112 protein-coding genes and 1 pseudogene (2 of these 113 running past the window's edge) are annotated in these 111,282 nt (G+C 73.3%); 48 read left to right on the plus strand and 65 right to left on the minus strand.

Annotated features, from left to right (window positions below; all coding sequences use genetic code 11):
* The 13 genes from Ae717Ps2_RS21465 to Ae717Ps2_RS21520 all read right to left on the minus strand — a co-directional run.
* Positions 1-156, minus strand: partial view of an AlpA family transcriptional regulator gene (locus tag Ae717Ps2_RS21465; RefSeq protein WP_075310485.1) — the 5' portion only. The gene continues 36 nt to the left of window position 1, outside the view; only the first 156 of its 192 coding nucleotides appear in the window; the start codon lies at positions 154-156; its stop codon lies off the left edge, out of view.
* A gap of 317 nt (positions 157-473) precedes the next feature.
* Positions 474-1,574: an AAA family ATPase gene (locus Ae717Ps2_RS21470; protein ID WP_233147646.1), complete on the minus strand. Its 1,101-nt coding sequence runs from the start codon at positions 1,572-1,574 to the stop codon at positions 474-476.
* A 71-nt stretch (positions 1,575-1,645) separates the two neighbouring features.
* Complete coding sequence (locus Ae717Ps2_RS21475; RefSeq protein WP_075333826.1) at positions 1,646-2,602, minus strand: bifunctional DNA primase/polymerase; 957 nt, start codon at positions 2,600-2,602, stop codon at positions 1,646-1,648.
* The gene (locus Ae717Ps2_RS21480; protein ID WP_075333827.1) at positions 2,599-2,868 is read right to left on the minus strand and encodes a hypothetical protein; all 270 of its coding nucleotides are present in this window, start codon (positions 2,866-2,868) and stop codon (positions 2,599-2,601) included. The genes Ae717Ps2_RS21475 and Ae717Ps2_RS21480 overlap by 4 nt, the downstream gene beginning before the upstream one ends.
* Positions 2,865-3,068, minus strand: coding sequence for a hypothetical protein (locus tag Ae717Ps2_RS21485; RefSeq protein WP_075333828.1), 204 nt, complete (start codon positions 3,066-3,068; stop codon positions 2,865-2,867). The genes Ae717Ps2_RS21480 and Ae717Ps2_RS21485 overlap by 4 nt, the downstream gene beginning before the upstream one ends.
* Complete coding sequence (locus tag Ae717Ps2_RS21490; protein ID WP_198932221.1) at positions 3,065-3,463, minus strand: RRQRL motif-containing zinc-binding protein; 399 nt, start codon at positions 3,461-3,463, stop codon at positions 3,065-3,067. Before Ae717Ps2_RS21490 ends, Ae717Ps2_RS21485 begins: the two co-directional genes overlap by 4 nt.
* A complete protein-coding gene (locus Ae717Ps2_RS37415) occupies positions 3,460-3,615 on the minus strand; it encodes a hypothetical protein (protein WP_158071530.1) in 156 nt (51 codons plus the stop codon). The genes Ae717Ps2_RS21490 and Ae717Ps2_RS37415 overlap by 4 nt, the downstream gene beginning before the upstream one ends.
* Positions 3,616-3,862: 247 nt before the next feature.
* Entirely contained in the window at positions 3,863-5,863 is a 2,001-nt protein-coding gene (locus Ae717Ps2_RS21495) for a cell division protein FtsK (RefSeq protein ID WP_198932222.1), read from the minus strand.
* Between the two features lie 357 nt (positions 5,864-6,220).
* Positions 6,221-7,456: a hypothetical protein gene (locus tag Ae717Ps2_RS21500; RefSeq protein WP_075334341.1), complete on the minus strand. Its 1,236-nt coding sequence runs from the start codon at positions 7,454-7,456 to the stop codon at positions 6,221-6,223.
* Entirely contained in the window at positions 7,453-7,743 is a 291-nt protein-coding gene (locus Ae717Ps2_RS21505; protein ID WP_143510432.1) for a hypothetical protein, read from the minus strand. Before Ae717Ps2_RS21505 ends, Ae717Ps2_RS21500 begins: the two co-directional genes overlap by 4 nt.
* A gap of 339 nt (positions 7,744-8,082) precedes the next feature.
* Positions 8,083-8,361 (minus strand): hypothetical protein, encoded by a 279-nt coding sequence (locus tag Ae717Ps2_RS36275; protein WP_075333831.1) that lies wholly within the window; start codon positions 8,359-8,361, stop codon positions 8,083-8,085.
* Positions 8,358-8,714, minus strand: a complete 357-nt coding sequence (locus Ae717Ps2_RS21515) for a hypothetical protein (protein WP_143510434.1) — start codon at positions 8,712-8,714, stop codon at positions 8,358-8,360. The genes Ae717Ps2_RS36275 and Ae717Ps2_RS21515 overlap by 4 nt, the downstream gene beginning before the upstream one ends.
* On the minus strand, positions 8,714-8,923 hold the full coding sequence (locus Ae717Ps2_RS21520; RefSeq protein ID WP_075310472.1) for a hypothetical protein: 210 nt from the start codon (positions 8,921-8,923) through the stop codon (positions 8,714-8,716). The genes Ae717Ps2_RS21515 and Ae717Ps2_RS21520 overlap by 1 nt, the downstream gene beginning before the upstream one ends.
* 112 nt (positions 8,924-9,035) lie before the next feature.
* Here Ae717Ps2_RS21520 and Ae717Ps2_RS21525 point away from each other — a divergent pair, with 112 nt between their 5' ends.
* The 3 genes from Ae717Ps2_RS21525 (at position 9,036) to Ae717Ps2_RS21535 (ending at position 11,196) form a co-directional block, all read left to right on the plus strand.
* On the plus strand, positions 9,036-9,368 hold the full coding sequence (locus tag Ae717Ps2_RS21525; RefSeq protein ID WP_158071531.1) for a GntR family transcriptional regulator: 333 nt from the start codon (positions 9,036-9,038) through the stop codon (positions 9,366-9,368).
* Between the two features lie 149 nt (positions 9,369-9,517).
* Positions 9,518-10,579, plus strand: coding sequence for a helix-turn-helix domain-containing protein (locus Ae717Ps2_RS21530; protein WP_075310470.1), 1,062 nt, complete (start codon positions 9,518-9,520; stop codon positions 10,577-10,579).
* Positions 10,576-11,196, plus strand: coding sequence for an HD family hydrolase (locus Ae717Ps2_RS21535; protein WP_075310468.1), 621 nt, complete (start codon positions 10,576-10,578; stop codon positions 11,194-11,196). Before Ae717Ps2_RS21530 ends, Ae717Ps2_RS21535 begins: the two co-directional genes overlap by 4 nt.
* Before the next feature lie 21 nt (positions 11,197-11,217).
* Here Ae717Ps2_RS21535 and Ae717Ps2_RS40485 read toward each other — a convergent pair whose 3' ends face one another.
* A complete protein-coding gene (locus tag Ae717Ps2_RS40485; protein ID WP_075310466.1) occupies positions 11,218-11,529 on the minus strand; it encodes a GNAT family N-acetyltransferase in 312 nt (103 codons plus the stop codon).
* Positions 11,530-12,838: 1,309 nt separating this feature from the next.
* Between Ae717Ps2_RS40485 and Ae717Ps2_RS21545 the strand changes: the two genes are divergently transcribed.
* The 4 genes from Ae717Ps2_RS21545 to Ae717Ps2_RS21560 all read left to right on the plus strand — a co-directional run bounded on the left by Ae717Ps2_RS21545 (position 12,839) and on the right by Ae717Ps2_RS21560 (position 16,179).
* Entirely contained in the window at positions 12,839-13,660 is an 822-nt protein-coding gene (locus Ae717Ps2_RS21545) for a helix-turn-helix transcriptional regulator (protein WP_075310464.1), read from the plus strand.
* A 136-nt stretch (positions 13,661-13,796) separates the two neighbouring features.
* Positions 13,797-14,822 carry a lysophospholipase gene (locus Ae717Ps2_RS21550; protein WP_233147647.1) on the plus strand — a complete coding sequence of 342 codons (1,026 nt, stop codon included), beginning with the start codon at positions 13,797-13,799 and terminating at the stop codon, positions 14,820-14,822.
* 20 nt (positions 14,823-14,842) lie between these two features.
* Positions 14,843-15,286 carry an SRPBCC family protein gene (locus Ae717Ps2_RS21555; protein WP_158071532.1) on the plus strand — a complete coding sequence of 148 codons (444 nt, stop codon included), beginning with the start codon at positions 14,843-14,845 and terminating at the stop codon, positions 15,284-15,286.
* Positions 15,283-16,179, plus strand: a complete 897-nt coding sequence (locus tag Ae717Ps2_RS21560) for an aldo/keto reductase (RefSeq protein WP_075333833.1) — start codon at positions 15,283-15,285, stop codon at positions 16,177-16,179. The genes Ae717Ps2_RS21555 and Ae717Ps2_RS21560 overlap by 4 nt, the downstream gene beginning before the upstream one ends.
* Before the next feature lie 46 nt (positions 16,180-16,225).
* Here the strand turns inward: Ae717Ps2_RS21560 and Ae717Ps2_RS40490 are convergent, their stop codons facing one another.
* Together Ae717Ps2_RS40490 and Ae717Ps2_RS21570 are read right to left on the minus strand one after the other, a co-directional pair.
* Positions 16,226-16,627: a transposase gene (locus tag Ae717Ps2_RS40490; protein WP_075310456.1), complete on the minus strand. Its 402-nt coding sequence runs from the start codon at positions 16,625-16,627 to the stop codon at positions 16,226-16,228.
* The gene (locus Ae717Ps2_RS21570) at positions 16,515-17,411 is read right to left on the minus strand and encodes an alpha/beta fold hydrolase (protein WP_075312864.1); all 897 of its coding nucleotides are present in this window, start codon (positions 17,409-17,411) and stop codon (positions 16,515-16,517) included. Before Ae717Ps2_RS21570 ends, Ae717Ps2_RS40490 begins: the two co-directional genes overlap by 113 nt.
* Before the next feature lie 134 nt (positions 17,412-17,545).
* Between Ae717Ps2_RS21570 and Ae717Ps2_RS21575 the strand changes: the two genes are divergently transcribed.
* Positions 17,546-18,529: a helix-turn-helix domain-containing protein gene (locus tag Ae717Ps2_RS21575; RefSeq protein ID WP_075333834.1), complete on the plus strand. Its 984-nt coding sequence runs from the start codon at positions 17,546-17,548 to the stop codon at positions 18,527-18,529.
* Between the two features lie 352 nt (positions 18,530-18,881).
* On the opposite strand, the gene Ae717Ps2_RS36280 is transcribed toward Ae717Ps2_RS21575, so the two are convergent.
* Both Ae717Ps2_RS36280 and Ae717Ps2_RS21580 read right to left on the minus strand, forming a co-directional pair.
* A complete protein-coding gene (locus Ae717Ps2_RS36280; RefSeq protein ID WP_139318940.1) occupies positions 18,882-19,277 on the minus strand; it encodes a hypothetical protein in 396 nt (131 codons plus the stop codon).
* Complete coding sequence (locus tag Ae717Ps2_RS21580; protein WP_075310452.1) at positions 19,274-19,624, minus strand: PadR family transcriptional regulator; 351 nt, start codon at positions 19,622-19,624, stop codon at positions 19,274-19,276. The genes Ae717Ps2_RS36280 and Ae717Ps2_RS21580 overlap by 4 nt, the downstream gene beginning before the upstream one ends.
* Positions 19,625-19,929: 305 nt before the next feature.
* On the opposite strand from Ae717Ps2_RS21580, the gene Ae717Ps2_RS39885 reads away from it, so the two are divergent.
* The 3 genes from Ae717Ps2_RS39885 (at position 19,930) to Ae717Ps2_RS21590 (ending at position 20,948) form a co-directional block, all read left to right on the plus strand.
* Complete coding sequence (locus Ae717Ps2_RS39885) at positions 19,930-20,058, plus strand: hypothetical protein (protein WP_020621644.1); 129 nt, start codon at positions 19,930-19,932, stop codon at positions 20,056-20,058.
* A gap of 17 nt (positions 20,059-20,075) precedes the next feature.
* Entirely contained in the window at positions 20,076-20,267 is a 192-nt protein-coding gene (locus Ae717Ps2_RS37420) for a DoxX family protein (protein ID WP_233147648.1), read from the plus strand.
* A 150-nt stretch (positions 20,268-20,417) separates the two neighbouring features.
* Entirely contained in the window at positions 20,418-20,948 is a 531-nt protein-coding gene (locus Ae717Ps2_RS21590) for an SgcJ/EcaC family oxidoreductase (RefSeq protein ID WP_075310450.1), read from the plus strand.
* Here the strand turns inward: Ae717Ps2_RS21590 and Ae717Ps2_RS21595 are convergent.
* Positions 20,844-21,791 carry an NADP-dependent oxidoreductase gene (locus tag Ae717Ps2_RS21595; protein WP_075310448.1) on the minus strand — a complete coding sequence of 316 codons (948 nt, stop codon included), beginning with the start codon at positions 21,789-21,791 and terminating at the stop codon, positions 20,844-20,846. The genes Ae717Ps2_RS21590 and Ae717Ps2_RS21595 overlap by 105 nt on opposite strands.
* Before the next feature lie 108 nt (positions 21,792-21,899).
* Here Ae717Ps2_RS21595 and Ae717Ps2_RS21600 point away from each other — a divergent pair, with 108 nt between their 5' ends.
* Positions 21,900-22,235 carry a helix-turn-helix transcriptional regulator gene (locus Ae717Ps2_RS21600; protein WP_233147649.1) on the plus strand — a complete coding sequence of 112 codons (336 nt, stop codon included), beginning with the start codon at positions 21,900-21,902 and terminating at the stop codon, positions 22,233-22,235.
* Positions 22,236-22,285: 50 nt separating this feature from the next.
* Here Ae717Ps2_RS21600 and Ae717Ps2_RS21605 read toward each other — a convergent pair whose 3' ends face one another.
* From Ae717Ps2_RS21605 to Ae717Ps2_RS21650, 10 genes are all read right to left on the minus strand, one after another.
* A complete protein-coding gene (locus Ae717Ps2_RS21605; RefSeq protein ID WP_075333835.1) occupies positions 22,286-22,711 on the minus strand; it encodes a DinB family protein in 426 nt (141 codons plus the stop codon).
* Positions 22,712-22,762: 51 nt separating this feature from the next.
* Positions 22,763-23,419 carry a cyclopropane-fatty-acyl-phospholipid synthase family protein gene (locus Ae717Ps2_RS21610; RefSeq protein WP_369804850.1) on the minus strand — a complete coding sequence of 219 codons (657 nt, stop codon included), beginning with the start codon at positions 23,417-23,419 and terminating at the stop codon, positions 22,763-22,765.
* 47 nt (positions 23,420-23,466) lie between these two features.
* Entirely contained in the window at positions 23,467-24,456 is a 990-nt protein-coding gene (locus tag Ae717Ps2_RS21615) for an alpha/beta fold hydrolase (RefSeq protein WP_233147650.1), read from the minus strand.
* A 178-nt stretch (positions 24,457-24,634) separates the two neighbouring features.
* A complete protein-coding gene (locus Ae717Ps2_RS21620) occupies positions 24,635-25,084 on the minus strand; it encodes a hypothetical protein (protein WP_063718833.1) in 450 nt (149 codons plus the stop codon).
* A gap of 54 nt (positions 25,085-25,138) precedes the next feature.
* Positions 25,139-26,116 (minus strand): asparaginase, encoded by a 978-nt coding sequence (locus Ae717Ps2_RS21625; protein WP_075310446.1) that lies wholly within the window; start codon positions 26,114-26,116, stop codon positions 25,139-25,141.
* A 55-nt stretch (positions 26,117-26,171) separates the two neighbouring features.
* On the minus strand, positions 26,172-26,828 hold the full coding sequence (locus Ae717Ps2_RS21630) for a FadR/GntR family transcriptional regulator (protein ID WP_075310444.1): 657 nt from the start codon (positions 26,826-26,828) through the stop codon (positions 26,172-26,174).
* Between the two features lie 113 nt (positions 26,829-26,941).
* Entirely contained in the window at positions 26,942-27,379 is a 438-nt protein-coding gene (locus tag Ae717Ps2_RS21635; RefSeq protein ID WP_020628000.1) for a VOC family protein, read from the minus strand.
* Positions 27,380-27,456: 77 nt separating this feature from the next.
* Entirely contained in the window at positions 27,457-30,054 is a 2,598-nt protein-coding gene (gene rph, locus Ae717Ps2_RS21640; protein WP_075310442.1) for a rifamycin-inactivating phosphotransferase, read from the minus strand.
* A 140-nt stretch (positions 30,055-30,194) separates the two neighbouring features.
* On the minus strand, positions 30,195-31,628 hold the full coding sequence (locus tag Ae717Ps2_RS21645) for a GntP family permease (RefSeq protein WP_075310440.1): 1,434 nt from the start codon (positions 31,626-31,628) through the stop codon (positions 30,195-30,197).
* Between the two features lie 70 nt (positions 31,629-31,698).
* Positions 31,699-32,868 (minus strand): lipase family protein, encoded by a 1,170-nt coding sequence (locus tag Ae717Ps2_RS21650; RefSeq protein WP_043282380.1) that lies wholly within the window; start codon positions 32,866-32,868, stop codon positions 31,699-31,701.
* 150 nt (positions 32,869-33,018) lie between these two features.
* On the opposite strand from Ae717Ps2_RS21650, the gene Ae717Ps2_RS21655 reads away from it, so the two are divergent.
* Complete coding sequence (locus Ae717Ps2_RS21655) at positions 33,019-34,152, plus strand: alpha/beta hydrolase (protein ID WP_233147651.1); 1,134 nt, start codon at positions 33,019-33,021, stop codon at positions 34,150-34,152.
* A 110-nt stretch (positions 34,153-34,262) separates the two neighbouring features.
* Here the strand turns inward: Ae717Ps2_RS21655 and Ae717Ps2_RS21660 are convergent, their stop codons facing one another.
* Complete coding sequence (locus tag Ae717Ps2_RS21660; protein ID WP_075333836.1) at positions 34,263-35,060, minus strand: DUF2382 domain-containing protein; 798 nt, start codon at positions 35,058-35,060, stop codon at positions 34,263-34,265.
* A 296-nt stretch (positions 35,061-35,356) separates the two neighbouring features.
* Here Ae717Ps2_RS21660 and Ae717Ps2_RS21665 point away from each other — a divergent pair, with 296 nt between their 5' ends.
* The 5 genes from Ae717Ps2_RS21665 (at position 35,357) to Ae717Ps2_RS21685 (ending at position 41,665) form a co-directional block, all read left to right on the plus strand.
* Positions 35,357-36,289, plus strand: coding sequence for a hypothetical protein (locus tag Ae717Ps2_RS21665; protein WP_075310434.1), 933 nt, complete (start codon positions 35,357-35,359; stop codon positions 36,287-36,289).
* 100 nt (positions 36,290-36,389) lie between these two features.
* Positions 36,390-38,087, plus strand: a complete 1,698-nt coding sequence (locus Ae717Ps2_RS21670) for a GNAT family N-acetyltransferase (protein ID WP_075312847.1) — start codon at positions 36,390-36,392, stop codon at positions 38,085-38,087.
* A gap of 25 nt (positions 38,088-38,112) precedes the next feature.
* On the plus strand, positions 38,113-39,300 hold the full coding sequence (locus Ae717Ps2_RS21675) for an esterase family protein (protein WP_083695247.1): 1,188 nt from the start codon (positions 38,113-38,115) through the stop codon (positions 39,298-39,300).
* A gap of 13 nt (positions 39,301-39,313) precedes the next feature.
* Entirely contained in the window at positions 39,314-39,586 is a 273-nt protein-coding gene (locus tag Ae717Ps2_RS21680; protein ID WP_020625124.1) for a hypothetical protein, read from the plus strand.
* 24 nt (positions 39,587-39,610) lie between these two features.
* Positions 39,611-41,665: an NAD(+) synthase gene (locus tag Ae717Ps2_RS21685; RefSeq protein WP_075329692.1), complete on the plus strand. Its 2,055-nt coding sequence runs from the start codon at positions 39,611-39,613 to the stop codon at positions 41,663-41,665.
* Here Ae717Ps2_RS21685 and Ae717Ps2_RS21690 read toward each other — a convergent pair.
* Positions 41,662-43,107 carry an amino acid permease gene (locus Ae717Ps2_RS21690; protein ID WP_075333837.1) on the minus strand — a complete coding sequence of 482 codons (1,446 nt, stop codon included), beginning with the start codon at positions 43,105-43,107 and terminating at the stop codon, positions 41,662-41,664. The genes Ae717Ps2_RS21685 and Ae717Ps2_RS21690 overlap by 4 nt on opposite strands.
* A gap of 423 nt (positions 43,108-43,530) precedes the next feature.
* On the opposite strand from Ae717Ps2_RS21690, the gene Ae717Ps2_RS40085 reads away from it, so the two are divergent.
* Positions 43,531-43,857: a hypothetical protein gene (locus Ae717Ps2_RS40085; RefSeq protein ID WP_075310428.1), complete on the plus strand. Its 327-nt coding sequence runs from the start codon at positions 43,531-43,533 to the stop codon at positions 43,855-43,857.
* A 44-nt stretch (positions 43,858-43,901) separates the two neighbouring features.
* On the opposite strand, the gene Ae717Ps2_RS21700 is transcribed toward Ae717Ps2_RS40085, so the two are convergent.
* A complete protein-coding gene (locus tag Ae717Ps2_RS21700; RefSeq protein WP_233147652.1) occupies positions 43,902-45,245 on the minus strand; it encodes an MFS transporter in 1,344 nt (447 codons plus the stop codon).
* A gap of 277 nt (positions 45,246-45,522) precedes the next feature.
* Here Ae717Ps2_RS21700 and Ae717Ps2_RS39275 point away from each other — a divergent pair, with 277 nt between their 5' ends.
* Positions 45,523-46,299 (plus strand): hypothetical protein, encoded by a 777-nt coding sequence (locus Ae717Ps2_RS39275; protein WP_233147653.1) that lies wholly within the window; start codon positions 45,523-45,525, stop codon positions 46,297-46,299.
* 49 nt (positions 46,300-46,348) lie between these two features.
* Here the strand turns inward: Ae717Ps2_RS39275 and Ae717Ps2_RS21710 are convergent, their stop codons facing one another.
* Both Ae717Ps2_RS21710 and Ae717Ps2_RS21715 read right to left on the minus strand, forming a co-directional pair.
* A complete protein-coding gene (locus tag Ae717Ps2_RS21710) occupies positions 46,349-48,406 on the minus strand; it encodes a PhoX family phosphatase (protein WP_075312844.1) in 2,058 nt (685 codons plus the stop codon).
* A 337-nt stretch (positions 48,407-48,743) separates the two neighbouring features.
* Positions 48,744-49,481 (minus strand): response regulator transcription factor, encoded by a 738-nt coding sequence (locus tag Ae717Ps2_RS21715; RefSeq protein WP_083695250.1) that lies wholly within the window; start codon positions 49,479-49,481, stop codon positions 48,744-48,746.
* Between the two features lie 269 nt (positions 49,482-49,750).
* Between Ae717Ps2_RS21715 and Ae717Ps2_RS21720 the strand changes: the two genes are divergently transcribed.
* A complete protein-coding gene (locus tag Ae717Ps2_RS21720) occupies positions 49,751-51,256 on the plus strand; it encodes a helix-turn-helix domain-containing protein (protein ID WP_020625397.1) in 1,506 nt (501 codons plus the stop codon).
* A 37-nt stretch (positions 51,257-51,293) separates the two neighbouring features.
* Here Ae717Ps2_RS21720 and Ae717Ps2_RS21725 read toward each other — a convergent pair whose 3' ends face one another.
* The 4 genes from Ae717Ps2_RS21725 to Ae717Ps2_RS21740 form a co-directional block, all read right to left on the minus strand.
* Entirely contained in the window at positions 51,294-55,082 is a 3,789-nt protein-coding gene (locus Ae717Ps2_RS21725) for an ABC transporter ATP-binding protein (RefSeq protein ID WP_083702463.1), read from the minus strand.
* 257 nt (positions 55,083-55,339) lie between these two features.
* Positions 55,340-56,200 carry a hypothetical protein gene (locus tag Ae717Ps2_RS21730; protein WP_075333839.1) on the minus strand — a complete coding sequence of 287 codons (861 nt, stop codon included), beginning with the start codon at positions 56,198-56,200 and terminating at the stop codon, positions 55,340-55,342.
* On the minus strand, positions 56,200-57,141 hold the full coding sequence (locus Ae717Ps2_RS21735; protein WP_075310422.1) for an ATP-binding cassette domain-containing protein: 942 nt from the start codon (positions 57,139-57,141) through the stop codon (positions 56,200-56,202). Before Ae717Ps2_RS21735 ends, Ae717Ps2_RS21730 begins: the two co-directional genes overlap by 1 nt.
* A 158-nt stretch (positions 57,142-57,299) precedes the next feature.
* Complete coding sequence (locus Ae717Ps2_RS21740) at positions 57,300-57,899, minus strand: TetR/AcrR family transcriptional regulator (RefSeq protein WP_075310420.1); 600 nt, start codon at positions 57,897-57,899, stop codon at positions 57,300-57,302.
* Between the two features lie 108 nt (positions 57,900-58,007).
* Here Ae717Ps2_RS21740 and Ae717Ps2_RS21745 point away from each other — a divergent pair, with 108 nt between their 5' ends.
* The 4 genes and pseudogenes from Ae717Ps2_RS21745 (at position 58,008) to katG (ending at position 61,535) form a co-directional block, all read left to right on the plus strand.
* Complete coding sequence (locus tag Ae717Ps2_RS21745) at positions 58,008-58,421, plus strand: nuclear transport factor 2 family protein (protein ID WP_083702464.1); 414 nt, start codon at positions 58,008-58,010, stop codon at positions 58,419-58,421.
* Positions 58,422-58,555: 134 nt separating this feature from the next.
* Positions 58,556-58,729, plus strand: a pseudogene (locus tag Ae717Ps2_RS39280) (long-chain fatty acid--CoA ligase); the annotation flags it as partial.
* Between the two features lie 147 nt (positions 58,730-58,876).
* Complete coding sequence (locus Ae717Ps2_RS21755; protein WP_043278241.1) at positions 58,877-59,296, plus strand: Fur family transcriptional regulator; 420 nt, start codon at positions 58,877-58,879, stop codon at positions 59,294-59,296.
* A complete protein-coding gene (gene katG, locus Ae717Ps2_RS21760; protein WP_020623822.1) occupies positions 59,289-61,535 on the plus strand; it encodes a catalase/peroxidase HPI in 2,247 nt (748 codons plus the stop codon). Before Ae717Ps2_RS21755 ends, katG begins: the two co-directional genes overlap by 8 nt.
* 217 nt (positions 61,536-61,752) lie before the next feature.
* Here the strand turns inward: katG and Ae717Ps2_RS21765 are convergent, their stop codons facing one another.
* From Ae717Ps2_RS21765 to Ae717Ps2_RS21780, 4 genes are all read right to left on the minus strand, one after another.
* Entirely contained in the window at positions 61,753-61,947 is a 195-nt protein-coding gene (locus Ae717Ps2_RS21765; RefSeq protein WP_020623821.1) for a hypothetical protein, read from the minus strand.
* Entirely contained in the window at positions 61,944-62,567 is a 624-nt protein-coding gene (locus Ae717Ps2_RS21770; protein ID WP_139318939.1) for a helix-turn-helix domain-containing protein, read from the minus strand. The genes Ae717Ps2_RS21765 and Ae717Ps2_RS21770 overlap by 4 nt, the downstream gene beginning before the upstream one ends.
* Positions 62,568-62,919: 352 nt before the next feature.
* The gene (locus Ae717Ps2_RS21775) at positions 62,920-63,627 is read right to left on the minus strand and encodes an alpha/beta fold hydrolase (protein WP_075333840.1); all 708 of its coding nucleotides are present in this window, start codon (positions 63,625-63,627) and stop codon (positions 62,920-62,922) included.
* Positions 63,628-63,670: 43 nt separating this feature from the next.
* Positions 63,671-64,048, minus strand: coding sequence for a DUF5997 family protein (locus tag Ae717Ps2_RS21780; RefSeq protein WP_043278687.1), 378 nt, complete (start codon positions 64,046-64,048; stop codon positions 63,671-63,673).
* Between the two features lie 30 nt (positions 64,049-64,078).
* On the opposite strand from Ae717Ps2_RS21780, the gene Ae717Ps2_RS21785 reads away from it, so the two are divergent.
* Positions 64,079-64,759, plus strand: coding sequence for a LysR substrate-binding domain-containing protein (locus Ae717Ps2_RS21785; RefSeq protein ID WP_020622009.1), 681 nt, complete (start codon positions 64,079-64,081; stop codon positions 64,757-64,759).
* A 72-nt stretch (positions 64,760-64,831) separates the two neighbouring features.
* Here Ae717Ps2_RS21785 and Ae717Ps2_RS21790 read toward each other — a convergent pair whose 3' ends face one another.
* Complete coding sequence (locus Ae717Ps2_RS21790) at positions 64,832-65,800, minus strand: acyl-CoA desaturase (protein WP_020623104.1); 969 nt, start codon at positions 65,798-65,800, stop codon at positions 64,832-64,834.
* Between the two features lie 120 nt (positions 65,801-65,920).
* On the opposite strand from Ae717Ps2_RS21790, the gene Ae717Ps2_RS21795 reads away from it, so the two are divergent.
* The 4 genes from Ae717Ps2_RS21795 (at position 65,921) to Ae717Ps2_RS21810 (ending at position 72,273) form a co-directional block, all read left to right on the plus strand.
* On the plus strand, positions 65,921-66,949 hold the full coding sequence (locus Ae717Ps2_RS21795; protein ID WP_020623105.1) for an LLM class F420-dependent oxidoreductase: 1,029 nt from the start codon (positions 65,921-65,923) through the stop codon (positions 66,947-66,949).
* An 83-nt stretch (positions 66,950-67,032) separates the two neighbouring features.
* Positions 67,033-67,209: a hypothetical protein gene (locus tag Ae717Ps2_RS37425; protein WP_158071534.1), complete on the plus strand. Its 177-nt coding sequence runs from the start codon at positions 67,033-67,035 to the stop codon at positions 67,207-67,209.
* A 186-nt stretch (positions 67,210-67,395) separates the two neighbouring features.
* Positions 67,396-68,175 carry a hypothetical protein gene (locus tag Ae717Ps2_RS21805; RefSeq protein WP_083695254.1) on the plus strand — a complete coding sequence of 260 codons (780 nt, stop codon included), beginning with the start codon at positions 67,396-67,398 and terminating at the stop codon, positions 68,173-68,175.
* Between the two features lie 210 nt (positions 68,176-68,385).
* The gene (locus Ae717Ps2_RS21810) at positions 68,386-72,273 is read left to right on the plus strand and encodes a multifunctional oxoglutarate decarboxylase/oxoglutarate dehydrogenase thiamine pyrophosphate-binding subunit/dihydrolipoyllysine-residue succinyltransferase subunit (RefSeq protein WP_233147654.1); all 3,888 of its coding nucleotides are present in this window, start codon (positions 68,386-68,388) and stop codon (positions 72,271-72,273) included.
* Positions 72,274-72,337: 64 nt separating this feature from the next.
* On the opposite strand, the gene Ae717Ps2_RS21815 is transcribed toward Ae717Ps2_RS21810, so the two are convergent.
* Positions 72,338-72,814, minus strand: coding sequence for a hypothetical protein (locus Ae717Ps2_RS21815; protein WP_075310412.1), 477 nt, complete (start codon positions 72,812-72,814; stop codon positions 72,338-72,340).
* A 193-nt stretch (positions 72,815-73,007) separates the two neighbouring features.
* Positions 73,008-74,216 carry a DUF418 domain-containing protein gene (locus Ae717Ps2_RS21820; RefSeq protein WP_075333842.1) on the minus strand — a complete coding sequence of 403 codons (1,209 nt, stop codon included), beginning with the start codon at positions 74,214-74,216 and terminating at the stop codon, positions 73,008-73,010.
* An 87-nt stretch (positions 74,217-74,303) separates the two neighbouring features.
* Here Ae717Ps2_RS21820 and Ae717Ps2_RS38400 point away from each other — a divergent pair, with 87 nt between their 5' ends.
* Entirely contained in the window at positions 74,304-74,480 is a 177-nt protein-coding gene (locus tag Ae717Ps2_RS38400; RefSeq protein WP_020623156.1) for a DUF6104 family protein, read from the plus strand.
* Between the two features lie 125 nt (positions 74,481-74,605).
* Positions 74,606-76,045 carry a CitMHS family transporter gene (locus tag Ae717Ps2_RS21825; RefSeq protein ID WP_075333843.1) on the plus strand — a complete coding sequence of 480 codons (1,440 nt, stop codon included), beginning with the start codon at positions 74,606-74,608 and terminating at the stop codon, positions 76,043-76,045.
* 43 nt (positions 76,046-76,088) lie between these two features.
* On the opposite strand, the gene Ae717Ps2_RS36285 is transcribed toward Ae717Ps2_RS21825, so the two are convergent.
* Genes Ae717Ps2_RS36285 through Ae717Ps2_RS21840 form a run of 3 tightly spaced genes read right to left on the minus strand, consistent with a single transcriptional unit; the run spans position 76,089 to position 79,598 of the window.
* The gene (locus Ae717Ps2_RS36285) at positions 76,089-76,451 is read right to left on the minus strand and encodes a hypothetical protein (protein WP_139318938.1); all 363 of its coding nucleotides are present in this window, start codon (positions 76,449-76,451) and stop codon (positions 76,089-76,091) included.
* Entirely contained in the window at positions 76,448-79,318 is a 2,871-nt protein-coding gene (locus Ae717Ps2_RS21835; RefSeq protein WP_083702465.1) for an FtsK/SpoIIIE domain-containing protein, read from the minus strand. The genes Ae717Ps2_RS36285 and Ae717Ps2_RS21835 overlap by 4 nt, the downstream gene beginning before the upstream one ends.
* Positions 79,319-79,337: 19 nt before the next feature.
* A complete protein-coding gene (locus Ae717Ps2_RS21840) occupies positions 79,338-79,598 on the minus strand; it encodes a hypothetical protein (RefSeq protein WP_020623160.1) in 261 nt (86 codons plus the stop codon).
* A gap of 260 nt (positions 79,599-79,858) precedes the next feature.
* On the opposite strand from Ae717Ps2_RS21840, the gene Ae717Ps2_RS21845 reads away from it, so the two are divergent.
* Positions 79,859-81,217: an Nramp family divalent metal transporter gene (locus Ae717Ps2_RS21845; protein ID WP_075310406.1), complete on the plus strand. Its 1,359-nt coding sequence runs from the start codon at positions 79,859-79,861 to the stop codon at positions 81,215-81,217.
* 6 nt (positions 81,218-81,223) lie between these two features.
* Here Ae717Ps2_RS21845 and Ae717Ps2_RS21850 read toward each other — a convergent pair whose 3' ends face one another.
* From Ae717Ps2_RS21850 to Ae717Ps2_RS21870, 5 genes are read right to left on the minus strand one after another with little or no spacing between them, the layout of a single operon-like run.
* Positions 81,224-82,024: an MOSC domain-containing protein gene (locus tag Ae717Ps2_RS21850; protein ID WP_075310404.1), complete on the minus strand. Its 801-nt coding sequence runs from the start codon at positions 82,022-82,024 to the stop codon at positions 81,224-81,226.
* Complete coding sequence (locus Ae717Ps2_RS21855) at positions 82,024-82,959, minus strand: ABC transporter substrate-binding protein (RefSeq protein WP_075333844.1); 936 nt, start codon at positions 82,957-82,959, stop codon at positions 82,024-82,026. The genes Ae717Ps2_RS21850 and Ae717Ps2_RS21855 overlap by 1 nt, the downstream gene beginning before the upstream one ends.
* Positions 82,960-82,991: 32 nt before the next feature.
* Positions 82,992-83,711, minus strand: coding sequence for an ABC transporter permease (locus tag Ae717Ps2_RS21860; protein ID WP_075310402.1), 720 nt, complete (start codon positions 83,709-83,711; stop codon positions 82,992-82,994).
* On the minus strand, positions 83,708-84,361 hold the full coding sequence (locus Ae717Ps2_RS21865; protein WP_075310400.1) for an ABC transporter permease: 654 nt from the start codon (positions 84,359-84,361) through the stop codon (positions 83,708-83,710). The genes Ae717Ps2_RS21860 and Ae717Ps2_RS21865 overlap by 4 nt, the downstream gene beginning before the upstream one ends.
* Positions 84,362-84,368: 7 nt before the next feature.
* Positions 84,369-85,451 (minus strand): ABC transporter ATP-binding protein, encoded by a 1,083-nt coding sequence (locus Ae717Ps2_RS21870; protein ID WP_075310398.1) that lies wholly within the window; start codon positions 85,449-85,451, stop codon positions 84,369-84,371.
* 153 nt (positions 85,452-85,604) lie between these two features.
* Here Ae717Ps2_RS21870 and Ae717Ps2_RS37430 point away from each other — a divergent pair, with 153 nt between their 5' ends.
* Positions 85,605-86,384 carry a hypothetical protein gene (locus tag Ae717Ps2_RS37430; RefSeq protein WP_075333845.1) on the plus strand — a complete coding sequence of 260 codons (780 nt, stop codon included), beginning with the start codon at positions 85,605-85,607 and terminating at the stop codon, positions 86,382-86,384.
* A 60-nt stretch (positions 86,385-86,444) separates the two neighbouring features.
* Entirely contained in the window at positions 86,445-87,686 is a 1,242-nt protein-coding gene (locus Ae717Ps2_RS21880) for an acyl-CoA dehydrogenase family protein (RefSeq protein WP_075310394.1), read from the plus strand.
* A gap of 39 nt (positions 87,687-87,725) precedes the next feature.
* Here the strand turns inward: Ae717Ps2_RS21880 and Ae717Ps2_RS21885 are convergent, their stop codons facing one another.
* The 3 genes from Ae717Ps2_RS21885 to Ae717Ps2_RS21895 form a co-directional block, all read right to left on the minus strand.
* Complete coding sequence (locus tag Ae717Ps2_RS21885; RefSeq protein WP_139318937.1) at positions 87,726-90,512, minus strand: bifunctional diguanylate cyclase/phosphodiesterase; 2,787 nt, start codon at positions 90,510-90,512, stop codon at positions 87,726-87,728.
* Positions 90,513-90,827: 315 nt separating this feature from the next.
* On the minus strand, positions 90,828-91,997 hold the full coding sequence (locus Ae717Ps2_RS21890; protein ID WP_075310392.1) for an NADP-dependent malic enzyme: 1,170 nt from the start codon (positions 91,995-91,997) through the stop codon (positions 90,828-90,830).
* 283 nt (positions 91,998-92,280) lie between these two features.
* Positions 92,281-93,285 carry a hypothetical protein gene (locus Ae717Ps2_RS21895; RefSeq protein WP_075310390.1) on the minus strand — a complete coding sequence of 335 codons (1,005 nt, stop codon included), beginning with the start codon at positions 93,283-93,285 and terminating at the stop codon, positions 92,281-92,283.
* Positions 93,286-93,446: 161 nt separating this feature from the next.
* Here Ae717Ps2_RS21895 and Ae717Ps2_RS21900 point away from each other — a divergent pair, with 161 nt between their 5' ends.
* Together Ae717Ps2_RS21900 and Ae717Ps2_RS21905 are read left to right on the plus strand one after the other, a co-directional pair.
* A complete protein-coding gene (locus Ae717Ps2_RS21900; protein WP_075310388.1) occupies positions 93,447-94,067 on the plus strand; it encodes a histidine phosphatase family protein in 621 nt (206 codons plus the stop codon).
* Positions 94,064-94,549: a GNAT family N-acetyltransferase gene (locus tag Ae717Ps2_RS21905; RefSeq protein ID WP_020623032.1), complete on the plus strand. Its 486-nt coding sequence runs from the start codon at positions 94,064-94,066 to the stop codon at positions 94,547-94,549. Before Ae717Ps2_RS21900 ends, Ae717Ps2_RS21905 begins: the two co-directional genes overlap by 4 nt.
* Here Ae717Ps2_RS21905 and Ae717Ps2_RS21910 read toward each other — a convergent pair.
* Positions 94,546-94,974, minus strand: a complete 429-nt coding sequence (locus tag Ae717Ps2_RS21910; RefSeq protein WP_060710703.1) for a hypothetical protein — start codon at positions 94,972-94,974, stop codon at positions 94,546-94,548. The two genes, Ae717Ps2_RS21905 and Ae717Ps2_RS21910, sit on opposite strands and share 4 nt — an antisense overlap.
* 83 nt (positions 94,975-95,057) lie before the next feature.
* On the opposite strand from Ae717Ps2_RS21910, the gene Ae717Ps2_RS21915 reads away from it, so the two are divergent.
* Entirely contained in the window at positions 95,058-96,008 is a 951-nt protein-coding gene (locus Ae717Ps2_RS21915) for a diacylglycerol kinase family protein (protein WP_020623034.1), read from the plus strand.
* 475 nt (positions 96,009-96,483) lie between these two features.
* Complete coding sequence (locus tag Ae717Ps2_RS21920; RefSeq protein WP_043277332.1) at positions 96,484-96,735, plus strand: WhiB family transcriptional regulator; 252 nt, start codon at positions 96,484-96,486, stop codon at positions 96,733-96,735.
* A gap of 384 nt (positions 96,736-97,119) precedes the next feature.
* Here the strand turns inward: Ae717Ps2_RS21920 and Ae717Ps2_RS21925 are convergent, their stop codons facing one another.
* The gene (locus Ae717Ps2_RS21925; protein WP_075334344.1) at positions 97,120-98,628 is read right to left on the minus strand and encodes a sensor histidine kinase; all 1,509 of its coding nucleotides are present in this window, start codon (positions 98,626-98,628) and stop codon (positions 97,120-97,122) included.
* A 92-nt stretch (positions 98,629-98,720) separates the two neighbouring features.
* On the opposite strand from Ae717Ps2_RS21925, the gene Ae717Ps2_RS40495 reads away from it, so the two are divergent.
* On the plus strand, positions 98,721-98,795 hold the full coding sequence (locus tag Ae717Ps2_RS40495) for a 50S ribosomal protein bL37 (RefSeq protein ID WP_369804880.1): 75 nt from the start codon (positions 98,721-98,723) through the stop codon (positions 98,793-98,795).
* 95 nt (positions 98,796-98,890) lie between these two features.
* Here Ae717Ps2_RS40495 and rsrA read toward each other — a convergent pair whose 3' ends face one another.
* Positions 98,891-99,229: a mycothiol system anti-sigma-R factor gene (gene rsrA / locus Ae717Ps2_RS21930; RefSeq protein ID WP_043277336.1), complete on the minus strand. Its 339-nt coding sequence runs from the start codon at positions 99,227-99,229 to the stop codon at positions 98,891-98,893.
* Between the two features lie 41 nt (positions 99,230-99,270).
* The gene (locus Ae717Ps2_RS21935) at positions 99,271-99,924 is read right to left on the minus strand and encodes a sigma-70 family RNA polymerase sigma factor (RefSeq protein WP_020623038.1); all 654 of its coding nucleotides are present in this window, start codon (positions 99,922-99,924) and stop codon (positions 99,271-99,273) included.
* Between the two features lie 309 nt (positions 99,925-100,233).
* On the opposite strand from Ae717Ps2_RS21935, the gene ybaK reads away from it, so the two are divergent.
* The 3 genes from ybaK (at position 100,234) to Ae717Ps2_RS21950 (ending at position 102,034) form a co-directional block, all read left to right on the plus strand.
* Entirely contained in the window at positions 100,234-100,710 is a 477-nt protein-coding gene (ybaK, locus tag Ae717Ps2_RS21940; RefSeq protein WP_075333846.1) for a Cys-tRNA(Pro) deacylase, read from the plus strand.
* Between the two features lie 110 nt (positions 100,711-100,820).
* Complete coding sequence (locus Ae717Ps2_RS21945; protein ID WP_075310384.1) at positions 100,821-101,642, plus strand: SAM-dependent methyltransferase; 822 nt, start codon at positions 100,821-100,823, stop codon at positions 101,640-101,642.
* A gap of 20 nt (positions 101,643-101,662) precedes the next feature.
* The gene (locus Ae717Ps2_RS21950; protein ID WP_075333847.1) at positions 101,663-102,034 is read left to right on the plus strand and encodes a hypothetical protein; all 372 of its coding nucleotides are present in this window, start codon (positions 101,663-101,665) and stop codon (positions 102,032-102,034) included.
* Here the strand turns inward: Ae717Ps2_RS21950 and Ae717Ps2_RS21955 are convergent.
* Positions 101,999-102,883: an IS3 family transposase gene (locus Ae717Ps2_RS21955; protein ID WP_075333032.1), complete on the minus strand. Its 885-nt coding sequence runs from the start codon at positions 102,881-102,883 to the stop codon at positions 101,999-102,001. The two genes, Ae717Ps2_RS21950 and Ae717Ps2_RS21955, sit on opposite strands and share 36 nt — an antisense overlap.
* Positions 102,880-103,167 carry a transposase gene (locus Ae717Ps2_RS38405; RefSeq protein ID WP_075333031.1) on the minus strand — a complete coding sequence of 96 codons (288 nt, stop codon included), beginning with the start codon at positions 103,165-103,167 and terminating at the stop codon, positions 102,880-102,882. Before Ae717Ps2_RS38405 ends, Ae717Ps2_RS21955 begins: the two co-directional genes overlap by 4 nt.
* Before the next feature lie 119 nt (positions 103,168-103,286).
* On the opposite strand from Ae717Ps2_RS38405, the gene Ae717Ps2_RS21965 reads away from it, so the two are divergent.
* Entirely contained in the window at positions 103,287-105,131 is a 1,845-nt protein-coding gene (locus tag Ae717Ps2_RS21965) for a bifunctional diguanylate cyclase/phosphodiesterase (protein WP_075333848.1), read from the plus strand.
* On the opposite strand, the gene Ae717Ps2_RS21970 is transcribed toward Ae717Ps2_RS21965, so the two are convergent.
* From Ae717Ps2_RS21970 to Ae717Ps2_RS21980, 3 genes are all read right to left on the minus strand, one after another.
* The gene (locus Ae717Ps2_RS21970; protein WP_198932223.1) at positions 105,128-106,057 is read right to left on the minus strand and encodes an ABC transporter substrate-binding protein; all 930 of its coding nucleotides are present in this window, start codon (positions 106,055-106,057) and stop codon (positions 105,128-105,130) included. The genes Ae717Ps2_RS21965 and Ae717Ps2_RS21970 overlap by 4 nt on opposite strands.
* Before the next feature lie 69 nt (positions 106,058-106,126).
* Positions 106,127-106,729 (minus strand): alpha/beta family hydrolase, encoded by a 603-nt coding sequence (locus tag Ae717Ps2_RS21975; protein WP_075310380.1) that lies wholly within the window; start codon positions 106,727-106,729, stop codon positions 106,127-106,129.
* The gene (locus tag Ae717Ps2_RS21980) at positions 106,726-107,544 is read right to left on the minus strand and encodes an SOS response-associated peptidase (protein WP_075310378.1); all 819 of its coding nucleotides are present in this window, start codon (positions 107,542-107,544) and stop codon (positions 106,726-106,728) included. Before Ae717Ps2_RS21980 ends, Ae717Ps2_RS21975 begins: the two co-directional genes overlap by 4 nt.
* Positions 107,545-107,579: 35 nt before the next feature.
* Here Ae717Ps2_RS21980 and aroA point away from each other — a divergent pair, with 35 nt between their 5' ends.
* From aroA to Ae717Ps2_RS22000, 4 genes are all read left to right on the plus strand, one after another.
* Positions 107,580-108,872 carry a 3-phosphoshikimate 1-carboxyvinyltransferase gene (aroA, locus tag Ae717Ps2_RS21985; protein WP_020622719.1) on the plus strand — a complete coding sequence of 431 codons (1,293 nt, stop codon included), beginning with the start codon at positions 107,580-107,582 and terminating at the stop codon, positions 108,870-108,872.
* 1 nt (position 108,873) lies between these two features.
* Positions 108,874-109,893: a ribosome small subunit-dependent GTPase A gene (rsgA, locus tag Ae717Ps2_RS21990; RefSeq protein ID WP_020622720.1), complete on the plus strand. Its 1,020-nt coding sequence runs from the start codon at positions 108,874-108,876 to the stop codon at positions 109,891-109,893.
* A gap of 56 nt (positions 109,894-109,949) precedes the next feature.
* Positions 109,950-110,765 (plus strand): hypothetical protein, encoded by an 816-nt coding sequence (locus Ae717Ps2_RS21995; protein ID WP_143510438.1) that lies wholly within the window; start codon positions 109,950-109,952, stop codon positions 110,763-110,765.
* A gap of 77 nt (positions 110,766-110,842) precedes the next feature.
* On the plus strand, positions 110,843-111,282 hold the 5' portion of the coding sequence (locus Ae717Ps2_RS22000) for a crotonase/enoyl-CoA hydratase family protein (protein ID WP_075310374.1). 385 nt of this gene lie beyond the right edge of the window; the window shows 440 of its 825 coding nt (coding positions 1-440); the start codon lies at positions 110,843-110,845; the stop codon falls past the right edge of the window.

A 111,282-nucleotide genomic window follows, 5' to 3' on the forward strand; every position in this document is an offset into this window, starting at 1 on the left:
CTCGAAGTCGGTGCGGCGGATGCGGATCTCGCCGTTGGGGAGCTTGATGCAGCGGGGTGCGCGGCCTTTTGCGCGCCAGTCGTAGAAGGTGGAGCGGGAGATGGCGAGTTCGGTGCAGAGGTCGGTGACGGTGAGGCGGGCGGCGGACCGGCTCATGGGGTTTACCTCCGGGGTGAGTGACAGCGCGGGGCGGGTGTCACTCGGGTTGTCACAGCTGTTTACGCGGGCCAGACAGGGTGGAGTGACACAGTGACAGCGGTGGGTCTGCGCTGATGGGGCCCGACCGTCGCCGCAGGCGGGCGCTTCGGCCGCGGCCCGGCTGCGGAGGCCGAGTGACAGAGTGACACCTCCGCAGGGCCTGTCACTCGAACTGTCACTCATGTTTCCGCAGGTCAACGCGGGTCGAGTGACAGAGTGACAGAGGTGAGGCCCCGCCGCGGTCACGCGGCTGTCACTCGGACCAGCTGGGCTCGTCACTGGTGTTCTCCCTGGTCGTCGGAGGTTGAGTGACGAAGTGACAGCAGTGACAGTGGTTCGACGGCGGGTATGTCACCGCTGTCACTGCTGTCACTCGCTGCTGTAGAGGCGGTGTCGCCGGGCCAGTACTGCCCGGCGGGGTTGCGTCGGAGTTGTCCGTCGGTCTCCATGCGTCGGCAGTTCTGGCGCACGGTCCCGGCGTCGATGTCCAGGGCGGCGGCGATGTCCTTGGGCTTGGTGCCGGGGTAGTCACGCAGGTAGCGGATGATCAGCGAGCGGGTGTCGCGCATCTGGTAGTCGGCGGCGTTGCCGTCGAGCAGTGACCACGCCCCCGCGGACGGGTCGAACGCCAGTGGGTAGTCGGTTTCGTCGACGTCGCGGCCGGTGACGTGCAGGACGCCGTCCGCGCGGGCACGGGCGCGTTCGAGGACCAGGACCGCGTCGGCGGCACCGGCGAGCCCGTTGGTGCCCGAGACGGTGGCGAGGAAGTCCTCGGCGGCGGCCTTGCGGACGTGGTGGACCAGAACGACGGCGATGCCGTAGTGGTCGGCGACCCGTTTGATCCGGGTCATCGCGGCGTAGTCGGCGTCGTAGGCCGACACCCCGGGGGCGGGGTTGCCGCGGACCTTGGCGAATACGTCGATGACGACCAGGCGGGCGTCGGGATGGTTGTCGAGCCACTCCGCGACCTGCACGTCACCACCGGCAGGCATCGGCGGGCAGGCGATCGACAGGGTCAACCCGGCCGGGGCGGGCCGCCCGCCGAGCGCGATCTCCATGCGGGACTTCAACCGGCGCGGGGTGTCCTCCAACGCGAGGTAGAGCACCGAACCGGCCTCGGCGTCGATCCGGCCGAACGCCGGGCGCCCGGCGGCGATGTCGAGCGCCAGCCCGAGACTCATCCAGGACTTGCCGACCTTGGGCGGTCCGGCGAGCAGGGTCACGCCTTCGCAGATGATCCCGGGCACCGCCCAGCGCGGGGTCGGGAAGTCCATGCCCATCAGCTCCTCTGCCGTCCAGGCCGTGCGGGGCGGCGTCGGCACCGCACCGAGCGCCGGGAAGCCCCCACGTCGGGGCCCGCTCTGGGAGGCGCTCACGGCGCCCTGAGTGGCCGTCTGCGCCCCGACCGCGGGGCCGCTGGTGTGTCGGGGTGGGGGTGGTGGGGAGTTCATGCCGCGTCCTCGATCCGTCGGGGTCGCTTGGCCCCGGCCCGTAGGCCGGACGCGATCGTCTTCTCGGCCTGGTGGCCGGAGTAGGCGCCGAGCGCGACGTGCCCGGCGCAGGCGCCGCGCAGCACCGCGCGGGCCTCATGCTCGGGCAGAGAGCCACCCGCGACGAGCTGCCCGAGCGCGACCGCGGCCACGTAGAGACAGGCGTTGCGCTGAGACTTGGCCGCCCCGGTGACCCGTGCTGTTTCAGCCCGTAGTGCAACGTCGAGGTAGCGGTCACGACGCCCGGACCCCGTCCGGATCGGACCCGCTGGAACAGCCGGGGGCGGGGGCGGGGCGAGCCGGTCGGCCAGCCACCCGGGCAGCGCCGCCGCCTCGGCCTGGTCGTCGGCGGCGCGGTAGACCCCGGTCGGGGTGCGGGACCCGGCGGCGACGACGTAGCCGCCACCGGCCCGGGTGTCGACCTTCCACCCGAACCCACGCCCGGTCTCCCCCGCGGTGTTGCGCAGCTCGAGCCCGGCCGGGACGCGGAAGTACAGGTGCCGCCCGCCCGACGGTGTCAGCACCTCATAGGTCACCGGGAGCACACGCCCGGCGTCGGCGAGCAGAACGGCCAAGACCCCTGCGCCGTCGATCACCCCGCGGGCAGCCCACCGCGACGGCGGCACCTCGCCCGGCTCGGGGGTGTCGAGGTCGAGCACCAGCAGCCCGGCCGGGCCGGTCGCGATGCCGACGTTGAACACCCCCGCCGACCACGCTGCGCGGATGCGGTCCGGGTCGGTGGTCGCCCGCTGCTCCCACCCACGGTGCCCGCCCGCGCACGGCCCGGTGCCCCGGCACGTGCTGTGCCCGTGCAGCGCCGGGCGCTTGCTCCCCGGCCGCAGCGGGAACACCGGCCAATCCCGCCCGGCCAACCCGAGTGCGACCCGACACAGGTCCTCCGCCGCCGCGCTCACCGCAGACCCCCGTCAACGGACGCCGCCCGCTCGGCGGCGTAGGCGTCCCAGTAGCACTGCGGGCACCACATGCCCTCAGGTCCGACGCCCCAGTGCTCGGTGGAGTAGGCGTGCAGGACCGCGGCGGCCCTGGTCGGGAAGTGCAGGGTGTTGTCGTCCATGTCGGTGTGCGGCGCCCCGCACCCCACGCACGCCACGGTGAAGCAGACGTACTCGGTGAACCCCGACAGCGCCTCCAGCCAGCCCGGCTCCCCGTCCCCGCTCACCGCTGACCACCGCCCCGACGGGTCCGGCGGCCGTGCTGGTGGTGGAACCCACCCGGGCCGGGGGTGTCGATCGAGGTCGTGCGGCGGGTCAGGTTGTGGGTGACCGGACCGACGACGATGGCGAACGACCACCGGCCGTTCTGGTTGACCGTGGCCCGCAGCGGGCCGAGTCGGAACGTCTTGCGGGCGCGGAACCTCATCGCGGGTCTCCCTGGTGGTGGCGGGTCGAGTGGGTGGTGTCGTGGCAGTCGAGGCAGCAGCCCAGCGAGCGGGGGATGCAGTACCCGGCGTCGATCTCGCAGACCGGGCAGCGCCGCCGCGCGGCCAGCGCCCGGCCCAGCGCGGCCCGCTGCGCGGGGGTCGGGACCCGCTTGGGGCCCAGCTCGGCGGGGTCCCACAGCAGCGCCCACCGCCGTCCGCGGCGGCACTCGATCCGCCCCACCGGCTCCGCACCCGCGGGGGCGCGTCCGGCGGCGCGCATCTGGCGGCGGGTGACCAGCCCGGCCGGGGCGCACCGCCACCGCCAGGTCGGCAGGCCCTCGCACATGCGGGCGGTGGGCTGCCAGCCCCACCGCTGGGTCATCACCCCGCTCACCGCTGCTCCCGGCCGGCGCACGGCTGGTGGGCCAGGGCAGCAGCGGTCGCTGCACTAGCGGTGGCGGTGGCGGCGAGCAGAGCCAACGTGGTGACGGCGACCCGGTCCACTCGGCCGACGTCGCTCGGGTTTCGGTGACTGTGTGTAGACATGAGGGCTCCTGTTTTCGGCATGACGGGGTCGCGGCACCGGCCTGGTGGGCGTGGTGTCGGGTGATGGAGCTGGGGTGAGGTCGGTGGGTGAGGTGGCGGTGGGCGGGTTAGGTTCTTCACTCCCGCCCGGTTGTGGCTCTCTGACGTGCTGACCTGCGTCGAGTGATCGAGTGAGCCGGGTTAACCGGGCCCGCCCGGCGGGCTGGAAGCGCCGTGTAGCGGGGCGGCCGGCCGAGCCGGACCCGGTTCACTCCTGTTCGGTGTCGCCGTCGTGGTCGTCGTCGAGGTCCGCGGTCGCCCGCCGCACCTGTGCGTCACGGACGGTGACGGGATCGAGGGGCCAGCGGTTCCCGGTGGAGGGCACCTTGATCCCGAACTCGGCCGCGAGCTGAGCGCGTAGTGCCTTACCGGTCAGCGACCGGTAGGGCTGGTGGCGCGGTGCGTGACGCACGAGCAGGGCCGGGACGTCGGCGATGCGGACCGGGTCGGCACCCAGGACGGCGTCGAGGTCGTCGAGCAGGTCCCGCGACTGCTCCGGCTCGGCCTGCGGAGCGGGGCGCCCGGCACCGGGCAGGCCCTTCCCACGGCGCTCGATGGCGTCGAGGGCGCGTTCGATGAGCGGGGTGACCTGGTCCCCGGCGGGGGTGTCCTTGTCGACGGACAGGAAGTAGACCTGCACGATCTCCGAGCGCTGCCCGGAGAACCCCTTGACCACCGCGGTTCCGCGGTCCACCCCGGGGATCAGTTCGGTGGCGCGGTGCCCGGCGGTGTAGGCGCCCTGGCCGAGCAGGGCGTCGTTGGCGACGTGGTCCCCGACGGCGAACGCGACGCCGTTGGAGCAGTTGCGGGTCACATCACGGGGCATGGAGTCCTTGGTGGGGGCCTGGGTGGAGACGATCAGGTGGATCCCGCGCTTACGACCGAGCCGGACGATGTCGACCAGCAGCTTCGCGACCTCGGCGCCGTGGGTGGGGTGCTGGATCGCGACGTGAGCCTCCTCCAGCAGGCAGAACAGCGGGTGCAGCCCGACGCCCTTGGAGGCGTACTCGCGGGTGACCGCGGGGATCTCGTAGCGGACCAGCAGCTCACCGCGGGCCTGGACCTCGGCGTGCAGCTCCCGCAGGTGCTCGGTGATCTCGGCGATCCGCACGTCCTCGGCACCCATGACGTAGCGCGAGCAGCGAGGCCGGAAAACCTCGAAGTCGAAGTTCGCATCCGGCACCCAGATCCGCAGCTCAGCCGTCGGGTCCAGCGCGGCCCCGACCATGAGGACCCGGGCGGCGGAGGACTTGCCCTGTCCAGGCATCCCACCGGCGAGAGTGTTGCGCTCCAGCAGCGGCGCCACCATCGGGGTGCCGCGCAGGTTCCGCCCGAACGGCACCCCCTTGAACACATCCACCGTGGTCGCGCTGTCGTCGAGCAGGGGATACGGGCCAGCGCCCTCGGCAAGAGCGCCCTTGTCCGCAACCCACAGATCCAGGATCCCAGCCTCGGTACCGGTGGTCGGCCACACCTCCTTGGCCAACCGATGCAGCCCCGTCGCGAGGTCCGCGCGGCGCCGCGCGATGCGGTCGGCGGTGACCCCGGCCGGGAGCCGGACCACCGCATGGGTACCGCGCCCATCAACCCGAGCGGGGGTGAGGAACTGCAACGGCGTGCCCGCCTTCAAGTAGGCGCTGATCTGGGCGATACGCAGCGCGTCCAGGGCACGGGCGATCGTGGTCTCATCCACCAGCGCGTCAAGATCGGCGTCGGTACTGGTCGCGAGCCACGCCGGGCCGGCAGTGTGGCGGCGCCCCTCCCACCACCCGGCCAGCAACAGCGCCGGCCCGGCCACCCACAGCGCCACCGTGGCCGCGACGGTCACCGCAGCGGTCACGAACCGGACCACCAAGCCGACCATCTCCCACCACGAGCCCCAGCCGAACCCGCCCGGCGCCAGCCACGCGGTGACCCCACCGGCGAGCAACAGCACACCAAGCACCGCCACGGCGATACCGGTCACCATCAGCGCAGCCAGTACCTGACGAGGCAGTTCCTTGATCCGCTGGGCACGGTGGCCCTTCAACGTGTCCAGACGCTCGGTCCACTCCGCCACCGCCGTGGAGTCCCCGGCCGCGCGGGCGGCGCGGATCTGCTCGCGCACCCCACCGTGGGTCGCTGCCGCGACCGCGCGCCGAACCAGCGAGCCGTACCCGGCCACCGTGGTCACCGCAGCCCGAGCGGTCACCTTCGGGGTCGCCTTCACCCCGGCCACCGCCGCCGCCCCCGCTCGCCGCGCCGGACCACCCGCAGCGGTCGTGACCACATGCACCCCGGACCGAACGAGCCCACCCGCCCGTCGAGCGACCTTACGCGGCCCCCGATCAGCAGACACCACCTCACCAGTGGCCGGCTCCTCAGTGACGGACTCGGCGTCGATCACCAGCGACTCACCCGCCCGGCCCCCACGGGGCGGCGGGCGCCGCCCGTGCTCACCCCGCCCGGCCGCCGCACGCGGCGCCGGACCCTCGATCACGGCTTGGTCCGTGATGCTGGTCCCGATCTCGTCGTGCCGGTCGTGCGAGTTGCTGTCCACAGGTCGATTCCCCTCGATCATCGCAGGTCAGGACTGGTCGGTTCGGTGCTCATCACGCAGCGCCCGCGCCCGGGCCGGGGCGCAGCGCAGACCGGTACGGATCGACTCCGCCGAGGACGGATCGACCTCCCCCGCCGCCACCGCCGCCGCAAACTCGGCGCGCAGCGCATCCATCGAGCGAGCCCGCGGCCGGGCCACCTTCCGCGGACGACGGCGACCGTGCTCACCACCGGTCGGTCCCGTCGGCCGGTCGAGGGTGGCGACGCCGTGCCCGTCGGGGCGGTCGTCCTCGGTCCCGATGTCGGCCGGGTCGTGCTGGTTCCCGGTCCCGTCCGCGGGCTCGTCAGCGGACGGGACCGGGACGCTCAACAGGCCCGGGTTCTGCTCGGCCAGCCACGCCGACACCTCCGCCGCCAGGTCCCCGCCGTCGTCGTCGACAGGCAGACCGGGCGTGGTGTGCGGGGCCAGCACAGGGCGGCCGAGCCCGTCCCGCTCGACCCGGTAGACCCCAGGGGCATGGACCAGACGGGCGTCGCCGTCGGTGTCGATCTGCGCGACCGCGGCCCGCAACGCAGCCCGCCGGGCCGCGCGCAGCTTGCGCTCCGCCGCCCGCTCGGTGCGCGCCCTGCGGGCCGGGCGGGCCCCGGCGGTCACCAACTGGTGCGCGATCACCCCGGCCACCGACACCACACCCATCACCAGCCCGGTACTCACGCCACCGTGCTCACCGTCGAGGCCGTGGGCGAGGTTCAGCCCCGCGGCCACGGCCGCGAACGCCCACACCCCCGCCTGCAACGCCCACAGCGGCGCGGCCGGGTGCGTGCGGCGCCGCGACTGCACCGCCAGCGCGAACGCCCACATCCCCAACTCCGACAGCACCGGCAGCACCGCACCGGTCCACGACCCGTAGACCGCGACGCCATAGGCGGCCATCGCCGGGACCGCCATCACCGCCGACACCACCGCAAGCGGATAGATCAGCAGATCCACCCGATGCGCAGCCGCCCACACCCCGACCGCCGACCGTCGGGCCGCCGCACGCTTGCGTCGCTCGGTCCGGGCCCGGCGGGCCTGCTCGGCCCGCGCGGTCCGGGCGACCTGATCCCGGGTGGCCTGCTCGGTACGGCGGCGCTCGGCGATCTCCGCCCGCACCGCCTCCGCGTGCAACGCCCGCTCGGTCGCGGCGTCGGCGTCACGACGGGCCCGCTCCGCAGCAGCGGCCCGGTCCTCACGACGCCGCTGCGCCCACGTCTCGGTGCTCACCAGTCCCACCCCGACTCCATCACCGCAGCCATCTGATCCAGATCGATCCCCAAGTGCTCGCAGTGGTCCCCAGCAGCCAGCGCCGCGGTCACCACCACCATCCGCGGCACCCGCCCCGCCTCGCAGCAGGCCGGGCACAACGACAGGCACACCACCCCGACACCGGTGCCAGCGGTCACCACCACCAGGCCACCACCCACGCCCTCACCAGCCGCCACACCGCACCCAGCGCACGCCGAGTCCGTCGGGCACCGGCCGGTGTCGTCCAGATCCACCAGCGCGCTCATCGCACGGCCGCCTTCATGCACCGCGGACGCGAGCACACATCACCCATGCCCGACCGCACCCGGACCCCGCAGAACCGGCAATGCACCGGCCCCGACGCCTCCTCCGTGTGACGACCCCGCCGGTGATGCTTCGCGTGCTGCACCGCCGCCAACTCCCGCGCCACCACAGCCCGACCCACCCGGGCCCCGCCCCTGGCCGTACTCGACAACCAACCCATCGCCCCGCTCCTCTGCCTACTTCGTCTGTCCTATGTGGATCAACGAGGTGCACCCGTCCGGTCCCGACCGGCCCACACCCCGAGGGTCAGCGCGTGAAGCGAAGGACCCGCTTCGCCAACGTCACCCGGTGATCCCGACCCGCCGCGCCGTGGACGCCGTCAGGCACGACGTCGGATGCGACGGGGACGCCTCGACCAGACCGCGCCGGCCATCGAGATGACGCAGCTCGAACCGCACCCACCCCTTGGACAACAGGCCGATCGCGATGACCTGCGCCCACCCCCCACCCGCCGAGCCGTAGGAGTAGACCCACCACCCCGGGCGCACCGCCCGCGCCGGACGCTCCCGTGACGCCGTCGCCGCCGCCCGCTCCACCACCGAACCCAGCCGGGCGCTCACCGCGCACCCGCCGGAGGCTCCCCAGCGCCGAGCAGAACCAGCTCCGCCCGCTCCTGCGCCGCCACAACCTCCACCACCGCCGACAGATAGCCGTCGTTGGAACGCAGACGACGCCACTCCCGCCACCCCACGACCGCGCCACCCAACGCCTCGACAGTCTCGACCCCCGCCACCCCGACCGCGACCGCGACCAACACGCCGGCCACACCGTCCAGCGGACCCGCCACCCCCAGCGCCAGAACCACGAACACCCCGGTAAGCACCACCAGCGCCACCCCGGCACCGGACCGGTGCCAGAACTCGCCCCGGACCTGGTCCAGCACCCGACGACGGAGCGCATCCACGACCCGCATCACGCCGCCTCACCTCCGACGAGCTGCCTAGCGCGGCGGGGCAGGTGGAGGACCCGCGTGGTGTGCAGGCTCGGGATCTCACGCCCCCGAGCGATCTCGTCGCCCAGCAACGCGTCGATCACGTCCGAGGTCAGGCCGTCAGGAGCCCAGCCCTCGGGTGCGCTATCGATCCGTCGGAGCGCGGCCATGTCGCGGCGTTCGGTGTACATCTGCCATCCTCCCGATTGCCTCAGTGCACATTAAGGTGCTCTGTGGTGCTCGATCTGTCAAGGGGTGTTTGTGGTGCTGTGCGGTGGCTTAGCTGGCCGCTACCGTGGCTTGGTGGCGGTCGATCAGGGAGGCGCTCAGTCGCTGAGTGCGAAGGTCAGGTCGGACCTCGTCCGACGCATCCGAGCGGGCGAGTTCCCGGTGGGGGACAAGATCCCGTCCCTGCGGGCACTCGCTGAGCACTACGGCGTCGCCGAGCTGACCGCGCACGCCGCGGTGAAGGAGATGCAGCACGCGGGGGTACTGGAGTCCGCTGCCGGTCGCGGAACGTTCGTCCGGGCCCTCCCGGACGACCCTCCCGAGGATCTGCGCGAGATCGTGGCTCGCCTCCAGGGTGAGGTCGCCGAGCTACGCGAAAGGGTCGAGACGGTCGAGGCCAAGAGATAGCTGCTACTCACGGATTCTCCGATTCACCCCCGTCGCCGGGGCCCAGTGCCTACCGTCTGTCGGACAACCAGAACGGTATTGCCAGGTCAGGGCCGAGACCCCTGACCGCGAGTACGAGTTCGACGCGGCCGAGCGTGAGGAAGCACGGAATGAAGGACCGAACCCCTACTCCCGGTGCGAGTGAGCTGATCGGGCGACTCGGAGGAGCCGTTCTGGGCGCCATCCGTGGCCGCGTCGGGCTCACTCAGGAGGGGTTCGCCGAGCAGCTCGGCGTGGGCGTCAGCACCCTGCAGGCGTGGGAGTCGGGTCGGCGCCCGCTAGTCAATGCGAGCTTCGCGGAGATCCAGCGCGTCAACCGAGGACTCCGGGCCCACAACCCGGACCCTTCGCTCCTCGTCGTGTTCGAGAAGGCACTCGTGGCGGACTCGATCTACGGCGAGCTGGCGACTGTCGGGAGCCCTGAGCACCCGCTGTCGGTCATCGTTCCCGACCGCACCCTGACCGAGCTGCTCGCCTGGCCGCTCACCGGCGAGGTGCCCCGGCAGCTCAGCGAGATCCGCACCCGGCTGTACGTGCCCAGCACGGTGCAGGACGCCGTCGCTCGGGACCTCTGTGATGCTGCGGACCAGGCCGGAACGGGCACCGAGCGAACGGCCATGTTACGTCGGCAGGTGAAGTTCCTGGTCGCGTCGAACAACTCCACACAGGGGTGGCTCCAACAGCAGACGACGAGCGATACCCGAGCCTTACCCGACCTGAGCATGTGGTCCCCGGCGTGGGCCGTGGCTCGCTCCCAGGCCGTCGCGAGTGCTCATTCCGGCGACCTCGACCCGCTGCGACGTTTCATCGACCAGGGACTGGCGCGCGATGAACTCATCATCGCGAATCTCAATTACTGGGCCTACTGGGTCGGCGAGCACGACACGTACTGGACCGACGATCGAGACATGGTCAGTCAGCAGGCGACGTGGTCCGGGGACCGGCTCCTGGCCTCGCTCGTGACCGGGGTTGCAACGGCCCCGTACCGGGAGCTGTGCGCGCATGCCCTGTGGGCGCTCCTGAGGGCACGGCGAGACCTGCTCCGCAGCTCTGAGCAGGCGAGGCACATCGGCCGAGCGGTGGAGATCGCGCTCAGCGACGATGCTGGCCTGACCGGTAAGGTTCGACAGCGCATGGAGCAGGTGGCCTACCTCGTGGAGAGTGCGATTTGAGCAACGAAATGCACGCCGTCGCCAAGTTCGCATACGAGGCCGGCCAGCTTCAGCGACTCCCCCGCTCCGGGTGGCTGCTCGCAGGAGTCAAGAATCCCGAATCGGTAGCCGAGCACAGCTTCCGTGTGGGAGTTCTCGCCTACGTCATTGCCACTCTCGAAGGCGCAAACGCAGACCGCGCGGCAGCACTGGGCCTGTTCCACGACATGCCGGAGACCCGGATCGGTGACGTCCCCAGCGTGGGGAAGCCGTACGTACGGACGCCCCCGGCTCAGGACGTCGCCCACGACCAAGTGGCGGAGCTGCCGCCGGTCCTCGCCGAGCACATCGCCGCCCTGATCGACGAACACGAGCGTGCGAAGGAACCGACTGCGACGCCAGAAGCACGCTGCTCCCGCGACGCCGACAAGATTGACTGCCTACTTGCCGCACGGGAGTACCAGGCCCAGGGCAACCAGCAGGTGCAACCGTTCGTCGACTCGATGTCGGCGGCCGTGGTGACCGAGACCGGAAAGCGTCTCGCGGTCGCGGCGCAGGAAATCCCGCCCGGCGAGTGGTGGGCCAACTTCGCCGCCAACTTCGCGAAGAACAGCGAGGCGGCGCGGGCGGCACGGTGATGCACCGAAGCCACCCCAACGCTATCTCAGCTGTCCCGTGAGGCGTCGATAAGCACAGATCCGTCGTTTAGTGTAAGGCTCTTCGAACGCAGTAACGGAAAAGCGGGAGCGTGCCTCGGCCAGCAGGCGTCGAGCGATTCCCCGGCGGCGCCAGGCCACCGCAGTCCAGATATGGGCGACGGTCTCGTAGTCGCCGTCGTTGTCACGATCGTGCACGACGACGAACCCGGTGAGGTGGCCGTTGAAGACCGATAGATTCCCCTCCCGAACGAGGACGGTCTCCAGAACGAGACCGTCCAGGGCCCTGAGACCACCGCAGACGCCTCCTGCCACTCAGGTGGCGCCACGGAGCTGTCGCAGCACCAGAACGGCGCTGAGACCGCATACCCCGACGCGCGGCCAGGCACGGACCGTCAGGTGCCGTTCCCCACTCTTCTTCTGTCACTCTGTCACTGCACCGCCCCTGACCAGCACAAACGAGAGTGACAGTTCGAGTGACAGGCCAGTGAGCCTTTTTCAACCTGGCGTTTGTGCTGGTCAAGCCGTCGAGTGGGCCTCCCCGGACCGCGACCGCGCGGCGGCCTGACCTGCATCATCGGGGATCTGGCCGCTGCCGACGGGGCCCCTGCCGCCGCTTCGCGGCGGGTCCTCGGTCAGGTTGAAAAAGGCTCAGTGACACTGTCACTCTGTCACTCGACGGCGCCCGGCCGTACGGCGATGCGACCCATCGTTGCTGCCCCCTCCTGTTCCAGCGCCTTAACGTCCACAGCGCTGCAACAGGAGGGGCGTGGACGGGCGCTCGTCGACCCGGGGGATCGAGCGGGCTGTACGCGGCCCTCTGCTCCTCCGCAGAGGCGCTACGGGACCCCGGATGCCACCCGGGGTCCCGGCCGAGCGCGGAGGAGCACTGGGACGGACGTCCGCACGGTGGTGCGGCGGGCTGGACGGTTCCAGACGATGGCACGTCTCCCCACTCTTCTTCTGTCACTCTGTCACTACACCACCCCTGACCAGCACAAACGAGAGTGACAGTTCGAGTGACACGGCCGGTAGGGCTGTCACTCTGTCACTCGGCCCATCCGGCAAGGTTTTCCCAGGACGTTCCCAGATGCGTCCGACGCCCCCGATCATTATCTACATCATGCCTGGTCAGGACATGTCTTCTCCGGCGCACGCTCCACTGCTCCGGAGGCGGGAGCGCAGGTTCGAATCCTGCCGGGGGCACGTCAAAGCTTGACAGCGAACAAGGCCCCTCACCTGCTGTAACAGGGTGAGGGGCCTCGTTCGTTGTGTCCGGCCGTCACCGGCCGTGGATGGCTCGTTGCGGGTGTTCTCCCCGAATGCGCCCCGAAGTCTGCTCAGCCCGCCGCCCTGCCCAACGCAGCGTCGATGCGCCGACGCGCGGCGTCCTGCTGGCCGTCGATCGTCCTTGCGTAGACGTTCAACAGCGCCGCCGGGCGCTGCGCCAGGTGCGCAGGTGGCTGAGCTTCGGCAGCTCGTCCGCGCGCTCGCCCCGGAACAGTCGACTCACGCTGTCGCCCCCGACCGCTGCGATGTGAGCGCGCAGATGCTCGGTCAGCGCCTGATACCGGTTCCGGTGCTGTTGAGACGGCGACGACGATGCAAGAGCTAATCTAGTACCGTGACCGCCACCAACGGGGGCCTCGCTGAGTTCCTTCGGGCGCGTCGCAGCCTCGTTACTCCCGAGCAGGCGGGATTGATACGCGGTCCGGACCGGCGTGTAACGGGCCTGCGGCGCGACGAGGTCTCCCTGCTTGCGGGAATCAGCACTGACTACTACATACGGTTGGAGCAGGGGCGCGAGGTCCACCCGTCGGAGCAGGTGCTCGAGGCGCTCGCCTCGGCCCTCGACCTCGACCACATCGCCGCCGCCCACCTCTACCAGCTCGGGCTCCCCCGACCCGGCCACGCGCAGCCAGCCACGGAAGTGTCCGAGGGCGTACGGCGCCTGCTCGACTCCCTCTCCGCCGTTCCGGCCTTCGTGCTCGACCCGGCCCTCGACGTCCTCGTGGCCAACGACCTTGCGCTGGCCCTCTACTCCGGCTTCGAGCGATTCGACAACCTGCTCCGGATGATCTTTCTCGATCCGGCCGCCGCCACCTTCTACCGCGATCCGGACGCGGCCGCACGCGGCGCGGTCAGCCACCTGCGCGTCGCGTCGGCGCCCTTCCCACACGACCAGCACGTCACGAGTCGGGTGCGCGAAATGCAGCAGCGCAGTGCGAAGTTCGCCCGACTCTGGGAACGCTACGAGGTCGCGGAGAAGGTGAGCGTGGACAAGGTGCTGCAGCACCGCGAGGCCGGCATGCTGTCTCTGCACTACGAGTCGCTCGCGATCTCCAGCGCACGCGGACTGCACCTCGCGACCTACAGCGCCACCAACGAGGACACCGTGGCGGGCCTGGAGGCCCTCAGCCGGCTCCCTGCAGACGGCTCCACCTGACCTGGATCGCCGGACGTGCCCGATCGCCGCCACCGGTGTCCGTGCCGCGGCCTCCGGGTGGGTGCAGGAGTACTACCCGACCGCTCGGAACGCTCCTTAGCGTCGTCCCACATCCCCGATAGGACGGTGAGACGACATGACCACACGTAGAGACGTCCGATCCCAGCTGCCCTGGGACGGTAGGACCGTCCGCGCGTCGCGCCGCGGCGAGTTCTGGGTCCCCGGCGAGCGAGTGATCCAGCGCGGGCACACCTACCAGCGCGGCCCGATGTTCGTCGCTTGGGAAGCGCCCGAGCACATCACGAAGCCCTGTCCGATCGTGCTCGTGCACGGCGGGGTCATGCAGAGCACCGAGTGGATGGACACCCCCGACGGACGACCCGGGTGGGCCCAGCGCCTCGTCGAGGCGGGCTGGCCCGTCTTGCTCGTCGACCGGCCCGCGCAGGGACGCTCACCATTCCATCCGTCGGTGGTGGGCACGATGGGGCCGGCGTTCCCCTATGAGGAGGGCCGCGCGGTCTTCTTTCCCGACTCCGCCGCCGACCGCCAGACCCGCTGGCCGATCGCCCGCGATGACGAGGCCGGGCTCGACGCGTTCATCGCCCCGTTCAACCCCCTGCCCGCAGCCCTCGCCGACTCCCAGGAGATGGACGTCGATCGGCTCACCACGTTGCTCGATCGGGTCGGGCCGGCAGTGGTGATGACGCACTCCGCCTCCGGTCCCGACGGGTGGCTGCTCGCCGACCGACGCCACGACCTCGTTCGCGCCATCGTCTCGATCGAACCGATGGGTCCGGCATTCGCCTCGGCGCCGGGGATCGGCACGCTGGACTGGGGCCTGACCGCAGCCCCGGTGACCTACGACCCGCCGCTCGCATCGCCGGACGAGGTGCGTGCCGCCGATCCGAGTGCACTGCGGATCCCGGGATTGCGCGAGGTCCCGGTGGCGATCGTCACCGGTGAGACGTCACCGTTCGCCGCCGCGGGCCCTGACATCGTCGCGTTCCTGCGCCACGCGGGTGCGGCCGTCGACCACGTCCATCTGCCCGACCACGGAATCTTCGGCAACGGGCACGGCCTGATCTACGAGACCAACTCCGACGAGGCACTACAGCCGGTCCTGCGCTGGCTCGACGAGCACACGACGGACACCGGACGATGACCGAGCTCTACGCGAGCGCAATGCTCGACCACGACGTCGACCGTGTCTGGGCTGTCGTCCGAGACTTCCACGGGCTCGCCCTCTGGCAGCCGGCGGTCGCGGCCAGTGCGATGGGCGCCCCCGCCGCGGGCCGCGCCGTGCGGGTGCTGACCATGGCCGACGGAGCGACGGTGGTGGAATCGTTGGCAGCCCTCGACGACTCCGACCGGTCCCTGGTTTACGAGATCGTCACCTCGCCCTACCCGGTGCAGCACTACCGGGGACGCCTCGAGCTGCGCCCGGTAACCAGCATCGGCGCGACCTTCATCGGCTGGTCGATCGTCGTCAACGCCCACCCCGACGACGCCACTGACCTGATCGAGAGCCTGCGTCAGGGCATCCTCCATCGAGGTCTGCGCGGACTCGCCGCGCACCTCGATGCCTCCACCGGTTCCTCCGACCTCTCCTCGAAGAAGACTTCATGACATCGACAGTGTGTGCCGCCGGCACCTTCCGCCTCGCAGACAAGGACGTCGCCCGACTGGGCTTCGGCGGTATGCGCCTCACGGGCCGCGGCATCTGGGGCGAACCCGACGACCGCGCCGAATGCATCCGAACCGTCCGACGTGCCATCGAGCTGGGCGTCCAGCTCGTCGACACTGCCGACTCCTACGGCCCGCACGTCAGCGAGGCCATCATCCGCGAGGCCCTGTACCCCTACCCGGACGACGTCGTCATCGCGACCAAGGTCGGGCTCACACGCAACGGACCCGATGTCGTCGACACAGCGCAGGGAGCGATGCGGCTGGGCCCACAGGCCTGGCCGCCGGTCGGTCGCCCGGAATACCTGCGTCAGCAGGTACTGCTGAGTCTGCGTCGCCTCGGGCTCGACCACATCGACCTGCTCCAACTGCACCGCGTCGACCCGCAGGTGCCCCTGGCCGACCAGGTCGGCGAACTCAAGGCGCTCCAGGACGAAGGCAAGATCGTCGAGATCGGGCTCTCCCAGGTCGGTGTCGAGCAGCTTGAGGAGGCCCGCGCGATCGCCCGGATCGCGACGGTGCAGAACCGCTACAACCTCATCGACCGCGGCTCGGCCGACGTGATGGAGTACTGCACCCGCGAAGGGATCGGCTTCATCCCGTGGGCGCCATTGGCTCAGGGAGGTCTACCCGCCGACTCGGGGCCGCTGGCCGAGATCGCCGCGGCGCATGGCGTGTCGGGTTCTCAGGTCGCGATCGCGTGGCTGCTCGCCCGCTCACCGACCATCCTGCCGATCCCGGGAACCTCTAAAGTCTCACACCTCGAGAACAACCTCGCGGGCGCTGCGATCGAGCTTCGGCCCGTCGAGATCGAACGCCTCACCGGTCTGGTCTAGCGGCTCGGCGCTGTGTCGAGGTCTGATGGCCGGGGCCTGTTGTGAGTCAACAGAGGTGTCGGCTGACGTGGCGCTCGAGGCAGCGGATGGCTTCACGGCGCGTGTAGCCCTCGCTGCCCCGCCGCCGCACACAGTCCTGGGTCTGTCGGTTCCCTCGAAGGCAGGCGATCGTGATCGTGTAGAGCGCCGAGTTCACCTGCGGGTCACCGCTGCGGCTGAGCCGGTGTCGATGGCTGCGGCCGCACGATGCCTCGGTGGGGATGACGCCGCAGAACGCGGCGAACGAGGCCCCGCTGGCCAGCGACGTGCAGGTTCTTGCAGGTGTTGACCCGACGCTAGCTCGACTCCCGGCAGAACGACAGCACAGCCTCGACGAACTCCTCCGGGTTCTCCTCGGCCGGGTAGTGGCCGCTGGCAGCGACCACGGCGAGAGAACCGTTCTCGGCAATGTCGGTCACGACGTCTTTCGCGATGGTTCTGAAGAAGCTCTCGGCGCCGGCCACGTAGAGCAGCGGCATGCGAAGTCTGCCGCCCGTGGACAGCAGCTCGGAATTGTCGTACCCGTCCTGGTCGAAGGCACGGTACAGCTCGAACCCGGCCCGCATCGCGCCCGGGGCGGCATAGGCCTTGGCATAGACGTCGACCACCTCCGGCGGGAACGCGCCGGCGTTGAAAGCGATGCGGTCGAAGAAGTCCTGGATGTAGACCCGCTCTCGCCCCGCCGTCAACGTCTCCGCCATGCCGTTCCGCGCATTGTGGAAGAAGAAGTGCGCCAGGTTGGAGTTGCTCAGCCTGCCGGTGGTGAGCAGCGCCCGGAAATGGTCCGTACCGGGGATGATCGCATCGACGAGGACCAGCTTCGCCACACCGTCGGCGAAGAGACTCGCATAGGCGAACGCCACCTTCATGCCGATGTCGTGGCCCACCAGCACGACCGGTTCCGTGATGCCGAGATGGTCGACGAGGAGTCGCCGGACGTCACCCGCCATGGTGCGCTTGTCGTAACCGGTCGCAGGCTTCGACGAGTGCCCCGCTCCGCGGTAGTCCACCGCGACGACCCGAAACCCCGCCGCGGCGAGCAGCGGCATCGTGTGTCGCCATTGCCACCACGTCTCCGGATAGCCGTGCAGCAGCACGACCGTGCGCTCCCCTCCACCGGTCTGCACGTAGTGGAGCTGCACCCCCGGCTCTACTTCCCTGATGCCGTGGACGAGATCGACTTCTCGGCTCATCGTCTCCCTCTGCTGGATCGTGGCGGCCGGTGCGGCCGGAGGAGTCGCCGACACCGGGGAGGAGCCACCAGCCTGCCGCGCATCCCGACCGAAGATCGAGTGGCAGGAACGACACTTATCGATACATTACTGCCATGCACGTCGTGGTCATCCCCGCGCTGGACGGCACCCCGATGTTCGAGCTCTCGACGGGCGCCCAGGTCTTCGGCATGGAGCGGCCGGCGCCGATCGGAGTGCCACCCGAGCAGTGGTACGACGTGCGGGTCTGCGCGGGCGAGCCCGGCCCGTTGTGTCTGCGCCCCTTCGGGCGCCTCGACGGGGACATGCCGGGTCTCGACGCACTCGACGAGGCCGACACCGTGCTCGTACCGCCCACGGCCGAGAAGCGGTTCGACTTCCCGCCGGCGCTGCTCGACGCACTGCGTCGGGCGCACGACCGCGGTGCCCGCATCGCCTCGGTCTGCACAGGGGCGTTCGTCCTGGCCGCCGCCGGCCTCCTGGACGGCCGGCCGGCGATCACGCACTGGGCCGATGTCGACGAACTCGCACGGCGACACCCGTCGGTGAACGTGCAGCGCACCGTGCTCTACGTCGACGACGGCGACGTGCTGACCTCGGCCGGTGTCGCCGCCGGTCTCGACCTGTGCCTGCACCTCGTACGACGTGACCACGGAAGCCGGGTCGCGAACGTCGTCGCCCGGTACTGCCTCGTCCCGCCACACCGCGACGGCGGGCAGGCACAGTACGTGCCGGCGCCGGTGCCCTCTCCCACCTCATCCGGGTTCTCCGCGAGCCTCGACTGGGCTCGCGGGCGGATCGCCGAGCCGATCGACGTGGCCACCTGGGCTCGGGCAGCGGGACAGAGCCCCCGCAGCTTCGCCCGCCACTTCCGCGCAGCCGTCGGTTCGACGCCGCTCCAGTGGCTGGCCGCGGAGCGGGTCCGGCGGGCCCGCGAACTGCTGGAGACCACCGATCTGCCCGTGGAGGCCGTCGCCGCTCATTGCGGGTTCGCGACGGCCGCAGGCCTGCGCAGACACTTCGGGCGTCACGTCGGCACCACTCCGCACGCCTACCGACGCACGTTCCACGAGCCCGTTCACGAGACGGACGGGAGGTAGGCGGGGACGCAGGCACGCGCCCGCCGCGCATGTCCCGTCGTTGCATCCGGGCGTGACCGGACCCGGATGAGCCGCCGCCGGTGTTCTCCCGAACACGCCCCGGCGTTTCTCAGCCCACCGCCCGTCCGAGCGCGGCGTCCTGCGGACCATCGATCCCGCAGTCCAACCCGAACGCCGTGAAGTCAGCCTTCCGGTGCTCGGTCAGCCCTGGTGGCGCCAGCATCGTCCGCCCGTCACAGGGAACACGATTCTCGAGCTGCCGCCGGTCCCGCTGGCGGTCCTCGTCGCCCCAGCCGCCCCCGGGGCAGGGCGCACCTCACCCGGTTCCTGGAGCTGCGAGAGGCTCCGGACCTCAGTCACGATGGTTCCGTCCGGACCGATGGAACGATCGAGGAAGCCGACGGTTCACCATCGTGGCTACAGCAGTAGCTGCCGCCACCAGGGCGACCAGACTGATCCCCATCACCCATGGACGAACAGCTGGACCACCCGAGTCAAACAGTAACAAATTGGCAATATACAGAAAAATGGCGGCAAAAATCGCGGTCATGAAGATCCAGTGGCCAGCAGTCACACGCCTGCGCCTGGCGTAACGCGTCGCGAAGTCAGCAGCACTGCCGAACTCGTCCTCCGGGGCGCCTCCCGCGCTACGAACGAAGTCCTCCACTTCTCGCAAAATCTCTTCGACCCGCTCCTCTGACTGACCGCGCATGCGCAGCTCAAACGCAAGATCGTGATAGTAGCTCATTTCTCCACCTCGGTCGGATCAGACGCAAGGGAATTCTCGACGACGGCGGCCAGCCGGCCCCACTCGACCTTGAGTCGACCTAGGGCGCCTCTCCCTTCCTCCGTCAGGAAGAACACTTTCCGCGCAGGACCGCTTCCGTCGTGCTCCCATCGGAACCCCAATCTGCCGAGTTCCTGCTGGCGCGCCAGAAGCGGGTAAAGAGTGCTCCCGGTGACGTTCTCGAGACCCTCCTCGTGAAGGATCTGACGTAAGGCGTAGCCGTGGGCTTCACCCCGAGCCAGCGCCGCGAGGACCACGATCGGCAGGACGGCCCGCGTCCAGTCCGTCGGCAGCCCCGGTGAGTCCATGAATAGATCGTGTCACGTACTAGGTCGTCTGCCAACTGGTCCATGTGCAGGGCGCCTGCCATCAGTGCAGTCGGCGCCTCAGCTCCTCGTGGGCAGAGAGCAACGCGGCCCGACCGGCCGCGGACGACTTGTACCTGCCGCCCTACGTCGGGCCTCACAGCGAGCGGCCGGAAAGAGAGTGTCGGGGCGACCCGGGACTTCTAGGCTGTGGAGCGCGTGACCGGCACACGGCCTCTGCCCACCGGACGCTGCCCATGGTGTCGGCTCCGCGATCGGCACCGATCCTGCGAGAGGCCACGGCGCACATGGACACGACCTTCGCCGTCATCCTCGCGGTGACCTTCCTGTTCACCGGCCTGCCGATGGCCACCGCTCGTCTGTCGTCGGTCGAGCAGGGCCGCCAACTCGGTTCTCCCCGAACAGCTTCCGGCTAGTGGGCGTGGTGCAGGTCGTGGGCGCACTGGCGCTCGCGATCGGCGTCTTCTGGGAACCGCTGGCCATCGCCGCGGCGATCGGATTCGCCCTCATGATGGTCGGCGCGATCATCGCCCACGTCCGGGCCGGTGACCCCGCCGCGAAGGTCGCCCCGGCGGCATTCTTCGGCTTGGCGTCGATCGCGACCGCCGTCCTCTTCATCATCTGAAGAACCCCGCTGCGAGGCCCCTGAGATCGCTGCTACCGACGGCGGAACGCATGACGTCGGCTTCAGCCGACCTGGCGGCGGCTGTTGACCTCACGTCGCGTCGAGGTGTCACGGTCGGTCCGACCAGAACCCAGGACGTGAGAGGCAGATATGCCGAGGTCAGACTCTGCAGTCCACCGTGAATCTGCACCTCAGGCGGTTCTCGACCTTCTGTCCCGCTACGAGACTGCCTTCAATGCGAACGATCCCGACACCATGGCCTCGCTGTTCACGGAAGACTGCACATTCGTGAACTTCGGTGGGGCCGTGGTACTGGGCCGCAGCGACCTGCATCGAGCGCAATCCCAGGTCTTCGCGGCGGGCGGCCCACTGGAGGCGGTCGAGGTCACCTACAGCCCGGAGCACGCGACGTTGCTCGGTGCTGATCACGCAGTGGTGCACGCGCGCCAACGCACCATGACTCCGAACGGGGAAATCCTCAGCGACGACCCCATGGAAGCCGTGTTCACCCTCGTACTGGCACGGACGGACGAGGGGTGGCGAATTCGGATGGGGCAGAACACCCCCGTCAGGACCTCAGGAGAAGTCGAGGACCAGCCGGCCGCGGATGCCACCGGCCTCGAGCATGCGGTGCGCACGGTGCGCCTGCGCCGCCGGCAGGACCTCCGCCACCCGCAGTGAGAGGACACCGTCCTCGGCCTGGCGTGCGAGCCGGTCGAGCCCGACGGTGTCGGTGATGCCCCCGGGCGCAACCATGATCGGGCGGACCGTGATGTCGCGTTCGACGGGCCCGCTCCAGCCCTGGAGCTCGACGAGGGTTCCGCCGTCGGCGAGGGCGGGCGTGATCTCGGTGGTCTGCACGGAGCCGTCCACGAGACCGGGGACCCCACCGGGAACGAGTTCGCGGATGCGGGCTGCGACATCGCTGCCGCGTTGCACGACGTGATCGGCTCCGAACCCGCGCACGAGTTCCGTGTCGACGCTCGATGCGTCCGCGATCACGACCAGGCCGTCGGCCTTGGCCAGCTCGACCGCGTATCCCCCCACTGCCCCGGCGGCGCCGGTCACGGCGACGGAGTCTCCCAGCTGCGATTCGAGTGCGTCGAGGGCGATGCGGGCGGTCATCGCGTTCATCAGCAGCGTCGAGGCAGCCGCGAAGTCGACTCCCGCAGGCGCTGCCACGACCGACTCGGCCGAGACGACGACGTGTTCGGCGTAGCCTCCGCCGTGCGGACCGGTGAACAGGGGCATCGCGACGACCCGTTGCCCGACAGAGAGCCGCCCGTCGAGCTGCGGGCCGACCTGGTCGATCACACCGGCGACGTCCATCCCGGGTACGAACGGCGGTCGACGACCGGGCATGCGCACGGCATGGCCACCGGTGCGCAGCAGGACGTCCGTAGGACTGACCGCGGCGGCGTGGACGCGGATGCGCACCTCCCCGGCGCCGGCGTGCGGCTCGGGCAGGTCCATGAGCTGCAGGACCTCGGGCCCACCGAACTCGCACATGCCGATCGCCTTCACTGCGACGCCACCTCTCGACGGGGCCGGCAGCGACGCACAGACCACCCGATCGAATCTTCTTCGATACTTCCAAGAACTTGGAAACACTGCAGAAGCTAGCATGTCGAGGTGGCCGCCATCGAGCGCGATCTGCGCCCCGTACCTGCCGACGACGTCGAGCTCGCGTCCGTGCTGCGGGCCCTGGGCGACCCGGTGCGCCTGGAGATCGTGCGACTCATCGCCGACGGGCAGCGCCGGATGACCGGCCAGATCGCCGATCAGGTGGGCCTGCCTTCGTCGACCTGCTCGTACCACCTCAAGCAGCTCTTCACCGCCGGAGTCACCGAGTGCCGCACCGAAGGCACCGCCCGGTTCCCCGCCCTCCGGCACACCATGCTCGACGAGCGGTTCCCCGGCCTCACCCACGCGATCCTCGCGACGGACCACACCGCGACCGTCCGCTGACGGGCGGCACCACGCCGTCACGACCGACCGTCCGAGGTGCACAACGGGCCTCAGCGCCCAGTACGACCGTCGATGCGTTCGCGGAGGATGTCGGCGTGCCCGGCGTGGCGCCCGGTCTCCTCGATCATGTGCACGAGCAGCCAGCGCCGCGACGGGGCCGACCTCCGTCCCGCGGGCACCGGCGCCGCCCGGTCCAGGTCGGACCAGGTGTCGATGACCGCGTCGGCGCGGGCGACGGCCTCCCGGTAGGCGGCCACGACCTGCTCGGCGGTGTCCTCGTCGCGCGGCCGGAAGGTCGCGGGCCAGTCGCGGACGGCCTCGCCGAGGAAGTAGTGGCGTTCGACGTGCGTCAGGTGCGTGAGCAGGCCGAGCAGGCTGGTCCCCGAGGGGACGCCGGGCTCGCGGGCGGCGAGGTCCCCGACGCCGTCGGCCTTGGCGGCGACCGCGCCGCGGAGGTGTCCCAGGAACCCGGCCAGGACGCTCTTCTCGTCCGCGGCGTCGCGCGGGAGGGCGGTGTCGTGGCACGGTCAGCTCCGGTGGGTGCGGGCGTCGCCGGCGCGGCGCAGGACCAGGACGGTGTCGACGACCGTGGCGGTGCGGCCGTCGGGGCCGCTCGCGAGGCGCGTGGGCTCGTCGGCGCGCTCGACGGTCCACCCGTCGGGGTCGAGACCGAGCCCGGCGGCGATCTCCGCGGCGCCGGGGTGGCGGGTGCCGGGGTCCTGGTTCCACGACCAGGGTGCGACGGACCCGTGGTCGACGACGAGGAGCAGCCCGTCCGGCCGCAGTGCGTGGGCGGCGGTCCGCAGCACCGCGTCGCGGTCCAGGGTGAACGGGGTGTGCAGGTACTGGGCCGAGACCAGGTCGAACGTCCCGTCCGGGAACGTCGTCGCGAGGTCGTGGCGCTCGGCGCGGATCCGCTCGGTGAGCCCGTGGGCGCGGGCGCGGCGCCGGAGCCCGTCGACGGCGGTGGCGGAGATGTCCACCGCCGTGACGTGCCAGCCGCGTCGGGCGAGCCAGATCGTGTCGCCCCCGGCGCCGCATCCGAGGTCGAGCGCCGTTCCCGGTGCCAGCGGACCGGCGACCTCGGCGAGCAGGGGGTTGGCGCGGGCCTCTGCCCCGGCGTGGCGGCGGTACAGCTCGTCCCAGAAGGTCTCGGGATCGGACGCGGTCGGCATGGGGTCCATCGGTCGTTCCTCCGGAAGGTGTCGGTGTGCGGTCGGACGGGTGGCCGTCACGACAGGAAGGCGAGCAGCTCGGCGAGGACGAACCCCGGGTTCTCCTCGGGCAGCCAGTGCCCGCTGCCGGGCACCTCCACCGCGCGGACCAGGTTCGGCAGGCGCGACTCGACGGACGGTCTCGTCGACTCCAGCAGTCCCTGGGCGGTCATCAGCATCGTCGGCGTCGGGACGGGGGCGGCCGCGGTGTTGTCGCGCTCGTCCCGGTCGAGCGCCCGGTAGAGCTCGAAGCCGCCGCTCAGGACCTGGGGCCGGCTGTAGGTCCGGGTGAACTCGTCGATCTCCCGCTCGTCGAACGGCGGCGCCGTGCGGCTGCCGCCGAAGCTCTCCCCGTCGAGCGCGACCTGGGCGTAGAACAGGCTCAGGTACTCGCGCACGTCGTCGGCGACGACGGCCTCGGGCACGACCCGCTTGGTGTGGAAGGCGATGTGCCAGCTGAACGTGCGGTACCTCGCGGCACTGAGCGCGGGCCCCGGCAGTGGGTAGTCGAGGTGGGCGTAGCGCAGGACCTCGTCCGGGTACTGGGCCGCGTACCGGAACCCGACCCCGGCACCCAGGTCGTGCCCGACGACGTGGACCTCGCGCAACCCCAGGTGACCCGCGACCAGTCCGTGCACGTACCGGGCGAGGGTGGCCTTGTCGTAACCGGTGGGGACACCTTCGCTGTCCCCCAGTCCCGGCAGATCGACCGCGTAGACGGTGTGGTGCTCGGCGAGGGCGGGCATGATCGGCCACCACGCGTACCAGGACTGCGGCCATCCGTGCAGGAGCACCACGGGCGGGCCGGTCCCGCCGGCGACGTAGTGCATCCGGACCCCGTCGACGTCGGCGAACCCGTGCCGGAACGTGCCGTCGAAATCGGGGTCGTCCCGGGTGGCGGCGTCGAACCCGGTCGCACCGGGAGGCACCGGTGGGGGGCCGGTGTCCGGGACGCCGCCGGTCCCGCAGCCGGCCGCGAGGACCAGCACGGTGAGGGCGACGACCACGCCATGACGTCGTGGGCCCTGCCCACCGCCCCTGCCGCGGAGGACTGCTCGGAGGAGGTTCACCTCCGCAGCATCGGCGCCCGCCTACCCGAACTGCAAGAAATCTTGCGAATCGGCAATCCCGCGGTGCGGACGGCCCCGCCGCGACGTGCTCGCCGGGACCACGTCCGCGTCGTGATCACGCGGGAGGGTGCGGCGCAGGGTCGTGACCGTCGCCGGCCGGGCGGCGCCCGATCCGTTCCGCGACGGCGACGGTCTCGTCGGAGGTGTACGCACCGCGGGTGCCGGAGATCGACATCCCGGCCGCCGCCGCGAGCGTCTTGAGCGGGTAGGGCCGTGGCGTGACGAACTCGCGGCCGTAGGCGATGAGCATCCGCATCCGGTCCTCGGCCTCCCGCATCTCGGTGCGCGCACGATCGATCTCGTTCAGCAGGACGTCCCCGTGCGGAGGCTCACCGCCGCCGTCGGCGACGCGGAGGTAGCGCTGGAGGATCTCCCGCTGCCGGACGACCTCCTCGCGCACGGCCTCCTGCCCTGCTCGTGCCGGATCGTCCGCGTCCGGCGGGGCGGCCGGAGGGAGCGGAAGGATGATGTCGATGATGTCGTCGGTTCTGTCCCGTCTGTTCACCGCGCCAGCGTGCGCCCCCGGTTGCGCTGACCGCAATCGATTTCGGTGACCGCACTACTCCTGTGCATGCCGCCCGGCGTCGTCACGACCCCGGGCAGCCAGGGAACCGGTGACCTGCAGGTCGGTCCGCCCCGACGGAAGGTGGACGCCGCACCGGGCCAGCGCGGCGGTGACGACGGGGCGCAGCGCGCGCAGCCCGCCGTCGGCGATCTTCACGGCGACCGAGGTGCCGTCGGGCAGCGCGGCGACGGTGACGGCCTCGAAGCCGTCCTTGGCGAGCAGCCCCGGCACGGCACGCATCAGCGCGGTGACCGGACGCCGGGACCCGCCGACGAGCTCGGGGTGCCGACGCATCCCGGCCGCGACCAGGCCGTCCGGGGTCTCCGGGTCGGCCGTCACGAGCCGGGCCAGCGCGCCGGCCAGCCCCCGCAGCGAGATGGCGAACAGCGGTGCGCCGCAGCCGTCGACGGCGGTCCTGGCGACCGCGGCGCCGGTGAGGTCCTCGACGGTCTCCCGGATCGCCGTCTGCAACGGGTGCCGCGGGTCCAGGTAGCCCTCGGTCGGCCAGTCGCGCAGCACACAGGTCCGCAGCATCGCGGCGTGCTTGCCGGAGCAGTTCTGCGCCAGCTGCGACGCGGACCGGCCCGCGGCGAGCCAGGCGTCCCGCTCCTCGGGGTCGTAGGGCAGGTCGGCGGGGTTGCGCAGCGCGTCGACGCCGATCGGGCCGAGCAGCGCCCGCACGGCGCCGAGGTGGGCCTGCTCGCCGGAGTGGCTCGCGGCGGCGATCGCGAACCCGGCGGGCCCCGGCCGCAGCCCGAGCCGGGCCATCGCCGCCGCCTGCAGCGGCTTCGCCGTCGAGCGGGGGTAGAACGCGACGTCCGGGTCCCCCGCGGCGAACAGCGTCGAGCCGTCCGGGGCGAGGACCACGACCGAGCCGTGGTGCACCCCCTCGACCATGCCGTCACGCAGCAGGTGCACCAGCGGCTCGTGGGCCGGTACCCCGATCCTGGGTGGGGCGGCCAGCTGGGTCATTCCGTGTCGTCCTCTCCGTCCGGGGTGCCGTGGCCCGTGGTCCGGGTGGCCCCGCTCATCGGGTCGCGCCGCCCTCGCGGACGATCCCGGCCAGCGTCCGTTCGACGTGGCCCAGGTGGGCGGTCATCTCGGCGGCGGCGCGTTCCTGGGAGCGCTCCGCGATCGCGGCGACGATCCGCCGGTGCTCGGCGTTGGACTGCTCGCGCCGGTCGCCCAGCTTGTTGAGGAACGACGACTGCGCGGCCAGCGCCTCCCGGATCTCCTCGATGACCTTGGTGAACGCCGGGTTCCGCGAGGCCCGCGCGATCGTGATGTGGAACAGCGAGTCCAGTGCGACCCAGGTGGCGTCGTCGGTCTCGGCGTCCATCCGCCCGACCAGGTGCCACAGCTCGTCGAGGTCGGCGTCCTCGTGCCGCAGGGCGGCGTAGCCCGCGACCGGGATCTCGACGTGCCGGCGGACCTCGACGAGGTCACGGGCGCTGTAGGCGCCGAAGGTCGGGTCGTCGGTCGGACCGGTCGCGACGACGAAGGTGCCCCGCCCGGTGCGCGACTCGGTCAGCCCGAGCGCCTGCAGACCCCGGAGCGCCTCGCGGACCACCGACCGGCTGACCTCGAACTCCGCGCTCAGCGCCGCCTCGGCGGGCAGCTTGTCGCCGACCTGGTACTCGCCCCGCTCGATGGTGGCGCGCAGGTGGGACAGCACGGCCTCCATCGCGCTGACGCGACGGGGACCGTGCTGTCCGGCTGTCCGGCTGTCTGATAGGTTCACGAGGCACGAGGGTGCTGGGCGGGGCGGCCGCTGTCAAGGGAGCAGGGGCGACCGGGTCAGCCGGTCTCCTCGGCCAGCGCGACGAGGATGCCGCCCGGTCCCCGCACGTAGGCGAGCACGTGCGCCCCGCCGAACGGCACCACGTCGCCGACCGGCGCGGCGCCGTGCCTGCGCAGCCGGGAGAGCGTCTCCGCCACGTCGGTGACCGCGAACATGATCCGCCGGATGCCCGGCACGTTCACCGCGGCGTCCGGATCCCCGGCCGGCGACGACGGCGAGCCGAACCGCATGAGCTCCAGCCGGCCGTGGCCGTCCGGCGTCCGCACGACGGCCATGTCGCACCGCACGCCGTCGAGCCCGACGAGCCGGTCCACGTCCGGGCCCTCCACCGTCGCCCGACCCTCCAGCTCCAGGCCGAGCGCGCCGAAGAACGCGACCGCCTCGTCGAGGTCGGTGACGACGACACCGACGTTGTCCATCCGCAGCACGCTCATGACGTCCTCCCGATCGCGCGGCCCCCGTGGCCGCGTCCGTCCCGGGGACGGAGCCGGTCCCCCGTTCTCGACACGACTCAGTCGAGGATCTCGACCAGGCCGCTCCCGCCGTCCACCCGGACCCGCCGGCCGTCGGGGATCAGGCGGGTCGCGTGCTCCACCCCGACCACCGCGGGCAGACCGTACTCGCGGGCGACGACGGCACCGTGGGTCATCCGCCCACCGACCTCGGTGACCAGCCCGGCGATCGTCACGAACGCCGGTGACCAGCTGGGATCGGTGTAGGCGGTGACCAGCACGTCCCCGGGTTCGAGTGCGGCGCCGGACAGGTCGGCGACGACGCGGGCGCGGCCCTCGATCGTCCCGGCCGACACCGCGAGCCCGGCGAGCGCTCCGGGCGGCACGTCGTCGCGGTGGTAGGAACCCTGGAGGCACTCGCCGTCCGAGGTGAGCACCCGCGGCGGGGTCAGCGTCTCGTGCACGGCGAACTCCGCCCGCCGGGTGCGCACCAGCGCGAGGTCGGCGTGCCCGGTCCGCGAGACCTGCTCCAGCTCGTCGAACCACAGGAAGTAGGCGTCGGTGCGGTCGTCGAGCACCCCCGCGGCGACGAGCCGGTCGGCCTCGGCGAGCAGCGCGGCCCGGTAGATCGCGTAGCGGGAGACCATGCCGAACTTGGGGAACTCGCGGTAGCCGATGAAGGTCCGCAACCGTTCGATCATCAGCGCCGTCGCCGCGGCGCGGGCCTCGCCGTCGACGCCTGCACGCAGCCGGGCCAGCAGGTCGTCGCGGGTCGCCTCGGCCTCGCGGCGGCCCTCGTCGAACCGGCGACGCCCGGCACCGGGCTCCTCGCCGTCGACGTGACCGAGGATCAACGGCACGAGCGCGGCCGGCCGCTCGTGCCACCGCGGCCGGGTGATGTCGATCTCGCCGACGCAGCGGGCCCCGTAGGCGTCGAGCCAGCCGAGGATCGCGTCCCGGGCCATCGTGCCGCCCTCGACCGACGGCAGCCGCTCCAGCACGTCGTCGCCGGCCCGGCGCAGCAGCGCCACCGCCTCCGGGTACGGGCGGATCGCGTCGGCGACGTCGAGCAGCGCGAGCCCCATCTGCGAGGTCACGTTGTCGGGCACCGACCGGGTCAGCACGTCCGACGGCCGCTCCCCCAGCCACTCGCCGACGTGCTCGTCGATCCAGTACGCCGCGTCCATCGCGGTCATGAACACCCGGGTGCTGCGCGGGTTGCTCAGCCGCGCCCGCAGCTCGGGGATGTCCTCGCGGATCGCGGTGAACAGCTCCGGCCCGACGCGGCCCCGGATCCGGCGGGCCGCCTCCGCCACCGAGGCCCTGCCCTCGGCCACCAGCTCGGCGACCGGTGCGGGGTCCGGGTCGAGCGGCTCCGTGGTCGGCGCACCGTGCACCGGCACGGGCACCGCCGGGTCCGCACCGAGCTCGACCACGCCGCGGTCGAGCACGGTGCGCAGCGCGTCGGCCATCAGCGGGTCCGACCGGCCCATCACCGCGAGCAGGCCGGCACGTCCGGAGGGGGTGCCCAGGGCGTCGGTGACGTCGACGAACAGCCGCCCGCCCGCCTCGGCCATCGGGCGCGGCGTCGTCATCTGCCACACCGACAGCCCGAGCGGGCGCATCGCATCGGTCATCATCTGCTGGTAGCCGACCGACAGGTAGACGTGGAAGCGGTCGTCGTCGGTGTCGGGCACCGGGAACAACGTGGTGATCGGGCGGCTCTGGACGACCTGGAACCGGCCGCCGGACAGGCACCACTCGACGTCCTGCGGGCTCCCGAACCCGGCCTCGATGGTCCGGCCGAGCCGGACCAGGGCCAGCACCTGGTCCTCGGTGAGCAGCGGCCCGCCGTCGGGGTCGAGCTGCTCGGTACGGGTACCGCCGCCCGGCGCCGGCCGCACCGCGACCGTCCGCGGTGCCGTCCGCGCGTCGACGACCTCGGCGGTCCCGCCGGTGTCGCGGACCGTCCACGCGTCCGCCGCGACCAGGCCGGACACCAGCGCCTCCCCCAGCCCGGGCACCGCCTCGACGACTCTCACGGTCCGGTCCGAGGTCACCGGGTCGGCGGTGAACAGCACCCCGGAGACGTCCGGGACCACCATCTCCTGCACCAACACCGCCATCGCGACGGCCCGGTGCTCCAGACCCCGGCTACGGCGGTAGGCCACCGCCCGGTCGGTGAACAGCGACGCCCAGCAGTCCCGCACCCGGTCGAGCACGGCGTCGGCGCCCACCACGTTGAGGTAGGAGTCCTGCTGCCCGGCGAACGACGCCGTCGGCAGGTCCTCGGCGGTCGCGCTGGAGCGCACCGCCCACGCCGTCCCCGCCGGGGCCCGGCCGACGGCCGCGATGACCGCCGCAGCGACGTCGTCGGGGACCGGCCGGGAGACCACCAGACCGCGGATCTCGGCGGCGACCGCGGCGAGTCCGTCGTCGTCACCGATCGGCAGACCGGCCAGGCGGTCCAGCAACGCGTCGAACCCGGGCGCACTCCCCACGACGGCCCGGTAGGCGTCGGTGGTCACGCACCAGCCGCGTGGGACCGCGACCCCCGCCGTCCGGGTCAGCTCCCCCAGATGCGCGGCCTTCCCCCCGACGAGGTCCACCAGTTCCCGGCCGACCTCGTCCCACTGCAGCACCCCGTGCACGTCCACCCCCGTGTCGCCACGACGCCGCAGGTCACGGCGCCGGGCGCAGAGTCTGGCGCGGCCCGGGGGTCTTGCCGCAAGTCCCCGTGTGCGTTATACGTTGACCATGGCGGGAGGAGCTCCCGCCATGGTCGTGCCCGCCATGGTCATGCCCCGGCGGGCAGCACCAGCGACAGCAGCAGCACCATCACCAGCCCGACCACGCTCACCACGGTCTGCACGGCGGTGTGCGAGCGCGTCGCCTGCCCCACCGTCATCCCGAACGACTCCTTGACCAGCCAGAACCCGGCGTGGTTGACGTAGTTCAGGCCGACCGACCCGGCGCCGACGGCGACCACGGCCAACGCCACGTACCAGGGGCCCGCCCCGGCGAGCAGCGGCGCGACCACACCGGTGGCCGCGACGATGCCGACGGTGGCCGAGCCGGTGGAGGTGGACAGCAGCAACGCGAGCAGCCACGCCAGCAGCAGAGGACTGACCGGCAGCCCGGACGCGGCGGCACCGACGGCGTCGCTGATGCCGGAGTCCTTGAGGACCTGGTTGAACGCACCGCCACCGCCGATGATGAGCAGGATTCCGGTCACCGACTTCACCGCGTCGGCGAGCGAGGTCCGCAGCTCCTCGGCCGGGCGACCGCGCAGCAGCCCGAGCGCGAACAACGCGTAGAGGAACCCGGCGAGCATCGCGACGATCGGCTGGCCGAGCAGGGTCGTGACCTGGCGGAACACGGCACCGTCCGGCAGGGCGACCTCGGCCACCGTGCGGGCCAGCATCAGCACCACCGGCACCGCGACGGCGACGAGCGCGATCGGCAGTGGAACCGGGGCGGGCTCCTCCCCGCGGCGGCCGTCCGGCCCGACCCCGCCCCCGGCCCCGGTGCCGGTCTCGGTGCCGGTCTCGGTGAACTGCGCGACCAGCTCGGCGTCGGGACGGACCGGCAACCGCGGAGCCATGAGACGCGCGTAGAGCGGCCCGCCCACCACGATCGCCGGGACCGCACACAGCAGCCCGACGACGATGGTGCGCCCGAGGTCGGCACCCAGCCCGTCGACGGCGATCAGCGGCCCGGGGTGCGGCGGCACCATTCCGTGCAGGGTCGCGAGCGTCGCGATCGCGGGGATCGCCACAGTCGCATACGGCGACGGCGCGGCCCCCTCCAGCTCCAGGCGGCGCGCGACGCTGAACAGCAACGGCAGCAGCACGATCAGCCCGACCTCGAAGAACATCGGCACGCCGATGACGAAGGCGGCCGCGCACACCAGCCACGGCAGGCTGCGCGGAGTGGAGCGCGACACCACGGCGTCGGCGATCCGCCCGGTCGCGCCGGACTCGGCGAGCAGCCGCCCCAGCATGGTGCCCAGGGCGAGGGTGAGGCCGACGTCGCCGAGGATGTCCCCGGCGCCCGTCGTGATCGAGTCGGCGATCGTGGCCAGGTCCTCGCCGCCCGCGAGCCCGACGCCGAGCGCCACCACCAGCAGGGCCACGAACGGGCTGAACCGGACCCGCGAGTTGATCAGGACGATCAGCACGACGATCGCCGCCACGAGCACGAGGACGAGGTACCACCCGGACCAGTTCACGACGCAATGGTCGCGTCAGGCCCGGGTGGCCGCACGCCCGGGTGGGTCGCTCGTGGACCGTCCGAACAGGTCAGTCGCAGGTGGAGTGCGTCGGCTGCCCGTCGAAGCGGGCCTTCAGGAACGCCAGCGCGCTGGGCGACCCGGCGGGGTAGCCGCCGACGTGCCCGGGGGCCGGCGTCGGCTGGAACTCGACGTCGGCGCCCTGTGCGCACCACCGCTGCGCCAGCTCGCGGGACTGCTCGAACGGCACGATGTCGTCGGTGAGGCTGTGCACGATGAGCACCGGGGCCTCGGGCGTACGGCGCCCGATCAGCTGCTCGTCCACCCGGCTCGCGAAGGGCTCCTCGTCGAGGAACGCCGAGATCGGCCGGCCGTCGGCGGACAGGCTCTCCGAGCGCAGGCCCGGGTAGCGCAGCACCGAGTCCTGGGTGCACTGCTCACGCAGCTCGGCGACGACCTGACGTCCGCGGTCGTTGAGCAGGTCCTGCACCCCGAGGTCGGGGTAGGCGGCGTCGAACCCGGAGACGGCGTAGCCGAGCAGCGAGACGAAGGGTCCGCCGTCGAGCAGGCGGCCGGTCGCGCGCAGGTCCGCCGGGGGCGCGCCCGCGTAGGCGCCGACGAGGTTCAGCTCGGGGGCGTACTCCGGGGCCAGCTCGACCGCGGCGGCCGACGCCCCGCCGCCCTGGGAGTAGCCGTAGAGCGCGGTCGGGGCGTCCTCCGGCACGCCGACGCCGGCCCGCTGGGCCGCACGCGCGACATCGAGCAGGGCGTGCGCCTGGGCGGCCCGGTTGACGTAGGTGTGCTCGCCGGGCGTGCCCAGGCCCTCGTAGTCGGTGACGGCCACGGTGTAGCCGCTGCTCAGCAGCGCACCGATCGCCGGGGCCTCGTACTCGGTGCCGGCCTGCAGCTGCCGCGACGGCGCGCAGCGGTCGGCGAGCCCCTGGGTCCCCGCGGCGAAGCCGATGACCCGGGCCGGCCCGGGCGCCGGGACGAGCGGGGTCAGGACGATCCCGCTCACCGTGACCGGGCGGTCGTCGGTGTCGAGGCTGCGGTAGAGGATCCGGGTCGCCGTCGCGGCGGGCACCGTCGGAGTGAGGACCCGCTCCGCGGACACGACGTCACCCGGCTCCCCGTCGGCTCCCGGTCCGTCCGGCGAGGCCATCGCCTGCGGCACCGCGACCACCGCCGCGACGACCGCCACCACCCCCGCCACGACCGTCGCACGCAGCCTCGCCCTCATGCACGTCCCCTCCGTAGATGATCTCCACTGGACTGAACGAGCATCCGGCGACGGAGGAACGGACGGCGGAGGTTGCGATCCGGCGACGACCGGCGGGTGATGCGTGCCGCGCACAGCGGCACACAACGGCACCCGGTGCCACAATCGGGGGTGGAGATCGAGCGGATGCGGGAGGTCGCCGTGGATCGTCGGGTGCGGGTGGCACGGGGAGCCCTGCGCGGTGTGCTGGCCCTGCCGAAGCCGGTGAAGCGGGTGATCGCGGGCCCGCCCGTCCGCCGCGACGGCCAGCAGCTCGACCTCGACATCCAGCTGCTGCTGCGGCTGCTCACCCCGCGCCGGCCGCAGCCCGTCCCGCCGCCGGAGCAGATGCGGGCGGGCCAGTCGTTCGTCGACCGCGTCGTCGCCGGGCCCGCCGAGCCGGGGGTGCGCCGCGAGGACCGGACGGTCCCCGGCGCGGTCGCCGACCTGCGGGCGCGGCTGTACGTGCCCCCGCCCGGACCGGACGTTCTCGACGGCGCACTGCTCGTCTACGTGCACGGCGGCGGCTTCGTCGCGGGCGACCTGGACACCCACGACGAGCTGTGCGCGACGCTGGCCGCCGAGTCCGGCGCCCGGGTGCTCTCGGTGGACTACCGGCTGGCGCCCGAGCACCCCTTCCCGGCCGCCGTCGACGACTGTCTGGCCGCCTTCGCGCACGTCGCGGCGCATCCGGAGGAGTTCGGCGCGGCCCCGGGCCGGATCGCGGTCGGCGGGGACTCCGCCGGGGCGAGCCTGGCGCTCACGGTGGCCCGCGAGACCAGCCGCGACGGCGCCGACCCGGCCGGGCGTCCGGTGTTCTGCCTGGCGTTCTTCCCCGTCACCGAGCTGGAGGGGCACACCCGCTCGCGCGAGCTGTTCGGCGACGGGTTCCTGCTCACCGGCGAGGCGATCGAGGCGATGGCCGGCTGGTACGTGCCCGAGGCGCTGCGCGACGACCCACGGCTGCGGATCGCCGAGGGCGATCTGACCGGGATGCCGCCGGCCTACGTCGCGACCGCCGGGTTCGACCCGCTGCGCGACGAGGGCGAGCACCTGGTCGCCCGGATGCGGGAGGCGGGCGTCCCGGCCACGCTGCGCCGCCACCCGGACCTGGTGCACGGCTTCGCGACCTCGCTCGGGATCGGGACGCGGCCCCGGCAGGCGGTCGCCGAGGCGTCCGGCGCGCCCCGGACGGCGTTCGCGCTGCTCGCCTCCCCGGTCCCGGCGCCCGCACCGGATCCGAGCAGGAGCAGCACCCCGTCCTGATGCCCGCGGGGCACCGTCGGTGACGTACCCGGGCGGCCCGGACATGGGTCCGGCGCGTCACCGGGCCCGCGTGCGGGCTCCGGTGACGCGCCGGTGGCGCGGTGCGTCGCTCAGCTGCGGCGCTCGTCGCGGGGCAGGGCGTGCTGCGGGTCGTCGACCTCGATGCGCTCCTTGCGCACGGTGTCGGAGACCTTCTCGTCCTCGGTGACGGTGCGGGTACCCAGGCGAACCTTCTCGACGGCCTCGGTGGTCTTGTCGACGACCGGGCGCTCGCGGTGCAGGGTCACCTCCTGCTCGGCCTCGCCGATGGCGCCCGGGCGGGCCGTCGCCTCGGTGCCGTCGATCGGCTCGCGCTCGAGGCGGACCTCCTCGTGCGACACCGGGACGGTGACGGTCTGGTCCTCGGTCACCACGTACTTGCGCAGCGCGACGCGACCGGTCTCCTCGGTCTCGGTGCCGACGCGCAGGTTCTCCTCGTGCCGGACGATCGCGTCGTCGCCGCCGGTGCGGGCAGTGCGGTCACGGCCGGTGCGGTCGGTGCGGTCGGTGCGGTCGGTGCGCTCACCGGTGGCGTGGCGGGCGTCGGTGCGGCCCTGGCCGATGCCGTAGTGACGGTAGAGCTCGTCCTCCTCCGACCCGGTCAGGCGCTCGTCGGAGCGGCCCACGTGCGGGGAGTTCTTGACGGCCTGCTTCTCCACACCCAGCGCGACGTCGCGGTCGTGCACGTCGGCGTTCTGCAGCGGCACGAAGCTCTCCTTGGTGCCGAACAGCCCGGTGTTGACCGTGGCCCAGGTCGGCTCCCCGCTCCGCTCGTCCAGGTAGATCTGGCCGATCTTGCCGACCTTCTCGCCGTGGTTGTCGACGACCTGGCGACCGATGAGCTCCCGGGTCATGTCCTTCGTGATCATGCTGCTGTCCTCCGTGGCTCGGTGCGATTGCTGTCGAACACCGGTGGGGTCGGCCCGAAACGGCCCCGGCATGCGGCGGGGACCCCGTTCCCCGTCGTCCGTGTGACGTCCGTCATCCACCTGGCCCCACGGGATCGTCTGCGGGACAACGCTGGGTGCATCACGTTCCCGTCACGGGCGACCCCGGACGGCATGTTTGGGACAGTCTGTTCTGGACTTGATCTAGGAGGTTCCCGACGACGGGGACGGATCGTCCCGCCGCCGGGGTCCCGGGACCGCCGTGGAATCGTGGTGAGGTGCTCGCCGGGACCGCACTGCTCCCGCTCGGGTCGGCCGTCACCGTCACTGCCGTCGCGGGCGCGGCCGTGCTCGCCGTCGTCCTGCTCGTGCTCCGGTGGGGCCGGTGGCGACCCGCGGTGCGGGCGGCCGCCCTGCCGGCCGTGGTCGCGCTCGTCGTGCTCACCCTCGCGGTCGCGACGAACGCCTGGTTCGGCTTCTACCCGTCGCCCGCCTCGCTGGCCGCCGGACCGGACCGCGGCGGCCTGCCCGCGCCGCCCGCCCCGCCGGTGACCGGCCCCGGCCGGGACACCGTGCTGACCGTCGACGGCGTCGAGGTGCCCGTGCACCTCCCGCCCGGCTACGACGACCACCTCGCACACCCCGTCCTGGTGTGGACCGGGCCCCGTGACGGGTCGGCCGCGGTCGACGCCGCCGTCGACGCCGCGGTCACCGCGGGGCGGATGCCGGCCGTGGTGGTGCTGTGGACCGACCGGGTGCCGGCGGCCCGGCTGCGTGCGGCCGCGGTCGCGGCCGGCTCCCCGGCGCTGCGGACCGACCGGGCCGCGTGGGCCCTCGCCGGACCGCCCGACGCGCCGGGGTGCCCACTGGGCCGGGCGCTCGCCGAGCGTGCCGACGTCGCGACGGCGGCCGGGCCTCCCGGCGGCGACGGCTGCCCGGACCCCGCGTCCGGTTCGCCCGATCCGTTGGACCTGGTCGTCGTGCGCACCGCGGCGACGCAGGATGACCCGGTGCCGGGCGCGCCGCCGCCGGGCCCGGCGCTAGCGTCGGGGTCGGTGACCGCGGCGCCGGGGACCCCGGCGGCCGACGTCGTCGCCGCGGAGCTGGACGCGCTCGGCGCCCGGCTGCGGGGTCCGGTGGCCCGCTCGGACGCCGCCGGTGGATCGCCACCGGAGACGGGATCGACAGGAGGAACGCGTGACGGGCTCTGAGGGCTCCGGTCCGCCCGGCGACACCACGGACGAGCGCGGGGACGTCCGCTCCACCCGCGGAGCGGCCCCGACGCCGGACCCGGAGGCCCGCAGACGACGGCTGTCCGAGGCCGCCGTCGTGCGCGCCGTGGTGTGGGCGGCACGGATCGTCGGTGCGCTGACCGTCGTCGCGGCGGTGCTGCCCGCGCCGCGGCGCATCCTCGGCGGCGAGCTGCGCAGCACCCTGGGGCTGCCCGCGGGGCTGGGGCTGGCGTCGCTGGTCGTGACCGCACTCGCCGGGGTCGGCCTGCTGCTGCTGGCCACCGGGCTGCGCCGGCGCAAGCAGCGCGCGTGGTGGGTGGCGACCGCGACGACGACGTTCCTCGTCGTGGTCAACCTGCTGCACGTGCTGGACCAGCGGCGCGGCATCGGGCCCGCGGTGCTCGTCGTCGCGCTGCTGGCGGCGCTGATCGCCACGCGCCGCTACTTCGTCGCCCGGCAGGACCCGGGCGGGCTGGGCCGGTCGGTCCGGTCGCTGCTGCAGTTCGGGCTGTCCGGCTTCCTCATCGTCTGGGTGCTGCTCGCGCTCAACCCGCGCCGGCTCGTCGGCGACCCGTCGATCGCCGCGCAGGCCGCGCACGCGGCGCTGTCGCTGATCGGGGTGACCGGCCCGGTCCAGTTCGAGCAGCGTTCCGTGTGGCTCGACGACCTGACCTCGGCGATCGGGCTGACCTTCGGGGTGGTGGCGCTCGTCGTCGCCGGCTACCACCTGCTGCGCTCACCGGAGCCGCGCCCGTCGCTCGCCCCCGAGGACGAGGAGCGCCTGCGCGCCCTGCTCGACCAGCGCGACGGCGACTCGCTGGGCTACTTCGCCCTGCGCCGTGACAAGGCCGCGGTGTTCGCCCACGGCGGGAAGTCCGCGGTGTCCTACCGGGTGCTCGCCGGGGTCGCGCTGGCCTCGGGCGACCCCGTCGGCGACGTCGGCGCGTGGCCCGGCGCCATCGAGGCCTTCCTCGACATCTGCACCCGGTACGGCTGGTCGCCCGCGGTGCTGGGCTGTTCCGAGCGCGGCGCGACCGCCTGGGCCAAGGCCGGCCTCGACGCCCTGGAGCTGGGCGACGAGGCGGTGCTGGAGACGGCGACGTTCAGCCTCGACGGGCGCCCCATGCGCGGGGTCCGCCAGACCGTCAACCGGATGCAGCGCAGCGGGCACACCGTCGAGGTGACGCGGCTGCGCGACGTCGACGAGGCCGAGCGGACCCGGATCGCCGAGCGCGCGCACCGCTGGCGCGGCGCGGAGGACGAGCGCGGCTTCTCGATGGCGTCCTCGCGGGTCGCGGACCCCTCCGACCCGGACGCGGTGATCGTCACCGCGTTCCGCGACGGCGAGCCGACCGGGATGCTGCAGCTGGTCCCCTGGGGCCGCGACGGACTCTCGCTGGACCTCATGATCCGCTCCGCCGACGCCGACAACGGCGTCAACGAGCTGATGATCGCCGAGCTGATGGCCGCCGCGAAGGACCACGGCGTGAAGCGGGTGTCGCTGAACTTCGCGATGTTCCGCTCCGCCCTGGAGCGCGGCGAGCGGATCGGTGCCGGACCGGTCGCCCGCGGCTGGGCCCGGGTGCTGCGGATCGCCTCGCGCTGGTGGCAGATCGACTCGCTCTACCGGTTCAACGCGAAGTTCCGTCCCACCTGGTACCCGCGCTACGTGCTGTTCCCCGCCGTCCGCGACCTGCCGCGGGTGCTGTTCGTCGTGCTCGAGGCCGAGGGCTTCGGCGGCCGCCCGCCGACGCTGCTGCGGCTGCTGCGCCGGTGAGCCGGGACCACGTGGGGGCGGTGTCGTGATCCACGCCTCCGAGCTGCGCCTCGACGTCGTCGCCGCGGCGGTGGTGCCGGCCGTCACGGCGGTACTGGCGCTCGTCCTCACCGGAGGGCTGTGGCACCGGCTGCGCCGGGTCGCGCGGACGCTGCTCGTAATCGTCTCGGCCGTGGCCGTGCTCGCGGCCGCCGGGGCCGGGGCGAACCTGCTCGGCGGCTTCTTCCCCACCGTCGGCTCGCTGATCGGGTCCTCTCCCGACCCGGGCGAGGGCTCGGTCGCCGACATCGGCCCGGACGGCGCCGGCCTCGACGCGGCGATGCCGCTGGTCGCCGCCCGGTCCGCGCAGGGGCTGGGCTCCACGCTGCACATGACCCTGCACGGGGACGCGTCCGGCATCGACCGCGACGCCGACGTCTACCTCCCGCCCGGCTACACCGAGCACCCGCAGGCCCGCTTCCCGGTCGTCGAGTGGCTGCCCGGGTTCCCCGGCGAGCCCCGCGAGGTCGCCGCGCTGTTCCGGGTCCCCGAGGTGCTCGACGCCGCGATCGCCGCGCACCGCATCCCGCCGGTCGTCCTGGTGATCCCCGACATCAACGGCGAACCCCGGTTCGGCCACGACCAAGAGTGCGTCGACGCCCAGCACGGCGCGGCCGACGACACCTACCTGACCACCGACCTCGTCGGCTGGACCACCCGGCACCTGCGGGTGCGCACCGACCGCGGCGCCTGGGCGCTGGCCGGCTGGTCCTCGGGTGGGTACTGCGCGATGAACCTGGCGCTGCGCCACCCGCGCACCTACGCGCTCGCGGTCAGCCAGAGCGGCTACGACCGCACCCCCGACGACGTCGTCACCGGGGAGCTGTTCGCCGGCCGGCCCGACCTGGCGTCCGCGAACGACGTCGTCGCACTGCTGCGCGAGCGGCCTGCACCACTGGCGATGCTGGTCACCGCGGGTTCCGACGAGCCCGAGGAGCGGGCGGCGGCGGACCGGATCCGGGCCGCCGCGGCGCCGCCGGTGACCGTCGACACCCGGGTGTACCCGGGCGGCGGACACAACCAGAACGCCGTCCGCGCCCAGCTGCCGGACCTGGTGGACTGGCTGGGTGCGCACCTGCTGGGGCCGCTCGCCCCGCCCGCGACGCCGGCGGGTGTCACGATCGACGACGGGCCCGGTGTGCCGCAGCGCGTGCTGCCGGTCCCCGACCCCTAGGAAGGAGACACGCGTGGTCTGGGAGGGAGTCGGCACCCTGCTGCTGGTCGGTGGGCTGCTCGCCGGGGTGGTGTGGATCGTGATCGCGGCCGGCGTCGGGGAGATCCCGGCGCTGCTGCACGGCCTGGCGCTGTGGTTGCTGGTGCCGCTGGCGTGGCTGGGGTCGCTCGGGGTCGTGCTGGCCGGCGGCTCGGTCGGGGCCGGCTGGGCGGTGCTGCTGGGGCTGCTCGTCGCCACCGGGATCGCCTGCGGGGCGGCGCGGATGCTGGCGGGTCGACGGGGCTGACCACCCACCGGTCAGAATGACGACGTGGACTTCCGCTCCGTCTACCGCCACCGCTTCCTGCGCACCGCCGCGGCGACCCTGCACACCACGATGGCCGACCCGGCCGCGAACGTCGCCGCCGTGCTGGAGACCGCCCGGACCTGCGCCGACGACGGCGTCGGGCTGGTGGTGTTCCCCGAGCTGACGCTCTCGGGCTACTCCATCGAGGACGTCCTGATGCAGGACACCTTGCTGGACACCGTCGAGACCGAGCTGGTCTCGCTCGTCGCGGCGACGGCGGACCTGCTGCCGGTCCTCGTGGTCGGGGCACCGCTGCGGTACCGCCACCGCCTCTACAACTGCGCGGTCGTGATCCACCGGGGCCGGATCCTCGGCGTCGCCCCCAAGTCCTACCTGCCGACCTACCGCGAGTTCTACGAGCGCCGCCAGACCGCCGCCGGCGACGACGTCCGCGGTGCGACCATCCGGCTGGGCGGCGCGTCCGGTGTCGACGTGCCGTTCGGCACCGACCTGCTCTTCGCCGCCGAGGACCTGCCCGGCCTGGTGCTGCACGCCGAGATCTGCGAGGACTACTGGGTGCCGATCCCGCCGTCGTCGGAGGCGGCGCTGGCCGGGGCGACGGTGCTGGCGAACCTGTCCGGCTCGCCGATCACCGTCGGCCGGGCCGACACCCGGCACCTGCTGTCGCGCTCGGCGTCGGCGCGCTGCCTGGCCGCCTACGTCTACGCCGCAGCGGGCGAGGGCGAGTCCACCACGGACGTCTCGTGGGACGGCCAGACCATGATCTACGAGAACGGCGTGCTCCTCGCGGAGTCGGGGCGCTTCCCGCAGGGGGCGCGGCACGCCGTCGCCGACGTCGACCTCGACCTGATCGCCGCCGAGCGGCGCCGCCAGGGCACGTTCGACGACAACCGCCGCACCCACGCCGCCCGCACCGACGCCTTCCGCACCATCGGGTTCCGGCTCGACCCGCCCGGCCACGACATCGGGCTGCGCCGCACCGTGGAGCGCTTCCCGTTCGTGCCCGCGGACCCGGCGCGGCTGGAGCAGGACTGCTTCGAGGCCTACTCGATTCAGGTCGCCGGGCTGGAGCAGCGGCTGCGCGCGATCGGCCAGCCGAAGGTCGTGATCGGGGTGTCCGGCGGGCTCGACTCCACGCACGCGTTGATCGTCGCGGCCCGGGCGATGGACCGGCTCGGGCGCCCGCGCACCGACATCCTGGCCTTCACCATGCCCGGCTTCGCGACCTCGGACCACACCCGCAGCAACGCCGTCGCGCTGTCCGAGGCCCTCGGGGTCACCTTCGACACGATCGACATCACCGGCACCGCGCGGACGATGCTGTCGGAGATCGACCATCCCTTCGGGCGCGGCGAGCCGGTCTACGACGTCACGTTCGAGAACGTCCAGGCCGGGCTGCGCACCGACTACCTGTTCCGGCTGGCGAACCAGCGCGGCGGGATCGTGCTCGGGACCGGGGACCTGTCGGAGATCGCGCTCGGCTGGTCCACCTACGGCGTCGGCGACCAGATGTCGCACTACAACGTCAACAGCGGCGTCCCGAAGACGCTGATGCAGCACCTCATCCGCTGGGTGATCTCCTCCGAGCAGTTCCCGGCCGAGGTCTCCACCGTGCTGCAGTCGGTGCTCGACACCGAGATCACCCCGGAGCTGGTGCCGTCGGACGGGACCACCGAGGTGCAGTCCAGCCAGGCCACCGTCGGGCCGTACGCGCTGCAGGACTTCACGCTCTGGTACACGCTGCGCCACGGCTACCGGCCGTCGAAGATCGCCTTCCTGGCCGGGCACGCCTGGTCCGACGCGACCGCGGGCGCCTGGCCGCCCGGCTTCCCCGACGACGAGCGGCCCGAGTACTCCCCGGCGGAGATCCGCCGGTGGCTGCAGGTGTTCGCCCGGCGCTTCTTCCAGTTCGCCCAGTTCAAGCGCTCGGCGCTGCCGAACGGACCCAAGGTGTCCGCCGGGGGTGCGCTGTCGCCGCGCGGTGACTGGCGGGCGCCCTCGGACCTGTCGGCGACGATCTGGCTGGACGAGATCGAGCGCGAGGTCCCGGAGGGCTAGGCGGCGATCCGGTCCCGCTCGGCGAGCTCGGCGGCCACCTTCTCCCGGTGAGCGGCCCTGGCCCGGGCGTGCGCCGGGCTGCGGCGCAGCACCAGGTAGGCGACGGCGAGCACGGCGAACCAGATCGGCGTCACCAGCAGGGCGACCAGGGTGTCGTCCTGCTGGGTCAGCGCCCACAGCACGAACACGAAGAACGCCAGCACCGCGACGACCATCGGCACCCCACCCGGCATCGGGAACCTCGACGCCGCGTGGCGCTGCGGGCGGCGCCTGCGGTGCTCCAGGTAGCTCACCAGGATCATCGTCCACACGAACACGAAGCAGACCGACGAGATCGTCGTGACGACGGTGAACGCCTCCACCACGGACTGCCCCGAGTACAGCAGCGCCACCCCCACCAGCAGGAACGCGCACGAGAACGCGAGCGCGTTCACCGGGACCCGGCGCGCGGACAGCCGGGCGAACCGCGGAGGCGCGGCGCCGTCACCGGCGAGGCCGTAGACCATCCGCGACGTCGAGTAGATGCCGGAGTTGGCGCTGGACAGGGCACTGGTGAGCACCACGAAGTTGACGACGCCTGCCGCCGCGGCGAGCCCGGCGAGACCGAACATCGCGACGAACGGGCTCTCGTCGGCAGCGATCCGCCTCCACGGGGTGACCGCGCAGATGACGACGAGGGCGCCGACGTAGAACAGCAGGATCCGCACCGGGATCGTGTTGATCGCCCGCGGCAGCGTGCGCTCCGGGTCACGCGCCTCGGCGGCGGTGGTGCCGACGAGCTCGACCCCGACGAAGGCGAACACGGCGATCTGGAAGCCGGCCACGAAGCCCGTCACACCGGTCGGGAAGAAGCCGCCGTCGTTCCAGAGGTTGGCGAACGCCGCGGTCGTGCCGTCCGGGGCGCGGAACCCGCCGAGGACCATCGCCAGCCCGACGACGACGAGGGCGAGGATCGCGACGATCTTGACCAGAGCGAACCAGAACTCGGCCTCGCCGAAGGCGCGCACCGTCGGCAGGTTCAGCGCGAAGAGCACCAGGATGCAGGCCAGCGCGGGGATCCAGAGCGGGACGTCGGCCCACCAGTAGGCGACGTAGCCAGAGATCGCGACGACGTCGGCGATGCCGGTGACCACCCAGCAGAACCAGTAGGTCCAGCCGGTGAAGAACCCGGCCCACGGGCCGAGCAGGTCGGCGGCGACGTCGCTGAAGGACTTGTAGCGCAGGTCCGACAGCAGCACCTCGCCCATCGCGCGCAGCACGAAGAACAGGAAGAAGCCGATGATCGCGTAGACCAGGATCACCGACGGCCCCGCGAGCGAGATCGTCTTGCCCGCCCCCAGGAACAACCCGGTGCCGATCGCGCCGCCGATGGCGATGAGCTGGATGTGGCGGTGGGCGAGGTCCCGGCGGAGCGGCGACCCGGCCGTCGCGTCGTCGTGCATCGTGCTGTCCCCCTTGCGCTCCCGAACCGTTCGGAGGCGCCCGACCGTATCGAGGCGCAATGCGGACGTCCCAACGTGACGGGTACGGACGGGGGTGACCCACTGGTCCGGACGCGGTGACGACGAGTGCTCCGAGTGCACGTCCGGCGCAGCGGTGGTGCGTGTCGTCGTGTCGTCGGCACCGACTGCCGATCGGTGACACGGTTCACCGAGCAGGCAGGGCCCCACTGTGCCGACGGGACGGCGCCGCACCCGGCGACCGGGCGACCGAGCCGCTCCGCCCCGTCCGCCGGCACCCGGTGCGAGCAGCGGTGACGGACGGTCCTGAGTGGATCGCCGGTCCACGGTGGGCGGCTCCCCGCCCCGCCGGGCCCGGGTGAACCCGACCACTACTGTCGCTCGCATTCGACCTGGAGGTGAGTCGTGGCACTCGCGAACATCCTGTCCGAGATGCCGGATCTGCTGGAGCGGACCCTGGCGGAACACACCCCCGACACGCAGGGCTTCTGCCGTGAGTGCCGGGACGCGACGGGGGTCAGTGCCACCTGGCCCTGCGTGACCCGCGAGCTGGCCGAGCAGGCCCGCTCGATGTCCTCCCCCGGCACCGGAACCAGCACCGGCCCCGCAACCAGCGCCGTCGACGAGCGGGCGGTCGAGGGCACCGTGGCCGGGCGTCGCCGGGCCAGGGACCTCTCGTCCTCGGCCGGCGCCCCGGCCCCGCTCGGCAACGGCCGGCACCGTTCGCTCTAGGCCCCTCCGGCGCCCCGGACACCGCGTCCGGGGCGCCGTCGTCGTCAGGAGAGCCGGGCGGGTGCGTCCGGGCGGTGCGTCTCGCGGATGAGCAGCACCGCGACCAGCGAGATGACCGCGACGACGACCATGTAGGCCGCGACCGCCATCGACGTCCCGAAGCCCTGCTGCAGCGCGGCGGCGATCAGCGGCGCGAACCCGCCGCCCAGCACCGCGCCGACGGCGTAGGAGAAGGACGCGCCGCTGTAGCGGAAGCGGGCCTCGAACATCTCCGCGAACAACGCGGACTGCGGGCCGTAGGACAGCCCCAGCCCCACCGTGAGGACGACGACCGCGACGACCATCGCGGCGAACCCGGTGGTGTCGAGCAGCAGGAAGAACGGCACCGGCCACACCACGAGCAGCACCGAGCCCGCCAGGTAGGCACGCTTGCGGCCGACCCGGTCCGACCAGACCGCTCCGGCGACGATGCTGACCAGCCAGCTCAGCGAGCCGATGATCACGACGACGATCATGGTGTTCCGCGGGACCGCCAGCACCTGGGTGCCGTAGGAGAGCAGGTAGGCCAGGAAGATGTAGCCGATCGCGTTGTTGGCGACGAAGCTGACCGAGGCCAGCACCAGCTCGCGCGGCCGCTGCCGGAACACCTCCAGGATCGGGGCCCGGCTGCGGCCGCGGTGGGTCCGCAGCAGCGCGAACACCGGGCTCTCCTCGACCCGCATCCGGATCACGAGCCCGACGACGACCAGCAGGATCGACAGCAGGAACGGGATCCGCCAGCCCCACGCGGCGAACTGCTCTGGGGTGGTCAGGTTGGACACGACGAGGAACACCAGCTGGGCCAGGATCAGCCCGGCGGGCACCCCGATCTGCGGGAACGAGCCGTAGCGCCCGCGCCGTCCGGGCGGGGCGTGCTCGACCGCCATGAGCGCGGCGCCGCCCCACTCACCGCCCGCCGAGAGACCCTGCAGCAGCCGCAGCACGACGAGCAGCACCGGCGCCGCGACGCCGATCTGGCCGTAGGTGGGCAGCAGGCCGACCCCGACGGTGGCCACACCCATCAGCAGCAGCGAGAGGACCAGCATCTTCTTGCGGCCGAGACGGTCACCGAAGTGCCCCCACACGATGCCGCCGAGCGGACGTGCCACCAGGCCGACGCCGAGGGTCGCGAACGCGGCCAGGGTGCCCGAGGCCGCGGACATCGTGCTGAAGAACTGGCTGTTGAACACCAGGGCCGCGGCCGTGGCGTAGATGAAGAAGTCGTACCACTCGATCGTCGTGCCGATCGCGCTCGTCGCGGCGACCCGGCGCACCTGCGCGGGCGCGGAGCCGGTCGTGTCGGCGGCACTCGTCGGGCCCGTGCCGGGCGCGGCCTGCTGCTCGGTCATGCGTCCTCCCCTGCCCCGGGACGACGGTGTCCCGGACGCGCTACTTTTGCACCGAACGTCCGGTCGGGTAAAGACGTCCGGTGCATCCGGTGCGTGCCACTCGCCGCACGGCCGGGTGCGGTCGCCGCCACGAACGGACCGTGAAGATCGGACATCGCGGGACATTCGCTACCGTCCGGTCACTGAACACGCGGTCCGGTATCCCCCGACGGGCCGGGATCCCCCGATCCCGACGCTCCCCCGCAGCCCGGCCGGTCCGCGTGCCGGAGGAGAGACCGTGCCGCCGCACCAGGAAGTGCCCCGACACCGACATCGGGCGCAGGCCGGGCCACGGCCCGGCCTGCGTCACGTCGCCACCGCGGCCGCCGTCGCGAGCGGCACGCTCGCCGTCGTCACGCCCGTGACCGGGCTCGACCTCGGGCCGACCCGGGCCGACCTGCGCCTGGCCGCGCAGGAGGTGTCCGACGGCCCCGGCGCACCGTTCGCCGAGGCCGCGGCCGCAGCGCGGGACACCCCGGTCCTCGGCGCCGAGATCGTCCGCGACGCGGGCCTGCTCGACCCGCCCGCCGACGCGAGCCTCGCCGCGGCCCGCAAGGCCCAGGCCCTGGTGCAGGAGGCCGCCGAACGGGCCAAGGCCGCTGCGGAACTCGCCGCGCGCGGGCTGAACGACCCGTCGTGCGGGCTCGACCTCGGCGATCTGGGCCGGGTGAAGGAGTGGGTCTCCGACGCCGCGGAGTTCCTCGGCTGCGCCTACGGCGAGACCGACCTGATCGGCGTCGCGCAGCGGGCGAACGCCTCCGACCACCCCACCGGGCACGCGCTGGACATCATGGTGCGCGGGCAGAAGGGCGACCGCATCGCCGACTGCGCACTGGCCAACGCCGACGAGCTCGGCGTGAAGTACGTCATCTGGGAGCAGCGCATGAACGACGGCTCCGGGTGGTCGACGATGGAGGACCGCGGCGGCGACACCGCGAACCACTACGACCACGTGCACATCTCGTTCGACGAGCGCGCCGGGTCCGGCGAGCCGGACCTCGGCCGCTGCGCCTGACCCAGCGCCACCCGGTCCGCGCGGAGCGCGGACCGGGTGGCGCCGGGTGTCAGACGCCGATCTTCGCCGGGCGGCCGCCCTTCAGGTGCCGGATCGCGGCGACGGCCGGGCGCGGCTGCGCGGCGCCGCCGTCGGGCCAGTGCGAGGCGGGCTTCTCCGGGGAGGCCCCGTCGAGGTCGCCCGGGTGCTGCACCGACACGAGCACGAAGTTCTCGGTGACGACCGGCCCGCAGCACTCCGAGCCGACCGGGACGCTGGCGAACAGCCGGGTCGAGCCGCGCTGCGGCCCCTCCAGCACGACGCCGTAGAGGCCGTCGTTGATCTTCAGCGCCTGGGTGGAGTCGGTCGAGACCCAGAGGTTGCCGTAGGGGTCGAACGCCACGTTGTCCGGCGAGGTGATCGGGCTGACCTGGGACTTGTCGAACCCGCCGAAGTAGGTCGACGGGTCGTCGGGGTCCCCGCAGACCAGCAGGATGTTCCAGGCGAACGTCGTCGCCGCCGGGTCGTCGCGCGTCTCGGTCAGCTCGATGACGTGGCCGTGCTTGTTCGCGTTGCGCGGGTTCGCCTCGTCCGGACCGGCCTTGGCACCCGCCTTGCCGCGGTCGGAGTTGTTGGTGCAGGCGATGTAGACCTTCCCGGTGCGCGGGTTGGGCTCCACGTCCTCCGGACGGTCCATCTTCGTCGCGCCGACCTTGTCCGCGGCGAGCCGGGTGAACACGAAGACGTCGGCGACGCTCATGCCGTCCACGTAGGACTTCGTGGTCGACGCCAGCGGCTTCCACTGCCCGGAGCCGTCGAAGCGGCCGTCGCGCGGCAGCGCCCCGGTGCCGGTGATCTCCGCGGCCGGGCTGTCCCCGGTGAAGGTCGCGACGTAGAGCGTGCCCGAGGACAGCAGGGTGGCGTTGTGCTCGCGGGCGGCCCGGCTGTTGCCGCGACGCATCCGCTTGTCCGACACGAACTTGTAGACGTAGTCGAAGCGCTCGTCGTCGCCCATGTAGACGACGGGGCGGCCGTCGCGGGTGAGGGCGACGGTGGCGCCCTCGTGCTTGAAGCGGCCGAGCGCGGTGTGCTTGACCGGTTTCGAACGCGGGTCGTGCGGATCGATCTCGACGATGTAGCCGAACCGGTTGGCCTCGTTCGGCTCCTGCGCGAGGTCCCAGCGCGGGTCGACGCGCTCCCACTTGCGCGACGAGCTGCCCTCGGAGATCCCGTAGCGCTTCGCGCGCTCGTCGGTGACCGGGCCGGAGGCGAAGTAGCCGTCGAAGTTCTCCTCGCCGGACAGGAAGGTGCCCCACGGGGTGGTGCCGCCGGCGCAGTTGCCGATCATGCCCTTGACGCTGCGTCCGGTCGGGTCGGCCTTGGTGCGCAGCACCTCGGCACCGGCGGCCGGGCCGTCGAGCACCATCTCGGTGTCGGCGGTGATCCGCCGGTTGAGTTTCCCGTTGCGGTCGTAGCGCAGCTCGCCGGTGCGCAGGTCGCGGGTCACCTCGACGACGCCGCCGCCGTGCGCGGCGATCCCGATCCGGATCTGCTCGGGGGTGGGGGCGTCCTCGTCGTAGCCGCGGAACATCAGCGGCTCGAGGGTGTACTCGTGGTTGGAGAACATGACGTAGCGGCGACCGGGGCCGTCGATCGGCAGGATGCCGCAGAAGTCGTTGTTGTAGCCGAACTGGCGGGCCTGCGCCGCGGCGGTCTGCTTCTCGAAGTCGAACTCCGGCGCGTCCGGGAACATCGGGTCGCCCCAGCGGATCACGACGTTGCTCGCGTAGTCGGTCGGCACGCGGATCGCGTCGTCGAGGTTCGGCGCGACGGTCTCGTACTGCAGCCCGCGCGGGGGCCGGGCCTGCCGCCCCGCGGCCACGTCGGCACCGAGCGGATGGGCAGGCGCGGCCGGGGCGGGCTCCGCCGCGGAGGCCGTGCCGGCCAGCGCCACACCGGCCCCGGCGCCCAGGCCGATCACCGCACCGGCGCGGAGCATCCCGCGCCGGTCGAGCACGGCCTGCATGACGTCGCCGAAGTAGGCGTTCGACGACGGGTTGGGCTCGGGCCGGGAGCAGGCGTCGCCGCACCGGTAGCGGCAGGTGAGTCCCTGGCGGTCGTGCCGCATGCGGTCGAGGAGCGGGAGGGCACGGCGGGGGCCGGCCTGGGGGGCGTCGCCGGGGCAGGTGTGAGCCACGGTCGTCCTCCTGGGGTCGTGGTGGGATGGCGCGGTGCGGTCCGGTCCGTTCGGAACCGTCCCTTTCCTCCGCATCCCAACACCCCTGTTCTCCCGTGAGGTGAGGAGAAGGTGGCCGCCGGGTGAACGCATCCCCGGATGGGATGACGTCGACCACGCGACGCGACCGGCACGGCCACCCGATGGGTGACCGCGCCGGTCGTGTCACTCCGTGGAGCAGGGGCACGGGCCGGGGCGGGTACGTGTCCTCCGCCCCGGCCCGGCGGGATCAGACGATGCCCTGGCGGGCGGCGGTGTAGACGATCTCGGTGCGGCGCCGGACCTCGAGCTTGTCGCGAAGGTTCCGCACGTGGAACTTCACGGTCGCCTCGGAGATCCGCAGCCGGGTCCCGATCTCGCGGTTGGACAGGCCGACGGCGAGCAGCCGCAGCACCTGGTTCTCGCGGTCGGTCAGCAGCGAGGTCTTGCAGAGGTCCGGCGCGGGCGACGGCGCCGGGTCGGTGTCCCGCAGCACCTGCAGCGGGCCGGCGCTCGCGGTGCCCGGGTCGAAGACGCCCTCACCGCGCAGGACCGTGCGCAGCGCCCGCACGATCTCGGCGGTGTCGGCACCCTTGCGCAGGTAGCCGTGCACCCCCAGACGCACGGTGCGCATCATCGCGTCGCGGTCCCGGCAGCCGGTCAGCACGAGGATCTTCACCCCGCGGCAGCGCTCCATCAGCGCACGCACCAGGTCCAGGCCGGGCCGCTCGTCGCGGGCGAACTCGATGTCGACGACGATCACGTCGGGGCGGGTCCGCTCGGCGGCCATCAGGGCGTCGCGCGGGGAGGCGGCCTCGCCGGCCGGGGCCAGGTCGGGTTCGGCGGTCAGCAGTGCCCGCAGCCCGTGCCGGACGACCGGCTCGGAGTCGACGACGAGTACCCGGGCCGCGCGGCGGATCACATCCGCGCCGTCGGCCCCGCGGCCGGCACGCAGATCGGTGGCCTCACGAACGGCTTCGAGCGTCATCGCTGTCCTCCGGTGGGTCTGTTGCGTCATCGCCGGGCACCACCCGGCGTCCCGATGCGGCAAACCGTAAGGAGCGCCACGTTGCCCCCACGTTGCGCGCGATCCGGCGACGTCGCATCCCGGCCCGGTCGTATGGAGGTCGGGCCCCCGAACAGCGGGTATGCTCGCCACCCCGGGGGACGAACGCCGGGACGGATCGACCCGCGCCGGCGCGGGGCATCACGTGGGAGCAGGGCACCGGGTGTGCCCCGGCCGTGGCGGGAGGCGACGTGAGCGGAGCCGAGGGCGGCACCTCCCCCGACGAGCTGGTGGCCGACGCGAACCGCCTGCGGCGCATCTACGACGACGGGCTCGGCGCCGGCGGCTCGGCCGGCGCACCGCGACCGGTCGTGTCCGACTCCTGGCAGCGCAGCCTGGCCGCGCACGTCGACCCGGAGGGCAGGCTCCCCCCGCTCGTCTACCTCGCCGACGAGCTGAAGGAGGTCCGGACCGGCCACCCGCTGCACGCGGTGATGCCGCTGCTCCGCTCCACGCTCGTGAGCATCGCCGACGAGGCGATGCACGTGATGCTCGTGACCGACGCCGACGGCACCGTCCTGTGGCGCGACGGCGCACACGGCCTGCTGCGCTCCGCCGACGACGTCGGGCTCGTCGAGGGCACCCGCTGGGCCGAGGAGACCATCGGCACCAACGCGATGGGGACCGCGCTGGCCGTCGACCAGCCGGTCCGGATCCACTCCGCCGAGCACCTCGTGCGGACCTACCACGACTGGACCTGCGTCGCGGCTCCCGTGCACGACCCGGACACCGGCGACACCATCGGCGCCATCGACATCTCCGGCCCGCTGCACACCGTGCACCCCGCGCTGGTGCAGCTGGTGACGGCGACCGCGCACCTCGCGGAGAACCAGCTGCGGGTGCGGCTGGCGATCGCCGACGAGCGGCTGCGGGTCAAGAACATGCCCCACCTGACGGCGTTGCGCGGCTCCGAGGGCGCCCTGCTGTCCCCGAGCGGCCGGGTCATCGCCAGCGAGCCCTACGGCCTGTTCCCCGAGCGGATCCGGCTCGACGACGGCGTCGACCGGGTGCAGCTCGGCGACGGCCGGGAGATGGCCGTCGAGAAGCTTGCCGAGGGCTACCTGCTGGTGCCGCCGTCGCGACGGCGCGGGCGTGTGGTCGCGGCGGTGCCGCCCGAGACGGCACGCCCGCTGGAGCTGCGCTTCACCGGCGGGGGCGGGCCGCGCGTCACCCTCGACGGCGAGGAGTTCGCGGCCACCCTGCGCCCGGCCGAGATCCTCACGGCGCTGGCGCTGCACCCCGACGGGCTCTCCGGCGAGCAGCTGACCCTGATGCTCTACGGCGAGGACGGCAACCCGACCACCCTGCGCGGCGAGATCCACCGCCTGCGGTCGTCGCTGGGGGCGGAGCTGCTGCTCACCCGTCCGTACCGGCTCGCGACCGGGCCCCAGGCCGACTTCCTGCGGGTCCGGGACGCGCTGCGGGACGGCCGGGTGTCCGAGGCGCTCGACTCCTGCCACGGCGAGCTGCTGCCCCGTTCCGACGCGCCCGCCGTGCGCGAGCTGCGTGACGAGCTGCTGGTCGGGCTGCGGCACGCGGTGCTCGCCTCGGACGACGTCGCGCTCCTGCACCGCTTCGTCGTGCACCCGCTGGGGACCGACGACCTGGAGGCGCACGAGCTGCTGCTGGACCTGCTCGACCGGGACGACCCGCGCCGCGCCGCCGTCGCCGCGCGGGCCGAGCACCTGCGGGACTGACCCGGCCCGGTCGACCCGGTGACCCGGCCGACCCGGGTCAGGTCCGTGCGGCCAGCGGGCTGTCCGGCTCCGGCTCCAGCTCCCCCGCGCGCCACAGGGCCGCATACCGACCGCCCGCGCGGACCAGCTCGTCGTGGGTGCCCTCCTCGGCGATCCGGCCGCCGGACAGCACCACGATCCGGTCCGACCGCCGGGCGGTCTGCAGCCGGTGGGCGACGACGAACGCGGTCCGCCGCGACGCCACCCGCTCCCCCGCCGCCAGCACGGTGGCCTCGGTGGCCGGGTCCAGCGCCGCGGTCGCCTCGTCGAAGATCAGCACGTCCGGGTCGACCAGCTCGGCCCTCGCGAGCGCGACGAGCTGCCGCTGTCCCGCCGACAGGCCCTGCCCCCGCTCGCCGACGGGGGTGTGGAACCCCTGGGGCAGCGACCGCACCAGGCCCAGCGCCCCGACCGCGCGGGCCGCGGCCTCGATCCGCTCCGGCGGGGCGTCCGGGCGGCCGTAGGCGATGTTGGAGGCGACGTCACCGGTGAACAGGTGCGCCTCCTGCGGGACCACCCCGAGCCGGGACCGGTACCCGGCCAGCGGGAAGCGGCGCACGTCGACGCCGTCGACGCGGACCTGGCCCTCGCCGGTGTCGTAGAACCGGGCGATCAGCTTGATCAGCGTCGACTTCCCGGCGCCGGTCGCGCCCACCAGCGCGACGGTCTCACCCGCACCGACGCGCAGCGACACGTCGTCGAGGGCGGGGGCGTCGACCCCCGGGTAGCGGAACGTCACGTGGTCGAGCTCGACCTCGCCGCGCAGCCGCGACGGCACCGGCACCGGCCGCTGCGGCTCGTCCGGGACCGAGGTGGGCGTGCGCAGCAGCTCCGAGATCCGGTTCAGGCCGACCCGGGCCTGCTGGTAGCCGTCGAACACCTGCGACAGCTGCTGCACCGGGCCGAAGAACAGGGTCAGGTACAGCAGGAACGCGGTGAGCACACCCGGGGTGATGTCCCCGCCGACGATCCGGGTGCCGCCGACGAACAGCACCACCGCCGTCGCGATGTCGGACAGCAACCCCACGAACGGGAAGTAGGTGGCGATGTAGCGCTGCGCGCGCAGCCGCGACCGACGGTAGGCGTCGGACCGCTCGCCGAAGCGGTCGTAGCTCAGCTCCTCGCGGACGTAGGCCTGCGCGATGCGGACCCCGGACACGTTCTCCTGCAGGTCGGCGTTGACCACGCTGACCCGCTCGCGGGCCTCGGCGTAGGCGCGGGAGGAGAACCGGCGGAACACCACGGTGCCGACCGCGAGCAGCGGCAGCAGCCAGCCCAGCGCGTACAGCGCGAGCTCCGGGTCGGTGAGCACCAGGGCGGTCGCGACCCCGCCGATCGTCAGGAGGCTGACGACGGCCTGCGCCAGCCCGGTCTGCAGGAACGTGGACAGCGCGTCCACGTCGGTGGTCATCCGGGTCATGATCCGGCCGGACAGCTCCCGCTCGTAGAAGTCGAGGCCGAGCCGCTGCAGGTGCGCGTAGCTGCGCAGCCGCAGCAGGTAGAGCAGGCTCTCCCCGGCCCGGGCGGTGACCAGCGTCTGGAACCCGACGACCACCGCGTCCAGCACGACGATCAGCAGCCCGGCCAGCGCCGCCAGCAGCAGGACCCGAGTGGCGCCGTCGGCGATGCCGTCGTCGACGGCGATCCGGGCGATGCTCGGCAGGGCCAGGGTCGCCAGCGCGTCCACGGTCATCAGCGCGACGCCGAGCACCAGCAGCCAGCGCACCGGCCGCAGCAGCGAGGACAGCCGGAACGCGGGGTCGGGGGCCGTCGGGTCGTCGTCGCCGTGCAGCCGGGGCGTCTCGGTCACCGGGGGCAGCTTCGCGACGGACTCGAGCAGCTCGGGGGTCGCGCTGATCCCGCCCGCCCACCCGGCCGCGCCGCCTCCGCCGCCGCGGGTCAGGGCCCGGTCCGGGTCCTGCTCGACGCTGACCCGCGGCCACAGCTCCGGGGTGACGGCCGGGACGGCTGCCTCGAACGCCGCCATCGTCTCGCCGGCGCCCGCCCCGCCGGTGTCGTCCGCGGGCTCGTCGCCGACCGGGGCGACGGTGGCCGCGCGGGTGCCGCCGCCCAGCTCGTCGGCGGGGCCGGTGGCCAGCAGCTCCCGGAACAGCGCGCACCGGCTGCGCAGCTCGTCCTCGGTGCCGGTGTCGACCACCTGCCCCTTGTCCAGGACCGCGATCCGGTCGGCCAGCGCCAGGGTGGACCGGCGGTGCGCGACCAGCAGCGTGGTCCGCTCGGCGGTCAGCTCGTGCAGGGTCTCGTGGATCGCGGCCTCGGTGGCGGTGTCGACCGCGGAGGTCGCGTCGTCGAGCACGAGCACCCGCGGCCGGGTGAGCATCGCCCGGGCCAGTGCGATCCGCTGTCGCTGGCCACCGGACAGGGTCAGGCCGCGCTCGCCGACCTCGGTGTCGTAGCCGTCGGGCAGGTCCTCGACGAACGACGCGACCTGCGCCGCCTCGGCGGCGGCGCGGATCTCGTCCTCGTCGGCGTCGGGGCGGCCATAGGCGATGTTGTTGCGGATGGTGTCGGAGAACAGGAACGCCTCCTCGAACACCACCCCCAGCTCGGCGCGCAGGTCGTGCAGCCGCAGGTCGCGCAGGTCCACCCCGCCGATCGCGAGACGCCCGGCCTGCGGGTCGTAGAACCGGGGCAGCAGCAGCGCCACCGTCGACTTGCCCGAGCCGGGCGGGCCGACCAGGGCGAGGGTCTCACCGGGCTCGACGCGCAGGGAGAGCCCGTCCAGGACCGGGTCGGGGGCGGCGTGGCCGTCCGGGCCGGAGCCCGCGGGCTCGTAGCCGAACCGGACGTCCTCCAGCTCGACGGTCAGGGGGCCCTCGGGGAGCGAGGCCGGACGTTCCGGGTCCACGATCCCCGGTGCGGAGTCGACGATCTCGAAGACGCGCTCGGCGCCGGCCCGGGTCAGCTGCGCGGTGACCACGAGCGCGCCGATCAGCCGGGCGGGCCCGACGAGCATGCCGACGTAGGTGGTGAACGCCAGGAACGTGCCGAGGTCGATCGTGCCCCGGGCGGCCATCCAGCCACCGATGCCGATCACCGCGACCTGCCCCAGGCCGGGCAGCGCCAGCAGCATCGGGTTGAGCCGCGCGGTCAGCCCGGCGGCCCGCAACCGCTCGCCGTAGAGCCGGCGGGCCCGGCCCTCCAGCGTGGCGGTCTCGCGGGCCTCCTGCCCGAAGCCCTTCACCACGCGCACGCCGGTGACGGTCTCCTCGACCTGCTGGGCGATCTCGGCGGCCCGCTGCTGCGCGGACCAGGTGGCCGGGAACAGCCTGCGCCGGATGCTGTTGGTGGCCAGGAACGCCAGCGGCAGCAGGACCAGCGCGACCACCGTGAGCAACGGAGACAGGTACAGCATCGCGACGACCGCGACGACCACCAGCACGACGGTGCCCGCCGACAGCGGAACCATCGACAGGAAGCCCTGCACCAGCTGCAGGTCGGAGATGGCCCGCGAGGCGACCTGGCCGGTGCGCAGCCGGTCCTGGCGGACCCCGTCCATCCGCTGCACCGCGCCGAACACCGCGCGCCGCAGGTCGTGCTGCACGTTCAGCGCCATCTTGCCGCCGAGGTAGCGGCGCACGAACGCGCCGACGAACTTCAGCACGCCCAGCACCAGGAGCCCACCGACGACCGGCGCGAGCACGCCGGTGTCCCCGCCGATCGCGCCGTTCACGCCCTCGCGGATCAGCAGCGGGCCGATCGCCTCCAGCCCGACGCCGAGCATGGACGCGACCAGCGCACCGACCGTGACGCGGCGGTGCCGCATGCAGGCCGCGGCCAGTCTGCGGATCCAGCCGGGGCCTGCGGAGGGGTGGGGAGTGGGCACGTCGCCAGGCTATGCCCGACCCCCGACAACCGGCCCGTCGACGCCGCCCGATACGGGGCATCCACCGTCGACGGCGGCAGCTCCTCCGCACCACCCCCACGGACCCGGCGCTCCGCTGTCGATCAGTACATGAGCGCTGCCGGTAGCTGGGCGGACAACGCTCATGCACTGATCGACGGGACGCGCAGCGGCACTGCTCAGGTGATGTCCCGCCGTGCCCCGACGACGGCGGCCAGCGCGATCCCTGCGGCCGTCCAGGCCGCCAGGACCAGCAGCCCGACCCAGCCGGGCGGCGGGGCGCTGACCCCGGCCAGGAACTCCAGGACGAACCGGGACTGCGCGCCCAGCCCCGCCGAGCTCACGACCGGCTCCCAGACCGCGAGGTCACAGGCGTTGCCGGGCAGGAACGGGGTCAGCCGGGCGAACACCGACGGGTCGCCGAGCGAGGACCCGTCGCCCGCGCGCAGCGCCCCGGCGATCAGGTTCTCCCCGATCAGCAGGTAGCCGACGGTGAGCGCGAGCGCCCCGGCCTGGTTGGTGACCAGGGTCCCGACGGCGACGCCGAGCACCCCCCACAGCGCGCACACCAGGATCCCGATCGCGCCCAGCCCGGCGAGCCGGCCGAGGTCGGGGAGCTGCTGGCCGCCGAGCGTCGCACCGCCGAGCAGCGGGCCGACCACGACGAGGGCCAGTGCGTACAGCCCGGCGACGACGGCGGCGATCACCGCCTTGGCCGCGAGCACCTGGCCCCGGGACCCGGTCAGGTAGGCCAGCGTGACCGTGCGGTGCCGGAAGTCGCCGGTGCCCAGCAGGGTCCCGAAGGCGGCGCCGACGATCGCGGTCATGGTCAGGGCCGACGCCAGGCCCGCGAGCATCAGGATCGAGGAGGTCTCGGTGGCCTGCGGCACGAGCAGCTGCAGGATGCTGCCGAGCAGGCTCTGGGCCAGCGCGAGCAGCAGCACCGGGAGGAACAGCAGCCACCACACCCGGGTGGACAGGGTCTTGCGGACCTCCGCGGTCAGCACCGCGCGGAAGCGGTCGAGGCTCACGGTCGCCATCAGCGCTGCTCCTCCCCGGCGAGCAGGCGCAGGAACATCTGTTCCAGCCCGGCCCGCTCCTCGCTCATCCCGTACACGGCGACGCCCGCGGCGAGCGCCAGGTCCCCGACGCGGACCGCGTCGGCCCCGCCGACGGCCAGCACGCCGTCGTCGACGCGGTCGATCTCGGTGATCCCGTCCGTGGCGAGCGCCTCGGCCAGCCGGGCCGGGTCCGCGGCGCGCACGAGCACGCGCGAGCCGTGGCCGGCGCGCAGCTCGGCGACGGTGCCGTCGAAGCGGCAGGCACCACGGTCGATGACGACCAGCCGCTGCGCGGTCAGCTCCATCTCGGCCAGCTGGTGGGAGGAGACGAGCACGCTGCGCCCCGACGCGGCGAAGGCCTGCAGGAACGAGCGCAGCCAGGCGATGCCGTCGGGGTCCAGGCCGTTGCCCGGCTCGTCGAGCACGAGGATGCGCGGGTCGCCGAGCAGTGCCACCGCCAGGGCCAGCCGCTGGTTCATGCCGAGCGAGAACCCACCCGCCGAGCGGTCCGCGGCGGCGGCCAGGCCCACCAGGGTGAGCACCTCGTCGACCCGGGTGTCGGGCACGCCGATCGCGGCGGCCGCGGCGCGCAGGTGTGCGCGGGCGGTGCGTCGCGGATGCACCCCCTGCACCTCCAGCACCGCGCCGACGACGCGGCCGGGCGAGACCAGCGCGGAGAACGGCACCCCGTCGACGAGCGCGCGCCCGGTGCTGGGCACGACCAGGCCGAGGATCATCCGCAGCGTCGTCGTCTTGCCCGAGCCGTTGGGCCCGAGGAACCCGGTCACCGAGCCGGGCTCGACGGTGAACGACAGGTCGTGCACGGCCTCGACCGGGCCGAACCTCTTGCCGAGCCCCTCGACGACGATCCGCCCGCTCCCGGCCGCCGTCGCCGGGTCCGTGGACGCGGTCTCCTGCACTCCGGTCTCCGTCCGTCTCGCGTCGCGCCCCGGGGTTCGCACCGGGGCATCGCCTGCCGCCAATCCTCGCCCAGCCCGGGATCGCGGCGGGAGGCGGGCCCCGCACCGTTCCGGGCGGCGCGGGACCGACCGGACCGTGGCCGTCGGGGCCCCGACCGCTACACGGTGGCGCGGACCGCCGCCTCGACGGCCGCGGCGAGCGTGTCCAGGTACGGGTCGTCGCACGCCGCCCCCGTGACCAGCACCCGGAACAGCAGCGGGGCGATCAGGAGGTCGACCGCGAGATCGACGTCCACCGACGGCGGCAGGTCCCCCCGCGCGATCGCCGCGCGGAGCATCTGCACGCCGACCTCCCGCCGCGGACCGGCCACGTCCGTCTGCAGCACCTCGGCCAGCGCCGGGGTGTGGCGGAGCTCGGCGAGCAGCGTCGGGACCACCGCCGCCACCACCGGGGTGGCCACCTGGTCGCGCAGGGCACCGAGCAGCTCACGCAGGTCGCTGCGGAACGCCCCGGTCGCCGGGGCGGGCGGCAAGGTGTCGGCGACGGCCTGGCGGACCAGGTCGGCCAGCATCTGCTCCTTCGACGACCAGCGGCGGTAGAGCGCCGCCTTGCCCACACCCGCACGCCGGGCGACCGCCTCCATCGACAGGCGGGCGTACCCGGACGCGGCCAGCTCGGCGAAGGCCGCGGACACGATCGCCTCGGTGACACGGGGGCGCAGCACCGATCCGCCGCCGGTGGTTCGTCGGAGCGTCACGCCGACATCCTAGCCGCCGACGGAACGCTTGCGTTCCGTCGGTCGTCGACCCAGCCTCGGACACCAAAACGGAACGGCACCGTTCCGTCGAAGGAACGGAGGGATGCGATGTCCACGTCCACCGGCGACCGGGTCCGACTGCTGACCACCGGCCTCGAGGCCTTCCACCGGGAGGACGTCGAGACGTTCATGGCCATGTACCGCGAGGACGCCGTGCACGAGTTCCCGTTCGCCCCGGAGGGGATGCCCACACGCGTCGAGGGCCGGGAGGCCATCGAGGCCTGGATGCGCACCGTGCCCGATCTCCTGACCCTCGACGGCGGGATGCACGACCTGCGGATCCACGAGGGCGGCGACACCCTGACCGCCGAGTGGTCCTCGACCGGCCACTTCGCCGACGGGACCCCGGCCGCGATCTCCTACGTCGCGGTGGTCACCTTCGACGGCGATCTGGTCGCGCGCTACCGCGACTACATCAACCCCCTCGACCTGCGGCCCGCCTTCCCCGCCGCCTGCCACTGACGCCCGGGCCCCGTCCGACGTCACACAGGGCGCGATGCCGCTGTTCCACGTCGACGGGACCAGCGACGCGTTCGTCGCGCCGGCCCGGGGCGCGCGGATCGTGATGACACGGACGCCCGGCCGGCGTCGGCGACGTCGCCGTCATCGGGGCGCCCGACGACCGCCGGGGCGAGGCGCCGAAGGCCTGCGTCGCACCCTCCCCCGGCGCCCGCATCGACCCCGAGGACCTGCCGGTTCATGCGCGCGCCCACCGCGCGTCGTTCACATGTCCGACGACCGTCGACGCCCTGTCGGGGCCCCCTCGCAGCCCGACCGGCAAGATCGTCGAGAAGGACCTCCGGCCACCGTTCCAGGTGATGTGGCGCCGGTCTCATACTGAGACACGCCGAAACTTGACTGACTCAAGAAAAGCGGGCAGGCTCGCCGCCGTGTCGAACGCATCGGACTACGAGGGCATGTTGCGTGGAGCGTCGCTGCGCGTGACGCGTCCTCGCCTGGCCGTGCTGCAGGCGGTCCACTCCCACCAGCACGCGGACACGGAGTCGATCATCCGTGTCGTGCGGGAGGACCTCGGGGAGGTGTCGCACCAGGCCGTCTACGACGTGCTGCGTGCGCTGCACTCCTCAGGGCTGGTCCGACGGATCCAGCCCACCGGCTCCGTCGCGCGGTACGAGGCGCGGGTCGGCGACAACCACCACCACGTGGTCTGCCGATCCTGTGGCGCCATCGCCGACGTCGACTGCGCCGTCGGCTCCGCACCCTGTCTCACCGCCTCCGACGACAGCGGCTTCGTGATCGACGAGGCCGAGGTCGTCTACTGGGGACGGTGCCCCGACTGCTCATCCACTGATCCCGAGAGGATGTCCCGTGTCTGACGAGCACCCCACCGTCGAGAGCGAGATGAACCGCGAGCAGGACGGCGGTTGCCCCGTCGCCGCCGGTCGCATCGCGCACCCCACCGAGGGTGGCGGCAACCAGAGCTGGTGGCCCAACCAGCTCAACCTGAAGATCCTCCGCAAGCACGCTCCCGCGTCGGACCCGATGGAGCCGGACTTCGACTACGCGAAGGAGTTCGCGACCGTCGACCTCGACGAGCTCGCGCGCGACGTCGACGCCGTCATCACCACCTCGCAGGACTGGTGGCCGGCCGACCACGGCAGCTACGCCGGGTTCTTCATCCGGATGGCCTGGCACTCCGCGGGCACCTACCGGACCTACGACGGCCGCGGCGGCGCGGGCGCCGGCATGCAGCGCTTCGCCCCGCTGAACAGCTGGCCGGACAACGGCAACCTGGACAAGGCCCGCCGGCTGCTCTGGCCGGTCAAGCAGAAGTGGGGCCGCAAGGTCTCCTGGGCCGACCTGATGGTCTTCGCGGGCAACCGCGCGCACGAGATCTCCGGCTTCCCGATGTTCGGCTTCGCCGGCGGCCGCGCCGACGTGTGGGAGCCCGACGAGGACGTGTACTGGGGCTCGGAGAACGTCTGGCTGGGCAACGAGGCGCGCTACGGCGGCAGCAAGGACTTCGCCCACCGCGAGCTGGAGAAGCCGCTCGGCGCGTCGCACATGGGCCTGATCTACGTCAACCCGGAGGGCCCGGACGCCAGCGGTGACCCGATCGCCGCCGCGCGCGACATCCGCGAGACCTTCGGCCGGATGGCGATGAACGACGAGGAGACCGCGGCGCTGATCGTCGGCGGCCACACCCTCGGCAAGACCCACGGTGCCGCCAACCCCGACGAGAACGGCAACGTCGGCCCCGAGCCGGAGGCCGCCGACATCACCGAGCAGGGCCTGGGCTGGAAGCAGAACTACGGCAAGGGCAAGGGCCGCGACGCCATCACATCCGGGCTCGAGGTCATCTGGACCCGCACCCCGAACCGGTGGAGCCACGACTACCTCAAGCACCTCTACGCCTACGAGTGGGAGCTGGAGGAGTCGCCGGCCGGCGCCAGGCAGTTCGTCGCCAAGGACGGCCCGGAGGTCATCCCGGACCCCGAGCCCGGCTACCCGAACCGCAAGCCGCGGATGCTGGTCACCGACGTCGCGCTGCGCGTGGACCCGGTCTACGGCGAGATCACCCGTCGCTGGCTGGACAACCCGTCCGAGTTCGAGGACACCTACCGTCGCGCCTGGTACAAGCTGACCCACCGCGACATGGGCCCGAAGGAGCGCTACATCGGCGCCTGGGTGCCGCAGGAGGAGCTCCTGTGGCAGGACCCGGTCCCGGCCGTCGACCACCCGCTGGTGGACGCCGACGACGTCGCGTCGATCAAGGCGAAGGTCCTGGAGTCCGGCCTGTCGGTCACCGACCTGATCAAGACCGCCTGGGCCGCGGCCTCGTCGTTCCGCCAGTCCGACAAGCGCGGTGGCGCCAACGGCGGCCGCATCCGCCTGGAGCCGCAGCTGCAGTGGGAGGTCAACGACCCCGACACGCTGCGCCAGGTCGTCTCGGCGCTGGAGTCGCTCCAGTCCGAGATCAACGGCTCCCTGACCGGCGGCAAGAAGATCTCCTTCGCCGACCTCGTCGTGCTGGCCGGTGCCGCCGCCCTGGAGAAGGCCGCCAAGGACGGCGGGCACGACATCACCGTGCCGTTCGTCCCGGGCCGGACCGACGCCACCCAGGAGAAGACCGACGTCGAGTCGTTCTCCTACCTGGAGCCCACCGCCGACGGCTTCCGCAACTACCGCGGCAAGGGCCACACCCTGCCCGGCGAGTTCCTGCTCGTCGACCGCGCGAACCTGCTCGGCGTCTCCGCCCCGGAGATGACCGTGCTGGTCGGCGGCCTGCGCGTGCTGGGCGCCAACACCGGCGGGTCGACGGCCGGCGTGTTCACCGACCGGGTCGGCACGCTGTCCAACGACTTCTTCACCAACCTGCTGGCCGGCGACGTCCAGTGGCGCTCGGTGGCCGGCGACGACGACTCCTTCGAGGCCGTCGACGCCTCCGGGAACGTCAAGTGGACCGGCACCCGCGCCGACCTGGTCTTCGGGTCGAACTCCGAGCTGCGCGCCGTCGCCGAGGTCTACGCCTCCGACGACGCGAAGGAGAAGTTCGTCCGCGACTTCGTCGCCGCCTGGGACAAGGTCATGATGGCCGACCGCTACGACGTCTGATCGTCGCGTAGCAGCACGTCACGACGCCCGGGCCGGGTCACCGGCCCGGGCGTCGTCATGTCCGGCCCCCCGCACGGACCCTGAGCTGCATCTCGACGCATTCCGGACACCGAGATGCAGCTCAGCGGGCTGGGGAGATCCACAACTCCCGCTGAGCTGCATCTCGGCGGGTCGGCGCCGGCGGTGCCGGTCGACGGGCGTCCCGTGGACCGGGGCGTCAGTGCTGCAGCAGCCGTGGGGCCCAGGTCCCGGCACGCGGGCGGACGGCCCACCACAGACGGGCGTAGGCGGAGTGCAGGGAGTCCCGCACCCGCGGACGGGGGCGGCCGCGACCGAGACGGTGAGCCTCGGCCTCGCGGTGCAGGTCCGCCATCCGCGCCCGCGCGAGCCGGGCCCAGTGGTCCTCGATCACGACCCGCCTCCCGGCGGTTCGGACGGGGTGATCTCGTGCGGCGGTCGCGGGAGCCACGTGCCGAAGAAGAACTCGACCGGACGTGCCCCCGGCGGACGGACCGACGGGTCGTGCTGCCGCTGCTCGAACCGTCGCGAGACGGCGATCAGCTCGTCGTGCAGCGCGCCGAGCTCCTCAGCGGTCATCCAGGTGGAGCCCGCCGAGAACCCGGCACCCTCACGCCACTCGGGTGCCTCGGCCCCGGCGCGCCGGAACCACCGCTTCATCTTCTCGGCGACCCGGTCGACGTAGACCTCCGACAGCGTCTCCGCCGCCATCGCGGTCTCCGGCTCCATGCCGTCCTCGACGCCCCAGGACTGGCCGTAGCGGACGAGCTTCCAGGGCTTCTCCCGGCCGCGGCCGCCCTCGGCCGGCTCGACGAAGCCGTACTTGGCGAGGATCCCCAGGTGGTACGCGCAGCTGGCCACGCTCTCGCCGGTGAGCTCGGCGCACCGGGTGGCCGTCGCGGTCCGTTCGAGCCCGACCACCTCCAGCAGCTCCACCCGCAGCGGATGGGACAGCGCGCGCAGCCGCGCGGGGTCGGTGAGGGTGTAGGGCTCCTTCGGCACAGAAGTCAACATACCTTTATCAAGATACTTTGAGCAAGGAGTGCTGATACGACTCGACCGCGCCGCGATGCAGCCGAGGGCTGCCCCGGCGCACGTGCGCACAGCCCTGACCCGCATCGCGACATCCGAGGGTCGTCGAGATGCAGCTCAGCGGGAGCTGTCGATCTCCACGGCCCGCTGAGCTGCATCTCGGCGACCGGCGGGCCGGACAGCGGGGCGGGCGGCGGGCCGGGCGATGGGCCGACCGGCGAGCCGGGCGGCGGGCCAACCGGCGGGCCGGGCGATGGGCCGACCGCCGGGCCGGGCGGCGGGCCGGGACGGGACGGCAGAGCGGCGGCGCGACCGGAATGCGCGACGGGCGGGATCACCCCAGCCCGTCGAGCACCCCCGCGAGCTCCGACGGCGCGGAGAGCATCGGCCAGTGCCCCGTCGGCAGCACCACGAACGTCCACTCCGGACCGTCCATCTCCGCGAACCCGGGCACCCCGGCGTCGATCAGCTCGCGGGCATCGGCGGGGGTGAAGCTGCAGGCCACGACGGTCTTCGGCAGCGAGAGATCGGGCGTTCCGCGACGGGCGCCGGTGAGCACCACCCCGGGCGGCTCGGCCGTCGAGCGGGCACGGACGTCGTCGAAGACGGTGTCGGGGATGCCTGCGGTGCTGCTGCCCGCGGCGTCGAGCTCGGCGCGGGACGGCATCGGCAGTGCACCGTGCTCGGCGAGGGTCGCCCGGGTCGCGGCCTGCGCGTCGGGCGGAGTGAAGTCGATCTGCGCGACCCCGTCGGGCAGCGGTCCGGTGTCGACGAACACCAGGTGCGCGACCCGGTCCCGGGCCCGCTCGGCCGCCGCCGCGCAGACCGGGCCCGCGCCGCTGTGACCGACGAGCACGACCGGCTCGCCCGCGCCACCCAGCGCGGCGAGCACGTCGTCGACGCGGGTCCGGGCGGTGGCCCCGGGCCCGTGACCGAGGTCGAGCGCGGTGACGTCGTGCCCGCGGGCGCGCAGGTCGCCCGCGACCGCGCTCCATGCCGTCGCGTCGATCCAGAACCCGGGAACCAGCAGGTAGCTCGTCATGCCCCGAGCCTGGCGGCGGACGAGGACGGTTCCGGTCCTCGTGCTAGTTCTTCTGCTGCTCGGCCTTCAGCCGAGCGGCCTCGCGCTGGCTCTCGGCGCGGGTGGCGCGCTCACGGGCCAGCCACTCGGGCTCCTCGGCCTTGATCGCGGCGATCTGCTCGGTGGTCAGCGGCTCGGTGATCCCGGCGCGGGCCAGTCCCGAGATCGACACCCCGAGCCGGTCCGCGACGACCGGGCGCGGGTGCGGCCCGGTGGCGCGCAGCTCGCGCAGCCACTCCGGCGGGTCGGCCTGCAGCGCGTCGAGCTCGTCGCGGGAGACGACCCCCTCGCGGAAGTCGGCGGGGGTGGCGTCGAGGAGCACACCGAGCTTCTTCGCCGCGGTCGCGGGCTTCATCGTCTGGGCGGACCTCTGGCGCGTCATGTCACCAGGCTAGGCGGCTAGCCTCGACCGGTGACCGCCACGTCCTTCCACCTCGGCTACGTCCCGGGCGTCACCCCCGGCAAGTGGACCCGGATGTGGGCCGAGCGCCGCCCCGGGGTCCCCCTGGAGCTGCACACGGTGAGCCCGGCCGAGGCCGCGGACCTGGTCCGCGCGGGCACGGTGGACGCGGCCGTCGCCCGGCTGCCGATCGACCGGACCGGACTGCACGCGATCCCGCTCTACACCGAGACGACCGTGGTGGTGGTCCCGAAGGAGCACGTGGTGACCGCGGCCGACGAGGTGACCGTCGCCGACCTGACCGACGAGATCGTCCTGCGCACCGGCGACGACACCCTCGACTGGCCCGACGGGCCGCCCGGCCGGGCCGCGGAGTACACCCCGCCGACGACGGCCGAGGCGGTCGAGATCGTCGCGGCGGGGGTCGGGCTGCTGGTCGTCCCGCAGTCGCTGGCCCGGCTGCACCACCGCCGGGACCTCACCTACCGGCCGTTGGTCGACGCGCCGGGCTCCGGCGTCGCGCTGACCTGGCCGGACGCCGAGAACAGCGACCTGATGGAGGAGTTCATCGGGATCGTGCGCGGCCGCTCGGCACACAGCACCCGGACCCGGCGCAGCGAGCCACCGGCCGCGCCGGCGCGCCGCCCCGCGTCGACGGCGGCGAAGCGGCGACCGGCCCGGCGTCGCCGCTAGCCCCCCCCCCGGACACGACGACGCCCCCGGCGCACGGGGCACCGGGGGCGTCGGGCGTATGACGCGGACGGGTCAGGCCGCGGCAGGCACCGGCTTCTGCGAGAGCTTCTCGAGGCGGCGGGTGGTGGGCCAGCGGACGGCGGTCGCCCAGCCGAGCTTCTCGAAGCCGCGGATGACGGCGGCCGAGATGTCGATCTGGCCCTTCTTCACACCGTGCCGGGCGCAGGTCGGGTCGGCGTGGTGCAGGTTGTGCCAGGACTCGCCGAAGGACAGGACCGCCAGCCACCAGACGTTGGCGGACTTGTCACGGGAGGCGAAGGGACGCTCGCCCCAGATGTGGCAGATCGAGTTGATCGACCAGGTGACGTGGTGCAGCACCGCGACGCGGACCAGACCGGCCCAGAAGAACGCGGTGAACGCGCCCCACCAGGACATGGTCACCAGACCGCCGATGAGCGCCGGGCCCGCCAGGCTGAAGACGACGATCAGCGGGAACGCCTTCTCGACGCGCATCATGTCGCGGTCAGCGAGCAGGTCCGGGGCGAACCGCTTCATGTTGGTGAGGTCGCGGTCGAACAGCCAGCCCAGGTGCGAGTGCCAGAAGCCCTTGACCAGCGCCGAGGCGCCGGTGCCGTAGAGCCACGGCGAGTGGGGGTCGCCCTCCTTGTCGGAGAACGCGTGGTGGCGGCGGTGGTCGCCGACCCAGTCGAGCACGCTGCCCTGCAGCGAGATGCTGCCGGCGATCGCCAGGGCGATCCGCAGCGGACGGTTCGCCTTGAACGAGCCGTGGGTGAAGTAGCGGTGGAAACCGACGGTCACACCCAGGCCGCTGACGGCGTAGAAGACGACGAACAGCGCGACGTCGACCCACCCGAGACCCCAGCCCCAGGCGAGCGGGACGGCGGCGAACAGCGCGAGCGTCGGGAGGATCACGAACAGTCCGACCAGGAACATCGCGCCGGGCGGGCGCTGCCCGTCGACGATCGGAGCGGGCGTCCGCTTCTCGGACGTGCTGCGGGGTGGTGCGGCCTCGAGCGTCATGCGTCCCACTGTCGCGGCACCCCTACCCCGCGGGCAGTGCGGTTAACCCCCCTGTTCGGATTCGGGTTCCGCCCCGGCCCGGACTTGACCGACGAGTAACTTGTGAGTACTGAACGGGGAGTGAAGCTCTCCACCGTCCTCCCCTACGGCGACGACCCGATCCGCAACGCGGACGCCGTCACCGACATGGAACGCGCCGGCCTCGACGTCGTCTGGGCCGCCGAGGCGTACTCGTTCGACGCCGTCTCCCTGCTCGGCTACCTCGCCGCCCGCACCGAGCGTCTCGAGATCGGGTCGGCGATCCTGCCGATCTACTCGCGCACCCCGACCCTGACCGCGATGACCGCGGCCGGCCTCGACGCCCTGTCCGACGGTCGGTTCAACCTGGGCCTCGGCGCGTCCGGCCCGCAGGTCATCGAGGGCTTCCACGGGGTCGCCTACGACAAGCCGGTCGGGCGCACGCGCGAGATCATCGAGATCTGCCGCAAGGTCTGGAAGCGGGAGGAGAAGCTCACCAACGACGGGCTCTACCCGATCCCGCTGCCCGGCGGCACCGGCCTCGGCAAGCCACTGAAGATCATCAACCACCCGAAGCGCGCCGACATCCCGGTCTGGGTCGCCGCGCTGGGCGAGAAGAACCTGGAGATGACCGCGGAGCTGGCGAACGGCTGGCTCCCGCACGTCGTGCTGCCGGAGAAGATCCAGGAGGTCTTCGGGCCCGCGCTGCAGGCCGGCTACGCCAAGCGCGCCCCCGAGCTGGGTCCGCTGCAGATCACCGGCGGCGGGATCGTCGCGCTCGAGGAGGAGTTCTTCGAGCCCGCCCGCCAGGCCGCCCGCGGCCTCTACGCGCTCTACATCGGCGGCATGGGGGCGCGCGGGAAGAACTTCTACAACACCGTGTTCGCCAAGCAGGGCTACGCCGACGAGGCGAAGACCGTGCAGGACCTCTACCTGGACGGGAAGAAGGAGGAGGCCATGGCCGCCCTCCCCGCCGACTTCATCGACAAGGTCACCCTGATCGGCCCCGAGGGGCACGTCCGCGAGCGGATCGCCGCCCTGCGCGAGAACGGGATCACCCACCTGCACGTGAACCCGATGACCAACGACGTGAACCACACGTTCGAGAAGCTCAAGACCTGGATGTCGTAGGTCGACGTCCTGGGCCGATGTCCTGGGTCGACGTCCCGGGTCCCGGCTTGCCGGGCCCGCGCGGGCGTGCTCATCTGGGTGACGTGGTCGACAGCACCGTTGGTCAGGACCTCACCCCCGACGAGCGCGACGCGGTCGTGGCCGGAGCCCGGTTCGCCGGGCTCTCCGGGCCGCACCGCCTGCGCGGGCCAGGACCCGTCCGCCGTCGCGCCGGACGCCACCGCGGGCTCCGGCCGTCCGGCCGCGGCGCGGCCGCGTGAGCGCCACGCCGCCCCCCGACGGAGGGACCTGCGACATTGCGCCGTTCGGCCCAGTACCGGGGGGTCCTGTCACGGCTCGTAGGCGGGGCGTAGAGAATGTGTGACGTCATCCACGGTTCACGGTGCTCCGGGCAACCCCCGGCGGGGCACCCGCGACAGGACTCGCGACATGACGAGGAGACCGACTTGCTGGAGCTCGCCATCCGGACCTCCGACGAGCCGATCTCCCCCGGTCAGTACCGGCACACGGCGACGCACGCCTGGTGGATGGGGACCTGCTTCGCCCGCGACGAGCTCTGTGTCCACTACAGCGAGCACCTGCTCCAGCAGTGGACGCCGCTCGACCCGGCCCAGGACTGGCTGCTCGACCGCGAGCTGACCGGCCGCGTGCACTGGCTGTGCGGTGACGGCGCGGCGGCGATCGAGGACGGCTTCGACATCGCCGACCAGTGGCCCACCGGCCGCTTCCGCGCCCCGCACGGGGACTTCTACGCCGAGCTCCACGGCCACCGGCCCGCCGCGAAGGTCGGCTCGTGGGCCAACCCGACCGAGGCGTTCCTCGCCGGCCTGCCCCGCGACCCGGCGGCGATGCTGGACCGGCTGATCGCCGACAGCCCGCCCGGCCGCGGTTACACCGGCCCGTTCCCCAGCGCCGTGAGCGCGCTGCGGACCTGCCGGGTCCCCGCCGAGCTGCGCGCGGTGCTGTACGCCGCGCTGCGCCGGATGCCCGCCGTCTCCCTCGGCGAGACCGACAACCTCGACGGCGAGCGGCACCCCACCCTCGTCCACGACGACGGGCCGGTCCGCACCGAGCTGCTGATCTCCCCTGTCGACGGGCAGTACGCCGGCGAGCGCGACACCGTCCGGCGCCCGGCCCGCGTCGGCCCGCCGGTCGGCACCGTCGTCGCCGAGACGACCACGCAGACCTCCGTGGTCGACGTGCTCGGCTCCCCGCCCGGCTTCTGAATCGTGCCGCTCGCCGTCCGCGGGCGGTCGATCACGAAACGATCACGAAGTGGGACCCGGCACACTGCCCGGTCTCGCGCCAAGGGGACTAACCTGGTAGCCGGTCGCGAAAAATCGAGCAGCTATCAAGGCGGTTGACGCAGAGTGTCATCGAGCAGTACCTCCCATCAGGCGAGCGACTTCGGTCCGAACGAGTGGCTCGTCGAGGAGATGTACCAGCGCTTCCAGGAGGACCCGTCGGCCGTGGACCCGGCCTGGCACGAGTTCTTCGCCGACTACGGCAAGGGCGGTGAGAAGGCCTCCTCCTCGTCGTCCGTCGGGACCGAGGAGTCCGACGACACCTCCTCCGGCAACGGCTCCGCCCCGACCTCCTCGGGTGGTGTCACCCGCGGCGCGGGCACCGAGGACGACCAGGGCAGTGGGCACGGCACCGGGAACGGCGCCGGAAGCGGCACCGTGAGCAGCAAGGGGACCGGCGCGGCCGGCTCCGGCGACGCCCCGGCCCAGAAGGCCGTGACGAACGGCGGGAAGGCCGGGGGCAACGGCACCGCCACCTCTCGCGACGTCCCGCCGCCGGTCACCCCGAAGGCCGAGCCGCCGCCCGCCGAGGAGCGCCTGCGCACCGCGAGCGCCCCGGCACCGGCGTCGTCGAACGGGTCGTCGGCCAAGCCGGCCGCGGGCAGCGGCTCCAAGGCCGCGAAGCCGGCGCAGGACGGGGGTGGCGCGACCACCACCCCGCTGCGCGGTGCCGCGAACGCCATCGCCAAGAACATGACGTCGTCCCTCACGCTGCCGACCGCGACCAGCGTCCGTGCGGTCCCGGCCAAGCTGCTGGCCGACAACCGCATCGTCATCAACAACCACCTCAAGCGCACCCGCGGCGGGAAGCTGTCGTTCACGCACCTGATCGGCTACGCGCTGGTCCGGGCCCTGGCCGACTTCCCGAACATGAACCGGCACTTCGTCGAGACCGACGGCAAGGCCTCGGTCGCCACGCCGGAGCACGTGAACCTCGGCCTGGCCATGGACATGGCGGGCAAGGACGGCAGCCGCACGCTGATCGTCGTGTCCATCAAGGGCTGCGAGAACATGTCGTTCGCGCAGTTCTGGCAGGCCTACGAGGGCATGGTCCGCAAGGCCCGCGAGGGCAAGCTGACCGCCGAGGACTTCTCCGGCACCACGATCAGCCTCACCAACCCGGGCACGCTGGGCACGAACCACTCGGTGCCGCGGCTGACCGTGGGCCAGGGCGCGATCATCGGCGTCGGCGCGATGGAGTACCCGGCCGCGTTCCAGGGTGCGTCGGAGGAGCGGCTCGTCGAGCTCGGCATCTCCAAGATCATCACCCTGACCTCGACCTACGACCACCGGATCATCCAGGGCGCCGAGTCCGGCGACTTCCTGCGCCGGATCCACCAGCTGCTCCTCGGCGAGGACGGCTTCTACGACGACGTCTTCGCCTCGCTGCGGGTGCCGTACGAGCCGGTCCGCTGGGTGCAGGACTTCCCCGAGGGCGAGGTCGACAAGACCGCCCGCGTGCTGGAGCTGATCGAGTCCTACCGGACCCGCGGCCACCTGATGGCCGACACCGACCCGCTAAACTACCGCCAGCGCCGCCACCCCGACCTCGACGTCCTCAGCCACGGCCTGACCCTGTGGGACCTCGACCGCGACTTCGCGGTCGGCGGGTTCGGCGGGCAGAGCCACATGAAGCTGCGCGACGTGCTCGGCCTGCTGCGCAACTCCTACTGCCGCACCATCGGCACGGAGTACATGCACATCGCCGACCCCGAGCAGCGCAAGTGGCTCGAGGAGCGCATCGAGGTCCCGCACGTCAAGCCGGACTCCTCGGAGCAGAAGTACATCCTGTCCCGGCTGAACGCGGCCGAGGCCTTCGAGACCTTCCTGCAGACCAAGTACGTCGGGCAGAAGCGGTTCTCGCTGGAGGGCGGCGAGACCGTCATCCCGCTGCTCGACGCCGTGCTGGACAAGGCCGCCGAGCGCGAGCTCGACGAGGTCGTCATCGGCATGCCGCACCGCGGCCGGCTCAACGTGCTGGCCAACATCGTCGGCAAGCCGATCAGCCAGATATTCCGCGAGTTCGAGGGCAACCTCGACCCGGGCCAGGCGCACGGTTCCGGCGACGTGAAGTACCACCTCGGCGCCGAGGGCAAGTACTTCCGGATGTTCGGCGACGGCGAGACCGCCGTCTCGCTGACCGCGAACCCGTCGCACCTGGAGGCCGTGGACCCGGTGCTGGAGGGCATCGTCCGCGCCAAGCAGGACCTGCTCGACAAGGGCGACGGCGGCTTCACCGTGCTGCCGGTGCTCATGCACGGCGACGCGGCGTTCGCCGGCCAGGGAGTCGTCGCCGAGACGCTGAACCTCGCGCTGCTGCGCGGGTACCGCACCGGCGGCACCGTGCACGTCGTGGTCAACAACCAGGTCGGGTTCACCACCGCGCCGGAGCACTCGCGCTCCTCGCAGTACTGCACCGACGTGGCGAAGATGATCGGCGCACCGGTCTTCCACGTGAACGGCGACGACCCGGAGGCATGTGTCTGGGTCGCCAAGCTGGCCGTCGAGTACCGCCAGCGCTGGAACAACGACGTCGTGATCGACATGATCTGCTACCGGCGCCGGGGCCACAACGAGGGCGACGACCCCTCGATGACCCAGCCGTCGATGTACGACATCATCGACGCCAAGCGCAGCGTCCGGAAGATCTACACCGAGTCGCTGATCGGCCGTGGTGACATCACCATGGAGGAGGCCGAGCAGGCGCTCAAGGACTTCTCCAACCAGCTCGAGCACGTCTTCAACGAGGTGCGCGAGCTCGAGAAGACCCCGCCGGTGATGTCGCCGTCGATCGAGTCGGAGCAGCTCGTCCCGTCCGACCTCGACACCTCGGTCCCGCTCGAGGTCGTGCACCGGATCGGCGACGTGCACACCAACCTCCCCGAGGGGTTCGCGGTGCACAAGCGGGTCGAGCCCGTGCTGCGCAAGCGCGAGAAGATGTCCCGCGAGGGCGACGTCGACTGGGCCTTCGCCGAGCTGCTCGCCCTCGGCTCGCTGGCGATGGACGGCCGGCTGGTCCGGCTGTCCGGTCAGGACTCCCGTCGTGGCACCTTCGTGCAGCGGCACTCGGTCCTGATCGACCGGCACACCGGCGCCGAGTACTTCCCGCTGCGCAACCTGGCCGAGGGCCAGGGCCGGTTCCTGCCCTACGACTCGGCACTGTCGGAGTTCGCCGCGGTCGGCTTCGAGTACGGCTACTCGGTCGCCAACCCGGACGCGCTCGTGATGTGGGAGGGCCAGTTCGGCGACTTCGTCAACGGTGCCCAGTCGATCATCGACGAGTTCATCTCCTCCGGCGAGGCCAAGTGGGGCCAGCTCTCCGACGTCGCGCTGCTGCTGCCGCACGGCCTGGAGGGCCAGGGCCCCGACCACAGCTCCGGGCGCATCGAGCGCTTCCTGCAGCTGTGCGCCGAGGGCTCGATGACCGTCGCGCTGCCCTCGGAGCCGGCGAACTACTTCCACCTGCTGCGCCAGCACACCCTGGACGGGGTGCGCCGGCCGCTGGTGGTGTTCACGCCGAAGTGGATGCTGCGCGCCAAGCAGGTCGTCAGCCCGCTGTCGGACTTCACCGAGGGCCGGTTCCGCCCGGTCATCGACGACCCCGAGCACGCCGGCAAGGGCGAGCGCGTCTCCGGCGTGAAGCGGGTGCTCTTCTGCTCCGGCAAGATCTACTGGGAGCTGGCCGCGGCACGCGACAAGCGCCGCAAGAACGGCGACGAGTCGGTCGACGAGGCCGCGCTGGTCCGGGTCGAGCGGCTCTACCCGATGCCGGCCGAGGAGATCGCCGCCGTCCTCGAGCGTTACCCCGAGGCCGCCGGTGACGTCCGCTGGGTCCAGGAGGAGCCGGCCAACCAGGGCTCGTGGCCGTACTACGGCCTGGAGCTGCCGCAGAAGCTCCCGCAGCTGCAGGGCAACTTCACCCGGGTGTCCCGGCGGCGGATGGCGGCCCCGGCCGCCGGCTCGTCGAAGGTGCACGAGGTCGAGCAGGCCGAGCTGATCGAGAAGGCGTTCGCCCGCTAGGGCACACGCGACGACGACGGCCGGGCCGGGGACTCCCCCCGCCCGGCCGTCGTGCTGTGCGGGGTCAGCGTCCGCGCACGGCACCGACGACGACCGCGGCCCCGGTCAACGCGGGCACGGCCCACTCGACCGCCCGGATCCGGCGCGCCAGGGCAGGCTCCGGCGCGGCCGGACCGGCGCCGGCCGGGGCCTCCGACCCGGCACGCCGTCCCAGGGCACCCGCGTAGGCGGTCGCGGCGAGCGCCGCGCCGGTGAGCGCGGCCCGGGAGACCGCGGCGGTGGCGGCGGCGGGCTCGCGCCGGGCACGGGCCACGTCGCGCACCAGCAGGCCCGCGCCACCGAGCAGGTGGGTGGCCATCGCGGCGCTGCCGATCCGGCCCCACCGGCCCCAGCCGGCCCCGGCGAGCCGCTCGCGCTCGGCCGGGTCGCCGACGGCGTCGAGCGCGCCGTTCAGTCCGGTGACGCCCATCAGCGACCCGCCGAACCAGGCGGCCAGTCCGACGTCGTGCAGGGTGCGGGCGAGGGGCTCGGTACGGGACATCGGTACTCCGGTGGGTCGGGGGCGGCGGGCCACGGGTGCGGCCGCACCGGACGCTAGTGCGGCCCCTCGGTGGGGTTCCCGCGGGCCGGTGGGATCCTCCGTCCGCGGTGCCACCGCACGCCGACGCTTCCGCGGTGCCACCGCACGCCGACGGTGACGGTGCGGCCACCGTGCCGCCACCCCCGGAGCGGGGTCACCGACGGGCGGCCGAGCGGTAGGTCAGCCGTCGTAGCAGGGTCTCGGCGGGCCCCCGGACACCAGCCCGGTCGAGCCGGTACGCGACGACGACGGTGAGCAGCCACACTCCCACCGCGACCAGCGACGCCGACCAGCCCGAGAGGTGGGCACCCAGCCCGAGGCCCCAGGCGGCGAGCAGCGGCACGAACAGCAGCGACTGCGCCAGGTAGCCGCTCAGCGACCGGCGGCCGAGCGCGACGAGGGCCCGGACCGGCAGCGGCGCCACCGGACGGGTGCCGAGCCGGTGCGCGACGAGGCCGAACACCGCGACGTAGCCGAGGGCGGCGAAGATCCCGGTGGCGATGTGCAGACCGGCGAACGCGCCCGGGTCCGGCAGGACGACGACGCCGACGTGCACGAGCGCCTGGGCGAGCCCCGCCGACCAGCCGACGGCGATGCCCACGACGGCGGTGCGGCGGAGCAGGGGCAGGTACCGGCCCGGCTCCTCCAGGACGCGGTGCCGCGCGGCGAGCAGCCCGAGCAGCACCGCGGCGGGCATCACCAGGGTCAGGAACGCCCCGGGGAGCGCCGCGACCCACAGTCCGAGCCGCAACGGCAGGGTGGCGAGCCAGCCCGGCGTGGACAGGGCCACCTGCTGCGCGACGGCCGTGGGCGTGCCGCCGCCGGTGAACTGTGCGAGCACGCCGGTCACCGTGGGGACGACGACGGCGAGTCCGACCAGCACGCCGGCCACGGTCCGCAGGGTGCGGTCGCTGCGGTGCAGGAACAGCGGTACCAGCACCAGGCCGAGGAGGCCGTAGGTGCCGAGGATGTCGCCCTGCCACAGCAGTGCCGCGTGGAGCAGACCGAACGCGAGCATCCACCAGTGCCGGGTGCGCAGCAGCCGTCGTGCCTGCGCATCGGTGCCGCCACCGGCGATGCGGCGGGCGTAGAGCTGCCCGATGCCGTAGGCGAACAGGAACCCGAACAGCGTCCAGGCCCGGCCGTCGACGGCGGTGATCGTCACGATCTGGGCGATCCGGTCGGCCGGCCCGCCGTCCGCGGCGTGCAGCAGCGTGGCCCCCAGCTCCGAGGTGTAGGCGAACCAGGGGGCGTGGGCCAGTGCGATCAGCAGCAGCATCGCCCCCCGGGCGAGGTCGGGGGCGAGCGCACGGTCGCCGACCGGGGTCGGCGCGACGGTCGCCGCGGGCGGCGCGGTGGACATGGGGTCTCCTCACGAGGCGGTGGGAGACCCATCGAAAACGATGCCGTCGCGTCCGGGTCAAGCAGTGCCCGCCGTATCCTCGCCGGCATGTACTTCACCGACCGCGGCATCGAGGAGCTCGTCGACCGGCGCGGCGACGAGCAGGTCAGCGTCGAGTGGCTGGCCGACCGGCTCCGCGCCTTCGTCGACGCGAACCCGCAGTTCGAGACGGCCGTCGAGCGGCTGTCGAGCTTTCTGGCCCGGGACGACGCCGACGACGAGTGACCCCGTGACCACAACGACCACAGGGCACGCAGCGACCACTACGTGGGCTGTGTCCGCAAGCGGGACCGGGGCGGGGGTCCGGACCTAGCGTTGCTCCTCGACACGTCCGTCGAAGAGGAGCACCGATGCTCATCGTTCTCGGGTCCGCGATGATCGCGGTCTTCATGTACCTGATCCTGTCGAAGCGGCTCGCGCCGACACTGGCGCTGGTCCTCGTCCCGCTGACCTTCGCCCTCGTGGTGACCGGCACCGGCCTGTCCGAACCGGGTGAGGACGGCGTCGTCGACTCGATCTCGTCCGCCTTCAAGGACTTCGCGCCGACGGCCGTGCTGCTGTTCTTCGCGATCATCTTCTTCGGCACGATGATCGACGTCGGGCTGTTCGACCCGCTGATCCGCTTCGTGCTGCGCACGGTGAAGAACGACCCGGTGCGCCTGGTCGTGCTGACCGCGGTGCTGGCCGGGGTCGTCTCCCTCGACGGCGACGGCTCGACCACCTTCATCATCACGGTGTCCGCGCTGCTGCCGATCTACCTGCGGCTCGGGCTGAGCCCGGTGGTGCTGACCGTCGTCGCCAACCTCGCCAACGGCGTGCTCAACATCCTGCCCTGGGGCGGCCCGACGATCCGCGCCGCGACGGTGCTGAACGTGTCCCCCTCGGAGCTGTTCAACCCGATGGTCCCGGGCATGGTGGCCGGCATCGCCACGGTGCTGCTGCTGGCCTGGCAGCTCGGTCGTTCCGAGCGCAAGCGGCTGCTCGCCTCGGGCCGCACACTGTCGGTCGTCGCCGACGAGATGGTGGCGGTGCGCGAGCCCGCCCTGGTCGGCGGGGGCACCGGCACCGACGGCACGCACGGTGCCGACCGCCCGGCGTCGGGCTCCGCCGGTGGCGCCTCCGACGTCTCCGACGATCTCGGGGGCACCCTCGACCCGAACCGCCCGACCCTGCGGCCGAAGCTGATCTGGTTCAACCTGGGGCTCACCGTCGCGCTGCTGGTGCTGCTGGGCATGGACGTCCTCCCGCTGTCGCTGGTGTTCGTCGCGGCCGCCGCGATCGCCCTGGTCGTGAACTTCCCGAAGCCCGAGGACCAGCTCCGGGCGGTGACCTCGCACGCCACCTCGATCGTCGGCGTCGTGTCCATGGTGTTCGCCGCCGCGGTCCTGGTCGGGGTGCTGTCGGGCACCGGCATGGTGACGGCGATGGCGAACGGGATCGTCTCGGCCGTGCCGCCGTCGGTCGGCTCCTGGTTCGCGGTGATCACCGGGGTGCTGAGCATGCCGCTGACGTTCTTCATCACCAACGACGCGTTCTACTTCGGCATCCTGCCGATCCTCACCGAGGCCGCGGGCCACTACGGCATCGCCCCGGTGGAGATGGCCCGCGCCTCGATCATCGGCCAGCCGGTGCACATGACCAGCCCGCTGGTCCCGGCGCTGCTGCTGCTCGTCTCGCTGGCGAAGGTCAACCTGGCCGACCACCACCGCAAGGTGATCTGGCGGGCCGCGGTCTGCTCGCTGGTGATGCTGGGGGTCGCGCTGCTGCTGGGCGTCGTCCCGCTGGGCTGACCGCCCGGTGCGGCGCGGGCCCGATGCGGGGCGCGGGACGGGGTCAGTCGTCGTCGCGGCGCAGGCGGAACAGCCGCCGGTCGCCCGAGGAGCGCAGCTCGCGCAGAGCCTCGTCGGCGGCCTCCTCCAGCGCGGCGTGCTCGTCCGGGTCGGCCCGCAGGTCGGGTCGTGGCCGGGGCCGCCCCGGCTCCTCGGCCGCCCACATCAGCTGCAACGCGGCCTCCCAGCGCAGCTCGAACATGCCGCGGGCCAGGGTGAGCCGGTCCGCGGCCTCGCGCAGCTCCCGCTCGGTGCCACGCAGCTCGCGGCGCAGCTCCTCGGCCCGCCGGGCGTCGTGTTCCCGCAGGTCGACGACGGCGCCGGCCAGCTCGGACACCACCGCCCGGTAACGCTCCACCGCACTCACGCCCCACCTCCGGCGAGAGTCCCCGAGCCGCCGCCACCCGCGGGGGTGCCCGAGCCACCGCGTCCGGCGAGGGTGTCCGAGCTGCCGCCACCGGAGAAGGTGTCCGAGCCGCCACCCCCGGCGTCGGTCAGGATGACCAGCTGCGGGCGTCCGTGCCGGGAGCGGTCGAGGAACAGCGCGCGCCCCGGCGTCGGCGTCCAGTCGAGCGGCTGACCGCCCAGCAGCGCCACCAGGTCGGTGCCCTGCACGCCGGTCGCCACCCAGGCACCCAGGTCGTCGATCGCCGCACCCGGCGGGGCCAGCAGCATCTTCAACCGTTGCGCGCCCTGCCACCAGCCCAGCACGTGCACCCCGACACCCGGGCCGTGACGCAGCAGCGCCCGCAGGTCCTCGGTGCCGGCGCGGTCCAGCATCGACTCCGCGGCATCGGCGCCGAACACCACGACCAGCAGGGGTGCATGCCCTCCGCCGCCCGTCGCCGCCCGGGCGCGGACCGTCGCGGCCAGCTCGGCCACGCGCGCGGCGAACCCGTCGGCGGACACCTTCTCCACCGTGCCGGGCAGATCCGGGGCGAGCGCGCCCGAGGCGGCCACCGCGTCCGGGACCAGCGGCACGAGCACGATCTGCGCGCCGGCCGGGTCGGGCAGCGACGACGTCACCGAGCGGACGGCCGAGCACAGCAGCGGGACGGCGACGCGGGCATCGGGCCCGATCACCCCGAGGTTGCGACCGGGACCGTCGGACAGCTCGGCGGCCGCGGGGCTGCCGTGCACGTCGACGAACTGCCCGACCAGCGCGCGGGGCACACCGTCGGCGGGCAGCCGGGCGGCCAGCGCGTCGTACCCGGGGGCGCGGGCACCGTCGAAGACGACCGGCTCCGGGGTGTCCGGGAAGTCGGCGAACGCGGTCACCTGGACGTCGCGGACCACCGGACCGCCCGCCTCGGGCAGCCGGACCACCCGGTTGCCGTGCGCGACGCCCGAGTCGTGGTTGACGATCGCGTGCCAGCGCGGGAGCGCCAGCGCCGCCTCGTTGTCCTGGGCGAGGATCCGCCGCGCGCGGGGCAGCGCGATCCGCAGCACGAACTGCTCGAAGATCGCCGAACGGCCCCACAGCGCGTCGATGCCGGAGACGTCCTGGCTGGCCAGCACCAGGTGCACGCCCTGCGAGCGGCCGCGCCGGGCGACGTCCTCCAGCAGCGCGGTCGCCTCGGCGCTGACCGCGTCCCGGCCGGTGAACAGGAACTGGAACTCGTCGATGACCGCGACGATCCGCGGCAGCCGCAGGTCCGGACGCTCGGCCCGCAGCTCGGCCAGCTTGGTCGCGCCGTGCCGGCGGGCGGCCTCGGCGCGGCTGCGCATGACCTCGGAGAGGTGGCGCAGCAGCGCGAGCCCGAACTCCCGGTCGGTGTTGATGTTGACGCCGATCAGGCGGGCCTGCGGGAGCCGGTCGGCGCGGTGCCCGTCGGGGTCCGGGGCGAACGGGGTGAACGACACCCCCTCCTTGAAGTCGAGCAGGTACAGCTCGACCTCGTCGGGGCCGTAGTGCGCGGCGAGGCCGGCGATCCAGGCCAGCAGCAGGTTCGTCTTGCCCGACCCGCTCGGCCCGCCGACGAGTGCGTGCGGGGAGTGGTCGTCGAGGCTCAGCTCGGCGGGGATGCCGTCCTCGTGCCCGACGACGACCTTCAGCCCGTCGTGCGAGCGGCCCTCGCCACGCCGCCGGGGCAGCATGTCCTTGAACGCGCCCAGCCGTCCGCGCCACTGCTCGTGCCCGGCGGCGATCGCCTCGCACACCGCGGTGACGTCGTCGGCCGGTACCGGAGGGTCCGGCTCGACGAGCACGTGCGGCCCGGTCACCGACGTCCGCACCGGGACCGGCTGCCGGTCGTCGGCGGGGTCGACGCCCGGCGGGTCCCCGAAGTCGACGGTCTCCACCGGACGCGGCAGCGCCGCCGGGACGTCGCGCAGCACCAGCTGCACCCCCGCCGCGACACCGCCGCGCGCGACCCGCTGCAGCTGACGCAGCTCGGCCTCGGGCAGCTCGCGGCCGTTGCCGACGAGCACCGCCACCAGCCACGCCTCGGGGCGCTCCCCCATGCGGTCGGCGAGCTCGCGCAGCGAGGTGGCGCCGTCGGCGAGCACCCGGGTCTGCACCCGGCGGATCCGGTCGGCGAGCTGGTCCAGCAGCCGCCCCAGCCGGGTCGGGTCGTGCACGGTCAGCAGCCCGGTGCGGGTCAGCGGGTACAGCCCGGGCAGCGCGCCGGCGAGCTGGCCGACGTCCCAGACGTGCACGTTCACCGCGCCGGGCCGGAAGTACCGCACGGTGCGCAGGACCAGCTGCTCGACCATCGCCTCGGCCCGGTCGCGGGAGCGCGGCGTCGACACCACCTGCAGGTGCGCGCCGTCGAGCAGCGGGACCGCGACCCGGAACGGGGCGCCACCCTCCACCGAGCCGGTGCCGAGCACCCACATCTCCGGCACCGGACCGGTCGGCTCCACAGCACCCGCGACCGGCTTCCAGTCGGTCGGGTCGTCACCGGCGGCACCCGGGGTGGCGTCGGCGACGATCTCCGACAGCGTCTGCGGGGAGTCGCCCTGCCAGCGGTCGAACACGTGCGCCCGGTCCTCGGCGACCCGGGTGAGGACGCCGTCGAGCCGCGGGTTGTCGAACAACCGGGAGAGCCCCGGGTCGCGGCGCGCGGCGTCGTACCCGGTCTCGCGCAGCCACAGCTCCGCCATGACCTCGGCGTGCCGGGTCGCGGCCCGGTCGCGGCGCCCCTCCGCCGCGCCCAGTGCCCGCGACGCCGCCCGGTGGAACCCGTCGAAGGCGGACCGGATCCGCTCGCGGCGGTTCGGACGACGGGCCATCAGGGGCGGGCGGGCGCGGTCAGAGCCGCGAGGCGACGTCGTCGGCGGACTGCATGGCGATGTGCAGGGCCTGCTCGACCTCGTCGATCTTCTCCGACGCGGCGGCGAAGCGGGCGCGGGCGTCGTCGGCGTCGTTCTGGGCGGTGCCGTAGATGTTCTGCGAGAACGCGGCGCCGGCCTCCTCGATGGCCTGGCGGGCGTGCCTCAGTGCGCCGAGGCTCTCGGTGGCCTGCTGGTTGGCCCGCCCGATCCCGGCCCGGATCTCGTCGATGTTCGCCATGCCCACCCTCCGTGCGTGCGCGTGCGACGACCGTGACCCGGCCGACGCCGCGGCCAATCTATCGGCCGGTCCCGGTACCCGTTCATGGTGCGCCGCACCTGCGGCCGCTGCAACGCCGGGTGCGCCGGCCACCCCACCCCGGCCCGCGTTCGGGGGGTCCGGTTCGTCCGTTCGTGACCCTCTCGCGCTGGAACCCCCCGGCGCGCTCGCCTAGCGTGCACGGCACACCACCCACGACGCCGTGATCGGAGACTGTGACGATGGCCTCCCCCGCTCCGCAGACGGACTTCCTGGAACCGCCCACCGGTGCACGGAAGATCCGCTCGATCGGGCCGGGGCTGCTCGCCGCGGCGACCGGCGTCGGGGCGGGAGACCTCGTCGCGACGATGGTGGCGGGAGCGTCGTTCGGGACGGTGCTGCTGTGGGCCGCCGTCGTCGGGACGCTGGTCAAGCTCGCGCTCGGCGAGGCCGTCGGCCGCTGGCACCTCGGTTCCGGGGCCACCATGCTCGACGGCTGGCGGCGGCTGGGCTACTGGGCCACCGGCTTCTTCGGCGTCTACATCGTGGTGTGGGGCTTCGTCTACGGCGCCACCGCGATGTCGGCGGTCGGGCTGCCCCTCAACGCGCTGTTCGGCGGACTGCCGGTCGGCGGGTGGGCGGCGATCGCGGGCGTCGTCGGGCTGGTGCTGGTGTGGGTGCAGCGCTACCACGCCTTCGAGAAGTTCATGACGGTGCTCGTGCTGATCAAGTTCGCGACGGTCGTGTTCGTCGCGATCCTGGTCGGCCCGGACGTGCCCGCCCTGCTGAACGGCCTGGTGCCGCGGCTGCCGGAGGGGTCAACGGTCTACGTGCTCGGGCTGATCGGCGGCGTCGGCGGCACGATCACCATGGCCGCCTACGGCTACTGGCTGTTCGCGAAGGGCTGGAAGGGCCCGAAGTGGCTGTCGATGATGCGGCTCGACAACGCGACCGGCTACATCATGACCGGCATCTTCGTCGTCTCGATGCTCGTCGTCGGGTCGACGATCCTGCTCGGGGAGAACCTCACCGAGTCCGACAGTGGCCTGCTCACCCTCGCCGACCGGCTCGGTGCCCTCTACGGCGACCCGGTGCGGATCCTGTTCCTCGTCGGCTTCCTGTCGGTCACCTTCACCTCGCTGCTCGGCGTGTGGAACGGCGTGTCGCTGCTGTTCACCGACTGGGTGCGGGCGATCCGGCTCCCGCACGGCAAGAAGGCCGCGATCGGGCCGGACGAGGTCAACGCCGTCGTGCCCGGCGAGGAGGCGACCGCCGAGCGCGGCGACGGCCCCGGGCGGCCGGGCGCCTACGAGGCGGCCCGCGCCGAGCGCTCGCTGCCCTTCCGCGGCTACCTGCTGTGGCTGACGTTCCCGCCGATGGCGCTGCTGCTCATCGGGCGGCCGTTCGCGCTGACGCTGGTCTACGGCGTGCTGGGCTCGTTCTTCATGCCGTTCCTGGCGGTCACGCTGCTCCTGCTGCTGAACACGACGATGGTGGCCCGCGAGGCGCGCTCGCGGTGGCTGTCCAACGCGATCCTGGGGATCTCGTCGGTGCTCTTCGCGGTCCTGCTCATCACCGACGTCTACGGCCGCCTCACCTGACCGAGGTCAGGTCACCTCGACGCGGTCGCCGACGCGCAGCGTGCCGGTGTGCTCGACGCGGGCGTAGAGACCCGCGCACGGCAGCACCCCGAAGCCCTCGACCTCCACACGGTTGGCCTCGGCCGGGCCGCGCAGGGCGTGCGGGGCCCGGGGCAGGTCGCCGTGCTCCAGCGTCGGCACGGAACAGCGCGGCGTCGGCAGGGTCGGGACCAGCACGACGTCGCCCAGGGTGAGCCGGCGCCCCAGCCAGTCGTTCTCCACGAACGGCTCGGTGCCCGGCGGCGTCGCGACGACCACGTTGGGCCGGTAACGCAGCGCCTCGACACCGAGCGCGTCCAGCGTCGCGGTGGTGATCAGGTGCACCGGTGAGTGGTCGACGAACCGCCCGCCGGGAGCGCCCTGGGCGATCTCCAGGATCGGCGCGTCGACCTCGGCGTCCAGGCCGTGGGCCAGTACGTCCTCCGGGTCCGGGCGCTCGACGACGGCACCGTCGGCCCGCTGCTGTGCGACGACGACCGGTCGCCCGAGCAGCTCCGCGAGCGGCCCGGCGGCCTGCCCGGCGTCGACGGTGCGGCCGTCGGGCAGGGTGACCCGCACGTCGTCGCCGACGCCCTCGGAGGTGCACGTCAGCAGGCGTCGCCAGTGCCGGGGCTGTTTGGCCGTCGCGACCCGTCCGGTGTCCGGGTCGGTCAGGGCGAGTGCCCGGTCGCCGACGACGCCGTGCACGTCGAGCTCCAGGGCGGCGAGGTCCTCCCCCAGCATCGACTTCACGGGGTAGCGGTGCAGGGATCGGACCTCGCCGACCATCAGAGCAGGCCCTGCGCGGTCAGCCAGTTCTTCGCCACGGTCTCGACCGACGGCTTGTCCGGTGCGGCCGCGGCCTCGTTCAGGCCGATCAGCTCCTGGGTGGTCAGCTTCGCCGAGACCGCGTTCAGGATCTCGGTGACCTGCGGGGTCGCCTTCGCCTTGTTGATCAGCGGCACGACGTTCTGCGCGGCGAAGTTGTTCTTCGGGTCGGTGAGGACCACGAAGTCGTTCTCCGGGATCGCCGCGTCGGTGGTGAACAGGTCCGCGGCCTGCACGTCGCCGTTCTTCAGTGCCGCGACGGTCAGCGGGCCGCCGGCGTCGAGCGAGCGGTAGGACTTGAACGAGCAGTTGTAGGTCTTCTGGAGGCCGGGGATGCCGTCGGGCCGGGTCTGGAACTCCGGCGGGCCGCCGAACACGAGCTCACCGCAGCGCGGCGCGATGTCGGCGATGGAGGTCGCGTTCAGCCGCTGCGCGGTCTCCCGGGTGACGACGACGGCGTCCTTGTCCTCGGCCTCGGCCCGGTTCAGGACGGTCAGCGTCGGCGCCGCGGTGTTCAGGGTGGACTGCAGCGCGGTGTAGACCTCGTCCGGCTGGGTCTGCGCGGCGCTCTTGTCCAGGTACTGCAGCAGCGTGCCGCTGTAGTCCGGGATGAGGTCGATGGAGCCGTCCTTGAGCGCGGGCACGTAGGCCTCGCGGGACCCGATCGGCGGCCGGGTCTCGACGGTGACGCCCTTGGCCTGCAGCGCCTGGGCGAACACCGAGGACAGGATCTGGCTCTCGGTGAAGTTCGCGGCGCCGACGACGACGGTGTTCTGGTCACCGCTGCCGGACTGCCCGCCCCCGGCGAGGGGGTCGGAGCCCCCGCCGCAGGCGGTCAGCGCGAACGCGGCGGTCACCGTCGCGGCGACGGCGGTCAGGAGGCGGGTGCGTCTCATGGTGGGTGTCCTCTCGGGACGTGCGGGGTGGTTCAGGCCGCTTCGCGGACGGGTTCGGGGCGGGTGGGCACCGCGCGCAGCCGGCGCGGCGCGGTGCGGCCGGTGGCCTGCAGGCCGGGTGACACGATCAGCTTCTGCAGCCCGCCCAGGATCAGGTCGGCGAGGATCGCGAGCACCGCGACCAGGATCGAGCCGCCGATCATCATGCCGAAGTCGCGCTGGCCGAGGCCGTCGATGATGAACCGGCCGAGCCCGCCGAGGGACACGTAGGCGGCGATCGTCGCGGTGGCGATGACCTGCAGGGTGGCGCTGCGCAGCCCGCCGATGATCAGCGGCAGCGCGTTGGGGAGCTCGACCTTCCAGAGCACCTCGGACCCGCGCATGCCCATCCCGGTGGCGGCGTCGACCACCGCCGGGTCGACGTTGCGGATGCCGGCGTAGGTGCCGGCCAGCACCGCCGGCACCGCCAGCACGATGAGGGTGATGATCGGGCCGACCAGGGAGAGCCCGGTGAGCGTCGCCAGCAGCACGAGCAGGCCGAGGGTCGGCAGCGCGCGCAGGCCGTTGGCCAGCCCGACGACGACGAACCCGCCGCGCCCGGTGTGCCCGATCCAGGCGCCCAGCGGCACCGCGATCACGACCGCGACCAGCAGGGTCAGGGCGGTGTAGCCGAGGTGCTCGGCGAGCCGGGCGAGGATGCCGGTCGACCCCGTCCAGTTCGCGCCGTCGAACAGCCAGCCGAAGTAGGTCATGTCCCCGCCTTCCCGGTCCGGGCCCGCTGCCAGGGGGTGAGCAGCCTGCCGGCGAGCAGCAGGGCCGAGTCGACGACGAGGGCCAGCAGCAGCACGAGCACGATGCCCGCGACGATCTGGGCGTCGTTGCTGCGGTTGAAGCCCTCGGTGAACAGCAGGCCGAGCCCACCGAAGCCGATCACCGCACCGACGGTGACCAGGCTGATCGTGGACACCGCGGCGACCCGCAGCCCGGCCACGATCACCGGCACGGCCAGCGGCAGCTCGACGCCGACGAAGCGGCGCAGCGGCGTGTAGCCCATCGCGTTCGCGGCGTCGACGACGTTGCCGGGCACCGCGGACAGCGCGTCGGACACCGTCCGTACGAGCAGCGCGACGGTGTAGACCGTCAGCGCGACGACCACGTTGACCGGGTCGAGGATCTGGGTGCCGAGCAGCGGCGGCATGAACACGAACAGCGCCAGCGACGGCACCGTGTAGAGCAGCCCGGCCGCGTTGGTCATGACGGTGCGCAGGGTTCCGTTGCGGTTGGCGACCCAGCCCAGCGGGATCGCGAACAGCAGCCCGAGCAGCACCGGGATCAGGGCGTACACGACGTGCTCGGCGAGCGCGTCGAGCACGGAGTCGAGGTTGGCAAGCACCCAGGTCACGGCGGCCTCAGGCGGCGTTGTGCGAGTCGCGGGCCGCGGGCAGGGCCTCGAGCACCGAGTCGGCGGTGACCGAGCCGGCGACGCGGCCGTCGGCGTCGACGGCGACGCCCTGCCCGGACGGTGAGGACAGCGCCGCGTCGAGCGCGCCGCGCAGTGAGCCGGACTCGACGGCGTAGAGCGATCCGCCCGGGACGAGGGCCTCCTCGGTCACCCGTCCCGCACCGGCCTCGACCCAGCCCAGCGGCCGGGCGGACTCGTCGACGACGACCGCCCAGCCGTCGTCGGGGAGGGGATCGCCGACCGAGAGCATCGGCAGCGACCCGAGCGGGATGGTGTCCGAGGACAGGAAGCCCAGGCCCCGGTATCCGCGGTCGCGGCCGACGAAGTTGTCGACGAAGCCGTCGACCGGGCGGGACAGCAGCACGCCCGGCTCGTCGTACTGGGCCAGTCTGCCGCCGACCCGGAACACCGCGACCTTGTCGCCGAGCTTGATGGCCTCGTCGATGTCGTGGGTGACGAACACGATGGTCTTGCCGAGCTCGGACTGCAGGCGCAGCAGCTCCTCCTGCAGGCTCTCCCGGACGATCGGGTCCACCGCGGAGAACGGCTCGTCCATCAGCAGCACGGGCGGGTCGGCGGCGAGCGCACGGGCCACGCCGACGCGCTGCTGCTGGCCGCCGGACAGCTGCGCCGGGTACCGCTTGGCCATCGAGGTGTCGAGGCCGACGATCTCCATCAGCTCCATCGCCCGGTCCCGCGCGGCCTTCTTGCTGCTCCCGACGAGCATCGGCACGGTCGCGATGTTGTCGACGATCGTGCGGTGCGGGAACAGACCGGCCTGCTGGATGACGTAGCCGATGCCCCGGCGCAGCTCGGCCGGGTCGGCGGACAGCACGTCGCGCCCGTCGACGCGGAGCTCGCCGCCGGTCGGCTCGATCATCCTGTTGATCATGCGGAGGGAGGTCGTCTTGCCGCAGCCGGACGGACCCACGAAGACCGTGATCCGCCCCTGCTCGGCGACGAGGTCGAGCTCGTCGACCGCGACCGTCCCGTCCGGGAAGCGCTTCGTGACGCCCCGGAACTCGATCATCGGCGGTTCCCCCTGCCGTCGCGCGGGACCCCTGCTCCCCGCTTGGTCGCAGCACACTAACCCGGTCGTGCGCGACGGGCGAGCGGTCGGCCGCAGGTCACGACACCCCGTCGCGCTTGACCTGCAGCCCGGTTCAGCACCGACGCTGCGGACATGACCCCGACCACCGCCCTGGGCCCGCTCGGCATCGCCACCGGACCCGCTCCCGCCGATGCCGCGGCCCTGGAGGACGCCGGTGCCCGCACCCTGTGGCTCGCCGGGGGCGCGATCGACCGGCTCGACCGGCTGACCGCGCTGCTCGACGGCACCCGGGACGCCGTCGTGGTGCCCGGCATCGTCCCGACCGGGGTGTACCCGGCGTCGGCCGTCGCCGCGGTGCACGCCGACGCGGCCCGCCGTCATCCCGGGCGCTACCTCACCGGGTTGGGGGCGTCCCAGCAACCGGGGGCGCTGGACGCACTGCACCGCCACCTCGACGAGCTCGACGCACTCGGGCTGCCCGCGTCGCAGCGGCTGCTGGCCGCGCTCGGACCACGCAAGCTCGACCTCGCCCGTACCCGCTGCGCCGGGGCGGTGACGCTGCTGGTCACCCCGGAGCACACCGCCCGGGCGCGGGCGGCGCTCGGTACGGGCCGGCTGCTCGCGGTGATGCTGCCGACCGTGCTCGGGACCGACCGGACGGGGCTGCGCGAGCTGGCCGGGTTCCTCCTCGACGTGCCCGGCTACCGCGCCGCCGTCCGCGGGATGGGGTTCACCGACGCCGAGATCGACACCCGCGCCGACCGGCTGCTCGACGCCGTCGCCGCCCGCGGCGACCGCGACGACATCGTCGCGCGGATGGCCGAGCACCGGGCCGCGGGCGCCGACCACGTCGTGCTCAGCCCGGTCGGGGACCCCGGATCCGGTGCCGCGCTGCTGCGCGCGCTCCGGTAGGCGCCCCGGGCCGGCCCGTCCTGCCGTGCGGCCGGTGCGCCGCGGCGCAACAGTGGGGCCATGCCGAAGGAGCCCACGCGTCTGCCGCGTCCCGAGCTGGACCTCGACCCGGACCACCCGCACGTCGCGGACTGGTTCCACTACGCCGACCTGCTCACCGACGCCGAGCGCGCCGACCTGCGCCGGGTGCGGGAGTTCCTGCGGGCCGAGGTCGCCCCGGTCGTGCTGGACGCGTGGGACCGCGCCGAGTTCCCGATGCAGCTGGTGAAGGGCTTCGCCGGGCTGGACCTGGCGGGGGCCGGTTATGCCGACCCTCCTGCGTCGCGGCTGTTCCTCGGGTTCCTGCATGCGGAGATCTCGCGGGTCGACCCGTCGGTCAACAGCTTCTACGGGGTCCACACCGGCCTCGCGATGGGCTCGATCCACGCCGGCGGCACCCCCGAGCAGCGCCGGCGCTGGCTGCCCGCGATGGCCCGGATGGACTCCATCGGCGCGTTCGGGCTGACCGAGCCGCACGGCGGGTCCGACGTGGCCGGTGGCATGGAGACCACCGCCACCCGGGACGGGTCCGGGCCCGACGCGGAGTGGGTCCTCGACGGCGAGAAGCGCTGGATCGGCAACGCCACCTTCGCCGACCTGATCATCGTATGGGCCCGGGACACCGACCCGGACGCCGACGGCGCGGTGCGCGGCTTCGTCGTGCCGTCGCCGTCCGACGGCATGACGATCACGAAGATCGAGGGCAAGCAGTCGCTGCGGATCGTGCAGAACGCCGACATCCTGCTCGACCAGGTCCGGGTGCCGGAGTCGCACCGGCTCTCCGGCGGCTCGGGCACGTTCCGCGACGCCGGGCTGGTCCTGCAGCGCACACGGGCCAACGCCGCCTGGGGTGCGGTCGGGGTGCAGATGGCCGCCTACGAGCTGGCGCTGTCCTACGCCGCGCAGCGCGAGCAGTTCGGCCGCCCGATCGGCGGGTTCCAGCTGATGCAGGACCTGCTGGTGCGGATGCTCGGCAACGTGAGCGCCTCACTGGGCATGGCGGTGCGCAACGCCCAGCTGCTCGACGAGGGCCGGGGGTCGGACGCGCACTCGTCGCTGGTGAAGGAGTTCTGCGCGACCCGGATGCGCGAGACCGTGGCGATGGGCCGCCAGCTCGTCGGCGGCAACGGGGTGGTGCTGGAGAACCGGATCGCGAAGTACTTCGCCGACGCCGAGGCGATGTTCTCCTTCGAGGGCACCCGGGAGATGAACACGCTGATCGTCGGGAAGGCGATCACCGGGCAGAGCGCGTTCGTGCGGTGACGACGGCGGTCGCGCCCGCGCTGGGCGGGCGCGACCGGCTCACCAGAGGTCCGGGGTCCCCTCGGGCGGGGTGGCACTCGTCGCCGGGGTCGGCAGGCCGCCGCCGCGCAGCACGCGGTGCAGGTCGGCGGGGCGCAGCGAGCGGGCGAACAGCCAGCCCTGGAACGCGTCCACACCGAGCCCGCGCAGCACGTGGAACTGCTCGGCGGTCTCGACGCCCTCGGCGACGGTCTTGCGGCCCATCGCCCGGGCGACCTCGACGACGGCGCGGGCGAGCGCGAAGTCGGCCGGGTCGGTGCCGACGCCGGTGACGAAGGCCCGGTCGACCTTGACCGTCTGCGCCGGGAGCTCCTTGAGCCGGGCCAGCGACGAGTAGCCGGTGCCGAAGTCGTCGACGGCGAAGCGGACACCGCGGTGCACGAGCTCGCTCATCGCGTCCAGCGCGGGGCGCGGCAGCGCGACCAGGCTGGTCTCGACGAGCTCGAGCACCAGCTGGTTCCACGGCAGCCCGGCACCCTCGACGATCGCGGTGACGTCGGCCAGGAACGACGGGTCGGCGGGCAGCAGCCCGGCCAGGTTCACCGCGACGGCGACGGCCTGACCGGTCCTGGGCCAGGTCGCGGCCTCGGTGACCGCGGAGCGCAGCACCCACAGGTCCAGCTCGCGCTGCAGGCCGCCGCGCTGGGCGACCGGCAGGAACTCGCCGGGCGAGACCTCCCCGTGCACCGGGTGCGACCAGCGCAGCAGCGCCTCGGCGGACAGCACCGTGCCGTCCGGCGCGACGACCGGCTGGTACTCCAGGCGCAGCGCGTCGCCCTCGATCGCGGCGCGCAGCTCGGCCTCCAGCTCCAGCTGGCGGCGCGCCGGCGCGACGGCGCCGCGGTCGGCGACGGCGACCGTGCCGCGTCCGCGCTGCTTGGCCTCGCGCACCGCGACCTCGGCCGAGCGCAGCAGGTCGTCGCCGCGGGGGCCGCGGGCGTCGGCGTGCGGGCCGGTCAGCGCGGCGTCCCGCCCGGCGACGCCGACCGAGGCGGTCAGCGTGATCGGCCTCCCGGCCACGGTGACCTCCCCACGCAGCAGCTCGGCGACGACGGCGGCGAGCGCCTGCGGTCCGCCGACCTCGTCGACGTCGGCGCAGACCACCGCGAACTCGTCGGCCGACAGCCGCCCGGCCGTGCAGTGGTACGGCAGCTCGCGCTGCAGCCGCCCCGCCAGCTCGATGAGCAGCAGGTCACCGGCGTCGTGGCCGAGGCCGGTGTTGACGCGGGAGAAGTCGTCGACGTCACCGCAGACGACGGCGACCCGGTCGGCGTCCGGACCGGCCAGCAGCCGGTCGGCGAGCTCCAGCAGCCCGGCCCGGTTGGGCAGCCGGGTCAGCGGGTCGACGGTGTCGGCCTCGCGCAGCACGTCGGCGGCGCGGCGGCGCTCCCCCACGTCGGTGACGACGAGCAGCCAGAACGGGCGGCCGTCGTCGGAGGGTGCGGCGTTGACCACGACCTCGCAGTCGACCCGGGTGCCGTCGGCCCGCAGCAGCGGCAGCGACTCGATCCGGTAGGTCGGCTCGGGGTGCGACGGGTCGCGCAGCCAGTCCGGCAACCCCCCGCGCCGGTCGGACCCGGGCTCGGCGGACAGGCTGCGTGCCGGGACCCCGCGCAGGGTCTCCAGATCGGCGTCGAGCAACTGGCACAGCGCCGGGTTGGCGTCGACGATCCGGCCACGCCCGTCGAGCATCGCGACGCCGGTGGTGATCGCGGCGACGAGGTCGGCGAACCGCTGCCCGGAACGCTGCGCGCGGGACTCGGCGCGGCGCCGGTCGGAGACGTCCTGCACGGTCCCGATCAGGCGCAGCGGTGCGCCGCCGGGCGTGCGGTCGATCCGGGTGCGGCACGACAGCACCGCACCGCCCTCGGGGCGGATCTCGGAGCTGTGCGCGGTGGTGGGCTCCGGCGCGGCCTCCGGGCCGCGGCGCAGCATCCGGCAGACCCGCTCGACCTGCTCGCCCTCGATGGGGCCGTCCGGGCCGTCGGGGCGCACGCCCAGCGCGCGGTAGAGCTCGACGAGCCCCTCGCTGCGGGTCAGCGTCCCGGCCTGCAGGTCGAAGGTCCAGGTGCCGGAGCGGGTGGCGCGCTCGAGGTCGAGCGCGGGTGCCTCGTCCGACGGCGCGGGCGCGGCGTCGGGGAACGGGGTGAGCAGCACGACGGTGCGGTCGCCGGGCTGGTTCCAGCGGACGACCTTGACCCGGGCCAGCCGGCGGTCGGCGCGGACCAGGCGGGCGTCGGAGTCCGGGCCGACGAGCAGCTGTGGGAGCCGCATGCCGGTCGGGTCGGCGGAGCCGGCGAGGCGACGGAGCGCGGCGTTGGTGTGGACGACGACGCCCCCGGCGTCGCAGACCAGCGCGGGCGAGGGCGGGAGCTGCACCGCGGAGTGGTCGGCGCCGTCGGCGCCCGTGGATCCGGCGGTCCCCGGACCGGGACCCGCGGCGGTGTCCGACGGGGCCGGACCGGGCGGGCGCGGTGCACCGGGCAGCCGCCGGGCCATGCCGAACGGCGGCTCCCCGAAGCCCGCGCCGGAGATCTCGGCGTCCGGCGCGGCCGCGGCGTTCAGGGCCTCCGCCGGGGCGAGGAGCTGCTCGTCGTCGGGACCGGGCCGGGTGCGACCCGCCGGGGTGCCGCCGGGACCGGCGAAGGCCCGGGCGAGGTCGCCGGCCAGGCCGGGGTCACGATCCCGGTCCCGGCGGACACCCGGTGCCTGCTCCGCGCGTCCACCGGCCGGTTCTCCGACCGATGCACCCGGACGGTGTCCCGCCCGCGACTCCTGCTCCGACACGCCCGCCTCCGTTCCGTTCGGCAGCTCCGTCGGGAACAACGAGCCACCGTGCCGGGCGATCCGGGCGGGTAGACCGATCGAGCCACCCGATACAGCGAGTGATGAGGCCGTTCGGCCCAATGTCGCTACTCCGCCCGTCACTCACGGGTGGTGACAGGTAGTCGTCGGAGGGTGAAGGGTGTGGCGCGCTCGGCGAGCGGTGGCAACCGATCCGACCGTGCGTGGTCGACCGCTCACAGCGCACCGTGCCGTTCGGCGCAGACCCCGATTGCACACGTTTCGTAACCGGGGTTATGGCCGCCCGACGGCCGGCGGTCAGACGGGCGTCGCCGCGGCGCGGGCCACCGCCGCGGCGACGGCCGGGGCCACCCGCGGGTCGAACGGGCCCGGCACGATCTTCTGCGGGGACAGCTCGTCGGCCACGACGTCGGCGATGGCCCGCGCGGCCGCGATCTTCATGTCGTCGGTGATGCGGCGGGCGTGCGCGTCGAGGGCCCCGCGGAAGATCCCCGGGAAGGCCAGCACGTTGTTGATCTGGTTCGGGAAGTCGCTGCGGCCGGTCGCGACGATCGCGGCGTGCCGGGCCGCGACCTCCGGGTGCACCTCGGGATCGGGGTTGGACAGCGCGAAGACCATGCCCTCCGGGGCCATCGTGGCCAGCAGCTCCTCGGGCAGCGTGGCGCTGGAGAGCCCGACGAACACGTCCGCACCGGCCAGTGCCTCGGCGACCCCGCCGGTGACCCCGCGCGGGTTGGTGACGGCGGCCAGGGCGGCCTTCTCCCCGCCACGTCCGGCATCGACGACCCCGCGCGAGTCCAGCAGGACGACGTCCGAGGCGCCCGCGGTCAGCAGGATGCGGGCGCAGGCGATGCCGGCCGCGCCGGCCCCCGAGATCACGATGCGCAGGTCCGACAGCGAGCGGTCCTGCACCCGGCAGGCGCCGTCGACGGCGGCGAGCAGCACGACGGCGGTGCCGTGCTGGTCGTCGTGCATGACCGGGCAGTCCAGCGCCTCGACCAGGCGCCGCTCCAGCTCGAAGCAGCGCGGCGCGGCGACGTCCTCGAGGTTGACCGCACCGAAGGTCGGTCGCAGCCGCACCAGGGTCTCCACGATCTCGTCGACGTCGGTGGTGTCGAGGACCAGCGGGATCGAGTCGAGCCCGGCGAAGGACTTGAACAGCGCCGACTTGCCCTCCATCACCGGCAGCGACGCGCGCGGCCCGATGTCACCGAGGCCGAGCACCGCGGTGCCGTCGCTGACGACGGCGACCAGCCGGTGCGCCCAGGTGTAGCGGGCGGCCAGCGAGGCGTCGTCGGCGATGGCGCGGCAGACGTAGGCGACGCCGGGGGTGTAGGCGATGGACAGGTCGCGCTCGTCGGCCAGCGGCGCGGTCAGGCCGGTGGCGAGCTTGCCGCCCTCGTGCGCGCCGAACACCTCGTGCCGGTCGGGGGCGGAGCGCGTGGTCGGGTCCTGGGCGAGCGTCATGGGAGAACTCCACGGGTGGTGCGGTACGAGAGCGGCGCACGGACGCGCCTGCCGTCGCACCGGGCGTCGCGGGTTGACGTCGACCTGCTCGCGGTGCCGGACGGCCATCCCGCCCGCCACGCCGGGATAGGGGCGCCGCGCCGGGACGAGCTGTCGGATCTGGCGGCGAGTCTAACCGGGCGCGCGCCGGGAACCGGTCACCCGGCACGTCCGGAGTGGCCACCCGCACACCGAGGGGCGTGCGGCGCCGGTCCCCGGCGGTGCACCGGGTCGGCTCAGCGGGTCAGCGCAGCGGGGCCGGGGTGAGGTCGGGCAGCGGGAGCGCGGGCAGCGACGGGCCGGTGGGCAGCTCGGTCAGCGGCAGCACGCCCGGGGTGAACGGGACCCGCCCGGGGACGACCTCCAGCGCGCCGACGTCGCCGTAGCGCTCGGCGTAGGCCAGCGCGCGGGCGATGTCGGTGACCCCGTTGGTGTTGGTCGGCAGCATCAGGCTCGACAGCAGCCCGAACGCACGGCCGCGCGCGTCGAGGTAGCCCGAGCCCGAGTCGCCCGGGACCCCCGGCGGCGTGGTGGAGACGACGTGGGTGCGCGGCCCCTCCGGCTGCCCGAGGCTCAGCCCCTGCTTGTACGGCGTCGCCACGAGCTGGTTGGGCTGGTAGCTGTAGACCTTCTCCCCCTGTTCGGTGCCGTCGGTGTCGAGCCCGGTCGGGCCGCCGAAGCCGGGGACCGTGGGGTCGGCGACGGCGACGGCCGCCGGGTCGAGGCGGATCAGCGACAGGTCGTTGTAGAGGCACAGCTGCGGGTCGCTCTCCCCGCGGTCCTGCATGACCGCCCAGGAGTTGTAGGCGACCCGTCCGGTGTAGTTCCTGCCGTCGCGGCCGCGGATGCCGACCTCGATGCCCTCCGGCATGACCGGCTCGCTGCAGCCGTCCACCGAGGACATCGCGTCCTCGCCCGCCATGCAGTGCGCGGCCGCGCCCAGGTAGAGCGCCCCGGCGGGCGCTGCCTGGTGCTCGGCGCCGTCGGCCCCGTCCCGGTGTCCGTCCTGCGCGGCGGCCGGGGTGTAGAGGAAGTTGGCGGTGCACAGCTCGGCCCCGCCGGTGACCGGGGTGGCGATCTGCACGCCCGGGCCGATCGCGCCCGCCTGCGCCGCCGGGGCGGACGGCGCGGCCACCGCGGTGCCCGCGGCGGCGGGCGCGGTCAGCGCGACGGTGACCGCGAGGCCGGCCGCGGCGGCGATCCCGGCGATGCGCCGCCGCGAGGGGCGGTGGGAGAACTGCGACGACATGACGCTCCTCGGCTCGTGGTCCGCCACGGATCTCAGCCGAACCGGCCACCCTGCGGGTACGGCGCGCCCGGCGGACTCCCCGGTCGGGGACCGATCCGACCCGACCGGGTGACGTGATCACCGTGAGCGTCCCGCAGCGTCCGCGACTAGCGTCGCCGCACGTGAGCACCGACGCCGATCCCGAGGGACGGATCCTCCTGCTGCGCCACGGCGAGACCGAGTGGTCGCGCACCGGCAAGCACACCGGCCGCACCGACGTCCCGCTGACCGACCAGGGCCGGGTCGCCGCCCGCCGGGTGCGCACCGCGCTGGCCCTGGTCCGCCACGACGCCCCGCCCGCCCGGGTCCTCTGCTCCCCGCGCTCGCGCGCGCGGGACACCGCCGAGCTGGCCGGGCTGCGGGTGGACGCGGTCGACGACCGGCTCGTCGAGTGGGACTACGGCGACAACGAGGGCCGGACCACGCCGCAGATCCGCGAGTCCCTACCGGGCTGGACGATCTGGGACGGACCGTGGCCCGGCGGTGAGACCCCCGACGACGTCGCGGCCCGCGCCGACGCCGTGCTCGCCGACGCACGCGCCCTGCTCGGCGACGGCGATGTCGTGCTCGTGGGGCACGGCCACTTCTCGCGGGTGCTGACGGCGCGCTGGATCGGGTTGCCCACGAGTGGCGGGGTGCACTTCCGCATGGACCCGGCCGGGGTCAGCGTGCTGGGGTTCGAGCGCGGGGTCCCCCGCCTCGACCACGTCAACCAGCGCCCCACCCCAACGGAGGACCAGTGAGCGTCCGGACGGCCACCCCCGACGACGTGCCGGTGATGGTCCGGCTTGTGCACGAGCTGGCCGACTACGAGAAGGCCGCGGACGAGTGCGGGCTGACCGAGGAGCAGCTGCACGCCGCGCTGTTCGGCCCCGACCCGTCGGCCGGGGCCCTGGTCGCCACCGGCGACGACGGCGCGGTCGTCGGCACGGCCATCTGGTTCCGGACCTTCTCCACCTGGGAGGGCGTCGCCGGGATCCACCTGGAGGACCTCTACGTGACCCCCGCCGCCCGCGGCGGCGGGCACGGCGCGGCCCTGCTCGCCGAGCTGGCCGCCGAGGTGGCCCGGCGCGGCTGGAAGCGCCTGGAGTGGAACGTGCTGGACTGGAACACCCCGGCCATCGGCTTCTACCGCTCCGTCGGCGCGGTGCCGAACGAGGGATGGACCACCTACCGGCTCACCGGCGACCCGCTCGTCGCGCTGGCCGGGCGGGCCGGACGCTAGTCCTCGGGGTACTCGTCGCCCATCGACCAGCGGCGGGACTGCTCGCTGATCAGCATCAGGAACGTGAACAGCACGAACAGGCCGCAGACGATGCCCCACACCAGCTGCCGGCTGGGGCCCAGCGCGTAGTAGATGACCGGGAACAGCAGGAGTTGCACGACGATCGCCGGCGTGCGGCAGCCGTGCACCCCGCGGACCAGCCCGTAGCCGACACCGGCCACGGCGGCCGCCATGAGCACGAAGATCCCAGCCTCGGCGAGCCCGTAGTAGAGGCGTGCGCCACCGGCCTCCAGGGCGCGCACGCCGAGCACGACCGCGAGGACGGCGCCGACGAGCCCCTGCGCCGCGACGAGCACCCCCGCCACCCGCACGTTCTCCGGCGGTCGCTCCCGCGTCGCGGGGCGGGCGTCACGGTCATCGGCCACCTCGCGAGGATAGGCCGCCCGGCGTGACGGCCACCGCCGGGCGGCCGACGGACCGCCCGGTGCGCGGTCGATACAGTCGGCCCGTGCGCGCGCTGCTCGTGGTCAACCCTCAGGCCACGTCCACCACCGCCGCCGGCCGGGACGTGCTGACCAAGGCCCTGGCCAGCGAGCTGAAGCTCGACGTCCTGCAGACCCGCTACCGGGGCCACGCGGCGGAGGCGACCGCGGCGGCCGTGGCGGACGGCGTCGAGCTCGTCGTGGCGCTCGGGGGCGACGGCACGGTCAACGAGGTCGTCAACGGGCTCCTGGCCGCGCAGACCGGCTCGGGCAGCGGCGCCCCGCGGCCGGACCCGGACGCCACGGCGATGCTCGCGGTGGTCCCCGGTGGCTCGGCGAACGTCTTCGCCCGCGCCCTGGACATGCCGCGCGACCCGGTCGAGGCGACCGGGCACGTGCTGACCGCGCTGGCCCAGCGACGACGACGGCTGGTCGGCCTGGGCTGGGCCGACGACCGCTGGTTCACCTTCAACGCCGGCATGGGCTGGGACGCCGAGGTCGTGGCCGCGGTGGAGCGCGCCCGCGCGCAGGGCCACGAGGCCAGCCCCGGCCGCTACGCGCTGACCGCGATCGCCCAGTACCTCGCGCAGCTGCGCCGGCCGCCGTCGATGACGGTGGAGCTGCCCGACGCGGCGCCGCTGACCGGGGTGCGGCTGGCGTTCGTCTCCAACACCGACCCGTGGACCTTCCTGTCCGGCCGCGCGGTGCGGACCAACCCCCGCTCGTCGTTCGGCAGCGGGCTGGGGCTGTTCGCCCTCACCGGGCTGAGCCCGCGGACGATCGCCTCGACCCTGCGCCAGATCCTGGCCGCCGACGGCGACCCGCACGGGCGGCACATCGTCCGGCACGACGCGGTCGGCCGGGTGCGGATCACTTCGGAACAGCCCCTCGCGCTCCAGCTCGACGGCGACCACCTCGGAATGCGCACCGACGTGGAATTCCTGAGCGTGCCCGGAGCGTTACGCGTCGTCGTGTGAGACGGACGGTTCGTCGCTCATCGTGCGGGCGCTCTCACACGCTGGAGTGAGCTACCCCGCCATTCACCGATGTGAGCGGACCGTCGGTCCCGTTGGGGCTTATACCAGGCCAAACCCGTGATCCAAGGTGGTCCTACGCAAGCGAGGCCACGAGCAGCGCCGCTCGTGGAGGTTCCGTCCCACCGGGCCGGGCCCCTCACTCAGAGGGTGTCCGGGTCGACACCGTTTTCGGGTGGCCGATTCCGCGTGGGACAGGGACACTGGATCGTGGAACCGGCCCAGGGCGGCTCGAAGTCCCGGGCACAGGTCTGTCTGCGTGCGTTCCCTATGAGGGCGCTCACGTATCCCGCGAGCAGTTCCCCATTGAGGACCGTGGTGGCTCGTGAAAGTATTCACAAGCTGCGAAACATGCACGTAACATCAGCGCACAGACGATCGGCGGGACCCCGATCGCGCACCAGAGGAGAAAGTGATCATGGACTGGCGTCACGACGCGATCTGCCGCGACGAGGACCCGGAGCTGTTCTTCCCGGTCGGCACCAGCGGCCCCGCCCTGATGCAGATCGCGGAGGCCAAGAGCGTGTGCCGGCGTTGCCCGGTCACCGAGTCGTGCCTGCAGTGGGCCCTCGAGTCCGGTCAGGACGCGGGTGTCTGGGGCGGCATGAGCGAGGACGAGCGGCGCGCCCTGAAGCGGCGCAGCACCCGTCCGCGCGCTCGCACCGCGTAGGCAGCCGCCTCCGGGCACTCGCCCGGACCACGGCAGGAACAGCTGTCCCGGGAACAGTCGCTTCGCGCGCCTCGGGCAGTAGCTCCGAGAAGTAGAAGAAGTAGCTCCCCGACCTCGGGCCCGTAGCCGGACGCCACCGGCCACGGGCCCGAGGTGCGTTCGGGGTGATCTGCCACCCCGGTGTGACGGTCGACCACGGTACCGGCGCGACCACGGCACCGGGATCAACGGTCACGGGACGAGCGTATCCGGTGCCCTCCGGGCCCTCTCCCACGCCCCGGGTCACCGGGAGTGACCGGGATCGGTCGTCCGCCGCACCGCAGCGACCGCCCGGGGACGACGGGCTGCGGAACCGTTGCCCCGCCGCCCTCCCATCCCCTGTCCTCAGGAGCCGCCGAGCGGCACCCGGACCACGGCCACCGTGCCGCCGCCCTCCCGGGCCCGCACCTCGATCGTCGCCTCCAGCTCGGAGGTCAGCAGGGTCCGCACGATCTGCAGCCCCAGCCCCTTGGACTTCTCGAAGTCGGCCGGCATCCCGTGGCCGTCGTCGGCCACCGACACCTCCAGCCGGCTCGCCGAGCGCACCGGGCTGACGACCACCTCCCCCGCCGTACCGGGGTCGTAGGCGTGCGCCAGCGCGTTGTGCGTCAGCTCGGCCAGGACCAGCACCAGCGGGGTCGCCTTCGCCGCGGGCAGCGCCCCGAAACCGGGGTCGACGCGTACCCGGGCACGGGACTCGGTCGTCGCGCCGTCGCGGATGGCGGGCAGCACCTTCGGCAGCAGCTCGTCGAGCTCGACGACCTCGGCGACGGAGTAGGCCAGGGCCTCGTGCACGTGCGCGATGGAGGTGACCCGGCGGACCGACTCCTCCAGCGCGCGACCGGCTTCCGGGTGCTCGCTGCGCCGGGCCTGCATCCGCAGCAGCGCCGCGACCGTCTGCAGGTTGTTCTTCACCCGGTGGTGGATCTCGCGGATGGTGGCGTCCTTGCTCATCAACGCCGCGTCCCGGCGGCGCAGGTCGGTCACGTCCCGGACCAGCACCAGTGCGCCCGCCGCGTCGCCGCGGGGGCGCAGCGGCAGTGCGCGCACGAGCATCGTCGCCCGACGGCCCTTGATCTCCATCCGGGTGGACGGGACGCCGTCGAGTGCCTCGTTGATCCGGCCCGCGACGTCCTTCGCGTCGAACGGGTCCAGCACCAGCGCCTTGGTGACCGTCGCGAGGTCGGCCCCGGCGACGTCGCTGGCGTGGCCCATGCGGTGGTACGCCGACAGCGCGTTCGGGCTGGCGTAGGCCACGTTGCCGTGCACGTCGAGGCGGACCAGGCCGTCCCCCGCGCGCGGGCTGCCCTCGGCCGAGCCGGGCGGACCCGACTGCGGCGGGAACGTCCCGTCCACGATCATCTGGCACAGGTCCGAGGCGCTGCCGAGGTAGGCGATCTCCAGCGGGCTCGGGACGCGCGGGGTGGACAGGTTGGTGTCGCGGGACAGCACCGCCACCGTGCGGCCCTTGAACCGCACCGGGATGGTCTCCCGCCGCACCGGCACCTCCAGGTGCCAGCGCGGGTCGTCGTCGCGGCAGATCCGGCCCTCCAGCACCGCCCGGCGCAGCTGGCCGACCTCCACCGGCACCGCCCGGCGTCCGACGACGTCGTCCGGGTGGGCGGTCGGCGCGGTGGTGGGCCGGGCCTGGGCGACGCACAGGAACTGCGCGGTCGCCGCCCGGGAGGCACCGCCGGTCCCCGCGTGGAGGTCGTCCAGCGGCACCCACAGCAGGAAGTCGGCGAAGGACATGTCGGCCAACAACTGCCACTCACCGACCACGCGCTGGAGGTGATCGGCGGTCTCGCCGTCCATCGTCGTGTGCTCGGCGAGCAGCTCGCTCAGCGTGGTCACGATCGCCCATCCCATCACATGCGAGAATCGCCCCTACCAAGCTCCCGCGGCACCGCCGCGGAACCGTGACCCGGACGGGAAGGAGGGTCGAGATGTCCAAGCGTGCACGCAAGCGCCGTGACCGCGCCAAGAAGGGCGCCAACCACGGCAAGAAGCCGAACTGCTGAGCTCGGCGACACCGACGCGAGAGGGCGGGCACCCCGGTGGGAGTGCCCGCCCTCTCGCGTCGGTGGCGGGTCGGCCGCCGGAGCGGCGGTGCCGGTCAGCCGCTGCGGTACTCGGTGCGCTGGTGCGACACGGAGACGCTGGTGCCCTCCGGGCCGCTCTCCACGGTCACCTGGGCCTGCTCGAGCACCGCGGAGCGGATCTGGGACCGCAGCCGGTCCTTGAGCCCGGCCGGGGCCGCCTCACCACCGCACTTGCGGGCCAGCAGCGCCTTCAGCTTCTCGTCGATGCCGTACTCGGCCAGGCAGGGCCCGCACTCGTCCAGGTGCTGCTGGAGCAGGCGTCGCCGCTCCTGGTCGCACTCGTGGTCGAGGAACAGCCACACCTCCGCCAGCACCTCGCTGCACCCGGTGTTCGCGGGCGGGTCCTGGATCATGGGGTTGCGCTCGAGCGGTGCGCCCGAGCCCTCGGCGGCGCTCACGATGCCGTCACCTCCCGGTCCCCGGTCGCGCCGGCGCCCCCGTCGCGGACGAAGCCGCGCTCACGGGCGACGTCGGTCAGCATGTCGCGCAGCTGGCGCCGGCCACGGTGCAGCCGCGACATCACGGTGCCGATCGGGGTGCCCATGATCTCGGCGATCTCCTTGTAGGCGAACCCCTCGACGTCGGCGAGGTAGACCGCCATGCGGAAGTCCTCCGGAAGGCCCTGCAGGGCCTCCTTGACGTCGCTGTCGGGCAGCGCGTCGAGCGCCTCCACCTCGGCCGAGCGCAGACCGGTCGAGCTGTGCTCACCGGCCTGGGCCAGCTGGTAGTCGGTGATCTCGTCGGTCGGCGACTGCAGGGGCTGACGCTGCCGCTTCCGGTACCCGTTGATGTAGGTGTTGGTCAGGATCCGGTACAGCCACGCCTTGAGGTTGGTGCCGCGGCGGAACGACCCGAACGCCGAGTACGCCTTCAGGAACGTCTCCTGCACCAGGTCCTCGGCGTCGGCCGGGTTCCGGGTCATGCGCAGCGCCGCACCGTAGAGCTGGTCGAGCAGCGGCATCGCGTCGCGCTCGAAGCGGGCCGTGCGGTCGGAGACGCTCTCGTCCTCGGGCGCGCGGTTGCCGTCCTCGTCGGCCACGCCGACCATGGCGGCGAGCTCCGCGGGATCGGTCCCTGCCGCACCCGTCTCCGGCTGGTCCGGCTCATCCGGCTGTACTGACAAAGGTTCCCTCTCCAGTGACACGAGTCGCGCGCCGGTGCGGGTCACCGGCACGACGGACGCGTCGGAGGGTACGCGCCCCGGCCGCTCGCGGCCGTCCGGCGGCGCGGCCCCGGGCCTCTCCATCACTGATGTCGTCACCCCCGCAACAACGGTGCGGCGCCGGACGGCATTCCCGTAGGTTCTCCGTCACCCCCCGGGTCGGGACCCCGGGACGAGGACGGGAGGACACCGACGATGGCGGGCAGGGGCACCCCGGCGACGGCGCTGCTGAGCAAGCGTGGGGTGGCGCACGAGCTGCACACCTACACCCACCACGACGGCGCGGGCTACGGCGAGGAGGCCGCCGCCGTCATGGGGCAGGACCCGCGACGGGTGTTCAAGACCCTCGTCGCACTCGTCGACGGGACCATGACGGTCGGGATCGTGCCGGTGTCGGCCCAGCTGGACCTCAAGGCGCTGGCCGCCGCCGCGGGCGGGAAGAAGGCCGTCATGGCCGACGTCGCCGACGCCGAGCGGACCACCGGCTACGTCGCGGGCGGCATCTCCCCGCTGGGCCAGCGTCGGCGGCTGCCGACGGTCCTCGACGTCTCCGCGGAGGAGCACCCGACGGTGTTCTGCTCCGGGGGCAGGCGCGGCCTGGAGATCGAGCTCGCCCCGGCGGACCTGGTGGCACTCACCGGCGCCGTCGTCGCACCGATCGCGACCGGCTGACCGCAGGGGTCACACGGACGGGTCCGATCCGGGCTCCGCGCCAGTAGGGTCGGTCACCGACGGCCCCGGACCGCCGTCGGCACCGTCGAGACGAGCAACGGGGAGCACGCGTGGACCGACCGGAATGGGCGCCCGACGAGGTGGACATGACCAGCCCGAGCGTCGCCCGGGTCTACGACTACTACCTGGGCGGGTCGCACAACTTCGAGGTCGACCGTGCCTTCGCCGACCGGGTGCTCGACGCGCTGCCCGAGATGGCGGCCGTCGCGCAGGCCAACCGGGCGTTCCTGCGCCGGGCCGTGCACCACCTGTGCGCGCGGGGGATCCGCCAGTTCCTCGACCTCGGCTCGGGCATCCCGACCGTCGGCAACGTGCACGAGGTCGCGGCGACCGCCTGCGACGACGCCCGGGTGCTCTACGTCGACAACGACCCGATCGCCGTCGCGCACAGCCGTGCGCTGCTCGACGACGACCCGTCGACGGCCGTCCTCGCCGCCGACCTGACCGACCCGCGACGGGTCCTCGACGACCCCCTGACCCGCAGCCACCTCGACCTGACGCAGCCGGTGGCGGTGCTGCTCGTCTCGGTGCTGCACTTCGTCCCGGACGAGGCCGACCCGGCCGGGATCATCGCCGCCTACGCCGCCGCGACCGTCCCCGGCAGCCACGTGGTCGTCAGCCACGCGAGTGACGAGGGGGGCCTCTCCGGTGCGAGTCAGGCCCAGAACCTCTACAACAGGGACACGTCCCCGAACCGGATGCGGATGCGCGACACCGAGGAGCTCACGGCGCTGTTGGCCGGCCTGGAGCTGGTGGAACCCGGAGTCGTGCGGATCCCGCTCTGGCGTCCGGAGACCCCGGTGGGCCCCGAGGCGCAGCGCTACCCCGGCCTGGCCGCCGTCGCCCGTCACACCGGGCCGCCCGGCGACTGACAGTGGGAGGGAGAGCCGTCATGGCGAAACCCGTCCCCGTCCTGCCCGACGACGGGGGCCCGGGGCCCTCGGCGCTGGCCGACGCCTGGGTCGCCGCGATCGAGGCCCGCAGCTTCGTCTCCGCCGCCCGCGCCGACCTGCACGCGGTGCTGTCCGGCGCGGCCTGGTGGTTCACCGCCGTCGTCGAGGGGCGGGCCGAGGAGACGATGGCCGAGGAGGTCGGCGCCGAGCTGGTCGCCGCGCACCTCACCGACCCGGCCGCCCTGCGCTGCTCGATCGACGTGCTGTCCGAGCACTTCGCCGAGCACACCCTCGACCCGGAGCGGTGGAGTGTTCCCGATTTCTTTGACGCCGGTTTAGGCTGCCAAGTCGGTTATTTTCCTGAATCCTAGCTCGTATTCGGTGGGTGTCAAGTATCCGAGGGTGGAGTGCCGTCTGCGACGGTTGTAGTAGCTCTCGATCCACGCGAATGTCTGCTGTCGGACCTCGGTGACGTCGTTCCATGGCCGGGTGTGGATGAGTTCTTTCTTGTAGCTGGCGAAGAACGACTCGGCGACGGCGTTGTCGAAGCAGGTGGCGCGTCGGCCCATCGATCGGGCCACATTGTTGGCGGCGCAGAAGTCGGTGAACTCCCGGCTCGTGTATTGCGTCCCGCGGTCGCTGTGCATGATCACTCCGGCTGGTGGGCGGCGGGTGAGCAGGGCGGCGGCGAGGGCCTCGATGATCAGGTTGGTGCGCAGGTGGTCGGCCACGGCGTAGCCGACGACCTTGCGGGAGTGCAGGTCGATCACGGTGGCGAGGTAGGCCCAGCCGTCGACCGTCTGGATGTAGGTGATGTCGCCGCACCAGCGGGTGTCGGGAGCCTCGGCGGTGAAGTCACGCCCGATCAGGTCCGGGGCGTCGATCGGGCGTAGACCTGCGACGGTCGTCTTGCGCCAGGTGTGAGGGTGGCGGCCTTGCAGGCCGGCGGCGCGCATGAGCCGCCAGACCCGCTTGCGGGCGGTCCGGTGGCCGCGAGCGACCAGCTCGGCCCACACCCGGCGCACGCCGGGGTCACCGCGCAGGTCGTGGTGGATCTCTCGGATCGTGTCGGTGAGCTCGGCGTCGGTGCGTTCCCGCTGGCTGGGTCCGGTCTTGAGCCACCGGTAGTAGCCCTGTCGGGCCACGCCGAGCTGGGCGCACATGAACGTGACCGGATACTCGCCCTCGGTTGCCCAGTCCGCGATCGCCGCGTATTTCACGGCTGTTCTTTCGCGAACCAGGTCGCTACTTTTTTTGCGAAGTCCCGCTCCATTCGCAGGGTCGTGTTCTCCTTGCGGAGCCGTTCCAGCTCGGCCCGCTCCGGTTCGGACAGGTCCGTGTCCGGGACCTGCCCGGATTCGCGTGCTTTCTTCACCCACTTGCCTAACGTCATCTCGTGGACGCCGATACTCTTCGCTACCTCGGCGATTGTTCGGCCGGAATCGAGGACAAGACTGACGGCCTGGTCCTTATACTCCTGGGTGAAATGGCGGCGTGTCGCCACGCGATCCCCTCCGCTGCGATCAGCGGCAGTCTACGACCGGTGTCTACAAGATCGGGAACGGTCCACGGTTCCGCCGCTGGAGCAGGGCGGTCGGGGCGCTGTCGACGGGGTACGCCCGGATGCTGCGCGACCGCACCCGGCTGGAGCAGGAGCGGATCAGCTCGGCCGCGTTCGCCGCACGCGCCGCCGCGGAGGACGCCCGCTGGCGCTCCGAGGCGCGCTACGGCGTGGTGTTCGAGAGCTCCGTGATCGGCATCGGCGTCGCCGACACCGAGGGCCAGATCCTGGAGGCCAACCGCACGCTGACCCAGATGCTCGGCCACCGGCCCGGTGGGCTCGTGGGCCGTTCGGTGTTCGAGTTCATCCATCCCGAGGACACCCCCGAGATGTGGCCGCAGATCGAGTCCATGCTCGCCGGGCGGATCGGGCACGTCCGGATGGAGAAGGCCTACTTCCGGGTCGACGGCGACCAGGTGTGGACCGAGCTGACCGTCTCGCTGGTCCGCTCCCCCGACGGCGAGCCCCGCTACCTCGTCGCGATGGTCTCCGACGTCACCGAGCGCCGCCGCCTGCAGTCACGGCTGCGTCACCAGGCCGAGCACGACCCGCTCACCGGGCTGCCGAACCGCTCGCTGTTCTTCACCCGGCTCGAGACCGCGCTCGCCGGGCCGTACGGCTCCCCCGCCCCGGTCGGGGTCTGCTATCTCGACCTCGACGGCTTCAAGGCCGTCAACGACACCCTCGGCCACGACGCGGGTGACCAGCTCCTGCGCACCGTCGCGCACCGCCTCGACGCCGAGCTCCGCCCGGCAGGGCACACCGTCGCCCGGATGGGCGGCGACGAGTTCGTGGTGCTCGTGGAGCAGTGCACCGGCGTCGAGCAGCTGGCCGAGGTCGCCGACCGGGCGCTGGCCGTCGTCCGGCGGCCGGTGCACGTGCGCGGCCGCGAGGTGGTGGTGTCGGCCAGCATCGGGGTCGTCGCCCGCCCGTTCCGCGACGCCGCGGGCACCGCCACCGGCGAGGACGTCGCCGGTGCCGCGGGCGCCGCCGAGCTCATGCAGGCCGCGGACACCACCATGTACTGGGCCAAGCGCGACGGCCGGGACCGCATCGCGGTCTTCGACCCGGCCCGGCACGCCAACGACGTGCACCTGTTCGAGCTGGCCGGCCGGATGCCGGGTGCGCTGGAGCGCGGCGAGTTCCACCTGGAGTACCAGCCGCTGGTCGCGCTCGACGACGGCGCCGTCGTCGGGGTGGAGGCGCTGGCCCGCTGGCGCACCGCCGACGGCGAGCGGCTCGGCCCGGACGTGTTCATCCCGCTGGCCGAGCAGACCGGCCTGATCGTCCCGCTGGGGCTGCACCTGCTGGAGCAGGCCTGCACCGACGCCCGGTCCTGGGTGGACTCGGGCGCCGACGCGGGGCTGGTGCTCAGCGTGAACGTGGCGGGCCAGCAGCTGCGCAGGCCCGACGCCGTCCTCCGCATCGCCGACGTGCTGGAGCGGACCGGGTGGCCCGCCTCGTCGCTGCAGCTGGAGCTGACCGAGAGCGACCTCATGTCCGCCGCCGGGCGCCCGGTGCAGGCGTTGGAGGAGCTGTCGCGGCTCGGGGTGCGCATCGCCATCGACGACTTCGGCACCGGCTACTCGAACCTGGTCTACCTGCACCGGCTGCCGGTGGACGTGCTCAAGCTGGCCGGGTCGTTCGTCACCGGCCGGGGTGGCGCCTGCCCCGGCGAGGAGGGCCCGGACGACCCGGGCCCCGGCGACGTCGACAGCCCGGTCATCCTCTCGGCGATGATCGAGCTGGCGCACACCCTCGGGCTGACCGTCGTCGCGGAGTCGGTCGAGACCGGCTGGCAGGCCCGCAGGCTGCACGACCTGGGATGCGACATCGGCCAGGGCTGGCACCTGGGGTCGCCACGCCCCGCGGCCGAGCTCGCCGCGCTGCTGGCCGGGGCCCGCTAGGACGGCGGGCCCGGGGCCAGACGCTGCCGCACGTCGTCGACGATCCGGTCGGCGCCCAGCACGCCGATCCCCACCATCCAGGTCTCGTCCTCGACCTCGTGCACCCGGCCGGCGCGGACGGCGGCGGCGGTGCCCCACAACCTGCTCACCGCACCCCGGGCACCGGCCGACGGGTCACCGGCCCGGTCGGTGAAGAACACGACATCGCCGTCGATCTCCGAGGCCATCTCCGGTCCGACCTGCAGCATCGAGTACTCGTTCCAGGCACGGTCGCCCAGTTCGAAGCCCATCGCGGTCAACACGGACCCGGAGAAGCTCCTCGGCCCGTAGAGCCGGAACGACTCCGGCTGGAACCGCACGATCGACGCCGTCCGACCGGGCGCGCCGACCTCCCTGCCCACCTGCTCGGCGCGCAGCCGCCACCCCTCGAGCAGCTCCTCCATCTCGCCGGTGCGCTGCACTGCGGCAGCGGTGACCCGGGCCTGTTCGGTCCAGTCGGTGCCGCTGCCGACCGAGAACACGGTCGGGGCGATCCGCGCGAGTTGCGCGTGGAGCGGGGTGTGCCGCGTGGCCGAGCCGATGATCAGGTCGGGCCGCAACGACGCGACCGCCTCGAGGTCGGGATCGTTGATCGCTCCGGTCGGTCGGGTGCCCGTCAGGCGGTCGGCCAGGTACGGCGGGAACCCGGCCCCGACCGACGACTCACTCGCCCCGACCGGGACGATCCCGAGCGCGACCAGCGCGTCCAGGTGCGGGGAGTCCAGCACCACGACGCGCGACGGCCGCGCCGGCAGCCGCGTCTCGCCCATCGCGTGGGTGACCGTGTAGCCGCCTCCCCCGGACGGGGCCGGCTCGGGCGCCGCGGCGCACCCGGCCACCACGAGCAGCAGCGCGGACAGGACCGCGGCGGCCGCCGACGCTCTCAAGGATCGGATCTTCGACACGGAGGGAACATACCGGGCACATAAGGGTAGGCATACCTTTTCTACCGGCTTCTACCGGGCGAGCTGCTCCGCCGCCCATCCGGCGACGACCTCGCGCAGCCGGTCGTGCTGCTTCTTCAGACCGTGGTCGCCGTCGAGCAGCACCACCCGCCGGTCGGGCCCGTCGGCCGGGACGCCGAACCGGTCGCTGCGGCCCTGCACCACGAGCACCGGCACCCCGGCCCCGTCGAGTTCCGGGGCCCGGGTCCGCTCCGGGCGGCCGGGCGGGTGCAGTGGGAAGGCCAGGCACAGCACCGCGGCGGCACCGGCCGTCGTCGCCGTGCGGCAGGCGACGCGCGCACCGGAGCTGCGGCCGCCGACGACCAGCGGCCCGTCGTGGCCGGGCCGCACCGCCGCGACGACGGCGAGCCACGCCTCGTCGAGGTGCCCGGCCGGGGCGGGGGCCCGCCGGCCCGCGACCCGGTAGGGCTGCTCGACCAGGCCGACGTCGAACCCGGCGGCGGTGGCCGCCGCGGTCGCGGTGACCAGGTCGGGGGCGTCGACACCGCCGCCGGCGCCGTGCCCGAGCAGCAGCAGGCCGCGCGGTTGCTCCGCCCGGTGCAGGGTGACCCGGGCCGGTCCGCGCGGGGTGTCGACCTCGCGCGCCCCGGTCACGACAGCAGGTCGAGCTGGATCGGCTCGGTCACCTGGTCGTCGGGGATCCGGTCGAGCAGCTCGGGAGCGTTGTTGCGGACGTTGTTGACCTGCGGCGACACCGGCCGGATCTCGAGGGTGGACACCAGCTCGGGGGTCGGCGGGACGAGCAGCCGGGTGACCCGGTCGTCGCCGGTGTCGCGGTCCGGGTCGAGCCAGTCCGACCAGTCGTCGGGGCGCAGCACGAGCGGCATCCGGTCGTGCACCTGGGCGAGCGGGCCGACCGCCTCGGTGGTGAGCACGCAGGCGGTGACCAGGCCGTCCGGGTACTTCTCGGCGAGCTCGCCGCCGCTGGGACGCCAGTACTCCCACAGGCCGGCCATCGCCATCGTGGCGTCGTCGGCGTAGTGGGTGAAGTACGGCTGCTTGGTCGGCTTGCCGGTCCCGCCCTGGCTCTTCGGGACGGCGTCGTGGCGCTGCCACTCGTACCAGCCGTCCATCGGGAACAGGCAGCGCCGCGACGCGGCCGCACGGCGGAACGCGGGCTTCTCGGTGATCGTCTCCGACCGGGCGTTCACCATCCGCGCACCCGCCGACGGGTCCTTCGCCCAGAACGGCACCAGGCCCCAGCGGACGGTCCGCAGCGACCGCTCGGTGACGTCCCGGTCGGGTTCGCCGCTCTCGTCGCGGGGGTGGCGTTCGACCACCACGGTGATGTCCTTGGTCGGCGCCACGTTGTAGTCCGGACGCTGCGAGGACTCCTGCGTCGCGTCGACGGCGTGGAACTCGTCGGCCAGGTCCGCGGGGGCCTTGGTGGAGGCGTAACGGCCGCACATGCATCCCATGCTCCCATGTGGGGAAGGATGGGGGCGTGAGCTACTGGACCGCCCCCACGCCCGGGTCGCCGGTGACCGGCACCGTGACCGTCCCCGGGTCGAAGTCGGTGACCAACCGTGCGCTGCTGCTCGCCGGGCTGTCCGGCGGCGGGGTCCGGGTCGACGGTGCGCCGCCCACCCGCGACACCGCGCTGATGACCGGCGCGCTCACCGCGCTGGGCGTCCCGGTCGTCACCGAGGGCGACACGGTGCGGATCGGCGCGCACGGCGGCCTGCGTGGCGGCACGGCTGCGTTCCCGGCGGAGGTCGACTGCGGGCTGGCCGGAACGGTCATGCGGTTCGTCCCGCCGGCCGCGGCGACGGCGTCGGGCGCGGTCCGCTTCGACGGCGACCCGCGCGCCCGGGAGCGCCCGATGGGCACCGTGCTGGGCGCCCTGCGCCAGCTCGGAGCGACGGTGTCCTTCGACGGCGCCGCCGACGCGCTGCCGTTCGTCCTGGACGGGGGCCCGGTCCGGGGTGGCGAGGTCACGATCGACGCGTCGGCGTCGTCGCAGTTCGTGTCCGGGCTGCTGCTGTCCGGGGCGCTGTTCGAGCGCGGGGTGACCGTCCGCCACGACGGGAAGCCGCTGCCCTCGCTGCCGCACATCGCCATGACGGTGGAGATGCTCCGCACCGCCGGGGTGGTCGTCGACGACGGCGAGCCGAACAGCTGGCGGGTCGAGCCCGGGCCGGTCGCGGCGCGGGACTGGACGGTCGAGCCCGACCTGTCGAACGCCGCGGTGTTCCTCGCCGCGGCCGTCGTGACCGGCGGGCGGGTCACCGTGCGCGGCTGGCCCGCCGAGACCACCCAGCCCGGCGTCGACGTGCTGCCGGTGCTGGAGCAGTTCGGCGCGACCGTGTCGCACACCGCCGAGGGGCTGACCGTGACCGGCCCGGACCGGCTCGGCGGCGTCGACGTCGACCTGCACGACGCGGGCGAGCTCGCACCCACCGTCGCGGCGATCGCCGCGCTCGCCTCGGGCACCTCGCGGCTGCGCGGGATCGGGCACCTGCGCGGGCACGAGACCGACCGGCTCGCCGCGCTCGCCACCGAGATCACCGCGCTCGGCGGCGCCGTCACCGAGACCGACGACGGGCTGGTCATCGAACCGAAGCCGCTGACCGGGCGCGCCGACCGGCCCTGGGGCGCCTACGCCGACCACCGGATGGCGACCGCGGGCGCGATCATCGGTCTGGTCGTGCCGGGCGTCGAGATCGACGACGTCGCCAGCACCGACAAGACCATCCCGGACTTCCCCGGCCGGTGGGCGGCGCTGGTCGGGAACTGACGTGCCCCGCGACATCAGCAGGCTCGACGAGTCCGACGTCCGCGTCCGCCCGGGACGGCGCGGCAGCCGTCCGCGCAGCAAGCGCCGCCCCGCGCACGCCGACGCGACCCGCGCGATGGTCACCGCCGTCGACCGGGGCCGCTGGACCTGCGCGGTCGACGCCGACCCGAGCCTCCCCCAGGTCGTCGCCATGCGGGCCCGCGAGCTGGGCCGGACGCCGGTCGTCGTCGGGGACCGGGTGGACCTCGTCGGGGACCTGTCCGGCGAGCCGGACACCCTCGCGCGGATCGTGCGGGTCGCCGAGCGCGAGACCGTGCTGCGCCGCACCGCCGACGACACCGACCCCTACGAGCGGATCGTCGTCGCGAACGCGCAGCGGCTGATCGTGGTCACCGCCGTCGCCGACCCGGTGCCGCGCAGCGGGTTCGTCGACCGCTGCCTGGTCGCGGCGTTCGCCGGCGGGCTGCAGCCGGTGCTGTGCCTCACCAAGTCCGACCTCGCCGACCCCGAGCCGTTCGCCGCGCAGTACCGCGAGCTCGGGGTGCCGGTGCTGGTGACCGGACGTTCGGAGTCCGGGCCGCCGACCGGGCTGGACGCGCTGCGCGCGGAGCTGTCCGGGCGGCTGTGCGCGCTCGTCGGACACTCAGGGGTCGGCAAGTCCACGCTGGTCAACGCGATCGTCCCGGCCGCGACCCAGGCCATCGGGCGGGTGTCGGGCGTCGGCAAGGGCCGGCACACGACCACCGCGGCCCTGGCGTTCCCGCACGCCGACGGCTGGGTCGTCGACACCCCGGGGGTCCGGTCGTTCGGGCTCGCGCACGTCAGCGCGGACGACGTCGTCGCCGCGTTCGGCGACCTCGCCGAGGCCATCGAGGACTGCCCGCGCGGCTGCGGGCACCTCGGGCCGCCCGCCGACCCGGAGTGTGCACTGGACGACCTGGTCGCCTCCGGCGCACTCGGAGGAGGCAGACTCGACGCGTTGCGCCGCGTGCTGGTGGCGCTGGCGAGCGACAGGTTCTGACGGTCCTGTCGGTCCTGACAGTTCCGACGATCACGACGACGGCCGGGGAGCGGGTAGTGCCGGGACGGCGCGCGATGACGCTGCTGCTGTGCGGGGCGGTGCTGGTACCCGGGCTGTCCGGGTGCTCGTGGCCCGGCTCGTCGGGCGCCACCCCGCCGCCCGCGGTCGCGCCGGCGGCGCTGCCGAAGTACTACGACCCGGCCCCGCTGGTCGCCGACGTGCGGGCCCGCACCCGGCTCGACGGCGGCTCGACGCTGTCGGTGGCGGGCACCCTGACCCACGACGGCACGACCGTCCCGGTGACCGGCGACGGCGCCCTGCGGGTCGACGGGGCCGGGGACGCCCCCGCGGTGCGGCTGCTGCTGCGTTCGGGGCCGTCGGGCACGGTCGCACGGAGCACCGAGATCATCCGGATCGGCGGCCGCACCTGGCTGCGCCCCGGCGACGGCGGCTGGGGCGAGGCCGGACGGGTCCCGCTGCCGCCGGAGCAGATGGCGCACGCGACGCTCGCCGCGAACGTCGCCGCCGGGGTCGACCCGCTGGGGGCGGTGGCCCGCTACCCGGACGCGGTGCTCGTCGCCGACGCCGCCGACGACGCCGTCGACGGCACCCCGGCCGTGCACTACACGCTGGTCGTCGACCTGGTGCGGGCCGTGGCGACCGAGACCGACCCGGCGCGCCGGGGGGCGCTGCAGGCCCAGCAGCGGGCCGGGCTGACCCGGCTGAGCTCGGAGATCTGGGTCGACGCCGAACGCAGGCCGCTGCGCAGCCGGGTCCGCCAGCAGCTGCCCGACGGCGCGGCCCTCGATGTCCTCGTCCGCTACGACGGCTGGGGCGCCCCGATCACCATCGAGCCACCCGTCCGCGGCTGAGGGCCCCGGCCCTCCGGGTGCCGCTGCGGCGCGACGACGGGCCGTGGCTGCCTCCGATCCGGGCTACGGTGCGGTGCATGAGCGAGCGGGTCCGGACCACCGTGGACGACGGCGTCGCCGAGGTGCGGTTCACCCGGCCGGAGCGCCGCAACGCCCTCGACGTCGCCCAGTTCACCGCGATCGTGCACGCCGCGGACGCGCTGCGCGACCGCGCGGACGTCAGCGTCGTGGTGCTGTCGGCGCAGGGGCCGGACTTCTGCGCGGGTCTGGACCGCGACATGTTCCGCGCGATGCGCGCCGGCGAACGGCTCTCGGCCACCGCCGAGCTGCCCCCGCCGCGCGACGGCTCCCCGGCCCGCGCGACCGGGCAGCGCGCCGCGTACGCCTGGACCGAACTGGACGTGCCGGTGATCGCCGCCGTGCAGGGGCACGCGCTGGGCGGCGGACTGCAGATCGCGCTCGGCGCGGACCTGCGGATCGTCGCCCCCACCGCGACGCTGTCGGTGCTGGAGATCGT

Source organism: Pseudonocardia sp. Ae717_Ps2 (genome assembly GCF_001932475.1).
Classification (GTDB): Bacteria; Actinomycetota; Actinomycetes; order Mycobacteriales; family Pseudonocardiaceae; genus Pseudonocardia.

What these genes read in the sequence shown, in the direction of transcription:
- Ae717Ps2_RS21825 (WP_075333843.1), top strand. Translation starts at nt 74,606, where the DNA reads ATGCTCATCGTTCTCGGGTCCGCGATGATCGCGGTCTTCATGTACCTG.
- Ae717Ps2_RS21485 (WP_075333828.1), bottom strand. Translation starts at nt 3,068, where the DNA reads ATGAGGTTCCGCGCCCGCAAGACGTTCCGACTCGGCCCGCTGCGGGCC.
- Ae717Ps2_RS21570 (WP_075312864.1), bottom strand. Translation starts at nt 17,411, where the DNA reads ATGAGCCGAGAAGTCGATCTCGTCCACGGCATCAGGGAAGTAGAGCCG.
- Ae717Ps2_RS21755 (WP_043278241.1), top strand. Translation starts at nt 58,877, where the DNA reads ATGTTGCGTGGAGCGTCGCTGCGCGTGACGCGTCCTCGCCTGGCCGTG.
- Ae717Ps2_RS21780 (WP_043278687.1), bottom strand. Translation starts at nt 64,048, where the DNA reads ATGACGCGCCAGAGGTCCGCCCAGACGATGAAGCCCGCGACCGCGGCG.
- Ae717Ps2_RS21715 (WP_083695250.1), bottom strand. Translation starts at nt 49,481, where the DNA reads ATGACGCTCGAAGCCGTTCGTGAGGCCACCGATCTGCGTGCCGGCCGC.
- Ae717Ps2_RS21745 (WP_083702464.1), top strand. Translation starts at nt 58,008, where the DNA reads ATGTCCACGTCCACCGGCGACCGGGTCCGACTGCTGACCACCGGCCTC.
- Ae717Ps2_RS21890 (WP_075310392.1), bottom strand. Translation starts at nt 91,997, where the DNA reads ATGACGCTCGCCCAGGACCCGACCACGCGCTCCGCCCCCGACCGGCAC.
- Ae717Ps2_RS21625 (WP_075310446.1), bottom strand. Translation starts at nt 26,116, where the DNA reads ATGACCCAGCTGGCCGCCCCACCCAGGATCGGGGTACCGGCCCACGAG.
- ybaK (WP_075333846.1), top strand. Translation starts at nt 100,234, where the DNA reads ATGGCGGGCAGGGGCACCCCGGCGACGGCGCTGCTGAGCAAGCGTGGG.
- Ae717Ps2_RS21575 (WP_075333834.1), top strand. Translation starts at nt 17,546, where the DNA reads ATGCACGTCGTGGTCATCCCCGCGCTGGACGGCACCCCGATGTTCGAG.
- Ae717Ps2_RS21690 (WP_075333837.1), bottom strand. Translation starts at nt 43,107, where the DNA reads ATGCACGACGACGCGACGGCCGGGTCGCCGCTCCGCCGGGACCTCGCC.
- Ae717Ps2_RS21725 (WP_083702463.1), bottom strand. Translation starts at nt 55,082, where the DNA reads ATGCGGCACCGCCGCGTCACGGTCGGTGCGCTGGTCGCGTCCATGCTC.
- Ae717Ps2_RS21515 (WP_143510434.1), bottom strand. Translation starts at nt 8,714, where the DNA reads ATGCGGGTCGTGGATGCGCTCCGTCGTCGGGTGCTGGACCAGGTCCGG.
- Ae717Ps2_RS39885 (WP_020621644.1), top strand. Translation starts at nt 19,930, where the DNA reads ATGGACACGACCTTCGCCGTCATCCTCGCGGTGACCTTCCTGTTCACC.
- Ae717Ps2_RS21530 (WP_075310470.1), top strand. Translation starts at nt 9,518, where the DNA reads ATGAAGGACCGAACCCCTACTCCCGGTGCGAGTGAGCTGATCGGGCGA.
- Ae717Ps2_RS21840 (WP_020623160.1), bottom strand. Translation starts at nt 79,598, where the DNA reads ATGGCGAACATCGACGAGATCCGGGCCGGGATCGGGCGGGCCAACCAG.
- Ae717Ps2_RS37430 (WP_075333845.1), top strand. Translation starts at nt 85,605, where the DNA reads ATGACCCCGACCACCGCCCTGGGCCCGCTCGGCATCGCCACCGGACCC.
- Ae717Ps2_RS21590 (WP_075310450.1), top strand. Translation starts at nt 20,418, where the DNA reads ATGCCGAGGTCAGACTCTGCAGTCCACCGTGAATCTGCACCTCAGGCG.
- Ae717Ps2_RS21965 (WP_075333848.1), top strand. Translation starts at nt 103,287, where the DNA reads ATGCTGCGCGACCGCACCCGGCTGGAGCAGGAGCGGATCAGCTCGGCC.
- Ae717Ps2_RS21710 (WP_075312844.1), bottom strand. Translation starts at nt 48,406, where the DNA reads ATGCGGCACGACCGCCAGGGACTCACCTGCCGCTACCGGTGCGGCGAC.
- Ae717Ps2_RS21555 (WP_158071532.1), top strand. Translation starts at nt 14,843, where the DNA reads ATGCTCGACCACGACGTCGACCGTGTCTGGGCTGTCGTCCGAGACTTC.
- Ae717Ps2_RS21770 (WP_139318939.1), bottom strand. Translation starts at nt 62,567, where the DNA reads ATGTTGACTTCTGTGCCGAAGGAGCCCTACACCCTCACCGACCCCGCG.
- Ae717Ps2_RS21845 (WP_075310406.1), top strand. Translation starts at nt 79,859, where the DNA reads ATGGCCTCCCCCGCTCCGCAGACGGACTTCCTGGAACCGCCCACCGGT.
- Ae717Ps2_RS21520 (WP_075310472.1), bottom strand. Translation starts at nt 8,923, where the DNA reads ATGTACACCGAACGCCGCGACATGGCCGCGCTCCGACGGATCGATAGC.
- Ae717Ps2_RS21580 (WP_075310452.1), bottom strand. Translation starts at nt 19,624, where the DNA reads ATGGACTCACCGGGGCTGCCGACGGACTGGACGCGGGCCGTCCTGCCG.
- rsrA (WP_043277336.1), bottom strand. Translation starts at nt 99,229, where the DNA reads ATGATCCAGGACCCGCCCGCGAACACCGGGTGCAGCGAGGTGCTGGCG.
- Ae717Ps2_RS21560 (WP_075333833.1), top strand. Translation starts at nt 15,283, where the DNA reads ATGACATCGACAGTGTGTGCCGCCGGCACCTTCCGCCTCGCAGACAAG.
- Ae717Ps2_RS38400 (WP_020623156.1), top strand. Translation starts at nt 74,304, where the DNA reads ATGTACTTCACCGACCGCGGCATCGAGGAGCTCGTCGACCGGCGCGGC.
- Ae717Ps2_RS21790 (WP_020623104.1), bottom strand. Translation starts at nt 65,800, where the DNA reads ATGACGCTCGAGGCCGCACCACCCCGCAGCACGTCCGAGAAGCGGACG.
- Ae717Ps2_RS21835 (WP_083702465.1), bottom strand. Translation starts at nt 79,318, where the DNA reads ATGGCCCGTCGTCCGAACCGCCGCGAGCGGATCCGGTCCGCCTTCGAC.
- Ae717Ps2_RS21505 (WP_143510432.1), bottom strand. Translation starts at nt 7,743, where the DNA reads ATGAGCGCGCTGGTGGATCTGGACGACACCGGCCGGTGCCCGACGGAC.
- Ae717Ps2_RS37415 (WP_158071530.1), bottom strand. Translation starts at nt 3,615, where the DNA reads ATGTCTACACACAGTCACCGAAACCCGAGCGACGTCGGCCGAGTGGAC.
- Ae717Ps2_RS21820 (WP_075333842.1), bottom strand. Translation starts at nt 74,216, where the DNA reads ATGTCCACCGCGCCGCCCGCGGCGACCGTCGCGCCGACCCCGGTCGGC.
- Ae717Ps2_RS21630 (WP_075310444.1), bottom strand. Translation starts at nt 26,828, where the DNA reads ATGGAGGCCGTGCTGTCCCACCTGCGCGCCACCATCGAGCGGGGCGAG.
- Ae717Ps2_RS21950 (WP_075333847.1), top strand. Translation starts at nt 101,663, where the DNA reads ATGGCGAAACCCGTCCCCGTCCTGCCCGACGACGGGGGCCCGGGGCCC.
- Ae717Ps2_RS21700 (WP_233147652.1), bottom strand. Translation starts at nt 45,245, where the DNA reads ATGACCGAGCAGCAGGCCGCGCCCGGCACGGGCCCGACGAGTGCCGCC.
- Ae717Ps2_RS21550 (WP_233147647.1), top strand. Translation starts at nt 13,797, where the DNA reads ATGACCACACGTAGAGACGTCCGATCCCAGCTGCCCTGGGACGGTAGG.
- Ae717Ps2_RS21935 (WP_020623038.1), bottom strand. Translation starts at nt 99,924, where the DNA reads ATGGTCGGCGTGGCCGACGAGGACGGCAACCGCGCGCCCGAGGACGAG.
- Ae717Ps2_RS21870 (WP_075310398.1), bottom strand. Translation starts at nt 85,451, where the DNA reads ATGATCGAGTTCCGGGGCGTCACGAAGCGCTTCCCGGACGGGACGGTC.
- Ae717Ps2_RS21660 (WP_075333836.1), bottom strand. Translation starts at nt 35,060, where the DNA reads ATGATCACGAAGGACATGACCCGGGAGCTCATCGGTCGCCAGGTCGTC.
- Ae717Ps2_RS21635 (WP_020628000.1), bottom strand. Translation starts at nt 27,379, where the DNA reads ATGAGCGTGCTGCGGATGGACAACGTCGGTGTCGTCGTCACCGACCTC.
- Ae717Ps2_RS21920 (WP_043277332.1), top strand. Translation starts at nt 96,484, where the DNA reads ATGGACTGGCGTCACGACGCGATCTGCCGCGACGAGGACCCGGAGCTG.
- Ae717Ps2_RS21850 (WP_075310404.1), bottom strand. Translation starts at nt 82,024, where the DNA reads ATGGTCGGCGAGGTCCGATCCCTGCACCGCTACCCCGTGAAGTCGATG.
- Ae717Ps2_RS21880 (WP_075310394.1), top strand. Translation starts at nt 86,445, where the DNA reads ATGCCGAAGGAGCCCACGCGTCTGCCGCGTCCCGAGCTGGACCTCGAC.
- Ae717Ps2_RS21775 (WP_075333840.1), bottom strand. Translation starts at nt 63,627, where the DNA reads ATGACGAGCTACCTGCTGGTTCCCGGGTTCTGGATCGACGCGACGGCA.
- Ae717Ps2_RS21810 (WP_233147654.1), top strand. Translation starts at nt 68,386, where the DNA reads ATGTACCAGCGCTTCCAGGAGGACCCGTCGGCCGTGGACCCGGCCTGG.
- Ae717Ps2_RS21815 (WP_075310412.1), bottom strand. Translation starts at nt 72,814, where the DNA reads ATGTCCCGTACCGAGCCCCTCGCCCGCACCCTGCACGACGTCGGACTG.
- Ae717Ps2_RS36280 (WP_139318940.1), bottom strand. Translation starts at nt 19,277, where the DNA reads ATGAGCTACTATCACGATCTTGCGTTTGAGCTGCGCATGCGCGGTCAG.
- Ae717Ps2_RS21650 (WP_043282380.1), bottom strand. Translation starts at nt 32,868, where the DNA reads ATGAGGGCGAGGCTGCGTGCGACGGTCGTGGCGGGGGTGGTGGCGGTC.
- Ae717Ps2_RS21895 (WP_075310390.1), bottom strand. Translation starts at nt 93,285, where the DNA reads ATGTCGTCGCAGTTCTCCCACCGCCCCTCGCGGCGGCGCATCGCCGGG.
- Ae717Ps2_RS21980 (WP_075310378.1), bottom strand. Translation starts at nt 107,544, where the DNA reads ATGTGCGGCCGTTACGCCTCCACCAAGGCCCCCGCGGACCTGGCCGAC.
- Ae717Ps2_RS21730 (WP_075333839.1), bottom strand. Translation starts at nt 56,200, where the DNA reads ATGGCGACCGTGAGCCTCGACCGCTTCCGCGCGGTGCTGACCGCGGAG.
- Ae717Ps2_RS21610 (WP_369804850.1), bottom strand. Translation starts at nt 23,419, where the DNA reads ATGGACCCCATGCCGACCGCGTCCGATCCCGAGACCTTCTGGGACGAG.
- Ae717Ps2_RS21860 (WP_075310402.1), bottom strand. Translation starts at nt 83,711, where the DNA reads ATGACCTACTTCGGCTGGCTGTTCGACGGCGCGAACTGGACGGGGTCG.
- Ae717Ps2_RS21855 (WP_075333844.1), bottom strand. Translation starts at nt 82,959, where the DNA reads ATGAGACGCACCCGCCTCCTGACCGCCGTCGCCGCGACGGTGACCGCC.